Consider the following 115,343-nt stretch of genomic DNA (forward strand, 5'->3'; position numbering starts at 1 on the left):
TAAGACTTAAAGTTGCTCCTCCTGCACGAATTTTTTGTTTGTTATACCCCCCGATAATTTCGTCTTCATCTCTTTGTGAAAAAGTGCCATTTGCTTTTAATCCAAGTAGATTCTTAATTAATGGTCCTGACACATAAGTATTGGCTTGGTAAAGATTCCCAGATTTATTATTTTCTTGAATTGTTGTGTCTAACTTAACTGAACTGCTCCATACATCGGCGACTTTTTTAGTAATAATATTAATCACACCGCCCATGGCATCTGAACCGTATAGGCCAGACATTGGACCACGAATAACTTCAATGCGTTCGATACTTTCAATTCCTGGCAACCAACCTTGCTCAATACCTGAGTTATCACTGTTAGGTCGTACAGAACGTGTATTCACTTTCTTACCATCAACCATAATAAGAGTGTAAGCACTTCCCATTCCACGAATACTAATATCACTTGAACTTCCCCCTCCTGTAACGACTACACCAGGCACGTCTTTAAGGGCATCAGTCACATCACGATATGCTTTTTTATTAATTTCATCTTGAGTTAAAACTGAAATAGAAGCAGCTGCTTTTTTTACATCTTGTTCAAAACCACTTGCTGTAACAACTATTTTTTCTAATTGCGCGACCTCAATACCTTTTTTATTTTCGCTGGAAGAATCAACTAAAATATTTTCTTTTTCAGCGGCATAAGCCGCAGGAAACATTACTGTAAGTACTGAAATTGATAGTACAGACTGGAAAATACGGTTAGTCATATCCTGCTCCAACAGATTAAATTATGAATAAATATTAAGTTTTGCTTAAACAAATGTAACAAATTTAAATATAAAAATAAATAATAGTGATAATTATTTTCAATTACAAACAATAAAAAAACCTCATTGCGAGGCTTTTTTATTTTACTTTTCAAATAATTTAATTATTTGAAATAAGCACCTTCAGCTTGTGTATGGTCTGTTTGGTCGACCACACGTTGAAGCTCAGGAATCTGCTCTCTTAAAGTAGTTTCAACGCCCTGTTTCAAGGTAACGTCAATTGCCGAACAGCCTTGGCAACCACCACCAAATTTTAATACAGCAGTTAAACCGTGTTCTGGGTCATCTTGTACTTCTACCAAACTACAATTTCCGCCATGCCCTGCAAGACCTGGGTTAATTTCTGCTTGAAGAATGTAAGTAATACGTTCTTCAATCGAAGCATCTGGACCAACACGTGGAACCTTAGAATTTGGTGCACGGAAAGTGAGCTGACCACCAAAACGGTCCTTGTTGTAATCGATTACAGCATCTAAAAGATAAGGAATAGATGGCGCATCAATATACGCAGGAAAATCAGGATAGTCCTGTTTATAATCCGTTGGGATCACTTCTTCTGGTGCACTATATGCCATACAACATTCTGCACGTGGCGTACCCGGATGTTCAACAAAAACTCGAACGCCAATTCCCGGAGTATTTTGCTTCGTTAATAAATCGTGCAAATACTCTTGTGCAGATGGTGTAATCAAAAGGTTTGGAATTTCTTCTGCAACAGCAGTGTTGGTGTTCTCAGTCGACATAACAATATTCCTCAAGCTGATGCCTTTATATTAACCGAAGATGAGGTGGATTTAAAAAAAATCAACTAAATTTGTCGGATTTATACACAACAGGGTTTCAACTTAAGTTTTTAATGGCATTATTGAGCCAGTATTGATCATTTTTTAAATATTTCTTATGTTGCATTTGCCATTTAACCATACAGTTACTCTTATTATTATTACGGTCATTATCTCTTTAATTGCTTTTAGCAACCAAAACGTGATGAACCGGCTGATTTTTTGGCCACCTGCAATGCAACGTGGACAGATTGATCGCTTCATTACTCATGGCTTTATCCATGCCGATGGAACACATCTACTTTTCAACATGATTACCCTGTTTTTCTTTGGCAGTATTATTGAAAGTTTTTATCGCCAATATTTCTATGACATGGGTTTTGTGTTGTTCTATTTAGGTGGCTTAATCTTCGCGATTTTACCGAGCTATTTACAGCATAAAAATGATGCGAATTGGGCTAGCCTAGGAGCCTCAGGTGCTGTTTCGGCAGTGTTATTTGCTTATATCCTATTCCAGCCGTGGAAGCTCATTTTCGTATTTTTCATTCCTGTACCCGCTATTATTTTTGCAATTTTATATGTGGCATACAGTATTTGGGCTGGTAAGCGTGGTAATACTCATATTAACCATAGTGCTCATTTATGGGGTGCGGCTTACGGAATCATCGTAACAATTTTACTTGAACCAAAAGTTATTCCGCATTTCTTAGACCAACTTACACGCCTTCCTTTCTAAGGAATATAAATCAAAGGAAAGTCCTTAGTGGGCTTTTCTTTTTTTCTCATTAATTTATCACTATAAATTCTCAGTCTTTTTTCTGATTATCTTTGATCTTTTCTTTGTTTTGATTGCAAAAACCATCTGATTAAACTCGTCCCAATTCTTTTAATAATTCAGATGATACAATGAAGTACAAAGCAATTTTATCTAGCCTTTCCATTGCTTTATTTAGCTTATCTTTAGCTGGATGTAATGACAACGATAATCAAGAAAATGTAGCAACCACACCTAAGCAACCGAATATCTTATTTATTATGGCTGATGACTTAGGCTATTCAGATTTAGGGGCTTTCGGTGGTGAAATTCATACCCCTAATATTGATAGTTTGGCTCAAGAAGGCCGCCTTTTAACGGATTATCATACTGCCCCGACCTGTTCTCCAACACGCTCTCAACTCATTTCTGGTACTGATCACCATTTAGCTGGTATTGGGGCAATGGCTGAACTCACACCAGAACATTTGAAAGGACAACCAGGCTACGAGGGATATTTAAATGAACGCTCTTTATCTATCGCTCAAGTACTTAAAGATAATGGTTACCGCACGTACATCAGCGGTAAATGGCACTTAGGGCTAACTCCGGAAACAAATGCACATGCAAAAGGTTTTGATCATTCATTTACTTTATTACAAGGTCTAGATCACCACTTTAAGCAAGCGCCAAGTGCATTTAAACGAAATTCAACTTATACAGAAGATGGTCAAGTTATTCCTGTTTCCGCTTTGCCAGATGACTTTTTCTCGACAAATTATTTTACCGATAAATTACTAAGCTACTTAGACTCAGGCAAAAATAGTGGCAAACCGTTCTTTGCTTATGCTGCCTATACGGCGCCTCACTGGCCAATTCAAGCACCTGCTGAATACCGTGAAAAATATCGCGGAGTTTATGATGTCGGTTACGATGCTATACGTAACGCACGTATTGCTAAGCAAAAACAGCTTGGTATTATCCCTACAAACTTTGAGGCAGCAGAACCAATTGCAACTCAAAATGCCCCACAAAAATATGGAAAATGGGATGAGTTAACAGCCGAACAAAAGGCTCTAGAAGCCCGTAAAATGGAAATCTACGCAGGCATGGTAGAAAACCTCGATGCTAATGTAGGCCGTATTATTCAATATCTCAAACAAAATAATCTTTATGACAATACTTTAATTTTCTTTGTTTCTGACAATGGCGCAGAAGGTTTTGTACGTGGCGGATATGGTAGTGAATCTGGTTTTGATAACTCTGTAGCAAATGTGGGAACACCAACTTCATATCACTATATTGGACCACGTTGGGCCGAGGTCAGTGCGGCGCCTTTCCACTTATGGAAAGATACAGCTGGTGAAGGTGCAACGACTGCCCCTGCTATTGTGAAATTACCGAACCAGAAAAAAGCAGAAGAAACCAATCATAGCTTTGCATCTGTACTCGATGTTTTCCCAACCCTATTAGAATATGCTCATATTCCAGTACCTCAAGGCCAATACAATGGTCGAACCATTAATACGCCATCAGGGATTTCATGGAAGCCTTTACTTGAAAATAAAACCACTACCATTCGCCCTGCTAATTTCAGCTTTGCTGATGAATTACATGGCAGTAAATATGCAAAACAAGGCGAATGGAAAATTGCCCTTCAAGGACGCCCTGAGTTAGGTACAGAAACTTGGGAGCTATATAACATTGCCACTGATCGTGGAGAAAAGCACAATGTTGCGCAGCTTTACCCAGCAAAAGTTCAAGAACTCTTATCGGTCTATGAAAAGTATACTGAGAAAAATGGTGTGCAGGAATATAACACCAAATGAGATTAAAACCATTTTTAGCGATCACAATCAGCCTGTCTTTTATGACGGGCTGTAGCCAATCTTCAAAAACTTCTGAGTCTTCCTCTTCGACTCAAAAGCCAAATTCTTTAGCCGACTTGGGCTCTATTGAAAAGTGTCAACACTACACAGGACTACCTCAAGGTTGGCTTAAACAGCCAACAGCTGGGATGGTTTTAATTGCCGATGGGCATTTTAATTTTGGTTCTGAAAAAGCCTATCCAGATGAACTGAATTTTGGAAAAAAACAACGAGAAGTCAAAGGATTCTGGATTGATCAGACTGAAGTTACCGTTGCTCAATTTGCAAGTTTCGTAGAAGCAACGGACTATATTACCGATGCCGAAAAACAAAAGCAGGCTGCTGTTTTCTCACCAGATCCTCATCATCCACAGCAATGGTGGCAGCTAAAATCAGGGTATACTTGGAAAACCCCCAATGGCAGTAATGGTGCAGTAGCTACTCCGAATGAACCTGTGCGATATGTAAGTAAAAACGATGCTGAACATTATGCAGTCTGGCTCGGACATGATTTACCAACGGAACTAGAATGGGAATATGCAGCTAAAGCCGATTCAAAAACTGATACACCCTTACATCAAGCGCCTACCGATAAACACCAACATCCACAAGCAAATTACTGGCAAGGTGAATTCCCTTTTCAAAACCTAAATCAAGATCACTTTAAAGATGTGGCACCCGTTGGATGTTTTGCGCCAAACGATTTCAAACTATTTGATACGATTGGAAATGTATGGGAATGGACATCTTCACCGTATCAAGGTGCCCATGACCAACATATGGGAAATTATTCTGATTTAAGACAACAGCAAATTGCGAGTACACAATATGTAATTAAAGGCGGATCTTTTCTATGTGCTCAAAATTATTGTTCGCGTTATCGAAACAGCAGTCGCTACCCTCAGGATTTTGATTTAGCTGCAACGCATGTTGGATTTCGAACTATTTTACGGTCTCCTTAATTTCTTCTTAATTAGACTTATTAAAGATGTTTTTTAACCAAAATTAGATCGAAAAATAATCAAAATGTTTTTATAGTACAAGTGAGAATGATAAAAAAGTGAGAACAAGATGAAAACTTTACTTCTTTGTGCAGCAGCAATTTTCACAATGTCACTATCAGCCTGTGCAGTCCATACACCTGAAGGTAGTATTGTGATTGATCCAGATTCACCTTATCACAATCATCCGGGAGACTTTTGCCCACCAGGACAAGCTAAAAAAGGACGCTGTTAGAACCACTCCATTCTTAAAGTAATTTTGAAGTTACGTTAAAGAAATAGAGTTTGATTAAATGATAAACTGAGTACAAAAATAGTGGGTTCCAACCCAAAAATAGATGGGATGAAACTAGAAAATTATGGTGTAAAAAAATCACCATATCCCCAAGATTTTTAAAAGACAATCTTACGTTGTCTTCTATCTAGTTTCACCCCAATTCTTTCTTATTCCGTCTGACTTCTCTTATCCTTTAAGAAAAAAGTCTAGTTTTTAATCATTTCTGCATCTGTATTATTGATACATTTTGAACATTTTACCTTCAGGTTAAAACTGATGTATTTGCTTAATACAAAATAATCATTTATGTAACGTAAGTCTATAAAAATGTTCTAAAAATGTGAAAAAAATTAAGGCCAAAATGAGATGGATTTATCATAATAAATCACTCTTTCATGTTTCATCACATAAATAATCAATATTATTTTGTCAGTTATTGCCACTCGTTTCCTTTCATTGGCATAGATAATGTATACATCTGTATATTAACCCAGTCGTATAACGAGATATTTTATGTCCAGCACAAGTCAAGTCGAAGGTCTACAATTTCCAGTACACGCCTCAACCAAAAAACAAAGCACGTCTCTTACAGGCCAAGAGATTTTATCAGAGGCTTTATCTGTTGTAGATAATAAAACCGCGCAACAAGTGTTGAATGAAAAAAACTGGCGAAAAAACTACCCTATTTATTTTAAAGCGCTTGTTAAGCAAGGAATTTCAAATAGTAGCAACCCAATTACTATTGCTAAGCAAGGTTTGCATAAAGCTCACCATATTTTTGACTATTACCGTGATAGTAAACATTATCTTTTAAAAGATGCAGTTCATATTGCTTCATCCACACCCCTTCATACAGTAAAACTTAAAGGTGAAAGTGATGCAGCTCCAGAATGGTATGTTCCTTACAAAGGGCAAAAGCTCAGTGGACAAAGCTTACTAGACCAAATTCAAAGTTGGGAAGAGGCCGGTATTATTGAACCAAGTCATGCAAAAGCTTTGCGTGAAGCTACTGCACACCCAGAATGGTTTGATTTATCTGACCGTACCATGGTGTTGTTTGGTGCGGCTTCAGAAGCTGGTCCTCTACCTTGGTTAGCGAAGTGGAAAGCAAATATTATTGCTGTCGACTTACCAAACCCACGTGTCTGGGGCAAAATTTTACATACGATTCAAAAAGGAAACGCAACTCTGATTGCTCCAAGCGTTGAACAAGTTGATTCATCAGCAAAAGTTTCTGAATTAAGAGATAAATTGGGTGCAAATTTATTGACTCAATTACCAGAAATTGCACAGTGGCTAGTTCAGTTTCCACAAAAGTTAGATTTGGCCGCAATCGCCTATTTAGATGGTGAAAAGCATGTTCGTGTATCCATGGCAATGGATAGCATTATGCAATATGTGAGCGAGCATAAGTCTGATACGAGCCTTATGTTTATGTGTACGCCAACCGATGTTTATGCAGTTCCTAAAGAAGTAGCAAAAGCTGCACAACAAAAATTTAAATCACGCACAAAACTACAAAAAATGGCGGTGAAAGGTGTTTCTACACTTTCCTTAAATCGTTTTTTCCAAGCGCCATATCAAGACCTGATTGATTGTGAAAATGGAAAAACTTATGGTATTGCCGACTGTCTAGTGGTTGAACAAGGCCCAAACTATGCTTTGGCAAAACGCATTCAACAATGGCGTGCTATTTTGGCCCGTCATCAAGGGCAACACGTAAGTATTAATATTGCTCCATCTACAACGACTCACTCTGTGACTAAAAATCCATTATTGAAAGCAGCTTTTAATGGTGCAGAGCTTTTTGATGTAGAAGCATTTAGCCCTGAAACGACCAATGCCATTATGGCGGCACTCTGGATTCATGACTTAAGAAATGAGTCTTCTGTGGCAAATCCTGAAACTGAACTAGACCATCCGCTTGAACTCATGATGGAAGGTGCTAATCACGGCGGCTTATGGCGTGTTGCTTATTTAGCAAGAACTGCCCTGCCTTTTGCTGCGATCTATGGCTTTGCAACCGAAAAACTACCTTTTGGAAAATCATCTAGAAAATAATTTGATTAAAGCCCAATTCTAGAATTGGGCTTTTTTCTGAGTTTTTCTATTTATTTTGAAAGTGTGATAGATATTTTTGCATTTCATCAGGTGGCACCATACCGCCTCCTGTCGCCCATACCACATGATTTGCCTGTTTTAATTTATCAGCTGATAGTTGATGTAAAGCCAAATAATCAGGACTCGTCTGAACATAATATGGCCCCATCATTCCTGCCACTGCTGAAGGCTCAAGCTGAATATTTTCAGTTTGATTTAGAAGTGCTATGAGTTCATACAAACGTTCATCGTGAATGGTGTAATAGCCATCAATTAACTGTTGCATAGCACGCCCAACAAAACCTGAAGCACGCCCTACTGCAAGTCCATCTGCGGCGGTTACGTTATCGAGGCCAATGTCATTTACTGAAATCTGATCATGCAAGCCTGTGTGGACACCAAGTAACATGCAAGGCGAATGTGTGGGTTCAGCAAAAATACAATGTACGTGCTCACCAAAAGCCAGTTTTAACCCAAAACTCACCCCACCTGGGCCACCACCGACGCCACACGGCAAATAAACAAATAAGGGATGCTCAGCATCAACTTTAATCTGTTTTTGCTTAAATTGCTGTTTTAGGCGTATTCCTGCAACTGCATAGCCTAAAAATAATGTTTTTGAGTTTTCATCATCAATGAAAAAACAGTGTGGGTCTTGCTCTGCGGCTTTTCTTCCCTCTTCAACCGCTACGCCATAGTCACTGGCATATTCCACAACATTGACGCCTAGTGAACGTAGTTTGTCTTTCTTCCACTGTCTCGCATCAGCCGACATGTGGACTGTGACTCTAAAACCCAGTTTGGCGCTCATAATGCCAATAGAAAGCCCTAAGTTACCTGTAGAACCTACTGCAATTTGATACTTAGAAAAAAACGTTCGAAATGCGTCTTGGTCGAGTTTAGTGTAATCGTCTTCAAACTTGAGAAGCCCTGCCTCAATAGCCAATTTTTCAGCGTGAGCCAAGACTTCATAAATACCACCACGCGCTTTAATTGAACCAGAAATAGGTAAATGACTATCTTTTTTTAGCCAGAATGCTCCACTCAGTTGCACTTTTTGTGTTGAAGAAAGTGCTTGCTGCATTTTCGGAATTTCAACGATATCTGATTCAATTTTTCCATGTTGTGCTTGAGTTTCAGGAAACACTTTTGCTAAATAAGGCGCAAAACGCGCTAGCCTTGCTTCCGCGTCACTTACATCGTCTGCTGTGAGTCCAACTTTTTCTAAAGCTTCTATTAAAGGATAGCGATGAGGTGTAAACCAAAATATCTCTTGATAGGCTTGCAGTGTCTCAATAAGTGGAAATTGCTGTTTTAGCTGATCTATTTGAACCGCATCCATAATCTATCCTGATATCAAAGTTTTAAGCCCAGCTTTTAAAGCTGCTTGATGCTATATAACGACTTGTTAATTTATAATTGAATGTACATGAAAATAGACTGAACTTAAAAAAGAAACAAATAAAAAAGCCACTGTGTACAGTGGCTTTAATGTTTTAAATGCTTTTATACAAACTGTAAGAATAACCAGTACAAACCGCCTGATAAACAGATTGTTGCAGGAAGTGTAAATACCCATGCAGATAAAATTGTTTTAACTGTATTGAAGTTTAAGCCTGATCTATTCGCGACCATGGTACCTGCAACAGCACTATTTAAAACATGTGTTGTTGAAACAGGCATACCTAAACCATCAGCAGCAGCAATTGTACTCATTGCTACAAGCTCAGCAGACATCCCCTGACCATAAGTCATATGATGCTTACCAATACGCTCACCTACAGTCACAACAATACGTTTCCAACCTACCATGGTGCCTAAGCCAAGTGCCAAAGCAACTGCTACTTTCACCCAAGTTGGAATGTATTGTAAGAATGAATCTAAGCTACTACGGTATTCTTTCACAAGTTTTTCTTGTGACTGATCCATTTTTGGTAATGCATTCGCTTTATCCAAACGCTTAAACGAGGTTGTACTTAAATACATGTCATTACGAATTTCGCTAATTGCAGCTTCTGGAATGTCTTTTAAGTTGTTATAGCTAGAAACTCGCTCACCCAAGTGGTCAGTCATGCTTGCCAATGCAGGCACTACTTCTGGAGTTTGCTCTTTAGTTTGAATATATTTAGTCAGAATAACACGCGCTTTTTCATCGGTTAATTCTGGCTGATTTTGATTCAAAAATACGGCAGTTTGAGAAGAAAGCTGATGGAATGATTGAACTTGTTGTGTATCAAGGTTTTTATTTAATGAATAAGCCAACGGCACCAGACCAACCAAAATCAGCATGATGAGACCCATACCTTTTTGACCGTCATTAGAACCATGTGCAAAACTTACACCTGTACAGGTAAAGATTAAAATTGCACGAATGATTGCTGGTGGTGGTTTATTACCTTCTGGCGGTTGGAATAATTCTAATTGGCGTTTAAAAACAGTTTTAACCAACAAGAAAACAATCGCTGCAAAAGCAAAACCAATTAAAGGCGAAAATAATAATGCCTTACCGACTTTAATCACCTGATCCATATCAACACCACTGGTGGTTACGCCAGTCGATGCACTCAACAGATGGTTCATAATGCCCACACCCAAGATTGAACCAATCAAGGTATGAGAACTAGAAGCAGGAATACCCAAGAACCAAGTACCTAAGTTCCAGAGAATTGCAGCAATAAGGAGCGCAAAAACCATTGCGAAGCCTGCACCGCTACCCATGTTCATAATCAGTTCAACAGGCAACAATGCAATAATGCCGTAAGCGACTGCGCCGCTTGCAACCATTACCCCAAGAAAATTACAAAAACCTGCCCACATGACTGCAACTGGTGCAGGTAAAGCATTGGTGTAAATCACTGTTGCCACTGCATTTGCAGTATCGTGGAAGCCATTTACAAACTCAAAGCCTAAAGCAATCAAGAGTGCAGTAGATAAAAGGATAACCGAATAAAGACTCAAAGGTGGTACATGTGCTAAATCAGCACTCACCTGAAATCCAATATAAATAAGTGTTGCAACAATAATCGTCAGAAACACCGGCATAAAAAACTTAGGTGTCGGGACATGCACATTCGTCGATTTGACTTGCAGGTTTGCCGCAAGTTTTGAATCCGAAACAGGGGGTAGATTAGAATTCATGCAGACGGTAAGAGGATAAAAAAATCCTCTGTATTCTTAAATTAAATTATGACAATTATATGACAAAGCAGCGCCTGATGAAGTCAATTTTTCATATTTTGACCTCATTTGATGCACCTTTCCTCTATAAAATTTATTTTTTTATTAAAATACAATAATTTAAATCACTTTACATCTTCCTTATTTATGACTATTTTTAAAGCAAAAATATATAAAAAATCACTCGAATGCTTGTTTTTTAAACAGCACAATTGTCATAAAACGGAATATTGGAGATGAAATATTTCAATATCATGATCATTTTATGAATATTTGATGAAAAAACAGTCTTCATTTGTCATAAAAGCCGTTTTTCTAATGAATCTATTACAAGTGAATGATGGGTCGTTATAGCTCATCAAATGCGCAACTATTCTGTTACAATAGCGCCGCATTTTTAAATTTGTACAATATCGGGGTTTTCTATGTCCACGCTTGCCACCCTAAAAGCGCTTCTTGCCAAACGCATTCTGATTATTGATGGTGCGATGGGTACCATGATTCAACGCCATAAACTAGAAGAAGCCGACTACCGTGGTGAGCGTTTTGCCGATTGGGCACATGACTTAAAAGGTAACAATGACCTTCTTGTGCTAACTCAACCCGAAATCATTCAAGGTATTCATGAAGCTTATCTTGATGCAGGCGCAGACATTATTGAAACCAACAGCTTTAACGGCACGCGTGTTTCAATGTCTGACTACCACATGGAAGATCTTGTTTCAGAGATTAACCGTGAAGCAGCACGTTTAGCTAAAGCAGCTTGTGAAAAATATTCAACTCCAGATAAACCGCGTTTTGTGGCAGGTGTACTCGGTCCAACATCGCGTACCTGTTCAATTTCACCGAATGTAAATGACCCTGCTTTTCGTAACATTACTTTTGATGAACTAAAAGAAAACTATATTGAGGCAACTCATGCGCTGATTGAAGGCGGTGCAGATATCATTCTGATTGAAACCGTTTTTGATACATTAAACTGTAAAGCTGCAATTTTTGCGGTGAAAGAAGTCTTTAAGCAAATTGGTCATGAATTACCACTCATGATTTCAGGGACCATTACCGATGCCTCAGGTCGTACCTTAACAGGTCAAACTGCCGAAGCGTTCTGGAACTCTGTACGTCATGGTGACTTACTTTCAATTGGTTTCAACTGTGCCCTTGGTGCAGATGCGATGCGCCCTCACGTTAAAACCGTATCTGATGTTGCTGATACGTTCATTTCTGCTCATCCAAATGCTGGTTTACCAAACGCTTTTGGTGAATATGATGAAACACCAGAACAAACTGCTGCCTTCTTAAAAGAATTTGCAGAAAGTGGTTTAATCAATATTACCGGCGGTTGCTGTGGTACGACACCAGACCATATTCGTGCTATTGCAAATGCTGTAAAAGACATTGCACCACGTCAAATTCCTGAAACTAAGCCAGCTTGCCGCTTAAGTGGTTTAGAACCATTTAATATTTATGATGACTCATTGTTCGTTAACGTGGGTGAACGTACTAACGTTACTGGTTCAAAAAAATTCTTACGCTTAATTCGTGAAGAAAACTTTGCCGAAGCTTTAGAAGTTGCACAGCAACAAGTGGAAGCTGGTGCTCAGATTATCGACATTAATATGGATGAAGGGATGCTCGATTCGCAAAATGCGATGGTACATTTCCTAAACCTTGTGGCATCTGAGCCAGATATTTCACGTGTGCCAATCATGATTGACTCATCAAAATGGGAAATCATTGAAGCAGGCTTAAAATGTGTACAAGGTAAACCTGTTGTTAACTCGATTTCGTTAAAAGAAGGTTATGACGAGTTTGTCGAAAAAGCTCGCCTGTGTCGACAATATGGTGCTGCAATTATTGTGATGGCCTTTGATGAAACTGGTCAGGCCGACACTGCTGAGCGTAAACGCGAAATCTGTAAACGTTCTTATGACGTTTTGGTTAACGATGTAGGCTTCCCTGCTGAAGATATTATTTTTGACCCGAACGTGTTTGCGGTGGCAACTGGTATTGAAGAACACAATAACTATGGCGTCGATTTTATTGAAGCCACAGGTTGGATTAAACAGAACTTACCTCATGCCATGATTTCTGGCGGTGTATCGAACGTTTCGTTCTCGTTCCGTGGAAATGAGCCTGTTCGTGAAGCGATTCACTCTGTGTTCTTGTACCATGCCATTAAACAAGGCATGACTATGGGTATTGTAAATGCTGGTCAAATGGCCATTTATGACGATATTCCAAAAGAACTCAAAGATGCAGTTGAAGATGTTGTTTTAAACCAGAACCAAGGTGAATCTGGTCAACTTGCGACCGAAAAACTACTTGAAGTGGCTGAAAAGTTCCGTGGACATAGTGGTGCTCAACGCGAAGCAGAAAACCTTGAATGGCGTAACGAACCTGTAGAAAAACGTCTTGAATACGCATTAGTCAAAGGTATTACCACATACATCGATGAAGATACCGAAGAAGCCCGTCTAAAAGCCAAACGTCCTTTAGATGTAATCGAAGGCGCTTTAATGGATGGTATGAACGTTGTTGGTGACTTGTTCGGTTCAGGCAAAATGTTCTTACCACAGGTTGTGAAATCTGCACGTGTTATGAAGCAAGCTGTGGCTTGGCTCAACCCGTACATTGAAGCTGAAAAAACAGGTAGCCAATCTAAAGGTAAAGTCCTGATGGCAACGGTTAAGGGCGACGTGCACGATATTGGTAAAAATATTGTGGGTGTTGTACTGGGCTGTAATGGTTACGACATTGTTGACCTTGGCGTGATGGTGCCTTGCGAGAAAATCCTGCAAACTGCAATTGATGAGAAATGTGACATCATCGGTTTGTCAGGTCTGATCACACCGTCTTTAGATGAGATGGTATTCGTTGCGAAAGAAATGCAACGTAAAGGCTTTAACATTCCTTTATTAATTGGTGGCGCAACAACTTCAAAAGCACACACAGCAGTAAAAATTGATCCTCAGTATCAAAACGATGCGGTGATTTATGTTGCCGATGCTTCGCGTGCTGTAGGTGTTGCAACGACCCTCCTTTCGAAAGAAATGCGTGGAAACTTTATTGCAGAGCACCGTGCTGAATATGTCAAAATTCGTGAGCGCTTAGCCAACAAACAGCCGAAAGCTGCCAAATTGACTTATAGCGAGTCAGTTGAAAACGGTTTTAAAATTGACGAAAGCTATGTACCACCAAAACCAAATCTTTTGGGAACACAAGTTTTAACGAACTACCCACTTGCTACACTCGTAGAATATTTTGACTGGACACCATTCTTTATTTCTTGGAGCTTGGCGGGTAAATTCCCGAAAATTTTAGAAGATGAAGTGGTTGGTGAAGCTGCAACAGATTTGTACAACCAAGCTCAAGCAATGTTGAAAGATATTATCGACAACAACCTTTTTGATGCACGTGCTGTATTTGGTATGTTCCCCGCTCAGCGCACTGATGCGGACACCGTCAGCGTATTTGATGAAGCGGGTCAAAATGTTACGCATACTTTTGAACACTTACGTCAACAATCTGACAAAGTGACGGGTAAACCAAACTTGTCTTTGGCAGATTACATTCGCGCTGACCGTGAACAACAGGACTACTTAGGCGGATTCACTGTATCGATTTTTGGTGCAGAAGAATTGGCAAATGAATACAAAGCCAAAGGTGATGACTACTCTGCAATTTTAGTTCAATCACTAGCTGACCGTTTTGCCGAAGCTTTTGCAGAACATTTACATGAACGTATTCGTAAAGAGTTCTGGGGCTATAAAGCGGATGAACAGCTCAGCAATGAAGAACTGATTAAAGAGAAATATGTCGGTATTCGCCCTGCACCAGGTTACCCTGCTTGCCCAGAGCACTCTGAAAAAGCAGTGTTGTTCGACTGGTTAGACTCTACCAACAAAATTGGTACTAAACTGACTGAACACTTTGCAATGATGCCACCATCTTCTGTAAGTGGTTTCTATTATTCTCATCCACAAAGTGAATACTTTAACGTAGGTAAAATCTCTCAAGACCAACTTGAAGATTATGCAAAACGTAAAGGTTGGACACTGGATGAAGCGAAGCGTTGGTTAGGACCGAATTTAGATGATTCGATTGCTTAAGTTATTAAATAACCCTGTTTAAAAAAGAGGGCGTGAAGGAAATTCCATCACGCCCTTTTCAATTTGAAAATTTAATCTTTTTACTTCAAATGTACCTTAATCTTCTCTTTAACTGTCTCAGTTGAGATGCCATATCGATCATGCAAAGTGGGTAATGCCCCTGCATCTAAAAATGCATCTGGCAAACCAATCATATCGAAACGAGGATGTTGACCATTTCTTAGAAGTAATGAGCCGACAGCTTCACCTAAACCACCAATGACTGAGTGATTTTCGGCAGTTAAAACAGGTCGGCCACCTTTGGCGACTTCATCCAAAATGGTTTGTTCATCTAAAGGTTTAATGGTCGGTACATGCAACACTGAAACCTCAATGCCCTCTTTTTCAAGCTCTTCGGCTGCCTCAAGTGCACGCATGGTCAATAAGCCAGTCGAAATAATGAGTAAGTCCTTACCCTGTTTAATCACCTGTGCCTTACCCAATTTAAACTGGTAATTGTATTTATCGAGTACTAATGGAACCTGCCCACGCAATAGACGCATATATACAGGGCCATTATGAGCAGCAATTTGAGGAATCGCTTGTTCGATTTCCAAGGCATCACAAGGGTCAATGATCATGAGGTTCGGCATTGCACGAAAAATCGCAATATCATCCGTTGCCTGATGACTTGGGCCGTAGCCTGTGGTTAATCCCGGAAGAGCTGCTACAATTTTGACATTCAGGTTATCTTCCGCAATTGCCATACAAATAAAATCGTAGGCACGGCGTGATGCAAATACGGCATAAGTTGTTGCAAAAGGAACAAATCCTTCACGAGCAAGTCCTGCTGCTGCACTCATCAAAAGTTGTTCTGCCATACCCATTTGGAAAAATTTGTCTGGATTTTCTTTAGCAAAAATATGTAGGTCAGTGTATTTGGATAAATCTGCTGACAACCCCACAATATCGTCACGCTCGTTTGCCAAGGCATTCAGTGCATGTCCGAATGGTGCAGGTTTGGTCGGTTGTCCCTCGGCAGCAATAGAAGCAATCATTGCCGAAGTGGTTAGTTTTTTCTTAGGAGGATTGGCTAACTGGCTCATGGTGTATTCCTTACTGTCCGTAGTGGGTCAAAATATTTAAAGCGTCATCCCATTCATGTTCATCAACACGAATGAAGTGAGTTTTTTCGCGGCTTTCCAAGAACGACACGCCCTTACCCATCTTGGTGTCACAAATAATGACACGTGGGCATGTTCCCTCATGGTTTCGTGCTTGGTCGAATGCCTTAAGTAAAGCTTCCACGTCATTGCCATCTACGCGTTGGGTGTACCAACCAAATGACTGCCAACGGTCTACAATGGGCTCAAACGCTAAAATTTCGCTGGAGTGCCCATCTGCCTGCTGATTATTCACATCAATAATCGCAATCAAGTTATCTAGTTTCCAATGAGAAGCAGACATTACGGCTTCCCATGTTGAGCCTTCATTTAACTCACCATCGGACAATAAGTTATAGACAAAAGCATCCGACTTTTTCTGTTTCAGTCCTAGACATGCACCGACTGCTATTCCAAGGCCGTGCCCCAATGAGCCACCTGTAATTTCCATACCTGGTGTATATGAAGCCATGCCCGACATTGGTAGACGACTGTCATCAGCTCCATAAGTTTCAAGTTCTTCAAGCGGGATAATTTTTGCTTCAATTAAGGCTGCATAAAGTGCAATCGCATAGTGCCCAATAGAAAGATAAAAACGGTCACGGCCTTCCCACTCAGGGTTTTCTGGCTGATATTTCATTGCATGGAAATAAGATACGGCCAGTAGATCTGCGGCACCTAAAGCTTGTCCGACATAACCTTGACCTTGTACTTGCCCCATACGTAAAGCATGTTGGCGAATGTGGTAGGCACGTTGTTGCAACTCGGCAATTTGGCCTGCTTTATCAACATTTAACATTGTCATTTACTATTTCCTTATTAACGATTGACCAGTTTTGCTGGAACACGCAGAACCAGACTGGCACCGAAAATTAATACTGCTGTGATTAAGAACATGCCGATTGCATTTGAACCAGTGTTGGTGGTGATCCAACCAATTAAATAAGGCGAGCAGAAGCCTGCGAGGTTGGCGAAGCTATTAACTGCGGCAATACCTGCCGCTGCGGAAACACCACCTAAAAAGTTGGTCGGTAACATCCAGAATAAAGAAGATGCCGTCAGCACACCTGAAGCTGCGATGCAAAGGCAAATTAAAGAGAGCGTTAGATTTGAAGCGAATAAGGTCGCAAATGTGAGTGCTATAGCGCCTGCACACATCGGGATAATTAAGTGCCAGCGGCGTTCTTGAAAATGATCACCGCTACGCCCTGCCAAAATCATTACCACAATGGCACACATATAAGGCAGGCTGGTGAGCAAACCGATATGCCAGTTGTCACTAATGCCTGAGTTGCGAATAAGAGTTGGTAGCCAAAAGGTAATAGCGTATTGGCCCATCACTACACAAAAATAGATGCCCGCCAGTAACCATAAGCGTTTATCTGCGACAAACTCTTTAACGCTCGCATGACCTTCTTTGTGCTGGTTATCTTGAGCAAGCTCTTGCTTCACCAAGTTTTTTTCATCTTGGGTTAACCAGTTGGCGTCTTGAACTGAATCTTTTAAAACAGCGAGTACCAATAGGCCAACAAGTACAGTAGGAATGGCTTCAATAAGAAACATCCACTGCCAGCCAAACCAACCATGTACACCGCTCATTCGGTCCATGATTAAGCCTGAAAGTGGCCCACCAATCATTCCCGAAATTGGAATCGCGATAAACCAAAGAACTGTCATACGTGCACGGCGGTAAGACGGGAACCAATAAGTGAGGTAAAGCAACAAGCCCGGAGCCAAACCAGCTTCAGCAACACCGAGCAGAAAACGTAAGGTGTAAAATTGCCATTCGGTTTGAACAAAGGCAAAACAACCTGACAAAATGCCCCAAGTAATCATGATACGGGCAATCCAACGTCTTGCCCCTACCTTATGGAGTACGATGTTGCTTGGTACTTCACAAAGAAAATAACCAATAAAGAAAATCCCTGCGCCTAACCCATATACAGCTTCACTAAACTGTAAATCGCTCATCATCTGGAGCTTGGCAAAACCCACATTTACTCGATCTAAATAGGCACAAAAATAACAAAGCATTAAAAATGGCATGAGCCGAAATGCAATTTTTCGATAGGCAGATTTACGAACCACCGTATCTACTTCAGATGAAAATACTGTATCCATCATGCGAATCCCTTTACATTTGGCCACAGTATCCTCTTGTGACCATCATTCTATTTTTAGTTTTTAAATGACAAGCCTTAATGAATCAGCATGCCACCATTTACATCGAGTGTTACGCCAGTTAAGTAAGCTGACAGATCACTTGCCAAAAATAATGCTGCATTTGCAACGTCTTGCGCTTTGCCTAAACGCCCTAGTGGAATACCAGCAAGAATGTCGTGACGGCGGTCATCATTCATTAAACCGCCAGTAATATCAGTATGGATTAGACCCGGAGTAAGTGAATTTACACGAATTTGGTCGGGACCAAACTCACGAGCCATCGCTTTTGCCAGACCTAATACCCCTGCTTTGGCAGCGCTATAATGTGGCCCGCCAAAAATACCACCGCCGCGTTGCGCTGAAACTGAAGATAAGCACACAATGCTTCCACCACCATTTGCTTTCATGGATGGAATAACAGCTTGAGACATAATCAGTGTTCCGCGCAGGCTAACATCTAAAATACGGTCATAGTCATTGCGCTGAATATCGAGTGTTTTAACTGGCTGAGTAATCCCTGCATTGTTAATTAAAATATCAATCTTGCCGTAGTGCTGTAGTGCTTGTTCAACAGCTGCTTTGACCTGTTCTTCATTTGCAACATTTGCAGCAAGACCTAAATGTCCTTCACCAATTGCCTTTGCCGCGTTTTGGCTTTGAGTAAGATCTAAATCAACAATAATGACTTTAGCACCTTGTTGTGCAAAGATTTCTGCAGTTGCTCGCCCAATTCCACGTTCTGATGCTGCACCGGTAATTAATGCCACTTTTCCTTGTAGTAACATGTTCAATCCTCTTTTACGCTTTATATCCTGAGTTCTGACTTAGAATCTCTTTTTTTACCAAGACCAGCAATCAGCTCGAATTCAACAAGGCATGAAAAAAATTCATGCCTATGCTATTTTTAAATAACTTTTAGGGATAAAAACGGATCATTTCATGGATAGCAGTGAAAACAATTTCAATCAGATGCCTTCAATTAAAACATTACAGGCTTTTGAACAAACCGCCCGTTTCGGCAATGTTGCCAAGGCAGCCGAGAATTTAAATCTCACGCCATCAGCAGTGAGTCACCAAATTGCTAAGCTTGAAGAAATGATTGGGCAGAGTTTATTTATTCGTGGTGCCCGTGGTGTGACGCTGACTCCTTCTGGCGAACGCTATTTTCAAGATGTCACGACCATTTTGCATAACCTGATGTTAGCCACTGAAAAAGCTGCCGATAAAAGCCCGAAAGACAGTTTATACATTCATTCATCTCCAAGTTTTGGTTTGCTTTGGTTATTGCCACGCCTTGAATCATTTAAAGAAAAGTTCCCAATGATTCAGGTCAACTTGTCATGTTCATATGAAAATTTGCACTTTACCCGTGACAAGATTGACATTGATATCCGTCATGGTTTGCCCAACTGGACAGGCGTAGAAATCAGAACGATTCGTAATGAAAAGCTAGAAGTACTTGCATCCCCCAAACTACTTGAACGTAGTCCAGTAAATAAACCTCAAGATTTATTAAAAAAAGAACTGATTTTATCGCGCTCAACCTTGGTTACTTGGCCACAATGGTTTGCCCATCAGGGTCTAAGTATTCCTGAGTTTCCCTACACTTTGAGTTTTGACCGCTCTTATATGTCACTTGAGGCAGCCACACACGGACTAGGATTTGTTTTGGAAAGTAATTTACTCACTCAAAATTACTTAGAATCTGGAAAGTTGGTTAGAGTTTTCGCAGATGAGCTATCAATTCCTATTTCTGCTCATCATTTGGTGTATCCGCGAACACATCAATTTATTCCTAAAATTGAGCTATTTTTAAACTGGATTCATGATGAGTTGGCAGATTGAGAAAGTCATTTCTTAAACGATTTGAATTTCCTCAACTCTTAAGTGATGCATCATCTCTCGAACAAATACAAAGTAGGTAAAAACATAAAGCTGATCTGGAGCTACTTGGCTTGTGTAGTAGCTTAAACGCTCAATAAAATCATTGAATCCATGCTCAAGCTCGATACGGCTGATTTGCTTTCTAGTACTAAAAAATAAATCACTGAGTTGTGTCATAGCAGCATCAGACGTAACAGCTACACTACTTATATTTAAATTTCTAAGTGGCTGAGACTCGATGATTTCCTCAATAAGATAAATCATCTTTTCGATAGCAAGCTCATCAACAATGCCATGACGAATACTTTTTGAATTAACAAAACCTAAGCCCTGCTCAAGGTGAATGTGTTGGCTGTCTACATCAAACGAGAGACTATTTAGACCAAGTGAAAATTTTAAAACCGAGTCGGGATGATTCATAAAAATAACTTACCGTCGAATTTTGCTCATAAGATTAATTTCTTTATAAGCGTAAATTGAACCAGTTTTTTCAATATTTAGCATTAACAGCTCCATTGTTATTAACACTATCTATAATAAAAACTTCTTTAAAAAGATGAAAAATCAATCTTATATTCATCCAGTCCAACTATTACAAGATAGAGTATAAGCATGAAAAAATTAGCAATTTTAGGTGTTACGATTTATAGCTTTGCACAACTTGCAAATGCAGCAACATTAAATGTAAAGCCATATGGTACAACTCAAGACGGTCAAAAAGTTGATCTATACACCATGAGTAATAACAATGGTATCTCCGTATCATTTATCAGTTTCGGTGGTGTAATTACACAGATTTTGACTCCCGATGCACAAGGTAAAAAAAACAATATCGTTTTGGGCTTTGATGATCTAAAAGGCTATGAAGTCACTGATACCAAGGAAGGGATTCATTTTGGCGGATTAATTGGTCGTTATGCTAACCGTATTGGTAATGCTAAATTTAGCTTAGATGGAAAAACGTATAATCTTGAAAAGAATAATGGACCGAATTCATTGCATAGCGGTAATCCGGGTTTTGATAAACGTATTTGGCAAGTTAAGCCCCTCGTTTCTAAAGGTGAAACCGTTAAAGCTTCTCTGAAGTTAACTAGTCCAAATGGAGATCAAGGTTTTCCCGGAAAATTAGATGTAGAAGTGATCTACAGTCTTTCAGATCGAAATGAATTCCAAATTGAATATAAGGCCAAAACTGATCAGCCTACAGTCGTCAATCTAACCAACCACAGTTATTTCAATTTGTCAGGCGCTGGCAATAACCCTTATGGTGTACTAGATCATGTGGTACAACTCAATGCAGACCGTATATTGGTAACCGATCAAAACTCTTTACCAACAGGTGAAATAGCTTCGGTTGCAGGTACACCTTTTGATTTTCGGACGCCTAAGGCGATTGTGAAAGATATTCGAGCGAATAATCAGCAATTGGCCTATGGATATGGCTATGACCAAACTTGGGTAATTAATCAAAAGACTCAAGGGAAATTAAATCTTGCAGCTCATGTTTTTGACCCAAAATCTAAACGGACATTGCAAGTCTTAACCACTGAACCAAGTATTCAAATGTATACAGCGAATCATTTATTAGGAAATATTGTTGGCGCAAATGGGGTGCTTTATCGACAGGCAGACGCGCTGGCATTAGAAACGCAGCACTTTCCAGATAGCCCGAATCAACCAACTTTCCCTTCTACACGTTTGAACCCAAATCAAACTTATAACAGTGTCACCGTATTTAAGTTTGGTATTCAGAAATAGTCTTTTTAATTAGAACTAACGTTATTTAAAAAGACTCTCAGCCGAATATGACTGAGAGTCTTTTCATTTATTTAACTTTTGTGTTTGGTAAAAATGCGGTGGCAAACCCAAGTAATGGCAAGAATGAACATAAACCAAATACCCATTCAATGCCGTTAATATCGGCTAAATGTCCTAAGCCTGCTGCGGCAATACCACTTACCCCGAACATGAGTCCAAACATTAAACCGGCAATCATACCCACACGGCCTGGAACAGCTTCTTGTGCATACACTACCATCGCTGCAAAGGCCGATGACAACACCAAGCCTGCAATAATTGAGAAAACTGTGGTCCAGAATAAGTTTGCATACGGCATCATTAATGCGAACGGCGCCATACCAATAAATGAAACCCAAATAACTGCTTTACGGCCAATTTTGTCACCAATTGGGCCACCCGCAAATGTACCTAAAGCAACAGCAGCCAAGAATGCAAACAAATGCAATTGAGCGGTCTGGATGCTGATATGGAACTTTTGAATAAGATAAAAAGTAAAGTAGTTACTAATGCTGGCAATGTAGGTAAATTTAGCAAACATCAATAAACTAATTGTGCTCAAGGCAATAATCAGCTTACGGCCATGCAATTTACTTTGTGCTTGGTTTGCACGCGCAGCCACCTGATTTTTAGCATGACTCACTGTCCAGCGGCTTACGCCAAATAAAACCCAAATCGCTAAAAGTGCAAATATCACTAAGCCCGCAACTGCATGCTGCCCAAACGGTACAATCAGTAATGCCGCTAATAAAGGGCCAATGGCAGTACCTGTATTTCCGCCTACCTGAAAAGTCGACTGTGCTGTACCGAAGCGCCCACCCGATGCCATTCGTGCCACCCGTGAAGCTTCAGGGTGAAAAGTTGCAGAGCCTACTCCAATAAGTGCAGATGCACATAACAACACTGTAAAGCTTGGTGAAAATGCTAACAAGATAATCCCGCAGAACGTGACCATCATTCCAAGCGGTAGAAGATACGGTTTTGGATGTTTATCGGTATAAAGTCCAATCCAAGGCTGAAGCAGTGAACCTGTAATTTGATATACAAATGAAATCAGGCCAACTTGAGCAAAACTCAGCGAAAAGTTTGCTTTTAGCATTGGATAAATAGCAGGTAGCACTGCTTGAATCAAATCATTCAGTAAATGTGCGACCGCCACGGCGCCTACAATTTTAATAATCATTCCTTGAGGCTGATCATTTGCAACGGTATTGGCAATACCATCTTTCAATTGTATTGAAGACGTCATACCTGAAAAACTCCAATATTCTAAGTAAGATGCTTATTGTAAATTGTCGCTTATAAAGTTATCTTCCAATAATCATCGTATAAGTGACAATTTTTAGGATAGTTTATGTCTGATTCTCTTATTCAGTCTGATTTGTCTGAACTTGTGATTGGGCTATCTTCTGAGCATTCTTACCGAGAAATCACGCCTACACACACACATACACGTGCGCAGTTTCTGTATGCATCAACAGGGAACATTCAGGTGTTTACGCCCAATCATGTGTGGATTGTGCCGCCGATGTGTGCGTTATGGATTCCAGCAAATGTAGAGCACAGCGTGATTTCACTGAGTCACGTAAAGTTAAATACGGCATTGGTTGAAGTAAATGCAGCCGCTCTAATGGGTCAGCATTGCTTTATTATTCGAGTAAGCAACTTGTTGCATGAGCTTTTGATTCGTTTAAATGAAATTGAGCGAGAAGACACGCCAAATACAGCGACATCTCAAGAACTTTCCCGTTCTTTACAAATTTTGATTTTTGAAGAAATTCATCGTGCCAATTTATTGCCTATCCAGATTCCTTGGCCGAAAGACAAACGGTTATTAAAAATTTGCCAAGAGTTATTACATACTCCTGACCATTCAAAAGACTTAACAGATTGGGCTGACGAGATTGGTGCGAGTTCTAGAACCCTAATGCGCATGTTCCAAAAAGAAACAGGGCTATCGTATCGGGCATGGGTCCAGCAAATGCATATTGCACTTGCGTTAAGTAAAATTGCGAATGGTGAATCTATTGCTCAAGTTTCAGAGTCGCTGGGGTACACAAACCCCAGCGCGTTCAGTGCGATGTTTAAGCGACACCTAGGAAAAACACCTCAGCAATTTAGAAGTGCCGCGATGTCGCTATAAGTCTTTTTTTTAGTGCGAATCTCATGCTTTTCGAGCAAATCATCAAAATCGTGGTAGACATGCAACTCACGATCTTTCGCTGTTCTGGCATGATCTAATCGTTGTTCAGGGTCCACTAAAACAAGGGTATGGCCATCATCAATCAGACGATCTACACCTTCTAAGAACATACGTTTACCCACATCGTGGATCAGTGAAATCTGAGTTAAATCAATAACGATTGTGCTTTGATCAGTTGTCTCATCTTGTAAAATGCGCAACAACATTTCAGCTTCGGTAAATTTCAATACACCTCGAAGTACATACACACTTAATGATGCGTCTTTTCCTGTGCGGTAATGACTTTGTACAATAGTTTGTGCAGAAGGTGTACCTTCCATGAGATGTAATCCCATGTCACGAGATAATCGCTCTAAAATATCGATACCGCGTATGCTATGACCGTGCTCATCCAAACGAGGAGAGAAAGCAGCAATACTGACCTGACCCGGCAGCACACCCAAAATACCACCTGCTACACCACTCTTAGCAGGAATACCTACAGTCGACAGCCAGTCACCCGCGGCATCATACATGCCACAGCTCATCATGACACTGAGTACTTGTCTAACCACAGATCGGTTTAACAAACGCTTTCCAGTTTTAGGGTCGACCCCGCCATTGGCAAGTACACTGCCCATACGGACTAGATCTTTAACCGTAACCATGATCGCACATTGACGAATGTAACCATTCACGATATCTACAGGGTCAGTTTCTAAAATTCCGACAGTCCGCAACATATAACCGATCGAAAGATTACGGTAGGCTGTTTTGACTTCCGAATCATAAACAGACTCATCAAAACTTAATTCGCGGCCTGCAAGCTCGCTCATAAAACGGCGTAGAATTTCTGCACTATGTAAACCATGCTTGACCTGAATCAAGGAATGTACAGTAATTGCGCCAGAGTTAATCATCGGGTTTTTCGGACGACCATCTTTACCCAATGAAATTTCATTGAAGGCTTCCCCCGAAGGCTCTACCCCTACTTTCGCAAGTACTGCATCAATGCCAAGCTGTTGTAAAACATAGGCGTATACGAATGGTTTAGAAATCGACTGGATGGTGAATTCAACATTATCATCTCCAATCGAATAAATTTCACCATCTACTGTAGACATGGCTAAAGCTAATCGATCTGGATTTGCATTTGCTAACTCTGGAATATAGTCAGCTAGATGTCCGCTATTATCTACCTCACAGGCTTCTATCACATTTGCCAAATAATCTGGGAGAGGGGTTTTCATGGTCAGTAACCTTAAATGAGGAGATTTACACTTTCGATCATTTTTTCAGCACAACCTGCTGATAATATTAAAATTATAATTTTTTAGTGAAATAAAAATCACGATATAAGTATTGTAATTGCTATGTCTTATTCATTTCAAGCTCATTATAGGTTTTTCAAAACTTTAAACTGAAGATTAGCTTATTCTTTCTACAAACAAGATTCCATTTAAATGATCGACCTCATGTTGAACAATACGAGCAGGAAAACCATGAAAAATCGTTTCAACAACTTCACCCCGAAGTGTTGAATATTTAACCTTCACCATTTCTGCACGTTCAACTTGTCCGCGCTCATCAGGCACACTTAAACAACCTTCTTCCCCTAAACACACTTCGTTTGAGAACTCTAAGATTTCAGGATTTACCATCACCACAGCATCCATTTCAGGTGCATCGGGATAGCGTGGGTTCGGCCTAGAAGCCACAATAATGACGCGTTTAGAGATATAAACTTGCGGTGCGGCAATCCCTACTCCATTACGTTCGAGCATCGTTGCTTGCATGGCAGCAGCAAGCTGATAAAGCCAATCACTGTTTAACTCATTTGCCGAGACAGGAGCCGCAATCAGTTTTAAAATATCTTCACCACGCTTCGCGACAGGTAAAACTACGCTCATCCTTTGAATCTCTTATTAAACTCGATATGACAAGTTTTATTGTGTCGCTGAACAGCTCAAAAGAAAAGTCATTCCTACATCTGTTTTTGTTTCATCTAATGCGTTTTTTGTTTTAAAGCTTTTTTATTTAAGTGATGAAAATCTACACCTCTTCATAGAACAAATTTCCTCCATTTACTTTTACTTCACTTTTCCATTAATATCCAAACTTCAATTACAACAATTAAGTAAAAAAATGGATCAGGACTTAACTTTGCAGGATGCGAACTATCTTAATAAAGAAGATAAACGAACCCTTGCCCTTTCTTCATTGGGTGGAGCTTTAGAATTTTACGATTTTGTGATTTATGTATTTTACGCCAAAATCATTTCAGACCTGTTTTTCCCCAGCACGCTTAGTCCGTTTTGGGCCATGCTTAATACTTACGGTATTTTTGCAGCAGGATACTTTTTTAGGCCTTTGGGCGGGGTTGTCATGGCCCATTTTGGTGATCTGGTTGGCCGTAAAAAACTATTTTCACTTTCTATTTTACTGATGGCACTGCCTACTCTGTTTATCGGGATATTGCCGACCTTTGAAAATATCGGATATTTGGCACCGCTACTTCTATTACTCATGCGTGTGGTGCAAGGGATTGCGATTGGGGGTGAAATTCCAGCTGCTTGGACCTTTGTGTCTGAACATGTACCCGAAAGAAAAATTGGACTGGCAAATGGTTTATTGACTGCCGGACTGTCTTTAGGAATTTTATTGGGTGCGCTGATGTCTTTATGGATTTCACTGAATTTTAGTGAAGGACAAATCCATGATTGGGCATGGCGTATACCTTTCATTGCAGGTGGTATTTTTGGTCTGGTTGCACTTTATTTACGGACCTATTTAAAAGAAACACCGGTGTTTAAAGCTATGCAGGCTCGTAAAGAAATTTCAAAAGAAATGCCTGTAAAACAAGTATTAAAAACGCATAAAACAGCCGTTGCGATTGGCATGTTATTTACATGGTTTTTAACAGGCTGTGTGGTGGTGGTGATTTTAGCCATGCCCAACCTACTGATTGGTTCATTTGGTTTTGAACGCGCAGAGACTTTTGAAATGCAAAGCGCAGCTATTGTCATGCAAATGGTCGGCTGTATTTTGGCAGGTTATTTTGCTGACCGTTTCGGTTGTGGCAAAGTCATGATGGTCGGTGCACTTGCCGTCGCACTCACAGCAGCAGTTTTTTATAACAGTTTGGGGCACGCGGCACATTCAACCATTTTTGGTTTATATATGTTGTTGGGTCTATGCTCAGGTACTGTCGGCATGGTATCGAGCAGTATGGTAAAAATGTTCCCCGCGCCTGTACGTTTCTCTGGCATTTCATTTTCTTATAATTTGTCTTATGCAATTGTTGGCGGTATGACGCTGCCTTTAGTGCATTGGCTCAGTCAATATAGTGACATTGGTGCGATGTATTATATTTTCGCGCTGACCATTTTGGCCTTTGTGACTGCTTTTGTATTTTGGAATAAGTTTGAAAAAAACAGATATTAAACGCTTTAACTTATTAAATAAAAAACCACGCCGATTGCGTGGTTTTTTATTGCTGCTTACTTTAGAAAGTAAAGCCAATATTAAAGTTAATACGATATAACCATTTATCGCTGTTTGGCGAGCTTGCAGAGGTATAACCCGTTGAGTTTGTAGAACCACCAATAATGTTGGAGTTTTTACCCCACGTATAATCTGCCCAAACCATAAAGGGTGAAGCAATAAACATCATACCTGTAGTGTTCATTTGCGAGTCGGACCAATCATCACGTTTTTTATCGAGATAACTATAGTCATTATAAAATTTAATGGCTTTTAGCTTGCCCATATTGGTCACAGGCAGAGTATAGGCAAGATTTAAACTGGCAATGGTTCCTTCTGAAGCGATGAAATAGGCAGGTGTAAGACCATTCGCCCCCATCAAAGTCATATCACTATTTACACCATCCGGATTTTTAGCATCGTACTGGTAGTGGATGACCGAACTTTGTAAGTTAAAGCGTTTGTAGTTATTTTCAGTGTGCAAACCGACTGCATAATATTTGCCGTCTTTGTCAGTAATATCATTATGCAACTGAGCAATTGCCCCTGATACACCAAACTCTTGCTTCCCAAAATCAGTTTCTAACTTGCGAACAATGCGGGTATTCACCTGATTGCGCTTTTCATTCTGATAAGCTTTTTGAGATGGAAATGCATTTCCGGCTAAGTCATCATAAGTTGCACTTTCAGGTGAATAACGCAAATTCGTCTCTAGCATTTGCGGGTAATAACCGAGTTTTACATCCCAATCTTTGTCGTGATAATTCCAGTTGATCCCTGGCGCAATATTATTGCCATAACCTAAAAAGAATGGAATGTGATAGGTCCAGCCATTTTGAGGATAGGGATAAATCGTAAAAGGTTTATAAACCAGACCTGCTTCAATGCTGTTATTGGCATTTAAGTTATAGCCGACATATGCTTTTTCAATGGACGTTTTCTGTTGGTCTTGAACCATATAACTGGCATTGATGTAAGTATCATCAAACTTACCTTTTAAGTCCACCTTAAAAATATCAAAATGAAGCTTACCAAAACCACGGTTTGGCCCTTCCCAATCTTCATAGCGTTGATTTAACCGAACCACCCCACCTAACTTTAATGAGTCGGTGCCATCATCACTTTTCCATTCGAGCAATGAATCTTTTGCAAAAGCATTGACGCTTACCCCCAGCGTAAGCGGTGCAATGAATGCCATGATCAATGAAGTCTTTTTCATCTCTACATCCTTGATTGAGTTCCAGCGTCCTGCTGGAACTTTATTTGTTTTACCTGTAAAACTTAGTTTTTATTGTTTTTTAGACAAAAAATTTTATCTAAAAAAAGGATGGCTTAGCAGCTCCCATCGCATATGTACTAAACCATCCAAACTGGTTAATACAGTTTCTTTTGCGGTGGACCCGCAAAGTTTAATGGCCCAATCGAGTTCATATCGAGCTCAATCACAGTTGGTCCTTCAAAAGCGACAGCCTCTTGAATAACCGTTTTAAACTCATCTGCACTACCCACTTTCCAGCTCTTCACACCCATTGATTCGCCAAGAAGTTTGTAGTCTGGTGTATGTAATTCATTGAAATACTGGCGACCACCAAAGTAATTATTTTGAATGCCACGCATTACACCATAACCACCGTCATTCATAATCATAAGAACCATGTTGGTGTTTTCTTGCACCATGGTTGCAATCTCACCAATGCCAAGCATTAAGCCGCCATCGCCGACCAAACCAATTACTTTTTTGTCAGGGTTAGCAACTGAGGCACCGATTGCTGTTGCAAGACCTAAACCAATTGCACCCGCAAGTGAATGGATATTTTGGTTTGGTGCTTGTACAGGGAATAAACGGCTCCCCCATGTGCTTCCCGACATGGTGATGTCTCGTACAAAAATGCCGTCTTGAGGTAAAGCTGCACGTAAGTGATCACAAATCAAAGCGTATTGGTCGATTTGTTTACGCAGTGCATCAATTGCAGCTTGTTTAGCAGCCACTACAGCAGCATCGTAGTCAGCATCAACTTTTGAAGTTCCTTGAAGCTGTTCTAACACACGTGTTAAGACATCTTTAGCATCGCCACAAATGAAGTTGCGGATTTTGTAATTACGTTGCTGAGCCACAGGGTTAGCATCAACCTGAATAATATTTTCAGGAAACTCAACCGAATAGGTTTTAGTTTCATTACTACGTAAACGGGAACCCACCACAACCATTAAGTCAGCATCTTTTAATAGTTGCTCAACACCTGCCGAGTTATGGAATGCACCTAAACTACGTGGATGATCATCTGCCAACACACCGCGGCCGTGCGTAGATGAAACAACCGGAATACCTAAATCTGCAATTGCTTTAACTTCGGCAACACTATTTAAAGTTCCACCGCCAATCCAGAAAATTGGGTGTTTTGCTTTTTTAATTTCACTCACAAGAAGGTCAATTTCAGCTTGCTCCGCCTGAGGTAATTCAAGCGCTTTCACTGGCCCAAGATTAAGTGGCAAATCAATTTCTGCTGCTTGTACATCAATTGGTAACTCAACACTAACCGGACCCATTGGAACAGTCGTTGCCACACGGATGGCTTCACGAATCACACCAACAGCATTGTCTGGACTAGTAATGCGAAATGCCGCTTTGCTTGATGCACGTAAAAACGTAAGTTGGTCTTTAGTTTCATGAATGAAACTAGCATCACGGTCGAGATATTCACGCTCAACCTGACCAGTTAAATGCAATACAGGGCTACCCGCATTCATTGCTTCAATGAGTGAACCCACCGCATTACCAGCCCCAGCACCTGTACTGGTCAACGCCACACCTAGGCCTTTAAAGCGTGAGTGTGCATCTGCCATGGTGACCGCACCCGCTTCACCACGGGCTGCGACAAAGCGCATTTTTTCACGGCGTCCTACTGCATCGGCAATAGGTAAATTGTGGATGGAAATAACACCATAAATACTATCAACTTGGTGCGCTTCTAAAACTCTTGCGATTGCTTCGCCTACATTTACACGTTCAGTCATGTCTGTTCCTCAAAATTTGTTTTCAGTCCTTGAATTTATTAATCGCACCAAGGGTTAGGCTGTTCATTCAGCCCCATATAAATACTCTTTTGTTGCATGTACGATAAAATGCCCAAACGGCCTTTTTCGCGCCCGATACCACTGTCTTTAAAGCCACCAAACGGCGCACTAATCGAGAACTTTTTGTAGGTATTAATCCATACCGTCCCTACTTCTAATGCACGTGCGATGCGCCAAGCTTTACGATAGCTTTCAGTCCAGATACCTGCGGCAAGACCAAAACAACTGTCATTGGCTTGGGTAATTAAATCTTGCTCATTGTCATATTTCATAACGACTAAAACAGGGCCAAAAATTTCTTCCTGACAGGTTTGAGCACTGTTATTTAAGCCCGTGATAATGGTCGGTAAGTAATAACTTCCTTTGGCATAGTCACCAGTCGTAAGTGCCTCACCACCAATCAGAACTTGACCACCTTCGCTTTTGGCAAGCTGTACATAGCGGTCAACTGACTGCAAATGTTTGTCATTCACTAGTGGCCCTAAATGCACACCCGCTTGTTCCGGATGGCCCACACGTAAGCCTTTGGTAATTTCAACCAAACGCGTTAAAAACTGATCGTAAAGACTGCTATGAATAAACAAGCGAGAACCTGCGATACACGCTTGGCCTGCCGAGCTAAAAATACCGTACGCGACACCTTTAGCTGCCAGTTCAACGTCTGCATCTGGCAAAACGATTGTTGGTGACTTTCCACCTAGCTCAAGCGAAGTAGTAATCAGTTTATCTGCAGCAATATGTGCCAAATGACGACCCGTGGTTGTTCCACCCGTAAAAGAGATTTTACGAACCAATGGGTGCTGGGCAATTGCATCACCAATTACAGAACCACGACCCACTAGCACGCTGAGTAAGCCTTTTGGTAAACCTGCTTCTTCAAAAATTTTGGCAAGCTCTAAAGCAATCAGTGAAGTCGCTTCTGCTGGTTTTAACACCACGGCATTTCCTGCTGCTAAAGCTGGAGCAAGCTTTTGAACTTCACTTGCAATTGGAGAGTTCCAAGGTGTGATTGCTGCCACAACACCCACTGGTTCATGCACACTCATGGTCATGAAGTCTGGAGCACGTTGAGTGGTGAGCTCATCATTCATTGTTTCACATGCCGCTGCAACATAGCGTGCAGTCGCCGCAGCGCTCATGACCAAGCCACGAGTTTCGGTTAAAGGCTTACCATTATCGCGTGTTTGTAATTTTGCTAATTCATCGACACGCGCTTCAATAATGTCTGCAACTTTGTAGAGAATCCGTGCGCGCTCATGCGGCAAGCTGTTTCTCCAGCTCGGTTGACGCCAAGCCTGGTCCGCTTTTTCAATTGCTTCATTTACATCTTCAAGCGTTGCTGTTGAAAGCTCAGCGTTTACCGACTGATCTGCCGGAAACAGGCTTTGAATGACTGCACCACGGCCTACTCGCCATTCACCTGCAATATAAATTTCCTTTGCCATGATCAAATCCTTCTTAAATCTGTATTGCTTCTACACTGTTGCGACAAGCACGAATCACGCTAAGCGCAGCCAAAGTTGATGTTTTCGGGTTACTTGGCAACGGCACACCCACCAGTTCAATGGTCATTTGTCCAAAGCCACCTTCTGCCACAATGGTGTGTTTGTTTTTGTTGATGGTTGGGTCAACAGTTAACTCGACCATGGTTTCATCCATTCCAAGCCCTGCAAGTGCAATGGTTGCTGCAACGTTGGCATTGGCTGGAAATTTGGTCGCAGCTTCACGGGCAGTTCCTGTGAAAAAGACCATAGCTTCAGAAACATGATCTAAATCCACCAATTGCTCTGCATAACTACCCTTCCAGCTTTTTGGACTTTTACAGCCTTTGTAAGTGACTTTTTGCAAGCCACCTTCTTTAGCTGCAGAAATACCGTCAATACCTGCGATAGCGCCTGCCAGTAAATGCAGATGGGCATCATTTTTTTCGGCAGTTTGCTTAAGCTGAACCAAAAACTCGTTATCAGCTAAAGTACCCACCGAGATCAAACCAATGGTCCAGCCTTTCGCTAAAACTTTTTGAGCATGCTCTTTCACAGCTGCTTGACCTGCCACCTCAATGACATAGTCTGGCGTACCATCACATTGCTCAATATCGGAAATCACCTGAATCTCGGAAGAGACTTGTGACTGCACTTTTTCAATACTGCGAGATGGCACGACAATCCATTTGAGTTGCAGATCTTGAGGCAAGTGGGCATACACTTCTGCTGCCATTGCGCCAAAACCAATCATCATCAACTTTTTCATGACAGCACCTGATATTTATAAATGTTTATTAAAACCACCCGAGACATCTATTGCCGAACCTGTGGTGTAAGATGCCAATGGTGATGCCAAGAAAACCAAAGCACGTGCAGGTTCTTCTGGACGACCTAAACGTTGCATTGGGATACCGCGATTTTTTGCGATATTGCCTGTCCACTCTTCCCATGACAGATTTAAATCTGAACGAGTTTCATAGCGGCGTTTCCACTGCGCAGATTCGACCATACCCAGTAAAATCGAGTTCACACGAACACCATATTGAGTAAATTCATGCGCCAACGAATGGGTTAAATTCAATAAAGCAGCGCGTGCAGATGAAGTCGCAATCATGTGAGGTTCCGGTTGCAATGCCAGTAATGAGTTCACATTAGTAATTGAGGCATTTGCCGACTGTTTTAAGTCATCAAGAAAAGCCCGTACCGGATGTAAAACACTGAAATATTTCAGTTCAATTTCTTTCATCCAGTCTTCATCTTGCGTATTTTCAAAATTTGAAACACGACCTTGCCCAGCATTGTTAATGAGCATGTCCACATTGCCCAAATTGAGTTTGACCTCTTTGGCAAATTGCTGAACTTCTTCTTTTTTCAATACATTGCATGCTTTAGTAAAAATATTGGCATGTGGAAATTTTTCTAAAATATAGTGCTTAGAAGCATTTAAACGTTCTTCATCGCGACCACACCAAGCAACTTTTGCACCCTCTGCAACCAGTATTTCAACAGCAGCTAGCCCAATCCCAGATGAGCCACCGGTAACAACTGCAACTTTTCCTTCAACTTGGAAGCTCATAATCCTTAATCTCTCTTACGATTGTTCCTGAATCGTCAACATAATTTGGTTAAATGCTTGCGGTTGGTCGACATAACTTAAATGTCCTGCATCTTCTATGACGAAGCGCTGTTCCAACTGCAATTCCTGAGCAAGCTCTTGTATACCTAACGCAGGAGTGATTTGATCTTGCTGCCCTGCAATGACTGTGCATGGGACTTTTAAATGGGTTAAGTAATTACGTATTTCGTCATAGGCAAGTAAGTACGATGCATGGGTAAAACCCTGTAGAGTCAACTGTTGCATCACTTCTGAAACTAAAGCTAAGGCTTGTGGCTCTTGTTTATAAATCAAATGGGGTCCACGGCTTTCAGCCATGCCTTTAGCACCTAACTCTTTCAACATTTTTGGTCTTTTTTCAAAAACCTGAATTTGTGTCTGTTCATCGTGGCGTTGGTAGCCTTGAGCTAAGTTAGCGACAACCAAGTGTTCCACTCGCTCTGGGTAAAGTGCAGCAAATGCACTCGCCTGTAAGGCACCTAATGAGTGTCCAACCACAATGGCTTTTTCAATTTTTAAAACATCAAACAATGCAGCTAAACGCTTTGCGTAGTCGGTTGCATTAGGTTGATCAGTTAAAAGTTCATCTGATTTGCCATAGCCCGGTGCATCCCAGGCAATGACATGAAAATGATGAGACAACACTTCAAGTTGGTTCACCCATGAAGCAGAACCTGAACTAATGCCATGCAACAGCACAAGGTACTCGCCCTGACCAGCTTCCCGATAAGCTTGTTGCTGACCTTGAACAGTCATGGTTTTCACCGGAAATTCTGCTAACTTTTCAATGAGTGTCATCATTTTTAATTCTTTCCTTTCATTCACTTCATCAAACAATTAACGTTTGATTTGAGACAATGGATGCTCTGGTGGATAGTTCGGAATGGTTGGTTTACCTGTTCCCAACATCACACACATCAAGGCATCTTCTTGACCTGGGTTAAATAAACCACGGTAAATTCCCGGTGGAATTGAAATCAGGTCACGCTCTTTTAAGCGGGTCTCAAATTTTTCGCCGTTGTGCTCAATAAACAAATCAATTTCGCCGCGGAGCATAAAGAAAACTTCTTCAACATCGTGGTGAATGTGCAAAGGGCCTTCACACTGTGGTGGCAGAACCATGGTTGAAAATGTGAAGTTTTCTGCCGGAACGGTGTTACCGTCATTTGCAACACCTGTTGCACCCGTACCCATGTAACGCATTTGTGCACGGCGATATTTCGGGTCGTAATCTGCTTGGAACTTCAAAGCATCAAAGTCATATTTACGTGTCTCAAAGCGAGCAATACGCGTGTTTAACCACTCTTCTAATGAAGCATTTTCTGGTTGTGCCCACGATTCGAATTGTTGTGTAGTCATTTTTTAAACTCCTATACAGTGAATTAATAACGTTTTAAAAGAGGAACCAAGAACAACGACCCAATGACAGCGACAGCAGCCAAGAAGGTAATTCCTAAATTAAAACTGTGTGTTTGCATCACGATGTAACCGATAAGAACAGGCGCAATTGCACTTGCAAAATTACCTAACCCATTAAATATTCCACCCGCAGTCGCCCCTACATTTGAGGTCGTCACTCTTGCAAGCAGAGCAAATACAGCTGCGACTCCAAAACCCCACGCCATCGCGCTTAAAGACATGGCAGCAATAATCAATAATGGCTCAGTCATAATGACCATCACATACATGAAGATGCCCGCGAGTAATAAACCGCTAAATACTTGAATTGCTCGACGGCCTAACTTGTCAGATAAGAACGCACCGATGATTTCGCCAATTAACATGGCAATGAATGGAAAGCTTGAATACATCCCAAACTCTTTGAGATTGAATCCTTTGTCTTGCATAAGATAAGAAGGAACCCAACTGTTTAAGCCCCACAAATACGTCATCAATGCAATGTTAAAGAGACACACCAACCAGAATGCGCTGTTGCTTAAGAGCAATTTAGTATTGGCAATGTGACCTTTGAAATTGGTACGTTTACTCTCACCATCAATTTCGACAGTTTTCTTGAGCTGCAAGTTACGTAAACCAAAAACAATGCTGAAAATGGCAATGAGTGTTAAACCAGCCATAACAAAAAACGTGGTGTGCCAGTCATGGTGCGCTAAAACATTTGCAGTGATTGGAAACCCAAGAAATGCACCAATCGGTGTTCCAAGTAAGAACATGGTTGAAGCACGTGCTTGCTGATGATCTGTGTAAGTCTGCTTAACAATGGTGTATGCCAAGGCAAATAGCGGACCCTCTGCTAAACCGAGCAGTACACGTAAAATCAACATGCCTGAATAACTGGTGGTGAAGCCCATGCAAAACATGAGTAAACCCCAAGAGGTCACACTCCAGAACAGCATTTTCTTTGGGTTAAAGATGTCCCCCAAAAAGCTTAGAAAAACTGATGAAAAACCATAAGCAAGTAAGAAACTTGTCATGAGCCATCCAAGCTTGGCCTTATCTTCAGCAATTCCCATTGCACTTTGAAAATGTGGATCTGAAAATAAAACCGCAATACTAATCTTGTCGAAAAACGCCAGTACCACACACACCATAAGGACAAAAGCAGGTACCCAATGCTTTAATCCACTTTTTTCTTCATTACTCATGTGTCATTCCTTCGATTTGGTAATGAGAACCAGATTTAATGTTTACGGTTTTAACTTCATGACATTAAATTCAGAATCTGCTAACAGTTTTGGATCTAAAATGGTGTTGGCTTGCATCCAACGTTTTGCCAGTTTGATCAGTTTAGAATCATTAATGGCAATCATGTTGAGCAAACGATTTTCATGGTCCAGATATAAATAGCTCACCTGATCTTCACCGCCATGGCGAATCACCAATTCTTTAGTTTTTTCAGGTTGATACGTTCCTAAAATTTGAATATTGAAGTGATATTGATCAGACCAAAGCCATGGAATATCAGTGTATTCTGTTTCAATTCCAAGCATCGATTTCGCTGCGGCAATCGCCTGATTTTGTGCATTTGCCCAAGACTGAATGCAATAGCCCAAACCCGGATGAATCGCGACATCACCTGCGGCATAAATGTTTTGATCTGAGGTTTGTCCAAAACAATTCACCACAATGCCATCTTTCACATCGAGACCAGCGTGTACACCTAACTCTTTGGCAATGTCAGCGCCCGCACCTACCACGACACAGTCAAATAACTGACTATTTTGAGGATGGTTCACCACTTCAACTTTTTGGTTAGGCGCTTCAACCAAATGAAGGCTCTTGCTGTCTAAGTGAATTTTTGTGCCTTGGGTCTCATGCATATTTTTTAAAAATGTAGAAACTTCCGGACTCACACTTCTTGCGCATAAACGGTCGCCATATTCAAAAATATGAACATCTTTACCTTGCTTACGTGCAGTTGCAGCAATTTCTAAACCAATCCAGCCACCGCCGATCACAGCGACATTTTTTGCATTCTTTAAAATTTCTGCCAAACGTTCACAGTCACGCACATTGCGTAAGGTCACAACATTTGGAATAAACTGCCATGTATTGACCGGTAGACGTGCACGGCTTCCGGTTGCAATTAGTAATTTGTCATATGGCAAAATCTGGCCACTTTCTAAATGAACCTGTTTTTGCTCACGGTCGACTTTTGTTGCAATTTCCGGTTTATGCCATTGAACGTTGAACTCTTGAACCTGTTCAGGAGAGAACAGATTCAAACTTTCATAAGTTGCTTCTTTTGAAAGCACTTGTTTAGACAATGGCGGACGCTCATAAAACACTTGATCTTCATTTGAAACCACGTGAATTTCGCCCACATACCCATTTTGACGTAAGGTACTTACTGCCCAGCCCGCTGCCTGTCCAGCACCTACAATTACGATCTTTTCCATAGCCATCTTCCTTGTAAAGCAATCCCTGTTAAACAGGCTTCACCTGACGGCGGGTTGTATCATCAAGACCACCTTCAATCGCCCACTCGGTGAAAAGCTCTAGACGATGTTCTTCTACACGAGGTTGCCATTCTTCGGTCAAATAATCATCGTTGGTGTAATATTCAAATGCACCACCTAATGGTGAGTTGACGTACCAGAAATAAGCAGAAGAAATTGGATGACGTCCCGGCCCAATGAAAGTTGACCATTCCGAACGATTCATATTTAAACCGCCCCCAATCACCTCATGAATATCACGAACGACAAACGCAACGTGATTTAAACCAGCAGGTTTATTTGGAACACTGAGCAAGAATAAATCATGGTGATAACCTTCACCGCGGCAACGCAAGAATGCACCACGATTTTTATAGGCATCCGATAAATGAAAGCCTACTTTTTCAATATAGAAGTTTTCAGTTGTTGCCAAATCTGGTGTGAAGAACACTACATGCCCAATCGCAACAGGCTGACCTTTTTCATAGACAGGACTTGCTGCATTGACACGTTGAATGTTGCCGTATTGGTTAATACCTTCCGTTTTAAGTTCTGGTACTTCTTTTACAAAACTTTGTTCAAAACGAATGGTCATGCCATTTGGGTCAAGACACTGAACTGTATTTTCAGAACGTTTAAAACCTTCTACATCAGCCAAACGTACTGCTAAGTCTTCGAGGTCTTGTGTGCTTTCAACGCCCCACGTGACTTCACGTAAAGTTGAACCTTGTTCAATGGCAGCAGGCAAACGGTCATCATCACAATTAAATAAATAAATTTTGCTACCGTTTTGAGTCTGGTAAAGATCAGCGCCTTCAATATCCGAAGTACTTTGGCTTAAACCAAAATCTGCCAAAAACTTGTTTGAAGCGGCTCTATCTTCAACTCCAAACTTTAAAATCTCGATCCCTGTAATCATTTGACTACTCCTTAGTTAAAGACAAAACCGCCATTGACCGGAATATTTTGACCTGTCACAAAAGAGGACAAATCCGACAGTAGATACAATGCTGTTCCATTTAAATCTTGTGGAAGTTGCTGACGTTGAATCGCTCTTCCGTTCACATATAAATCGTGACGTTCCTGTGGCACGTACTCGGTTGCTTCAACCAAAGTTAACCCCGGCGACAATGTGTTGACACAGATATTGAACTGCCCCAACTCTCTTGCCATTGAACGTGTCATGGCAAGAATTGCACCTTTACTTGCCACATAAGCCATCAAGTTCGGTGCGCCCCAAAGTGCTGTATCGGAAGCAACATTAATAATCTTGCCCGCAGCCGATTGTTTTAGATGGGGAACGCATGCCTTACTGATTAGCCATGTGCCTTTCACATTAATATTCATGACCCGATCCCAAAGTTCAGGATCATAATCAATCATATTTTTTCCACCGACATTGGTTGCCAGCGCTGCACAGTTCACAAGGCCATCTAGTCCTTGTAAAATGTCCACACTTTTTGCAACCGCATTTTCAATAGAGTCTGCATTGGCAAGGTCAACTGTTACTGCATGAACATTTAGCCCTTGTTTCTGTAGAGCTTGTGCTTCTTGTTGTACCAAGTCAGACAAAATATCTGCCATCACAACTTCAGCACCTGCCTCAGCAATGGCTTGAGCGAAATCTCGGCCTAAACCACGCGCAGCACCAGTCACTAAAACTTTTTTGCCTTGCAACAACGCTACATTAGCCATGAGCTTCTTCCTGCATCTCGATACGGTTTGATGCATTTAGCGCAGCAATTTTCTTTAATTGCTTCTCAGCTTCTTTCTTCATTAAACGGCGTAAACGTGCAAGACCCACATCGTGTTGATAGAGGAACTCTTTTTCACGCGCATTTGGCGCAAGGTTTTCTAAAATAATGCGATCTTGTTCCAATACATCCCAATGCAACTGTTCTAAATGATTGCGATATAAGAAGCGCCATACATTACGTTGCCAGCCACTCACCTTACGGCAGCGCCAGAAAAATACACGGGTATTGTTGGCATCAATTGGGGTTGCATAACCCACAATCCAGAATTCACCACCCGGACCAAATTGTTTGCGGTATGGGATAGAAAGACGTAACCAGCTTGCACCAGTTGAACCATATTCAACCCAGTCGAAGTTCACACCTGTTTGGCCTTCTTTTTCAAAAACAAAGCCATTATCGGTTGTACGATGCTTCATCTCTGCAGTACGCTCACCATCTGCCATAGAGTGTGAAGTACAGTGCAAATAGGTCCCGTGCATTGGATCCATCACGTTATCAATCGCGTATTGATGGTTTACTTTCCAATCTGCTTGGCAAAGGAATGAACTCCACTCTTCACTTGCAAGTTGCTCTGGGAACTCAAGCGGTTTTGGCTGTTCATTTACATCAATACCAAACCAGATAAAGATCGCGCCATGTTGCTCAATGACCGGATAATTCTTTAAACATTTAGTACCAGTCATTGGACATTCATGAACCGCTGGTACATCAGCAACTACACCGTCAGCACGAACTTCAACACCGTGATACCAACAAGCCACTCGGTCACCCAAGTTCCAACCCAGTGAAAGACGAGCCCCGCGGTGTGGACAGCGATCTTCAAGCGCATGAACCTGACCTTCGGCATCACGCCAAACCACAATATTTTCGCCTAAACGAGTAATTCCGACTGGATTAGCAGCGACTTCCCAACTTGCTAAAACCGGATGCCATTGGTCACGTAAACCAAGTTCTAAATATTCTTCAGCGCTTTGTGAAGTTGATACGATTGCGTTCATTTTATTCTTCCCTGAATCAATAACCTAAACGTTGCATTTCTTCTGTAAAGCTTGCAGAAGTCCATTCATCACCAGATTCACAGCGGAAACCCTGCTGATTAAGTGCAGAAACAACGTCACCTAACTCTGTTGCGCCCGCAGAAAATGCCTGAATCAAGTTCTTTACAAAATCTTGTTCGTATAAGGTTGGTTCTTTATAACGTGTTTGCCAAACCAACAATTCAGATTGACCTGGAACTTGAATATTGTTGATGCCTGCTTCGGTTGCTGGCATTGCATGAATCCAGCTTGCCAACTTTTCATTAAATGTCTTCATTGTTCTGCTTCCTTGTACATGAGAGGACTAGAGTTGAATTTGAATATCCTGTCCTTCAACACGAACTGGGTAAGTACATAGGTTTCTACACCCGGGTCCACTTTTGAGCTCACCTGTCTGAATGTCAAAAATTGCTTCGTGCAATGGACATTCAACAGTTTGATCTTCGATAAATCCTTCGGTTAATAAGGCATATGCATGAGGGCAAACATTTTCGATAGCAAAGTAATTTTCATCGACGAAAAATACGCCTATTTTCTTTCCTTCAATTTCGATGGCTTTCGGCTCATCTTCGCTAATGTCACCCTGCTGACAAACTGAGATCCAACTCATACCTTGCGTCCTCATTTTGTTTTATATACAAAACATAATTTGATTTTCAAAACACAAGCTAAGCATAATCCCCTTGATCATTTTTTGTCAAAGTAAAAATAAATATAAAATTCATTTATTTAGTAAATTTTAAATATTTTGTTACGTTTCAACAAAGAAACAAAGTTTTAAATATAAAAATTGTTTTATGCATTTTTAACAATTACAATAGTTATAAAATAAAGCAGCATGCCCCAAATTGAATCATGTTTTATTTATAGGAAAAAGACACGAATGAGCATAGCAATTGATGAAGATTCGCAAGAATCGGAAACAACAAAAAATGATGATCGATATTTAGTACCCGGACTTGTACGGGGTTTAGCTATCTTGCAAGCATTTAACCAACAAGCACAAGAAATGACCATTACAGAAATTGCTGAAATTTTAGAAGTGAACCGTTCTAGTGCATTTCGTCTGATCTATACACTCGAATCTTGTGGCTATTTAAGAAAAGCATCTCAAAAAACTTATGCTCTCGATTCCAAAGTCATGGAGCTTGGGTTTAACAGTTTATCTAAACTTTCATTACTCGATTTATCGACACCATTAATGAAAGAACTACGTGACCAGACCAAACTTGCGGTACACCTTTCAATTTTAGAAGGCACTCATATTGTCTTTGTAAATAACATTCAGTCGATGGGAACCTTCACGAGCAACATTAGCTTAGGGACTCGCTGGCCAGCTCATGCCACTGTGATTGGTCAAATGTTACTGTCTGATTTACCTGAAACAGAAGTACGTCAGCGTTACCGTAACTTTAGCGATTGGGACAGTTTCTCTGACCTGACGCCAACCAATTTAAAAGCTTTATTGCAAAGGCTGTCGTACGTAAAAACTCAAAAAACCATGGTGAGTTGGGGTCATTATAATCATGATATGGCAGCCTGTGCGGCACCTATTTTTAAACAGTCAAACGGGAAAATGGTTGCTGTTATCTCTGTGAGTTGTCCAATTACTACTTACGATGAAAGAACATTTAAAGAAGATATCGCAAGCCTAGTCATTGAAACCGCAAATAAAATTTCCAAATTTATTTATTAAAAAAAGCGACGATAAGTCGCTTTTTTTTGTGATTTTATTTTTTAAATTAAAAATTACGCTTAAATACTTTCCCATTCATATCTTGAAAAATCAGTGTCGAATGGTTTTCTTTAATATCAAATTTTAAATACTGCTGTTTAAATTGAACAACCGCATAAAACTCTTCAGCACCATCATCTAAGCCAGTGGCAGAAATCTGGCTACCTTGTGGAAAATCTTTGAGCCACGCAGCATTATAAAAATCTGACACTGAACTAAATTCACAATAATATTTTGGCTCTGCCATTATTTTTGCAGCGATTCGATCAAACTGTTGTTGTTTATATATGATTAAATTCAGGATCATGGATATTCTTAAAGGTTAATCATTAGCAGTCATCAATAGAGTGCGTATAGTAGTGTAATTTTCCATTACGGAAATGGAAGTGTAAGCCATCATTACTACCTTCCCAAGGAAATATAGAGTAAGTATGATTTTCAGATATAACTATTTGCTTACCAAAAAACTTTTTAAACTCATTCTCGGTAGTTAAATGATTAAATAATCGAGAACCATACTTTAGACCATTTTGCTGGCTTACATATACTTTATCTAAAGAGCCCGTAGAGAGTACCACTCCATCTTCATATACCCATTGATCTGGAAAATAACCACCATTGCATTCATCAGCTTCACCTTTAATAACCTGCTTTGGCTTTTTTAGGTTATTTAAAGAAATATCAAAACTTTTCAATACTTTACCATGCCATAAAGGTTTAATATTTACTTGTGCATAAGAGGTCGTTGCTACTAAAAATCCAATACAAAATAAAAATATATGAGTTAAATTTTTCATAAAAATCCAGAAATTAATGATTTAAAAGTTTTGCGCCTTACTCTTATTTATGATCAAACCTTTTTGTTTGTCTTTCATAATGATTAAGGGAGATCCAACTTTTTTAGCTTTGGTATTATCCAAATATTTTTTCTTCTGTAAATAAATCTGGTTGTCTTTAATAACACTATCTATAAAGGCTTCATCATCCGTATAATAACTAATATCTTGTGTATAAATATTTGACCAATTCGCTATCCAAAAAATAATGAAATTTCCACCACGCTCTTGATAATTATCTATTGCAAAGGTTTCAGAATTAATTTTATGTATGTTCTGACCAGCTATTGCAGATATATCCTGAGTTTGTGATTTAAAATAATAGGTTTTATTTTTATCTAAATGAATAGCAAATACATTATAGCCTAGCGCATCAGCTATATCAGGCTTAAAGCAAGAATAGCTTTGTATTTTTATCTGTGCCGTCTGTATAACTAATTTATTATGTTCAGCAGCTTCATCTTTCTGACATGAATCTGGTAATTTACTAAGCTGCTTTAAAGGAACAGCATTAATCTGAGCATTTGCATAACCAGAATAAAGAAATAAACAAAATAAAATTTTTTTTAAAGTATGAGTCATCAAATAATTTCCAAACAGGATTATTGTTTTAATATTTTCTCATACATTAAATAGTTTTTTTCAACTCTATATGATCAACCTGCTTTCTTTTCACCTTTTCCCATTGATACCAACCATAAGCTGCCATCAACACAAATGCTGCATACAAAGCGGCTGTTAAAAATAAATCTTTATAAATAAACATTCCCACATAAATAATGTCGACAAATACCCAAAGTACCCAAGTCGCAATATGCTTTCGACTCGTCCAATAGGTTGCGAGCAAACTAAATGCTGCAAGCTGTGAATCGAGCATCGGCACCGCTGCATCGGTAAAGTTTTTAAGAATTAAACCAAACAGTAAACCACCTACCGCAGCAATAATCATTTGGATAATAGCGGTTTGAACTCTAATTGGTTCAATTCGAATGTCATGATCTTGCTGTTTTCCTTTGAACCAATAGTAAAAGCCATAAAAATTTACGACCATAAAAAAGAATTGCAAGATTGTTTCGCCATACAGCTTAAATTCGTAAAACAAATAGGCATATAAAACAAAGGCAAAGAAATTAAACAGCCAACACCACATATTACGGATGACGGTTAATCCAACTCCAATGAGACTAATTAAGACCGCAAAGATTTCTAGAGGTGACATAAAAACAGCTGCTTATTGAGATCAATTTGACGAGGTATTATGAGAAAAATATGAAGTTAAGCAAACTACTAATTTAATATAATCAAAAAATCTATGGTTTCTGTTTGAATATAATTTGTACTTTTCTATTTCTATGTTATAAAAATTACATCTGTATTTCTAATATACTTATCATGTTTTTATCTAAAGCCCAATACTGTCTAGCGCGTCAATTATACGCCCCAAAGATTAAGTTCTATGTGGTCAATTGGCGACATCCTAATTTTGGACAATTTGGCGCTTTAGATGCGAAAGTCGAGATATTTAATTTGTAATATATCCCCTGATTTTCATCACAAGCCGCCATAAAACGCGGCTTTTTTTATGCCCTTTTAAAACACCAAAGAACAAACTTTCTGGAGCTTTATATGAAGCCATTATTTGAACAACAGAGTATATCCACCCCGCAGATTCAGCCGGCTGTAGCATTATCTTCATCTCCGACTCGCCTTGCTACAGCCGGCCAATTTATTGCTGTCGTCATTATTTGGTCGCTTACTCCACTCGCGGCTGTCTGGACAGTACAAGAAATTCACTGGGCATGGGGATTATTTATTCGATTCAGTTTGGCCATTCCAATCGCCTTGCTGTGTCTAAGATTTTTTCGCTTAAAGCTCATCTTTAGTAAAAAAGCTGTTTTAAGTTATTGTGCTGGAGCCATTGGCTTATTTGGCTCTATGGCCTTTTGCTACATGGGTGCAGATAAAGTTCCCTCTGCCATTATTTCAATTATTTATGGCACCTCTCCGTTAGTATCTGGACTAATTAGCTCTTTTTTATTAGGACGCGAACGGTTTTCAGTATGGCAATGGCTTGGACTCGGTATTGCTCTTGTCGGAATGAGTTTTACTTTAGGGCTGTCTTCATCAGGTTTTCAGCTCAACCGCGTCGGTATTATATTAGAACTGATTGCGATGCTGTTTTATGTCTTGTCGACGTTTGCCGTGAAATCTGTCGGAGCACATATTCCGCCCATTACACAAATGACAGGTGCTACTCTTGTCTCATGGGTCGGTTATGTATGTTTGTTACCTTTCTTTTGGTCACATCTTCCCACTGAATTTCCAAGTCTGAAAATTTCGCTAGCAGTACTCTACAGCGCGGTTTTTTCATCAGTGCTTGCCATGATTTTTTATTATCAACTCATCAAGATACTACAACCGACTACTGTGCTCCTTATTACCATTATCACCCCAGTCTTAGCTACATTTTGGGGAACATGGTTCAACCATGAACAGCTCAGCTCACATCTCATTTTAGGTTTAACCATGTTATGCCTAGGACTAGTGATGTATTCACGGCGCTCTGCATAATTTTTTAAAACCTGACAATTTATTTGTCAGGTTTTACTTTTAAGTATTATTGGCAACATTCACCATAAAGTAAGAACTTATTTTTTATTTCTATCATCCCTTATTTTTTGCTTACTAAGTATTCAATAAATTGTATTTGATAGTTTTTAAACGATCGTTTAAAAACTTATTAAAGATAAATAAAGGACATCGGAAAAATGTCAAATCAAGCAGGAAAAGTCAGCCGTGAAACTCGCAGTCATATTTTTTTAATTGGTCTAGATCGAGCAGCAAAACGCAATGCTTTTGACAGTCACATGATCAAAGACCTATCTCAAGCCCTGACAGAATATGAAAATAATGATGCCCTACGCTGTGCAATTATCTTTGCTCATGGCGACCATTTTACGGCTGGTTTAGATTTAGTTGAGTTACAGCCTAAACTTGCTACGGGTGTTTTTGATTTTAAAAATGGTGAGATTAACCCATGGGGTACAGTTGGGCAAAAACTGAGTAAACCTTTGATTGTTGCAGTACAAGGCTATTGTTATACCGCTGGTATAGAACTATTTCTTAACGCAGACATTGCTTTAGCAAGTGAAAATACTCAGTTTGCGCAAATGGAAGTTCAACGTGGCATCTTACCTTTTGGTGGAGCAACTGCACGCTTTACTCAAACTGCGGGTTGGGCCAAAGCCATGCGCTATTTACTCACCGGTGACTCTTTTGATGCAAAAGCTGCCTTTGATATGAACCTGATTACAGAGATATGCCCAGAAGGTACTCAAATCAACCGTGCAATAGAACTGGCTGAACATATTGCTCAAGCTGCCCCACTTGCTGTAAAAGCCACTCTCGCCTCTGCCCGTGAAGCTATGAATGAAGGTTATCAAACTGCATTTAGCCAATTACAGGGCCATCTTCAGCCTTTACTGACCACAGAAGATGTACAAGAAGGAGTCTTTGCTATGTTGCAAAAAAGGCCTCCGGTTTTTAAAGGTAAATAATACCTTTTCAAACTTTGCGCTCTACAGTTTAAAACCTATAGTTACACCTAAATGAGCCTAGAAAAAAATAAAGCCCACTTAAAGTGGGCCTTATTTTATTGATAAAGCTTATTCAACTCTAACGATTTTACCTAATTCATCGTGGTGAACGACTGTAATTTTTTGGCTACGCCCCTGCTCAATTTCATGTTCAGGTAAATCAAAATAGCGCGCATAATCATCAGTCTGTTTTGCTTTAAGTGCACTGCCACCGACACGGCGCTCTGGTAGTAAATGGCTCCATAACAATAAGCAAATTGCACAAGCAATTAATGCGGTAAGGCCATGTTCAATTCCTACACCAAAGGCACTAAATAAACGGTGTACCAAATGAGTTTTTTGTAGTTCAACCAATAGCCATACAAACACGAACGGACGCCACAACAACAACCAAACCGCCCACATCATGGCTGTGCTTGTTGTAGAAGCATAGCGTTTATGCCATGGTAATTGACGGCGTAAATCAATAATCAACGAATTTGTCTTCATTTCTCTCTTTACCTAACGAAGTGCTGTGGTTTTTCCCCAGACATCAATACAGCACGATCTTTAAAATCTCATGACTCTTGCATTTCATTCTAGCGAATGCCCCGATCCGGGCTCACCCAACGTGCTCGTTTCTCATCTCCACGTCTTAAGACTTTTGGAAATGCCACAATGGTTGCTGAAATAGTGATTAGCCAAAAGACCAATGGATACCAGATCATCCAGAAATAGTTTTTTCCTAGATGCGGTTCATAACGACTATCCATCCATTTGCTTAAAGCAAACTGAATTAGACAGGTTGCCCCCAATAAAATACCGGTACCATACGGTAAAAATGGGGAGCTCACAACAGCTAATGCAGGGACTGGTAAAATAAAATGTACCAACCACAACAAAGCCATCGCTAGCATTAAATATGACCAGACTAAAGTTAAGCAAAGCTCAAACATTAACGGCCATAAAAAATTCAATTTTGGTTTAGTGAACACATCAATATTTTTAATTAATACTTGTGCGCCACCCATTGCCCAACGTAAACGTTGCTTCCACAACCCATTTAGGGTTTCAGGCATTAAAATCCAAACCAAAGCATTCGGTTCAAACTCAATATCCCAACCTGCACGTTGTAACTTCCAAGTAATATCGATATCTTCAGTCAACATATTTGGTGACCAATAATCGACTTGGTGAACGGCGCTTTTACGAAAAGCGGTAATTACACCCGATACGGTAAACAAACGACCAAAGGTACGCTGTGCACGTTTAATCATGCCCACAATCGAAGAAAACTCACCGACCTGAATACGCCCTAATAAAGTCGAGCGAGTACGGATCCGTGGGTTTCCAGTAACTGCTGCAACCGTTGGATTTTCCAGAAAATGACGAATCATCCACTTTGCTGCATGTGGATCAAGCAAAGCATCACCATCAATACCAATTAAAAACTCGGCATCGGTCATTAAGCTTCCGGCTTGCAACCCCATGGCTTTACCTTGGTTTTGCGCTAGATGAACAACACGTAATTTTTCATGTTGTTCTGCTAAACGATCAAGTACTTCACCTGTATTATCTGAGCTGCCATCATTAATCGCGATGACTTCAAAATGAGGATAGTCCAGTTTTAAAGCATGGCTAATTGTTTCCTCTGCATTATCCCCTTCATTAAAACAAGGAACTAATACAGCGACTTTTGGATAACTTTCCAATGGAGCGGGTTGATCATAAGGCGGAGCCTGACGTTCTCTCCAATAGAAAATGATCGCACCCATCATCCATAAATACGACATGAATAAGGGATAGTAAAAAACGAATTTTAAGGCATGCGACCATATTGCAGCAAAGATTGTCATGTTTCAGCCTCGACTACGGCACAAGACGAGATGATTTTTCAGCAAATGCTTTATGCATTACGTCAACATCCGGGTGATCTTTGATTGGGTCATCAGGGTAATATCCGACATGCATTACACCTTGCTGATAAAGTGAATGAATTGTTGCTGCCATTTCAGTTGAAGGTACCTTTTCATTTTTACGCCAGTCGGTTGCCTGTAATTCAAAAACGGTTTTCTTGAGGCCATTAGGATATTGTTTCACGCGATCAATCATGTCTTTATAGAACTGATCTGAATTATCGACCTGCTCCATATAAGGCATTGCCATAATAGCTGTAAAATCATAATGCTTTAATGACTCTTCAAGCGATTGTGAATACCAATTTTCTGCATATGGTTTTAAAGCCACTTGCGCATATAAGTTACGTGCAGTCACCAAGAACGGCTCATATTGTCTCACGTCATCAACGAGTTGCATTGCAAAATCATCTAAATATTTTGTCTTATATGCAGTCCATTTCTGCAAGTCTTGATCGTTCTCACGGATTTTTGCTAAATCTGTTGGCAAACCTTGTTTTGCGTAAGCTTTTAAAGCATCAGGGCTTGCATCTTCATAATCAGATAAGGTGACGTCGTCATGGAATAAAATTCCATTGAACGAAGCTGACTTAGCCAAATCTTGATAAATTTCCCGAACAGTTTGACGTGCAGCTGATGAGAATGGGCTTAAACGGATATAACCCATATTAAGATGTTCACCCGCTTTTTCCTGCTGAGTTACCACCAAATCCTTAGAAACAGGATCAGTCTTAGGTAATTCCCACGCCAACAACGGCATCCATGCATAAATACGGCTTACAGGAGTACGCGTTTGAATCTGCCATGCAACACGGTTAAACAAGTCAGCACGCATTGGAATATGACGGTTTGGGAAATAGACCATATCAGCAGAGCCATTCGCATCTGGATCTGAAAATGCCTGTAAATAAACTGTATTTACACCCATGCCATTAATTCGATCTAACAAGTGACCTAAATTGCGCTCTTGTTGTTTCGGGTCTGGATCATAAATATAGTCCAGATCGACATGCATGATTTTTTGCGGACGATTATTATCCGTTAAATTCAATTCACGGTTTTTAATTTCTTGAGCCAAATCATCAGTTGTCATTCCACCTTCTACCAAAATACGGCTCATATTTTGTAGAGATTGTTTTGCATGGTCTGCCCCATCATCAAGCGTAATGGTCACAGGCATGCCTAATTTTTTTGCAATTTGGACAGTTTGCATATTATAGCGACCATATGGCCACACCATAATACGCGGCGAACGTAAGCCATGCGCTTTTAATAAGTCATTGTTCTTTTTCAGGTCATCATAGATCCGTGCCTGATATTGTTTATCGTTTTCATAAGTTTGAGTTTTAACATCATAAAAACGAGTCGTTGCGGCAGGTTCAGAGTTGCCTTGCGGATTCCCTGTAATACCACGGTGTAAGTGATAGCTATGATTGGCGATTTCTACAAAGCCACTATCTTGCATCTCTTTAAGTTCATTCCAGCTTAAAATTTTATCACGTGGAATTTCTTCACCCGAAAAATCTACTTTTTGGCCAGCTTTTGGCTCTAACCATGAACCCACTACAGCCAAAACAACCGGAATCTTTTTAGCTTTAATAACTGGATAAGCATTTTGATAAAAAGACTGATAACCGTCATCTACAGTTAATAAAACCGGCTTTGTAGGCAGTTGAAATTTGCCCTGATGAGCACGGATCAACTGATCAACTGTAATAAAATGGAACCCGTTTTTTTGTAGCCACTCAACGTGCTGTGTAAATTGTTGAGTGGTCACTGCATATTGAGGAATTAACGCATTTTTAGTATCGGTAATTTCATGATAACCAATCACCGTGAGTGTTGAAGCGTCCAGTTTAGGTGGTTTGGCTAATGCCATGCCTGACAAACCTGCCAAGGCCAAGCCAAGTGATATGTTCAACAAAGGAGATGCAAAGCGGATAATCATGAAATAGCGTCTCAATAACAATATAGATTACTTATGTGAAATTTGATGTTAGGGCACAAACTTTTTGAAAGTTGCTCTTAATATCACACTGCTCACAAATGAACAGTTTTTCAGTCAGCATTTATAATCAAATAATCTGAAAATAATCTTAAATATTCAAAAAGCTAAAATATAAATTAATAATGTATTTATATTTAAAGCTCATATAAACAAGAAAGCCCCCTAAAGGGCTTTCAGTTTTTCACTAGTCACGAGTTTTGACATCGAATAATTCAATTTCAAAAATTAAATTAGAATTCGCTGGAATAATCTTACCCATTTTACGCTCGCCATAAGCTAAATGAGCAGGCACGATTAACTTACGCTTGCCACCAACTTTCATTCCCATAATGCCTTGGTCCCAGCCTTTAATTACACGGCCTGTACCAATCACGCATTCAAAATAGTTACCGCGGTCAATTGAAGAGTCGAATTTAGTACCGTCTTCTAACCAACCTGTATAGTGAGTTGTAATCAAAGCACCTTTAACCGCTTCTTTGCCTTCACCTACTTTTAAATCGATAATTTCTAATTCATTTGACATGGTTTAACCCTTAAACTGAATTTCTAAAATCGCAATTAGTACTTAGTGTACCAACTGAATCTGTAGAATTTGTTGCGCTTTTCTAAATTACTGTAACTGTGTCCAAACAACATTTGCCTGACCCTTTTCACCTAAAAGCGTCCACTCGTTGTCCATCACATTTAATTGTAGTTGCATCGTACGTTCACAGAGCTGTTCAAGCTCGGCTGTACTTTGAGGGGCAATTTGCCACACCTGAACGTTACTTAAGGTTTTAATTTTACTGTTTCGCTTCCACCAGTCTTCAACTTGTGTGCCATACACAACAACTGCAACCGTTTTACAACGCGCACTGGCTTTTTTAACTTTATCTTCAGACGGCAAACCGACTTCAATCCAAGTTTCTAGTTGACCCGTTAAATCTTTTTGCCATAACGCTGGCTCGTCAGTTTCAAAAAGGTCTTTAGTAAACTCAAGCTCATCACTTGCAAAACGGGCAAAAGCCATCAAACGAACCATTAAACGTTCTAAAGTTTCCGAAGGATGCAAGGCAAGCGTCAGTTGATAATCACCATAAATATGGTCATCCATATTGGCAATATTCAAGTCTGCCTTATAAATTGTTGCTTTAAGCGCCATGATTAATATGTTCCAAAATTTGGCGCTAAGGATACTCGATTTTAGGTAAAAATTATAAAAAAACTAAGCAATCCACCGCATAGTAATTGGAAATTTGCATATTCTTCCAAAACGCTCTGTTTGCTTTAGAGTTGGCCGGCTTTTTGCTTGAAAGAGAAATATTCTCCTCTTGCTAAAATTGATGACTTATGTGGCAGAAGCTTAAACGTAGTTTATTTTTACAGGTTCTTTGTGCTCTCTTTCTAGGAGTTGCAGTTGGGGCTGGTTTTCATGATTTCTCCCTATCTTTAAAGCCATTGGGCGATGGTTTTATTTCTTTGATTAAAATGCTGATTGCACCCATTGTGTTTTGTGTCGTTGTACTGGGAATCTATGGTGCAAATGACATCAAAAAAATGGGCAAAGTCGGTGCAAAAACCATTCTCTATTTTGAAGTGGTCACCAGTATTGCTTTAGTTTTAGGCATTATTGTGGCTTATGTATTTAAACCGGGCGTCGGTATGAATATCGATATTAGCCATTTAGATGCAAAAGATTTAAGCACCTATACCGAACGCGCTCATGAAATGCACACAGGTTCGGAATTTCTACTCAATATTATTCCGAAAACATTCACTGCTGCTTTTGCAAACGGCGATATTTTACAAGTTTTACTCATCGCTATTTTATTTGGCGTATCACTACTTTTAATTCCTAAACATTTGGCAGAGTTAGTACGTCAGGCGCTTGAAGCTTTTTCAGAAGTCTTCTTCAAAATTATGGGTCTGATTATTCGTTTAGCGCCTATTGGTGTATTCGGATCAGTGGCTTATACCACTGCCAAATTTGGTTTAGATTCACTTCTACAATTGGGTTATTTGGTTTTACTGTTTTATGCGACCTGCATTTTATTTGTTGTGGTTGTCTTAGGTTCAATTTTAAAACTTGCCGGTCTCAACATCTTCAAATTTGTGGCTTATTTTAAAGATGAGTTAGCGATTGTTTTAGGTACAGCATCTTCTGACTCTGTTTTACCTCAAATTATGAAAAAACTCAGAAATCTGGGAATTAAAGATTCAACGGTAGGTCTGGTCATTCCTACGGGTTACTCTTTTAACTTAGATGGGTTTTCAATTTACTTAACTTTAGGGGTGATCTTTATTGCACAAACCTGCAATATTGATTTATCCACTCACGACCTGTTGGCTATTTTGCTGGTTTCACTCATCACGTCTAAAGGTGCCCACGGTATTCCTGGCTCAGCTTTAGTTATTCTTGCAGCAACACTGTCAGTTATTCCAAGCCTTCCTGCAATTGGTCTAGTGCTTCTACTTTCAGTCGATTGGTTCATTGGCATTATTCGTGCCTGTACCAACTTAATCGGTAACTGTGTTGCTGCTGTAGTGATTGCACACTGGGAAAAAGATATTGACCACGCTCAAGCCAAAGCAGTGTTAGATACAAAACCTTAAATCCATTATGAGAACATTAAATCGTCTTTGGTTTAATGTTCTCTATTTTTCAAGCTGACAAGCAAGTAATGCCGTTTCAAAAGCCAACCAATCGTGATGATGTGCGCTAATGATTTCAATACGGTTATCAATCCCCTCTTCGCCAGACTTATAATTAAACTGATCAGGATTAAAGTTAAAAACTTTCCAACCTTGATCTGTATTAAAAATTCCCTTAATTCGAAGCCAGTCTTGCTGCGCGCATAATAAATCTAGCAAATTATAAAAATCGAATTTCCAGCGTTTAGGTAATTTCCAACCTGCCACAATATAACCTTGTGCCGACTCGACATAATGATAAGGTAATTGCTGAATTTCCTTCTTAACCTCGGTTTCAGTCATTTGTTTTTGAAGTTTAAGTAAAGGCTGTATAGATCGTTCAGTTAAACGAGCAGCTACATCAATTTTATTTAAAGCTAACTGACCATTTTCAGTTTTAATCCACTCTTGGTGATAAGGCTTGTATTCATCTTTTAATAACTCAAGCGCCTGATCATCTTCAAAAGTCATCACATCAGTATGTGACACCACCACAATCTGGGCAGCTTTTAACTGATCTTCATAAAGGTTTTGTTTAACCCAGTTTGTATCGTGCAAACGGCTACCATCGACTACCGTAATCAACGCTCGCATGGCTAAACTACTTTGCCAATGCGGTTCAGTTAGTTGGTCAAATAATTGTGAAGGATGCCCAAGTCCAGTCGGTTCAATAAAGAGTCGGTCTGGCTTTTGTTCACTCAATAGGCGAGCTAAAGCAATATGCATAGGCAATTGACTGCTACAACACAAGCAACCCCCTAATAATTCTTTGACCGCATATCCTTCATCTTGAGGCAACAGTTGTTGGTCTACTCCAATTTGCCCAAACTCATTCATTAATACCGCCCAAACCTCATCTTTAGGCTTCTGACTTAATAAATGCTGTAATAATGTGGTTTTGCCTGCCCCTAAAAAACCGGAAATAATATGGGTAGGAACAGTTTTTTGGGCAATAAATTTCACAATCGACTCAAATCAACAAGGTTTCAAAACTAAGAAAGGTATATCACTGTTTAAGTACCATGAAAATGATTTTTCACTTTGAAGATATACTTTTCAATTATCAGGCTAAAACACTTAATATGTGACATACATCTCACTCAAAATCTAAATTAACTTTTGACAATTAAAATTCAAACGGAATATTCTATTTATGCGCATTCACAATTCATGCCAGAGTGTTAGGTTTGCGTAACTGATTTGGTTTTTTTTCACTCGATAAGAAATATTTTTTCACATTTTAAGGTGTATTTAAGCCCCTTAATTTTACAGATTGCTCACATAAACGATCCGTATATTTCATATTGTTAAGATAGCCGTAATAGATTGTTAAGTTAATTGATGTAATTCGAAGCTCAGCTTAGCATGTGTCCTAGCTTAGTCATTCAGCCATACAGGTTTCATGTAGGTACGAACGATTAGGTTTAATTTATTTTTAAATGAAATTTAAGGATGCCATAAAATGAAATTAGCTAAAACTTTACTCGCTACTACACTTGCTTTAACTGCTGCTTCAACTTTCGCTGCTTCTAAGCACGACCAAGCACATAACACTGCTGGTGAAGAAAAAGTTGTTGTTTCAACTCAAGAACAAGCAAACACTGCAAATGCTGCATCTGATGCTGTAGGTTCTGCTTCTGAAGCTGCTCCTGCAACTCGTTAATTCTCTAAGCACTCTCCTCCAAGCTCAGAGATAATTTTACTGAAAGGAAATATGGACGCTGAATTTTAGTAAAGAAAAGAAAGGATCGAACCATGCTGCGGTTCGGTCCTTTTTTAATTCAATTTGTTTTTTTAAGAAGTTTTCTTATACATGCTACAAGATGGATTATGGTTTTCTTGCAAACGTAAAACTTTACGGTGCTCAGCTGCTTCAAAGCGGCAACGTTTCCACTCAGTATTGAGATTTAATTGAGGTACTTCACATGGCTTGCCCTGTTCATCAACAGCAACCATCGTGAAATAACAGCTATTGGTATGGCGCACTGTGCGCTTCTGAATATTTTGGGCTTCAACACGTATTCCGACTTCCATCGAAGTACGGCCTACATGGTTAACACTTGCCAAGAAGGTTACCAGCTCACCTACATAAATAGGTTCTTTAAAATTTACTTTATCTACAGATAAAGTCACCACGTAGCCACCCGAATAACGACTTGCGCAAGCGTAAGCGACTTGATCGAGTAGTTTTAGAATCGTACCACCATGAACATTACCTGAAAAATTTGCCATATCAGGCGTCATCAAAACTGACATCGTCAATTCAGACTGATCATCAGTTGCTGTGGTTATTTCATCTAATGTAGGCATAGCTAAACTCTGTGTCTTAAAACAAGCTCAGACAACATTATGGTTGATAATTCACAAAAAAAACATGCTTAAATCCACAACATGGCATTGTATTTTTTAATATCTTTGATTGTTTTTTAAAATTTAAATTTTTAAGACATTATTTTTAAAGTTCTTTTTTAAAGCTTTTTTTATTTATCTTAGTTTTTTTAGAAGATGCTATGCCATTTTATTCCATGTTCAATGACATAGCAGATTCTTATGAGTGGCTTGCTATACTTTATTAATGACGCCTGTCACACCATTAATAATCATATCAATGGCGATCGTACCGATTAATAAAGCGGATAAACGCCCGACAATATCAAAATAGCGGTCGATATGCTTGGCATGTTTATAGCGTAAATGATCATGTGAAAATTTCATCAAAATCAAAATACTACAGGTTAAAAATAAGGTAAAGGCAATCACTAGAGCTGCCTCACCAATTGACATTTCAATACCTGTAACCACAGCAGCACTAATGGTGCCCGGACCAATCATAAACGGCATGGCAATGGTGCCGGCCAGATGCTCTGGTGCACCGCGCATTTCACCAATCGTATCGGCACCCTGAAAAACATAGCGATAGCCAATCACCAAAAAGATAAGGCCTCCAAATATCTGAAAGGCTTCAAAACGTACATTCAGATATTTACTAAAAATTGTTTCGCCGCCCCATGCAAATAGCATGAACACGACAAAAGCAATCAAACTTCCCTGAATCAGTGCTTTATTAAACACCTTGGCTTCTGAATGACGGATCAGGCCAATCATGTAGATGCTCATTAGAAATGGATTGAGCAACGAGAAAAATAAAGCAAAAGAATGTAGATAAGGAGAAGCCATGCATTTTCCTCTTAAGCTTGTGGATCTGGGAACAATGGACGATTCCCTGGGCTAATACGATTAATATGTAAGAACGTCATATGTCTTTCATATTTATCTAAAATGTCATTAATAACCTGTTCTTTACTGTAACCGACCAGATCGTTATCTTGTGAGCCATCATAAAGATAGGTTTCAAGACGATAATAGAACTGTTTACCTCGTTTCACACGTTGACTAAAATTCGGTGCGCTATAGCGTACAGGCCAGATCTGGTAAACAAAGTTTTGTTCTTCTTCCAAATGAATAGTGAAATCCAAATGGAAAAGAATTTCTTCATCTTCAAGCGGCGTTTGCTGCACATCTACATTCATGCCCTGCTTAATAAGCTCACCCGCAACGGCCTGAACAGCCGGTAGACAAACTGCATCTAACATGCGTTGGGTTTCAGTGGTTCCCGGATGATGCATGACTCGAGTTAAACGCTGTTTCCAATTCAGAATATCGACATTACCTACCACTGGAGCTGCGTTCATACTTCGACTGGCTTGTCGGTAATCTTCAAGCCTCAGCGACTTATAAAGCCCCGCCATCACAAGGAACATTACGAAACTAAACGGTAGTCCCATAATGATGGTCGCGTTTTGCAAAGCAGTAATTCCGTTGGTCATGAGCATGGCAAGCGTTAATAAACCAATAGCCACTGCCCAAAATACGCTTAACCAACGCGGAGCATCATTATCGATATTCGTGAGTTTAGTCGTGAAGTTACCTAAAACCAGCGCTCCCGAATCGGCAGAAGTCACGTAGAACAAAAGCCCTGTTACGGTGGCAATTGAAGCGATAAAGGTAAAGCCTGGATATTGCGCTAACAGGTCATAAAAACCATGAGCCGGATTTGCTAATACAGTCGCTGCTAAGGTTTGGTTGCCTTCAAAAATAACGCTGTGCAGTGCACTATTACCAAAAATGGATAACCAGGTGAGTGTAAATAGAAGCGGAATAATTAAGGTACCGCATACAAACTCACGAATGGTACGCCCTCTTGAGATACGTGCAAGAAAGAGTCCTACAAATGGAGACCAAGCAATCCACCATGCCCAGAAGAAGAAAGTCCAACTGCTCATCCACTCTTTAGGCTGTTCAAAAGCAAAACTTTGTAATGCTAAAGCAGGGAAACGAGTTAAATAGTCACCAATATTTTGGACAAGGGCATTAAGTAAAAACTCAGTATTTCCCAAGAATAAAATAAATAGCAATAACCCGACCGAAACATAAATATTGATTTCAGATAAAATCCGCAGGCCTTTATTGACCCCAGATGTCACCGAAATAACACTAATACCGACCGCGACAGCAATCAGGATAAATTGCATCCAGATATTTTCTGGTAACCCCAATAACACATGTAGGCCATAATTCAGCTGTACTACTCCAATCCCGCAGGTCGTTGCAATACCAAAAATTGTCCCGATCACGGCAGCCGTATCAACACTATGCCCAATTGCCCCATTAATTCTGTTCCCAAAAATTGGGTAAAGTGCAGAACGAATGGTAAGCGGTAAGTTATAACGATAGCTAAAGTATCCCAATGACATACCGATCAAGGCATACATACACCAACCGGTTAAACCATAGTGGAATAAAGTCCAAACCATACTCTGGCGTGCTGCTCCATAGGTTTGACCTGCTCCGACTGGAGGTTGCATATAATGAGATAATGGTTCAGCAACCGAAAAGAACATCAGGTCAATACCGATACCAGCCGAAAACAGCATTGCAGACCAACTGAGTAAACTAAACTCAGGTTTTGAATGCTTAGGCCCTAATTTAATACTGCCGTATCTTGAACAGGCAATAAAAATCACGAAAACCATATATAACGTTGCGGCAAGTAGATAATACCAACCAAAGGTTGAAGTTACCCACTGGAGTACGGTGTTCATGACTCTATTTGCAAAATCATTGAACAAAAACGTGACGAGAGAAAAAATTAAAATAAGTACAGCTGAAAAATAAAAAACCACACGGTTGAGCGGGTCTTTTTTAGATTTAGATAATGTTAAATCATCAACTGCTCTTGGATTATCTGTTGCCATACAATCCTCAAGGAATAAAATAAAAACAAAATATTTAATTTCGTCTTTTCACTCTTATTTAAAACAATGAAAAGACGACTTTAAACGCAAAAAATAATATATAGATGTGATTGGTTGGGGTTATAAAACCTCAGTCACTTTATTCTGGTCACAATTCGACGAAACCGAAATGTCTTTTGAAACAGCTAACTGTTTTTTCACTAATTGAGGGTCAAAATCATCTTGCTTTAACGCTTTGGCTAAACCAAACATATAGAGCAAAATAATGACTGAAAATGGTAAACCACATAACACCACAGCACTTTGCATGGAGTTAAAACTACCGGCTAAAAGCAAGCCAATACTTACAATGGTAATTACCACAGACCAAAAAACGCGTAACCAGATCGGTGAATCACTATCATTGGTGCCCCCTTTTGAGGACAAATTAGCGATCATTAGTGTACCAGAGCCAACTGGTGTCAAAAATAAAACGAAACAAATTACAACAACAATGCCAGCAACATACGGATTAAACGGCAGATATTCGAGTAACTTAAATAAAGATAATGCCGGATCAGTTAAAACCATATCGCCCAAAACTTTCTGTTTCTGGTTCAAGATAAAGTAAATGGCCGTATTTCCAAAAACCGAGATCCAAGCCAGCGTAAAACCTAGAGGAATCAGGCATACACCTAATACAACCTCACGAATCGTACGTCCTTTTGAAATGCGCGCAATAAACATGCCGACAAAAGGCGCCCAAGCAATCCACCAAGCCCAATAAAATACGGTCCACGAACCTAGCCAGCCACTGGCTTTTTGATTGTATAAATACATATCAAAGCTTTTACCAATAAAATTGCTTAGATAATCTCCCATATTCTGTACAAGACCATTTAATAAATGATTTGTAGGACCTGTTAAAAATACAAATAAAAGTAAGGCATACAGCAGACGTAAATTAATACGTGATAACCACGCCAAACCTTTTTCAATCCCAACCACTGTCGTAATCGTGGCAACACTCATCATGATGAGAACAGCAGCAATTAAAGTCACTGAGTTATTAGGAATTTGCGGAAGTAAATAACAAATGCCTGATACCAGCACCAATGCTCCGATTCCCAAGTTGGTGACCAAGGAAATAACCGTCGCTAAAATTCCAAAACCATCGACGAAATCACCAACCAACCCATGGACTCGCTCGCCAAAAATTGGATAAAGCGCCGAACGCAAAGCTAGGGGTAAATTTTGTCTGAAAGCAAAATAACCTAAAGTAACTCCGAGCAATGCATAGAGTACCCAGCCATGGATGCCCCAATGCAAAAAGCTATAAGTCATCGCATTACGCGCTGCCTGAATGGTTCCTGACTCACCTTCTGGCGGTCTTAAGAAATGATCAACAGGTTCAGCAACACCATAATAAAGTAGTGCAATACCAATCCCTGCCGAGAACAACATTGAAGTCCAAGCCAAATAACTAAACTCAGGTTTGTCATCGTCTTTTCCTAATGGAATCTGCCCTACTTTTGAAAAAGCGAGCCAAGCGACAAAACCCAAACACAGCACAATAACCAACATGTAATACCACCCAAAAAAGTGATTTACCTGCTCTTGTACATAGGTCAGCCAAAACTGACTTTTTTCTGGAAACAGCACAAAAAGTAGGCCAAAAATGCCAATACTGATGGCTGAACTCCAAAATACAAAACGATTTAACCGAATATGGTCTGAAGAATATTTATCACTTTTCAACACCATCTTATTGCTCCTTGCAATCGGTGTATTTTCTCAAAATAACGTGATAAGTAATGTACTTATGCGCATCATCCTATCCTTAAGAACTTTTGATTTTAGCGCTTTATTCCTCGTGCTAATCTTCAAAAATTCATTGATTTTTACATATCATACTTGTTATTGATTGAACGTTCAATCAATAACAAGTATGATAAAAAAAGTGCTATGATGCTCTGCAAGTTAACATGCTGAATTTAAAGCACCACTAAAAGTGCTGATGTGGAAAAACATGACAAAACGCAGAGTAAAACCAGAGCACGTGCGACGTGAAGAAATTATGAATGCCGCACTCGACGTAATTTATGAAGTGGGGTTATCCAATACCACCATTGCTCAAATTGCAAAAAAAGCCGAGCTGTCGACCGGCATTGTCAGCCATTATTTTGGCGACAAACAAGGGTTGATAAATACCTGTATGCAAGAAATGTTAAATGTTCTGCGTCGTAAAACCGAACAGTACAGAGCAGAAGCAGATTCGCATCCAGAGAGCCAAATTAAGGCCATTATCGACTCGAACTTTGACATTAGTCAGGTCAATGAAAAAGCAATGCGGGTCTGGTTAGACTTTTGGTCAGCAAGTATGCATGTACCAGACTTAAGCCGCTTGCAAAAGATTAATGATCAACGCCTGTACTCTAACTTGAAGTTTTATTTCCTCAAGTTAATGAATGAACAACAGGCCAGTGTTGCCGCTAGAGGGTTGGCAGCATTGATTGATGGATTATGGTTACGAGGCAGTTTAAGCCGTCATAACGAATTTGACAGCAATCTTGCCCGTTCCATTGCTTACGATTATGTACAAACGCAAGTTCAATTTGCGAACAAGCCTTTGCAGGAGAGACAAAATGAGTGATGCACAAGTTCATCAACTGTATATCCATGGACGCTACGTTAACGCAACCAGTGGAAAAACATTTAATAGTATTAACCCTGCCAACGGCGAGACAATCGCGACTCTTCAACAAGCTTCCGAACAAGATATTGAAGCTGCTGTACAAAGTGCCCAACAAGGACAAAAAATCTGGGCTGCCATGACTGCCATGGAGCGTTCACGTATTTTACGCCGCGCTGTCGACATTCTTCGTGAACGTAATGATGAGCTTGCACGTCTTGAAACACTCGACACAGGTAAAGCTTTTAGCGAAACATCTACCGTCGACATCGTGACTGGCGCAGATGTACTCGAATACTACGCAGGACTTGCAACCGCCATTCAGGGTGAACAAGTTCCGCTTCGCGAATCAAGTTTCTTTTATACACGCCGTGAACCTTTAGGCGTGGTTGCCGGTATTGGCGCCTGGAACTATCCAATTCAAATTGCTCTATGGAAATCTGCCCCTGCCCTTGCTGCCGGCAATGCCATGATTTTCAAACCAAGTGAAACGACTCCACTTACTGCATTTAAACTTGCAGAAATCTATACAGAAGCTGGCTTACCAGACGGCGTATTTAACGTGGTGCAAGGTGCTGGCCGTGAAATTGGTCAGTGGCTCACTGAACATCCTGTGATTGAAAAGATCTCATTCACTGGCGGTGTGGAAACCGGCAAAAAAGTTATGGCAAGCGCTGCTGGCTCTACGCTGAAAGAAGTAACCATGGAACTCGGTGGTAAATCTCCACTGATTATTTGTGAAGATGCCGACCTTAACCGTGCCGCAGATATTGCAGTCATGGCGAACTTCTTTAGCTCAGGTCAGGTATGTACCAACGGTACACGCGTATTTGTTCCAAAATCACTTTTAGCAGATTTTGAAAAAGCAGTTGTAGAACGTGTACAACGTATTCGCATTGGCGACCCAATGGCTGAAGACACCAACTTCGGTCCACTCACTAGCTTCCCTCACATGGAAAAAGTATTGTCTTTCATTGAGTCAGGCAAACAACAAGGCGCTAAAGTGTTAATCGGTGGTGGGCGTGCGACTGAAGGCGAACTTGCTAAAGGCGCTTATGTACTACCGACTGTATTTAGCGACTGCACTGACCAGATGGCGATTGTTCAAGAAGAAATTTTTGGGCCTGTCATGAGCATTTTAAGCTATGAAACCGAAGAAGAAGTCATCCGTCGTGCCAACGACACGACCTTTGGTTTAGCTGCTGGCGTTGTTACGCAAGACATTAGCCGCGCTCATCGCATTATTCACCAAATTGAAGCTGGTATTTGCTGGATTAACACGTGGGGCGAATCGCCTGCCGAGATGCCAGTGGGTGGCTACAAACAATCTGGCGTGGGCCGAGAAAATGGCTTGACCACACTTGGGCACTATACCCGTATCAAATCTATTCAAGTTGAACTTGGCGATTATCAAAGCATTTTTTAATGCCTAAATCGCTCTAAACACTTCAACCTAAATCACATATGCCGAGCAGTCTTTATAGATTGCTCAGGCAAACTGTTAGTAAAAAAAGGATAGTTATGAATATTAAAGAATATGATTACATTATTATTGGCGCAGGATCTGCCGGAAATGTACTCGCTGCGCGTCTGACTGAAGACAAAGATACCACCGTTTTACTCTTAGAAGCGGGTGGCCCAGATTATCGATTGGATTTCCGTACACAAATGCCAGCAGCTTTGGCCTACCCTCTTCAAGGTCGTCGCTATAACTGGGCTTATTTAACTGACCCTGAACCGCACATGAATAATCGTCGTATGGAATGTGGTCGTGGTAAAGGTTTAGGTGGCTCATCTTTAATTAATGGCATGTGCTATATCCGTGGTAACGCAATGGATCTACAGCAATGGGCAACTCATAAAGGCCTTGAAAACTGGTCTTATGCCGACTGTTTGCCTTACTACAAAAAAGCCGAAACGCGTGACATTGGTGAAAATGACTATCATGGTGGCAATGGCCCTGTGTCGGTTGCTACGCCTAAAAATGGCAACAATGTCTTGTTCCATGCCATGGTCGAAGCTGGTGTACAGGCAGGTTACCCACGTACTGACGACTTAAATGGTTACCAGCAAGAAGGCTTTGGTCCAATGGACCGTACGGTTACCCCAAAAGGTCGCCGCTCAAGTACTGCACGTGGTTATTTGGATATGGCAAAAGGTCGTCCAAATCTCACCATTTTGACTCATGCCACGACCAATAAAATCTTGTTTAATCAAAAACAAGCGATTGGTGTTGAATACATTATTGGCGCTGATCAAAACAACTTACAACGTGCCTTGGCTAAACGTGAAGTGTTACTGTGTGCAGGCGCAATTGCTTCACCACAAATTTTACAGCGCTCGGGTGTTGGCGAAAGCAATTTCTTAAAATCAATGGACATTGATGTCGTTCATGATTTGCCGGGTGTAGGTGAAAACCTGCAAGATCACTTAGAAATGTACTTACAGTATAAATGTAAGCAACCCGTTTCTTTATACCCTGCCTTGAAATGGTATAACCAACCTGCGATTGGTGCCGAGTGGTTATTTAACGGTACAGGTATTGGTGCAAGTAACCAGTTTGAAGCGGGCGGATTTATTCGTAGTTCGGATGAATTCAAATGGCCAAACATTCAGTACCATTTCTTGCCAGTTGCCATTAACTACAACGGTAGTAATGCCGTGAAAGAACATGGTTTCCAAGCACACGTAGGTTCAATGCGTTCCCCTTCACGTGGTCGTATTAGACTGAAATCAAAAGATCCGTTTGAGCATCCAAGTATCTTATTTAACTACATGTCGACGGAGCAAGACTGGCGTGAGTTCCGTGATGCAATTCGTATCACGCGTGAAATCATGCAGCAACCTGCGCTTGATCCATATCGTGGTGAAGAAATTAGCCCGGGCAAACATTTGCAAACTGATGCAGAGCTTGATGATTTTGTTCGTAACCACGCAGAAACTGCTTACCATCCATCTTGTAGCTGTAAGATGGGCGAAGACGAAATGGCTGTCGTAGATGGTCAAGGCCGTGTACATGGTATGAATGGTTTACGCGTAGTTGATGCCTCAATCATGCCACTGATTATTACCGGTAACTTAAATGCAACCACCATTATGATTGCCGAGAAAATTGCAGATCAGATTCGTGGACGTGAAGCATTACCACGTTCAACTGCACCGTTCTATGTAGCATCATAAAATCTTAAAGGGCATATTTCTTATGCAGAGATATGCCCTTAATTTCATATTCATTGAGCCAATATTAATAAGAACTATGTATGACAGAAAATAAGCATATGTAAGGAGCTTATTTACATAAATATAGGATGAAATAAAAATTAATCTATTTTTATAGGCAAATATTCTTCAAATGATCCAACTTTAATCAAATCAAAATTATTATTTTAATTTCAAATATTTATAATAAAACAATTAACTTAAACTAACTTTAAAAAGCTCAATTTGATTAAATATAAATCATATTTATGATTTTGATGAACCCCATTTATTATAAAAATTGTCTTGTCAATGCAAAATTAGTCTAAAATATAGAGTGTTTGCGATAATCCCAAGTAATTTTTATTTTTTTCGAAGTTCTCTAATTTTGAGAATTCAGTTTCGCATTTATATCCATTTTGTCTGGATACGCTGTCTAGGTTTCCTCACTCCTTAAGTGACTCAAATAACTTATTTTAAGGTCCCCCTTACATGAAAAAGTTTTTGAAATACCTTCTGGTATTAATCATTCTTATTTTAATTGCAGGTATTGTTTTCTTGTTTAGACCAACTGCGTCAAAACAAGTTGAAACTGCAAAAGATGAGCCAGTTGTTGATGCTGTTCTTGTTGGCGGCGGCATCATGAGTGCCACTCTTGGTACTTATTTAACTGAGCTTGAACCAAACTGGCAAATTCGTATGTATGAACGTCTTGACCAAGTTGCTCAAGAAAGTTCAAACGGCTTTAACAATGCCGGAACAGGCCACTCTGGCTTTATGGAAATGAACTATACCGAAGAAAAAAACGGTAAGATGGAAATTGTCAAAGCTGAAAAAGTTGCTTCTCAATTTGAAGTAGCAAAACAGTTCTGGTCATATCAGGTAAAACAAGGCGTTTTAGCTGAACCTAAATCATTCATTAACCCAGTTCCGCACATTGCTTTCGTTTGGGGCGATAACGTTCAATTCTTAGAAAAACGTTATGCTGCCATGATTCAAAGCCCGCTGTTCAAAGGCATGAAATTTACTGAAGACCCAGCTGTAATTAAACAATGGGCTCCTTTAGTCATGAACGATCGTGACCCTAGTCAAAAAGTTGCAGCAACCCGTATGGATGTTGGCTCTGATGTAAACTATGGTTCTATCACTAAACAATTAGTGAATCGTTTAGATCAAAACCCGAATTTCAAATTACAGACTTCAACCGAAGTGACTGGCATCAGCCAAAATGATGACAAAACTTGGACTGTGTCTTTCAAAAATTTGAAAACTGGTAAAGTAGATCACGTTAAAACACGTTTTGTATTTATTGGTGCAGGTGGTGCAGCAGTTAAATTATTGCAACTTACTGGTTTACCAGAAGCGAAACAATATGCTGGCTTCCCTGTTGGTGGTGAGTTCTTAATTACTGATAACCCAGCAATTACTGCTCAGCACACAGCAAAAGTTTATGGCCGTGCTGAACTTGGTGCGCCTCCAATGTCTGTACCACATATTGATACGCGTTATATCGACGGTAAAAAATATGTATTGTTTGGACCATTTGCAACGTATTCAAACAAGTTCCTGAAAAATGGTTCTCAGCTTGATTTACTTGCATCAACTAACAAAAACAACGTCTTACCAATGACCACTGTTGGCTTGGAAAACCTTGATCTTGTTAAATACTTGGTAAGCCAAGTCATGATGTCAGATGAAGATCGTCTAAATGAACTTCGTAAATACTACCCAGATGCGAAAGCTGAAGACTGGCGTTTAAGCCAAGGTGGTCAACGTGTTCAGATCATCAAGAAAGAACCGGGTAAACCAGCAACGCTTCAATTCGGTACAGAAATCTTTGCGTCTAAAGATGGTGCTGTAACTGCATTGTTAGGTGCGTCTCCAGGTGCTTCGACTTCTCCATACATCATGCTTAACTTGCTTGAAAAAGCTTTCCCTCAGCAAACTGAAGGTAAGTGGAATCAGAAGCTTCATGAAATTGTAGTGTCTTATAAGCAAGACTTGAGCAAAGATCCTGTGTTACTCGACAAAGTTCGTCAATACACAAGTTCTACGCTTGGCTTGAACTATACATCTCCGTTCAAAGCTGCAAACGATGAAACTGCTGCTGCCCCAGTTGCAAAAGCAAACTAAGTTTGACGATGTATAACTAAAATATCAAAAGGATGAATTTCGATTCGTCCTTTTGTTTTTTAAGCCCTCACTTGAGATATTTAGATTCGCTATGACACCTTTAAACTCATCATCTCGCCTCTTGTCATTTTGTTTTAAGCTCGTGCTTGTTTTGCTACTGGCCTATCTTTTGGTAAGCGGATTTTATATGTGGATGATTGGCGGTACAGCCATTTATGTCAGCTCAGCCGTGTTACTTACTCTGACTGCTTATATATTTAAGCTCGGCAAATATCAAAAACTATGTTCTGTTTTAAATGTGCTGATGAGTGCAGCGGCGTTATATTTCAGTATTGCTCATTTATTTTTCTCTCCTGTTCAGTTCTTTATATTTTTACCTGCGCTGTTTTTTGCTGTGCTTGCTTTTATTTCTCAGAACAAGACTCGCAGCTTATGTAAGCTTTTATTATTAATCAGTTTATTGATTTGGTGTAGCATACATTTTACGCAACTTGAACAACTTCAAGCCTATTATCAAACTCAGCACACAGGTGAAAGCTGGCAACAATTTGGTGCGTTATAAGATCATTTTTTACTCTATATTTTCAAATGAATACATGTTCTTTTTCACATGAAGTTCATCAATAAAACTGAACATCGTCTACAGAAATCCTTTTAAGAAAAAATATTCATAACAATCTAATTTATTTAGAAATATATCGAGCATATTCGCGATTGAACACAGCTCATCTACACGCTAGATTAATCAAATATTTTTTCTCCCTTTATGTTGTAATTTATGAAGATTTTAGATGGTGGTTTAGGCCGTGAATTGGCCCGTCGTGGCGCTCCGTTTCGTCAACCAGAGTGGTCTGCACTTGCACTGATTGAAGCACCAGAAACAGTAAAAGAAGTACATCTCGATTTTATTAATGCGGGTTCAGAAGTTATTACGACTAATAACTATGCTGTTGTGCCTTTTCATATTGGGCAAGAACGCTTTGAAACTGACGGCGTGCGTTTAATTCAAGTTGCTATTGAACAAGCAAAAAATGCAGTTAAAGAAAGCGGCAAAAATGTCAAAATCGCAGGCTGCTTACCACCATTATTTGGCTCTTACCGTGCAGACTTGTTCCAACCTGAACAAGCTAAAAGCCTTGCTGAGCCAATCATTAACACCTTGGCACCCGAGGTTGATTTTTGGCTCGCTGAAACTCAATCGTGCTTAAAAGAAGTCGAAACAGTGCATGCGCTATTACCAAAAGATGGTAAAGACTATTGGGTGTCATTCACGCTGCAAGATGAAATCAAACAAGAACAAGCATTACTTCGCTCTGGCGAAAATATGCAACAAGTGGCTGATTTCATCAAACAATCAAATGCCAAAGCAGTGTTGTTTAACTGCTGTCAGCCTGAAGTGATCTTGCAAGCGATTAAAGAAATTAAAGGACTCATTCCAGAGTCAGTGCAGATTGGTGCTTATGCCAACGCCTTCCCACCGCAAGATGAAAGCGCTACTGCCAACGATGGTCTCGATGAAATTCGTAAAGACTTAGATGCTCCAGCTTATCTTGGTTTTGCTAAACAATGGCAAAAAGCAGGTGCAAGTCTAGTCGGCGGTTGTTGTGGTATTGGTCCAGAACACATTGCTGAACTTTCTCAATTTTTTAAAGAATAAATACCATGTCTGCTGCCAAAATTGGACTATTGTCTCTTACAGCGCTGGTCTTTAGTTCTATGGTGGGGTCAGGCGTATTTAGCCTACCCCAAAATATGGCTCAAGTCGCTAACGGCTCTGCCCTTCTTGTTGCATGGCTCATTACTGGGGTCGGCATTATTTTCTTGGCCCTCACGCTATTGCATTTAACGCGTCAACGACCAGATCTTGACGGTGGTATTTATAACTATGCGCGGGAAGGTTTTGGAGACCTGATTGGTTTTTGCTCGGCGTGGGGTTATTGGTTGTGTACCACCATTGGTATTGTCGGCTATGTGGTGATTGCCTTTTCAGGCGTCGGCATGTTTACCGATAGCAAAGACCATATTATTTTTGGTGAAGGTAATACGCTCTACTCTCTGATTGGCTCAAGCATTTTTGTATGGCTGGTGCACTGGTTAGTGAGTCGAGGCATTAAAGAAGCTGCGATTGTGAATTTACTGGCAACCATTGCCAAAATCATTCCAATGGTGGTTTTCATCTTCTTTACCTTTATTGCCTTTAAATTTGATTTGTTCAAACTCAACTTAAATGACTTCTCTTTAAAAGTTCCGCTTTGGCAGCAAGTAAAAGACCTGATGCTCATTACCCTTTGGGTATTTACCGGTATTGAAGGTGCTGTGGTTTTATCATCGCGTGCGAAAAAACGTCATGACATTGGTAAAGCGACCATTCTAGGTGTGTTACTGGCGTTAAGTTTTTACGTGATGGTGACCGTATTGGCCTATGGTGTGGTGAGTCGTGAAGCCCTTGCTGGCATGCACAACCCATCAATGGCAACCATTTTGCAGCAACTGATCGGTTTACCGGGCACAATCGTTATTACTATCGGGCTTATTATTTCAGTTTCTTCGTCTTATTTAAGCTGGACGTTATTCGCCACTGAAATTCCATATTTAGCTGCAAAAAATGGTGCATTCCCGAAATTATTTTTAAAGAATAATCAAAATAATGTACCCATTTCATCACTTTGGCTAACCACCATTGTCGTGCAAGGTGCATTGATTGCTGTGTATTTTTTCAATAAAAACTACACCCAGCTTTTATTAATTTCATCGGTAATGATTTTGCTGCCTTATTTTCTGGTGTCGGCTTTTTATCTTAAAGAATCCATTCGCCACAAACGCACGCCGCATATTGCCATTGCAAGTGTCGCTTCCATTTATGCACTTTGGTTGCTCTATGCAGCAGGATTAGATTTATTACTTCTGTCTGTAGTGTTGTATTTGGTCGGCTTGGTTATTTTTTCAATCAGCTATTTTGAGCATAAAAAATCGCTCAAACAAAATCAGCTTAATTAATCATTTCAACCACTGTTGAGTCATTTCAGCAGTGGTTTTCTAAAAACAAAAATTCTATTTTAAAGGCTGTGACTGCTTTAAATGCAATCTTAAAATACGCCGTAATTCTAAAATCGCTTCTGGGGTAGTTTGAATCGAATGCCCACCCTTAATCATCAGTTCCGACTGTTCACCATCTAAATGTGAACTTTGATACGGCACAATCCCATCGCTACTTTTTAACTTATCAGTCGTCCCATTTATGTTCCCCATAATCGAGTGATAGACCACATTGGACGAAGGCTGAATGGCTTGCGTAAGTTGCATAAAGCTAGAAGAACGACTTAAATTACTCGCCCCGTTTTCAATTAAACCTTTTCTGAGTTTTGTGTTTTTCTCATCTCTCATTTCGACCGCAATAAAGAAATCAGCGGGCAAACGAATAATACGGCGGGCAATTTGGGTAAACCATCGGTCAGCGTAGTCAGTGCCATGATGCGGAGCCGAAACAAAAACAACCCGCTTAAAATAAGGCAAAGCTTTAAATTGAAAACGCTCTAGCACCACAGGATTTTCTTTTAAACGGTTTAGCTGGGCTTCATTCATTTTTTGCATGGCTTGCTCCGAAACATCGGCATCGCTTACTAATAGGCGACTAATCACTCCGCCCATACTATGCCCGACCAGCACTGCATCGTGTGCAGCATAGCTGTCTTTAGCAACATTTTGAAAAGCTTGATCCAACAATGAATAAATCTGAAAACGGCTTTCAAAAATCGGCATGTTGGTTGAATAAAACACCTGCCAAACTTGATAATTATTCCTTAATTCGGCATCGCCCATAATGTCATTGGTTAGACTCACCCACGCCTCTGGGCTACTTGCCAAGCCATGAATAAATACAATGATTTTTTTATTCGGGTTAAAAGGTTCCAACATATATAAATGCGGCATGATCAAATTGGTTTCTTTATTAATTAAAGACCAATAACCTGCTGCACCTAAATTATATTTTGACAGCCATAGGCCATAAGGCGCCGAATAGTTTGCAGTAAGCGGATAGTCCACACCTTCAACCTTTACACGGTCTTGTCGATATGGATCGAACATCGCAATTTCTAAATCTGCTCCAGCAATGACCTGATCTGCTGTGGCTTTTTGTTTTGGGTAAACAATCGCAGTGACTGGAAAGAAGCGTGGTAAATGGATGTTCGGATTATTCTGGTGAGCATAAAAAGCATCGGGGTCTAAAATGAAGCCGTGATTTACATCATTTTCTTTACGCCCGACAATAAACTCTGCCCCTAAACCATCCTTACGGTTAACGGTATTAAAGCCAGAAAAGTTCATATTATAGCTAGAGCGAAAAGTATCGACTTCAATTTTTTGTACATCTACGGCATGGTCAAAATTGACGTGGTACTCATGCCCATCTGCTTTAAGCAACGGTGGAAAACGATGCGTGTTTAAATGATTAAAATACGTGGTCATGAGCTTCGACAAAGCCACGTTATAAAAAATACGCACCTGATTTTGCCGGTGATCAAACACTCGATCGAACGGCGACTCTTCAGAGTCAAATAAATAGACATAACTATAGCGCAAGCTTTTATCAAACAGCGCCAACTCTTGCTCAAGGCAACTATTACTTTTATTAATGACATTACATTGGCTATTACGTCCGACGTCTAAAGCTTTGGCTAAATAAATTTCACTGAGCGCAGCATAGCGTTCTTCTCGACTGCTATTTTCAGATAAGCTTTGAATCTTATTTAAACAATCATCAAAATTTTGCAGACAAGATTTTTCGTCTTTTTTAACTAAATACAGCAAGTTTTGAGTTTGATGACTTAAGGTGCCATCGGTCAGAATACTTTCATTCTTACTTTTTAAAGCATTACTTAAATTACTTTCTTTTAAATTAATGACCTGACAGCCACTGAGCAAAGCCATTATTGTTATGATTAAATAATGATAAGACTTTGTCATTGTGCGTTCCTTAATCGAATGTATTCCCCATCTGGTCATTATGCCTGTAAAGCAGTGAACGAACAATTTCGGCTCAGCTTCCATTTTCCTTAATTACGAAAAAAAGCCTGAACTCATTTTAATTCAGGCTAATTTGTTATTTTCTCTAATCAAGCTTGGTTGAACTTTTGCTGTGAAGCTAAATAAGAGAAATACAAAATGGGTAAGATAAACGGCGCCACACTCCAGAAGTCAAAATAGACGTAGAGAATCGCTCCCAAGAAAGCACCAATTACAAACCCAATCACAATACTGGCACTTTTTAGAAAACTTGCCCAATTGGCTGCATTATTGTTTTTAAGCAAGTTGGCAATATCAATACCAAGCTGGGTAGTGTTACCTGTCATCATAGTACTTGGGCTAATATTTTTAATGAGCGTTTTGCTAGAAGTATTACGAATAGCCAAAGCAATTAAACCCAGCCCGCCTGTTACTGCAACTGTTAATGCATCCGGATTTTTAAATGGCTCGAAATAAAGACCTGCAACCATAAAAGCACATAGAAAAATGGCTTCAAATAGAAATAAATAAGACAGCGTTTTGTGCTTGACCTGACTGCGGTCAATTAACAGTTTGGTAATCACCACTGTTAAAATAAATAGCGGGATTGCGGCGAGCTTGATCCATAAACCTGAGCCGCCTTTAACCCATGCCGCCCCTGCCAACACTAAGTTTCCCGTCACATGCGCGGTAAAAAAACCAAACAATGCAATAAAGCCAATGGTGTCAATTGCCCCGCCCACCATCGTCAGCAAAACTGGATCTCGACATATGGCCCAAGTACTTTGTTTCTCTTGTTGCATTGAGGTATCAGGCATAAGCTGCATCCTATTATTTTAAAGTCATTAATTCAGTACAAAGATGTTTTAAATATTTAAAAACAAATCAAAACTAAAGCATTTATAAAAACAAAAAAGCATGTAAAAACATAGAGGGTTTAATGTCGCAACACTGTCTTTAAAATGGCAACAATTAAAATTGAGTGTTTTTAAAACAATAAACGGTTCTCAACTTCAAATCAATTTGACCTCTAAAACTGTTATAACTATGATGAAGCCGCAAGTTGATATCAATTGGTTTTGAACCTGAAAAAGTTATGCCAAGATATGGATAATGAAAAACAACAACCAAGAGTAGATATATGTCACTTTATAATTTTTCAGTTTTTCTAGGTGGATTATTATTTGTATCGATTGCCTCTGCTGGCTATAAAAGTCATGCACACCGTGACTTTTACTCAAAATGCATAGCTGCCGGACATAGCCGTACAAGCTGCACATGTATTTATCACCGTTTAGAACGCCAATACTCTCCTAAACTTATGAATAAACTTGGAAGTTTAAGTTTACAAAGCCCCGAAGTACCGCGTGACTTTGTAAAAACCATGATGCGTACCATGCAACAGTGCCGATCATAAATTTTGCTTAAAATAGCCGGCTTTCACTTCTTATATATAAATCAATAAAAGCTATTTTTACCTTTTAACTCATTTAGTTTATTCAAGTTATAACCGTATATTACCTAACGTTGTATTAAAGCAAATCGGCCAAATTCCTAATTTCTTCCATCACCGCCTTACACGCAGGCGTTAAATAGCCATGTTTAGAAATAGACAAAGAAATATAACGCTTTAGCTCTGGGTTAATAATTTTTGCGGCTTGAATTGAGGTGTATTGGCTGGCCTTCTTTAACGCTTGCGGCCCCAGCATGGTGTACATGCGAGATTCGGAAACCAAATGCGTTTGTAAACTAATCGAGTCGGCTTCAAACACAATATTCAGCTCTACCCCATTTTCATAAGCCATGTGGTCTAAAAAATTGCGCCAGTTACTTGGCCTACAAAAGGTGACCAGCGGTAACTGACTTACCTCTTTAAATTCGACTTCCTTGGCCTGAGTGAGTGCATCTCCTTCGCAGCCTACCAAATAGGTATCGGCTTCGGTAAGGTAAACATCCCCCTGTTTAGGCGTCGGATTAAAACGATAGAGAATGGCTAAATCGACGCTGCCATCTTCTAACCATTTTTCTAAATGCACCCCTTGCCCCTCACGCACCGACAGTTTAATTAAGGGATATTTTTGTTGAAGCACTTTATACAAAGTCGATAACAACGGATGTGCAGTAGACGGCAAACTGGCAATGCGAACCGTACCAATCGGAGTATCGGTCGAGTGCAAAATTTCATTATTGAGCTGATCGGTTACGTTTAGCCATGAACGAATTTTAGGAAGTAAATGCTGGCCTAAATCGGTGAGTTCTACGCCTCGTCCAGTTCGGTTAAACAAACGACCACCACATTGCGCTTCAAGCTCGTTCATTTGCCGACTGATTTGTGGTTGGTTGGTGTTATGCAGCATTGCGACTTTGCTTAAGCTACCGAGTTCCACCGCATCTAAAAATATTTTCCATAATTCATAATTCATCGATTCTTCCTAAATCGTAAATAGGCAGCATTTTAAGCTATACATTTTCAGTATAACTGAAATTCAAGAATTGGTAATTCCTACATAGCTCACCTATTTCTATACTCCAATCATGTTCTCTACAACACGATTTAAGTCAGATTAAGAACCAGAGAATATTTAATTACACTGTATAGGAAGTACGATTATGAGTTTAGATTTACGTGGATTAACCCCAGCACCTGTGACTCCTTTTACCCGTGACGGACAAGTAGACCATAATGCAATTCAACGTTTAGGTTCATGGTTAGGCAGTATTGATGGTGTGAAAGGCTTGGTTGTTCTTGGGCATGCTGGTGAAGGAACATTCTTGTCGCAAAAAGAACAAATGCAGGTCATCGAAAGCTTTGTTAAATCGGTAGATGACAAAATTCCGGTAATCGCAGGGATTACACTCGAAGGTACTTCGGTTGCAGCAGAAGAAGCAAAACGTGCAGTCAGCGCTGGTGCTTCGGCAGGTTTGATTTACCCTTCACATGGCTGGTTGCGTTTTGGCTATCAAAAAGGCGCACCACAAGACCGCTATAAAGCGATTTATGAAGAAAGTGGTTTGCCATCTATTTTATTCCAATATCCAGATGCAACGAAGGCCACTTACGACCTAGAAACTCTACTCGACATTTCTGCACAGCCAGGCGTATTTGCCATGAAAAATGGTGTGCGTAACATGCGCCGCTGGGATGTTGAAATTCCGATTATTCGCCGTGAACGTCCAGACTTACAGGTATTGACTTGCCACGATGAATATTTGCTTCACACCATGTTTGATGTAGACGGCGCTTTGGTTGGCTACGGCAACATTGCCCCTGAACTGCTAATTGAAATGATTAAAGCAGGCAAAGCCAAAGATTACGCTAAAGCTCGTGCACTTCATGATCAGCTTTTACCCGTAACTCGCAATGTCTATCACCGTGGTTCACACATGGAAGGCACAGTCGCGCTTAAACATGCATTGGTTGCTCGCGGAATTTTGGACCATGCCACTGTGCGTTCGCCTCTACTTCCACTGGCAGATGGTGCTGAGCAAGAAATTCATGATGCAATGCGTCAAGCCGGAATTGGCAAGGTCGATTTAACCCAAGCCGTTGCTTAAATTCTATTCGGGCTAGCATGTACGCTAGCCTTTTTTTCCTGTACGCTGCCTGAGGCCAAACATCGGGCATGTCTCTTAAAAATAATAATAAAAAAGCATGCAAACTGTGGTGAACAGGTAGTGCGAAATAGAACAACAAAACTACGAGGAATGTAGTAATAAGGAGATAGAAGATGACAAATCTAGCGGATGTAGAACAAATTAGTCATCATCAAAAAAATGCGGAAATTATTGCAAGACTTGAACGGCTACCCGTCACTGGTCGAATGCAGTTTATGCGAATTACCATTGGTATAGCGACCTTTTTTGACGCCTATACTGTTCTTGCGATTGCCTTTGCTTTACCCCAACTCATTACCGAATGGCATCTGACGCCTGCCTATGTCGGTGCGATCATTGCCGCGGGCTATGTCGGACAACTGGTCGGCGCGATCTTCTTTGGTTCTCTTGCCGAAAAAGTCGGTCGCTTAAAAGTGCTGTCTTTTACCATTTTACTGTTTGTGGCAATGGATATTTCTTGTCTGTTTGCATGGAGCGGAATGTCACTGTTAATTTTCCGTTTCTTACAAGGTGTTGGAACTGGCGGTGAAGTGCCTGTGGCGAGTGCCTATATTAACGAGTTTATTGGTGCAGAAAAGCGCGGTAAGTTTTTCTTGCTCTATGAAGTTTTATTCCCACTCGGCCTGATGTTTGCAGGCATGGCAGCATTTTTCCTGATGCCAATTTACGGCTGGAAAGTTATGTTTATTGTGGGCTTAGTTCCATCTTTATTGGTCATTCCTTTACGGTTTTTCTTGCCTGAATCACCACGCTGGCTGGCTTCAAAAGGCCGTTTTAAAGAAGCAGATAAAGTCGTCAAAAGTTTTGAAGACAGTGCCATCAAAAGCGGTAAAACTTTGGCTGAACCTGTGGTTAAAGAAATTAACCCGCAAGGTATGGCAAAAACCGACTGGCGCGAACTGTTCCGTGGTATTTACCGTAAACGTACCTTTACCCTGTGGGGCATGTGGTTTTGCGTGTATATGGTGAACAATGCCATGGTGACTTGGCTGCCATCTCTCTACAAACAACACTTTGGCCTATCGCTTCAAACCAGTTTAGGTTATGGCTGGATTACGTCGGGCGTAGGTGTGATTGCTTCTATTATCTGTGCGTTAATGATTGATAAAGTCGGCCGCCGCCCTTGGTACAGTGCAGCGTTTTTCTTGGCAATTATTCCACTCATGAGCCTCTCGGTTTTAGGCGCAAAATCGGCGATGGAAGTGGTAATTTTCGCAACGATTAGCTATGCCATTTTGCAAACCATTTCATTCTCTTTATACCTTTACGCTGCCGAACTTTACCCTACTCGCCTACGTGCGATGGGCATTGGTTTTAGTACCGCTTGGTTACGTGCTGGCTCTGCAATTGGGCCTGTTATGGTCGGGCTAGTTGTTGGTGGCTACGGCATTCAATACGTGTTTAGTGTGCTGGCCGTTGTGGCGCTCATTGGTGGCTTAGTGACATTCTTGTTTGCCATTGAAACCAAAGGCCAAGTGCTCGAAAAACTCTCTCCTTAATTCATCCATTTCATAAAAAGCTTGCCTAACTCAGCGTTAGGCAAAGGGCTTATTCATGCTTAAAAAATGAATTTAAAATGAATAAATATTTGCTATGGGGCTGTATTGGTTTAGGTAGTGTGAGCAACGCGCACGCAGAACTCCCTCAAGAATTTGGCAAGTTAGAATTAAAACTCAACACCCGCTACTGGAACGATGAAGGCACTGCCCACCCCACGCTTGCCAACCCTTCGCCTTCGTCGAGTAAATATGAACAAAGTGCGTTAGGGCTTGAGTTAAATTATCAGTCTCCCTACCTTTGGGACTGGCTTGGGGTAGATGGCTCACTCTATGCAGTCACCAAGTTGTTTGACTCTGGCAAGCCGAGCGCTCAGCTTTTAGAGGCCGAAAATAACGGCAAGCTCGACCAAAACTTTGCAACTTTAGGGCAGCTATACATCAAAGCAAAACTCGGCGACAAAGGTGAAATTAAATTAGGTCGCCAGTTGCACGATTCGCTGTTGCTTAAAAGCACCAATAATCGCGCAGTGCCTGATACTTTTTCGGGTGCGAGTGGTCAGTTTCAATTGAATGATCAGCTACAGACTTACATCGCCTATTATGACCGCTGGAAACCGCGCAGCATGGACTCTTTTGAAAAACTGGTGACTGAAAATGACGAGCACATTGATTATGTCGGTTTGCTCGGTGCCAAGTATCAGTACAAAAACTGGAGCTTGAATGCCGAATATTTAAATAGCAAAGATTATTTAAAAAAGTATGGAGCGATTGCTCAATATAAATTGCCCTTGCATGGTTTGGTATGGACATTTAACACTGGTGCTTTTTTCTCGCGTGATGATGGCAAGCTGTTTAAATGCGGTGCCGAAACCGAGCTGGACTGTGTTAAAGGCCAAGATATTAACAACCGTGGGAATGGTTATTTTGTCGATATAAATGTGGCTAAAAATAACCTCGAAGGCGGCATTGCCGTTTCAAAGTTTGATGGTTTTTGGATTGAAGATAACTTTGCCGTGCACTCCGCCCGCAACTCGTTTTTGACGCAAGACCACGGTACCAACCCATTTCCGACCTCTGCGACCATTGGCCCTGACTTTACCAATAACGATGAAACCGCCGTTGCCCTTCGGTTGAAATATAACTGGAAAGACTACGTGAAAGGTTTAAAAACCGAAGCGAAATATATTTATGGCTTTGGCGCTCACCAAAGTAACATTAGCAGTGATATTGAAGGTAAAGAGCGTTACTTTGACTTTACGGTGAGTTATGCCTTGCCGTGGGTGAAAAACTTAGATGTGCGTTATTCATTTTTGCATTATGAGTCAAAGTTTGAAAATGCAAACTTAGGTGAAAAAATAAATGGTATGACTCGTAAAGATTGGGACCAGCACCGTGTATTTATTAATTACCGTTATACATTTTAAGAGCGAGTTAAACGTTTAGTTTAACTTTATTATATTTATTAATTCACCGATTTAAATCGATAAACTTTTGAGTTTAATTAAAATATAAATTTATATTTTAATTTTTTATAATATTTTATTTAAATTGAATTGACCTGTTAAAAACTTATGATTATTATGGTCTCGCTGGCCTACATTGCCAGTCGGTTTTGACAGACCGAGTATACAGCGTATCAGGTAAATACTCCCTGAGTATGAGACTTGTGCGCAACTTGCACCTCCCCCTTACCGTTGCGGTAGGACGGGAGGGGGACGCGCTTGCGCGTGCTGGTTTGTATACCCAGTCTGTCAACCCTCTTCCGTTCTGCCACCATAATCAATTGACGGTGATCTTTGGTGGTAGGACTCCATAAATTTTAAGGAGTTGACCATGACATTTTTTATATTCATCCCCTATCTTCTCTCGTGATTTTATTTATTTAAAATTTAGGCTTTCTCTCACCTAAAACATTTTAAATTTATAAATATTTTTAATTTAAAAACTTAATCATTTTATTTTCCTATTTTTATGGATTGGTTAACTATTACCTAAAAAATGATTTTAAGACTTTTAATATAAGCGGCTTATTTTTTATTAATAACTTAGTGAAAATTATCACGAGAATAATATGAAACTTTATAAACCTATTTTGGCTTTAAGCCTTTTAATAGGCGATTACGGTGTTTCTGGTTGCGACATTCACACTCAGCAGGATTTTGAAGAAATTTGCCTGTCTGGTGGGCACACCCAAGCCAGTTGCGACTGTATATACCAACGGCTTGAACAAGTGTATTCGCATAAGCTCATGCAACGTCTAGAACATGTCAGTTTGCAAAGTCCTGCTCTCCCACAGGACTTTGCCCCTACTTTTTTTAGCGTGATGCGGCGGTGCGATAAAGAAGACATGGGCTAAGCGTTTGGCTTAGCTCCCTTATCTCTGTGCCGCAATGGTGGATAACTTTAAATCAGCGCAAAAAATTAAAGTTCTGTTGTGGCACGGGGGCCTTGGAAAATAAGTCAGCTCTACTGAACAATAAAACTATACAGTATTGTCTACCCCCTCTTTGGTATGATTTTGGCACTTCATGAATATAAGAAGGAATAAGTTTGGCAACACCATATATAACAATAGGCTGCCCTACTAGTGGTGGTGGTCAAGTAATTTCAGGGAACAGTATGTTCCTAGTCGATGGTATTCCCGTTGCCTGTGTCGGTGACAAAGCCACCTGCCCAACTCATAAAGTTGTTGCAACGATTGTTTCTGGCGACCCATATATGCAAATCTTTGGTAAAGCTGCTGCGCGTGTTAACGACTCTCTTTCCTGTGGCTGTAAATTACTACCTCAACAAAACTTAGTTGTTCAAGATAATGGTGGTGGTTCTGCTCAAGGTTCACAAGCGAGTAAAGCTCAAACTCAAGATAGCTTTGTAGAAGACAAGTCGAAAGACATTCATAAAATTCAATTTAAGCTTGTTGATGATGAGACTAAAAAGCCACTCACTGAACTTATGTATGAAATTTATAGTAAAGATAAAGGGCAACTGCTTGTACAAGGCTACACTGATAAAAGCGGATTAACGGCGCTTTATGAAAGCAACTATACAGCCGAATCTGTAGAAGTAATTTTAGTGGACTTATCGAAGCCAATTGAACCTATTTAGAATTATTGGAAGTTTTTATGGCTGGCTCTCAAAGAGAAATAAACACAAATTTAGGTCGAATAATTTTTCATTCAAACTATGATACTAAACCCGCAAATGTTGAAATTGATCTTAAAAGCACAACCAACATGTGCGTCTCAAAAGATGAAGGTTATCTAACAGCGTGTGAAGGTTGGCAAAACTTAGTACCTGTAAAAAAAATAGTTCCTTACACGTTTGGAATGAAACAAGCCCATTGGGACCATGTTAAAGAAAGACAACCCTTTGAATATGACATGGCTTTGCATTTTGGTTTGCAGTTCGATTTACGTGAAATTGAAAAAGCTACACCTGGTTTAATTTATACAGAATATTTTCATACACTGATGTACCTACGCTTTGCATCTTACTTAACAGATGTCTCAACAAGTCGAGCAGGTAAAGCCCTATTTGAACTTGCTAAAGATGTGTTTGAAATCAGAGCTGCTGCTAACTATAAAGATATACCAGAAATTGTAAAACTTGCTCCTACTGGTATGGGCTTATTTGATAAAGCCAGATATGTAGGACTTGCTGAAGCAGTCAAACTCAATAGAGGTCCTTTCTACATAGATCAAGTAATGTATGAAGTAGTCTTCGGTAATCGAAAAAAATGGAATAGGCAGGCTTATAATCTTGCTGTTGCTGAATATGGTTATGTACGACCATTATCTGAAATGAGAAAAATGGGTGATTAATTGTGAAGTCTAAACTTTGTATTATTTTAATGTCTCTTTTGACAGTAGCGTGTAGCCAAGCAAACACGCCCAAGAAGGATGTAATTACTGAAGCTGATGTAACCCAAGCAAGCGAAGCATCTCTCTATGCTCAGTTTAATCAGCTTTATTACACCAAGTTTCTGTATAAGACAGCATACAATGAAGCTAACAAGGTAACTGAAACTAATGATCAATTGCTAAGTTATGCCACTTTTTTAATGCATGCAGTAAATACAACATACGATTCTTTAAATTTAAAGCTGAATGATGACCTAGATTTAATGGCTTCAGGCAAAAAAAGTAAGATGTCAATTGATGCTTTAGACTCATTATGTGTAAGTAATAAATACATCGAAAAATATATAAAACTGAAAGAAAAAAATGGGAGCAAAGTTTCTGCTGAGGCTAAAGAACTATCTAAAGAGGCTTTGGCCCTTCAACCAAAAATTGAAAAAATCATAATGAAAACTGATTCACCGTTAAATGATGTTGAATGTAAAAAATTAAAATAAACTAGAAAAAGCCCTGATTATTCAGGGCTTTTTCTAAAGTGATTTAACGTAAATTACCCCAACTGATTCAAATAATAAAAACAACTCAGAGAACCCTCGGAGATCTGCACCATGTTAGTAAACAGAACTTATATTAAATTTATCTGTGCCCTTCTGTTTATGCTTTTCATTAATGGCTGTTCTAATACACCAGTTAATAATGACCGTGAGGCATTAGTAAATGCAGGACGTGGCGCAGTCAGTGTAATAACTACAAATTACCGAGTGTATAGATATGCTCTTCAAGAAAAAAATAGTGATGTGACAAAATCATTAATTTATGCAACATTAACAAATGCAGATATATTAAAAGCTTTTGAGGAAGGAGCTGGGAATGGTTATGTTATTGAAGAAAGTTTGAATACTCATAAGTTAAATCAAATCTGTTGGATGGCGAAATTTACACGTGAAACTAAAGATTTAATCTCACCCGAAGAACAAGATCACTATAAAGATATATATGCTTGGTTAAATAAAAAAGAACAGGCTTGGTTGAAAAAAATAAATTCTACTTATACCAAAGATGAGTTAGGACCTGATGATTGCCGTAAATAATGAATCAATAAAAAAACCACTTATCATAAGTGGTTTTTTTTGAGAATTTTAAAGGGATGCAGTCCGCTCAAAATTAAAGTAAGAGTAGCTGTAATGTAGTTTTACTCTAAGTCGATGCAAACAATTAAAGTTCTGTTGTGGCACGAGGGCCTTGGGGGGAATAACTGATAAATACTTGTATATTATTTTTAATCTTTTTATCTTCAAGATCTTTAAGTACTTCTTCTTTACTCATAATCAATTTATCATTTTTAATTAATGATATAAGATTTTGGTTAGCAATAAATTTTAATGCCGCTGAAATAGCTATGCATAATCCTACCAATACTAAAGTAAGTTGAATAAGATTATAATTATTTGGACTAACATATATCAAATCCCATCCCATCATATTAAATAAAAGAATAAGTAAGTTGTTTAAAATAATAATAGGTATTGAAGAAAAATAAAGAATAAAGTACCAAATTGGTCTAAATTGCAACTTTCTTAAAGTTGAATTTGATACAAACACATTATTATTATTTACATTTTGTATGGAAACTTTATTTCTAACTTTCAACAAGTTAGAAATCATTAAAAATAATTTTTCTGGGAATTTTTCTTTAATAATATCTATATCTTTTGAACTTAATTTATCTGTTCCAGCAAGAGCTTGAGCAAATGCACTTTTTTCATGGTCAGTAATTCCTTCTCGACTGCATTCTTCCTCATATTTTTTTACTAATAGTGCTCTTTCTGAGTAAAATTTTGCATTATGTGAAAATCTTTTTCTGGTGTCTAACCATGATAATATTGGATAAATAAATATAATTAGAGGTAAGTACTTTAATAATAAATCCATACGTCTTTTCCTAATAAACACTGAATAAATCTATGAGAAGCGTTTAGAACTTCTCATAGTATTTTTATTATTCATTTTCAATACTATTAACGATTTCTAGGCCTTTTGACAGAATTAAATCATCTTGATCCACCACATCAGGGTCATATTGAATACGTACAATTAAAGGATTAGATTCAGCAGTACTTTTATCCTCAATTAACTCTTCTTCATTTTCAATTTTGTATTCAACGACACCATAATTTGTTGCTAACTTTACTAACTCTTTAGCTTTATCACTTAAAGCCAAAAAGTCATTTTTCCCAGCAACAAAGGTTTGCATATACACTTCAATATTTTGATCATTCATATCTACAAGAATTTGCTTCTCCAATTCTGTTAGATCTTCAGAAAATGGTTTTTCAAAACTTAAATGAATTCGCTTCAATTTTTTAGACTGAATAATTTTTTGCGCGGTAATAATTTCTGGTACAACACTTACTACAATTCGACCAAATTTTGATTGTAACTTCTCTGTAATTAGTAAGTTCTTCAAAAACTCTTCTAGAATACTTACTGTTACTTCATTGTCTGGATATTTGATTTCACAAACTAACTTCTGATGTAAAGGATAGAATACAAATTTGAAAAATCTTGGATTTGCTTTTAAATTCGCTGGAATATAGCTTTCTTCTACATTTTGATTACGATTTCTCTCATCTTTTTCCTCATCATACCAATCATTCGTGATTCCATTACTTTTGAATACTTCCCCCTTAAAACCATTAATTAAATTATTTTCATTAAGTGGTTTAATTGAGCGTAGCTTTAAATAATTGTTCCGTGTCAAAGGAATCTCACGATAATTTTTCTGTAGCTCTTTAAAAAGGGATACATATGTTTCAGGTGTTACACCTTCTCTTAATAGTTTGATGTCAACAACTGCATAATTAACTGTTCGCTTACGCGCCATTTTAAAAACCTCTAAATAAAAAATTAATTGATTTGATCAATAGTTCCTAGAAACCATTGATCATAAAAAAATACTTACTTTTCCTTACGAACACCTTTGAAGGGTGTTTTTTCAGATGTCTTAACATCCATAAAACGCCCAGTGTCTGTGTCACGCTTAACCCAATGACCACTCGGGGTTTGAGTTTGAGAACGGTCTCGAACCATTCCATTACGATGTCCATCACCTGAAGGAGGATTTGTAGCCATAACTTAATTTCCCTTTCTGCTTAATTTAATCTGTTTAACCAGAGTCTTTCAAAAAGGGCTTTCGCCCTTTTGAATACTATAACCAAAAAAATCTGGTTAAGTCAAACAGTTTAATCAGATTTTTTTATTCTTTTATTGCTCGATAAACAAACTCATGTCCACCAGATGACGCCGTTTCTTTTTCACCTAATATATAACCTTGATTAAAAAGCTTTTTTAACTTCATACTTGCATTCGGAATAGAAATATCAAAATGATTAGCAATCAAAGAAGTAGTCACTTTAGGTTGTTCATAGATATAATCTAATAACTCTTGAGAAGAGGTTGTAATTTTGGGACCAATCCAAATTCTCTTACCTTCATGATGAATCAATAAAGGCTGTTCTTTAGCCTCTGCACCGTATTGCCAATTATCAATTAAATCTTTATTTTTGAAATTCGTTAAATAAAAAGCTTTTTCCCCTCGGAAATTTTTTGCTAGTGATACGATACTTTCTCTTGGGAAAGAAGCGTCTGTAGCATCAATACCTCGTAAAGATACCTCGAAAATTGAGTAATCAGGATTTTCATCAATATACATTGATATAGCTTGATAAACTTCTCTCCCTTCTTGATTGCCGAAAGCAACAGATGAGTTAACAAGTTTTCTAAGCTCAATAAAATTTTTTTTAGTCATCTGTTAAATTTAACCTGTTTAAACAGCTTCAGTCAATTATAAAATCAAAACAGATATGTGTACCATGTATATAAGTTAAATTTCTGAGTATATCTTCACTGATCAACTCACCTTTTCGATAGATCAATTGAATACTAAAATTCATTAACCTAATGCTCAGATTGGCATCGAATTTACTTGCATTATCACTGGTGCTTTTAAAGCCTAATCCTCTACCACTACTTTTACCAAATCGAGTAATTTTTCCTTTTGAAAAAACCTCCAATGCCAAGCCTATATCTGATTCTTCTTGGTCCTCAGGATATTTTTTATATAGGTCTGGATAGTAATGTTTAAGAGTTGTCCTTAATGTTGACACCACACCTCTACCACTATCAGAAATTACCGCCTGTATATGTTTTTTTGAATTAGGTGGGCTATATAACTGTAATCCAGAAAATCCTTTTAATTTAGACTCACTATGATCACTTACATTCCCAATAAACTCAGCAAAAAATAGAGTTGCGACATTCGCATATTCTGGTGAGGTCTGTGTAATAAAGCTTGTTCTCAAGTCATCTTTCAATTGCTTATTTTCACTACTTGGACAAATCTCACCAAACTCAACTAAAGTCTGACACTTTCCCTTAAATTGTTGTGCAGTTGAAGAAATAGGTCTTTTAGGTAAAATAATAATCCCTTTATTTGCGAGTTCAAAGAAACCAGCTCTATTCAAATAACTAAGTGAATCAGAGCAATTATCAAGATCTATAACAACCTTAACTCCATAATCATTAAGCTGATTTATCAATGAAATAAATCTAGCAATAACTTCCAATAATAATTTTGTATTCTTTTTAAAGATGAAAGATACTCTTACTCTATCCTCAAAAAAAACACGTCCTGCTAAGACTTCATTTTCATAGGTATTTGCATCTATCCATCCCGATGGAAAATCAACTTTAATTTCCCTAACATTCAATGAATCTTTATTGTTCCACGTAAAATCTGCCTCATCTCTTACATAAGACTCTTTATTCTGTGCTAGAAATGAATTTATTTCTTTTTTATGCCAACCGAGAATGGCTGCTATTTCAGCACCTTTTAAATTAGGTTTTACCTCTAAAAGATGTTTTATAGAATTTTTCATTCTACCCTCTAAAATTCTTAATTTTTAATAATCATCAAGTATGAATAGAGATGCATTTTAAGTTCTTGTTAAAGTAATATAAATACTAAAATACTATTTATTTTAGTCATAACAAATAACCATTCCCTTTTGCTTGCTTATAGGCCCATTTTCCAACTTCATGTGAAGGTTATGGTCACACATAATACAATTGAAATTCTAATGGTAGCCCGTTTTGACATGGACGAGCCGAATCTAAAATATTAATCGTTAACTGCAATATTTAGAATTTTCGTAACCACTACAAGCGAATAGAAAGATTTATATTTTCAAATCAAAGCGACTTAATAACCCATTCGTCTTAGTATGTAAGTCTGCATAATATATTACTCGCTTTCTTCCTAATGGCGGTTTTTTTATCGGTAGTTCTTTAATTTCATGAATGAGTGGTAACCGTTCTGTAAATTCAAAATTATCTGCAACTTTATTGAACTCATCTTTTTTCAGCTGCTCTTCATTACAGAAAATGTCATAGGCACGATGTTTCTCCGCATCCCAAAATGCGGCAAAGGCTTCCTGTACAGTTTCCCCTGTTACCATTTTAGGAATTTGCTCATTGATAAATTTTTCAATCAAATCACGCTTATCATATAAAGAAATATTATTATTTAATAAATCCTTAAGCTGTTTGACTCTACTGTCTTTTTGTTCCTGATTTTTAGAATTAATAATAAGATTAAGTAATTTTAAAATGTAATCTACATTAACTCGATCACTAAACAATAAATCTAGCTGGAAATCGACTTCATCTAGTACTGAAGTTTTTTCAGCTACATTCGGCCTCATTTGGTAGCTAAAAGCTAGATCTTTATATTTTGATGAATAATTTTCAAAATCTTGTTTTGTAAAAGAAGTAGCATCTTGATCATACTCTGAATACATTTTTAAACGATTATTTAGCCTCATTACATCACGGAAGGCATACACAAACGATTCTTTTTCACTTTCGCCATATAAGTCATCAACAGACTGGCATGTTGGTGTAATGTTTAATAAATTATTTACCGCTGACTCATAGAGTTTTATTACTTGCTCATAAGGGCTAACAACGACAACATTCTTTGCTTCTTTATCAGAAAACATAATCAATGCATCATCAGTCGCTTGTTTAAGATTTCGGAAGCACACGATATTTCCAAAAGGCTTTGTCTGACCATAGACTCGATTGGTACGTGAAAAAGCTTGAATTAAACCATGATGTTTTAAATTTTTATCAACATAAAGAGTATTAAGTCGTTTTGAATCGAAACCTGTCAAAAACATGTTTACAACAAGTAAGATATCAATTTCTTTACCTTTATTTTTATCTGTACCGTAAGCCTTAACTCGACTACTAATATTTTGATAATAATCGTAAAACCCTGAACCAAGACTATAGTTAGTATTAAAGGTTTGATTATAATTTGCGATATATTGGGTTAATTTCTTCTCTGCAAACTCATCAACTTGTTTAGGCGCATCAACTTCTTCCTCTGCAATAAAATCATCATCAGCTTCACTAGCTTGCTGCGCTGAAGATTGTGCATAAGAAAATATAGTTGCGATATTGAGAGGTTGATAAAGCTCATTATTTTGTTGCGCTTTTTCTAGTAGCTCAGCCTGTACTTTTTCAAATTTATCGTAATATTGAATGAGTGCTGGAACTGAAGATACACAAAACATTGCATTAAATTCACGCTGATTCGTTTTGCTAGCATGTGTTTCAATTACTTCACGTACAATTTTTTCAATTCGGCGTTCATTTTCAAAAAGTTCTCTTTTATCAATTGATTCTATTTTTTCTTCTTGTGCTTCTGGATTTTTATGTACGAAACGTCCTAAATAATCGATGTTAAACGGTAAGACATTGCCATCGTTAATGGCATCTACAATCACATATTTATGTAATAGCTTTGGAAATAAATATTCAGTGGTAAATTTTTCCCCACTTACAGTGTGGCCATTTTTTTCAAAAATTGGGGTTCCTGTAAAACCAAACATTTGCGCATTTTTAAAGAACTTTTTAATTTTTTGATGCGTTTCACCAAATTGGCTACGATGACATTCATCAAAAATAAAAATAACTTTTTGATCTTTTAGAAAGGCCATTTCATTTTCATAACGGTCATTTGAAATTGCATTGTTCAATTTCTGAATGGTTGTCACGACTAAACGATTATCTAAAGAACGTAGTTGTTTAACTAAGTTTGCTGTATTAGTTGTACTGTCTACACTGTTTTCACGAAACTTATTAAACTCTTCTGCTGTTTGACCATCTAAATCTTTACGGTCCACTACAAAGATAACTCGCTGTATTTCTGGCTGTTTAATGAGTAACTGGCTGGCTTTAAAGGAAGTCAGTGTTTTGCCCGAACCTGTGGTATGCCAAATATAAGCATTGTCTGGTGAAGTTTTAACATGCTCAATAATCTTTTCTACGGCATAAATCTGATATGGACGTAAAATCATTAAACTTTGAGTTGACTGATGCATAACAATATATTGCATCAACATTTTGGTCAGATGTTGCGGGTCTAAAAAAGTATTGGTGAATTTACCTAAATCATTAACTTTTTTATTGTTTTCATCTGTCCATGGAAAAGCAAACTCAATACTTTGTGTACCATTTGCATAGTACAAGCAATTTACACCATTGCTAATCACAAAAAACTGAATAAAGCCAAATAAACCTTCGCCTGATTTATAGGCTGTTTTGGCATATTCTAATGTTTGCTCAAAGGCTTTTTTAAGTTCTACACCAGATTTTTTAATCTCAATTTGTACTAATGGAAAACCATTAATTAATAACGTAACGTCAAAACGGCTAGTGCGTCCGTTTAAATCTCGGTGATCTGCTACAACTTGGTTAGATACCTGAAAGCTATTTTCTTGAACATCTTCACTAATAAAATGTACATGTCTTACAGATCCATCGTCGAATTTGACAGGACAGCGATTGCGTAATAGCTCTGCTTTTTTAAATACTGTGGTCTCATTACTCAAGTAATGCCAGATTTGCTTCCACTCTGAATCTGAAAATGGGTTTTCAATTTTATTAAGCTGCTGAATTTTTCTTTTAAGATTTTCTAATAGAGTTGTTTCATTACGAAGCTGGACACGCTCATAACCTAAAGTTTCAAGTTGTTGTATGAGTAAAGCTTCTAATTCCAGCTCTTTTTGTGTAGACACTATTCAATCTCTTAACTTTGTTTATTAATTACTGATTTATACCGATTACCCTATAATAAAATAGCATTTATTAAACTGCTGTTCCATAAGACAAAAATATTAAATAGCTTTTAAGATAAAGTTTTCTACTTTAAGAGTTGCTTAATAAGGCTCAAAATATATTCTAGATTTTCAGTATCCGATACATCTACTTGATAGTCGCCTACGCCCCAATGACCTATATTAGACATGTCTCTAAATAATTTTTTTGAGTCATCTAATTGCCCGATTTTTGTATTCAAGGTCAATCTAAGTAATTTCTTATAGACTTCTATATAAACATAATTCTTCTTATGTCGTTTAAATGATATATAAAGCTTTTTGGCATTAATTTCTAAGTCTGGTGCTAAATTTAAAATTGCGTCTCGGAACTGTTCATAAAGTTCTTTAATATCATCTGATTTATCTGCTAGATGATAATCTTCATCGTACTGTTTGATTTCCTTTGAAATCGTTTTTATCTCTTTAGAGCTTTCTGTTTGAACTTGTTTAATTGATGGCGCAGATTTGGTTTTTTGCATCGGGTTAATTGAAATAATTCCCCCTTCATAGCGTTTGATTTCCCAAAGCTCGATACCTAAATCTTTAAAGTTGGTTGATTGCTTTTGAAAGTCAGTAAAGCTTGGTGAAACAAAAATAATTCGACTTTGTGACCAATCTACATCTTGTCGCTTTAAGTTTTTAGCCTGACTTTCGTTATATTCCACAATAAAATCAGCTTTGTATTCAAGCATTAGGTTTAAGTAAGATATACCTTGATCTATAACGCTATAGTTACGGTCACGTTTGTATTCAATAATTACAAATGCTTTACTCTCAGGGTCAAAAGCGAGCGTATCAATGCGATTACTTTTAATCGTGAACTCAGATTTAATAAACTCTAGACCTGTAAACTCGTAAAGGTTGCTCTCAAAAACTGATTGAATCTCTTTTTCTAAGCGAAAAGGAGTTTCTGTTAACTCAACAAGCTTTTGGTCTTGGGTACGATAAATCTGCATTTATTTAGTTCACTCATAAATCTATTAATTTTATATTTGAAAAGCTCTATACCTTAATACTTAATTATCTTTAAACGTACAGACTGAACTTTGTAGTGACATTCCCATTAAAGTATATTTACCTTGATCTATATCTTTTGCAAAAGTAAAAGCATCGACATTTTTGGCACATTCTTCGTATTTTTTAGGTTTTCCATTCACTAATTCATTAATTTCTAAAACCACCTCATAGCGTATTTTACCCTGAATATTTTGATACTCAGTTGTAGGCCACATTGTCAATAAAACTTGTGGATTACCTTTCACTAAGACTTGATTAGGCTTATTGGAAATTTGGTATTCACTATCTTTCATCTTATAGACATTTTTCATGATCTCATTGAGAGTAATTTGATTAATATCTATTTTTTCAAAGTTAAATGTATCGGCAAAACTTAAATTACTCATAAAAAGAAGTGTTGAAAGCAAAATTACTTTTCTCAATAATTTTTTCATGGTCTCTACCTTTTATATTTACACAAACAGCTGCTGCAACAAACCTTTTTTCCACTGTTTGGCTTGTTCAATTTGCTTCGCTACAACTTCAATTTTTTGGTCGATGGCAGCGAGAAAATTAGCTATTTTGGTTTGTTCTTCTAAGCAAGGGATTCTTAATTCAACTTTACCTAAGTTACTTTTAGAAATACCCAATACAGAGATACCTGTTGCTAATTTCTTAATTTGCTCTCGCACTTCAAAAGACTGCATCATGTAACCGCAAAAGCCCAAAGCAAATGGTTTAATTGGACGTGCAATATAAGTATGTAAACCAGCAACAACTTTCTGATTATTTAAATTAATAACTTCAATCGCTTTACCAATATCTTTGTAATCTTCTGAAGCATCAGCAATAACTAGATCTCCAACTTTTAAAAATTGTTCCTTAGTAATTTTGCTTGTATTAACTTCGTTATTTAGGAACGGTATACACTCTTTATTTACATCAAAAAGCATTGAAAATTTAGTATGAATATCTCCGTAATGAATATTCATAATTTCACCATATTTAGTTAATAAAGCTCGTGAATGTGAATTGGTATTATGAAATTTAAATTGAGCAGAAAAATTGTTTTCCTCCCACTCCCCAAACTCACTCCCATCATCTGCTTTAAAACGAATCTGCTGACTAAACAGCTTTTGCATCATGCCTTGTTTATATTGGCTGAGCAGCTCGTGTTTTTGAGTCATTTGACTAATCTTTTCGTCAACTGCGGAAAGGAAAGAGGCGATTTCGGTTTGTTCTTCAAAAGAACATAGAAATAAAGGAATAGAATTGCAATTATCTTTATTCAAATAAGGTAATGCCGTCTTAGTAGCAACTTTTTCAATAAAGTTTTGATTTTTAGAAAGAGCATTTAATACAAAAACAGAGCTATATTTAGAGTTATCTAGTAAAAATGCATGTAGTTGCTGATTAATTACAATAGGTTTTGTATTAATTGCAAATAACCCTAGATCTCCTACACAAGACATGATCACAGAATTTGTAGGAACAATTTTACTTCCGACGTTTTTGGCTTCCACTTCTGAAATATAATAATTACTCTGAGTATCTGAAACATATATTTTATCTTTGATATCAGGTGTTGTAACCCAGGGTATATCTCCATCAAAAAATTTAGGCTTATTTCGCCCAGGTACAATACTATCTGAAATATCACCTATTTTCCTAAAATCCCAATCCCCATCAAATTCTTTAAACCGTAACTTTGGAACAGACATTACTTCACCTCCGCAAATGGTGAATCGATCCCAAGTTCTTTACAAAACTCAGTTATGATGGCATCAGTCTTTTGGCTTTCTACTTCTAAAGCCTTCAACGCTTGAGCAATCGCATTTAGATCAATCTCATCCTCAGCTTCAAAGGTATCGACATAACGTGGAATATTCAGGTTAAAATCATTATCTTTAACTTCTTGTAAGGTTGCGACATGCGCGTATTTGTCAATATTTTGGCGGTTTTCATACGCTCCAATAATATTATCTAAATGCTCAGGCAATAACTTGTTTTGATTTTTCTGCTTTTCAAACTCATTACTCGCATCAATAAACAAAATATTGTCTTTATGCTCTCGGTTTTTCTTGAGTACCAAAATACAAGTTGGAATAGTCGTACCATAGAAAATATTGGCAGGTAAGCCAATAATGGTATCAATCACATTCATCTGTTCAATCATGAACTGACGAATATGCCCCTCACTTGAACCACGGAACAACACACCATGCGGAAGTACTACTGCCATTGTGCCGTGCTCATCTAGTTGATATAGCATGTGCTGCACAAAAGCCATATCAGCTTTAGAACTTGGCGCAAGTTTGCCGTAAGACTTAAAGCGCTCATCATTCATAAACAATGGATCTGCCGACCACTTTGCTGAAAATGGAGGGTTCGCCACAATTGCGTCGAACTTTTTATCTAAATGCTGAGGTTTTTTTAAAGTGTCTTCTTGGCGAATATCAAACTTAGAAAAATGAACATCATGCAAAATCATGTTCATACGCGCCAAGTTGTAAGTGGTGCGGTTCATCTCTTGACCATAGATCGCATCGACATGATTTCCAACTTCACGCTTTACACGTAACAATAAAGAACCTGAACCACATGTTGGGTCATAAACACTACGTAGACGCTCTTTGCCTTGTGTGACAATACGAGCAAGTAAGGTCGAAACCATTTGGGGAGTATAAAACTCCCCTGCTTTTTTACCTGCACCCGAAGCAAACTCACCAATTAAATATTCGTAAGCATCTCCCAATACATCTGACTCTGTATTAGAAATATCAAAATCAATAGCATCTAAATGTATGATTACTTTGGCAATCAACTCATTTCGGTCGTTGGCGTTATTGCCCAACTTAGTAGAAGTTAAATCGAGGTCTTCAAATAAATGAGCAAAGTCATCAGCCGATTCAGCATCTTGCGTGCTTTGTTCAATACTTTTTAATGTTTGAATCAAGTCATCTAAAATAAACTCTTCTTTCTTCGCACGCTCAGCGATGCTATGAAATAACTGATTTGGCTCAAGAAAGTAACCCATATTTTCTAAACTTTCTTGTTTAAGGGCTTCTAAGAATTCCTGATGCTCTTCCTTACTAACATCTAAATCTGGAAATTCAACTCCTTCATCAACAAGCTCGGCATTAGCACTGTTTAACACTTTTTCAGACAAATATTTATAGAAAATCAGTCCTAAAATATAGTCACGAAATTCATCTGCACCCATTTTGCCACGTAAGGTGTTGGCAATATTCCAAAGTTGTTTTTGCAGTTCTTGGAGCTGTACTTGAGTCATGTTAAAAAGTAACCAAAATCATCATTTTAGAATGGTGCTTACTTTGGCATATTTATTCTTTTTTTTTAAGTAGAATTTTATCAGAACACTCCAATAACGACATAAATTGACGTTCTAAACCTGTTTAAAGCTTGTTTTAAAAGATGACTCATTTATCTTAACAATCACAACTATAAACAATGGTGAAATATGCTTTTTGATAATTTAATGAATAAAGAACTGCAATCATTTTCTCGAAATATTGCTTCTCAAATCTTTATCGGTGGTACAGGTTTATTATTTTTATACCGAGCAGATACAAAACCAGGGTTAGTACATTATGAGTTTTTTGGTTTATATATTGTTGGTCTTCTCCTCTTAACTTGGTCTATGTATATGGCACTAAGCAATGCCACAATTTTACGTAATGATTATCGAGATTATTTATGGCGTCAGAGTGAAAAGTTTGACCGTATACGATTAATGAAACATTCTGAAAAAGAAGATAATAAAACAAGCGATATTTTGAAAACCTTTAAAGGTTTAAATCTTGTAGATGTAATTAAATTTCGTTTCGAAGGGGCATGTATCTTACTTATGTTGTTCCTATTCACAATCATGTACATGCTTGGAATTATCGCTATTCTTTTCCAACAGGCTAAGGCTTTTGGATTTTAATTTATATAAAAAACCCGCATATGCGGGTTTTAAAATTTTAATGTCTTAATAATTTTCAGAACTACCAGTATCTAACGTTGTATCTTCAGTAGCTAATTCCTCAACAGCTACTTCCTCTTTCTGATGTTTACTAGCTGATCTTGTTTCATTTTCTAAAGTTTCTCCCGCTGCCGCATCAGCAGCAACCACCGCTGATATTTGTTCCATTGGGGTCGCATCAATTGCTATCTCATCACTTGTTTCTACTGGAAACTTAACCAAATAATCTTTATGGCAATATAACTTTACCAAACTATCAAAATAGTAATTATCAGGTCCATCAAAGATTACTTGTTTATCTGATTTAACTATAAATCTGGAGAAACCTGCATAAGCACCCCATGAGTTTTTGGCATTTACCTCACCACAATTTTTAATAACATTTCTAAATTTTGCAGAATCGCCATCTTTAAGATAATAGCGAACAGCATCCTCAACTTTTTTAAGTTCAGCTTGTTCTTTTAATTTTCTCTCTTGTTCTTGTTTAATTTTAAGTGCCTGTTCTTGAGCCTGATTTTCTTTAGCAATATCTTCTGCCGATTTACCACAACCAACTAATATCAAGGAAAATAAAAATATTCCTATTATTTTTTTCACAGTTTAACCCCTCTATATTAGAAGCTAGACTATAACGAGATTACAAAACTTTACGCAAGTGAGACCTTATAAAAATATTAAAATTTTACTTCTGTTGTGTTTATTATCTATTAATTACTTCTTCTTTCTGACTCATTCAAGCTTAATAAAATGAAAATTTAAATACTTTTTTATCAATTAGATTCAAGTTGGTTATATAGCTGAAATGAGATTTAATTTCAGCCATATTAAAAATAAGCTTTTGAAAATATTATTTTTTATATTTAATACAATTTGGGGTTAGCTTGTTAATTTTGTTGTAGTAAAACTTCAGCATTATCGTGTCACTAGCAGCTTCCTCTAAAACTAGTTGATTATCATTGATACTTATAATTCTTAATGCTTGCTCGAACTCCCCCTGTTCATTATACAACTCAATTTGATTTTGCTTATTAATTTTAAAATTCGATTTTTCAATACTATCTACAGTATAAAGACCCGTTTCAAAATCACATTGTACAGGATGTAAAGTAGCTGTATTTCCTGAAAACTCAACTAAGTTGGCAATTCCATTATTAAGCGGATGCATTGCCCATATACCTTTTAAATCTTTGGGAGTGTAGCCAAAGCTATTAGCACTAAACATTGACATGCTGACTAAAAGAAATGAAGTAAGGGATTTTTTTAATAAAGTTAATTTCATATTGATATGACCTGATTTAATCATTTTTGCCAAGGAATTTGAGATATTACAAGATGTTTATATAATCTTTATTTCGTTAGCTTTTTAAAGTACTGCACTATTCTAACTTCTATAGATCTTTTCTAAAAATAATAGTTTTTGATTTTGCTCTATTTTTTACAAAAACCTTTTCCTAGTTTTAGGAGAAGTTAAAAATTATCTTCTTATATTGTTTATAACTTGAATAATTTAAATCTTAAAAAGAAAAAGCCCCGAAATTTACGTTTCAGGGCTTTCACGAGTTTTGGTGGAGATGGCACTACTTGAAATAAATCTTAAATAATTAATTTATTAAACCTTAGTTAAATAAAACTATCCGGAACTACTTTTAGTCAATTATATCCATTAACTCTCTAGCTATATCTGTTCTAGGTTTAAGCATATCATCAGCAAGTTCTCTTTTACTGGATAAAAGCCTGTCTAACTTAACTTCAAAAGTATCAAAATTATCCGCTACAACCGTTGGATAATAAACAAATACTTCCTTATCTTGTCCAATACGATATGCACGATCTGTTGCTTGATCTTCCTTAGCTGGGTTCCAACTTCGTGTATAGTGAATAACATGATTAGCACGTTGAATATTTACCCCAAATCCCACAGCAGTAGTGGATAAAATAATTATATTAAAACCAGATTTTTCTTGAAATTTATCAATCAAATTTTGCCGTGTTAAACCCTTTTTACTGCTTGTGTTAGAGTCCCCATTTACAGTTGTGATATTTAAACCAAATCGTTCCATAAGAAGACGTTTAAGAAAAACTTGGATATCTCTAAATTCAGTAAAAATGATAACTTTTTCATTTTTCTGTTTAATAGTTTCTAATGTACTTATTAACCAATTAATTTTTGGAGAATCATTTAAAGTTGTCCCTGGATAGAACTGTAATGGATGAGCACATATCATCCTCATACTATGTAAAGAAGTTAACATAGCCCCCTGATTGCCTTCTGCTGAAAGCTTTTTAAAACGATTTACCACATCAACATACAATTGCCTTTGCAATAAACTAATCTCTATATCTTTACAGCTTCCTACTTCAACTTTAGCGGGCAAATCCGCCACATCATGCTTCATTCTTCGTAAAACTTGTGGTGCTATCGTTTCACGGAGTTTTAAAAGAACAGCTTCATCACTTCCATCAGGATTTTCTATAGATTTTCGATAAGTTTTGCCAAATTGATTTAGCGGACCTAACAAATTTTCTTGTATAAAATCAAAGAGACACCAAAGGTCGTTTAAAGAGTTTTCAACTGGTGTGCCTGTACATGCTATTTTAAAATCCGCTTTTTGAGCTTTAGCAGCTTTTGTTACCATAGCGGTAGGAACTTTAATTTTCTGTGCTTCATCACATATCATGATACTCCAGTCTTCTCTTGCTAAAGAAAACTCAAGATCACGCATTGTTTCATATGTTGTTAAAACAATATCTGCATTACCACGCCAATCTTTTTCTAAGAGATTTGTAATACCATGGTCATCTCGAAGCTGTGATGAAATTAAATGTTTAGGAATTTTCCGTTCTTTTAATTTATCACCATACAAACTTAATATTTTGGGAAATCTATTACTAAAGAATCGATTTGCTTCGGCTTCCCAATTCTCTAATAATGAAACTGGAGCAACTACCAATACTGGTTTCTTAGTTTTCGCATTTTCTAAATATTCACCAATAAAACATAATAGTTGAAGTGTTTTACCCAACCCCATATCGTCAGCTAATAAGCATCCACTCACTTGCTCAGGTGCATAGCGGTGAAGATTCTGTAACCATGCTACTCCATACGCTTGATGCTGTTTTAAACTAAACTCCTGATTTCTAAAACTACTTGGCAATCTGGCTATAGGAGGGTTATTTTCATCAAAAATTAACCGATTTGCGCGCAGTTTAGTAAATTCGGCTTCATCAATATTATTCGCAATTAATAATGTATCTTTCTTTTTCTTTTGTTGAGGAATATCTCTATCTGCTAACTTTTCATCTTGATTCTTATTTTTCGTAATACGGAGTTGATCTAATAAAATCTGAGCTTGCTCTAATAATAATTTTTTATCCGTATTTGGAACTGTTACTTCATTTAAATTATTTTGTTCTGCTTGTTTAATACATTTCTCTAATGATTCTATATTTTCATCTAATGATTGCTGTTCAAAATCTATCAGATGCTGTGGTAACCATTCGGACTCACCACTATCTCTTTTTATAAATTCAGAGTTAAGTTTTTCAACTTCTCCAATACCAATTACACGGTCACTATAATTAGACAAATCTAAAACTTGCTTTGCTTGGAGTTCATCTTGATATTTATTTATCTCATTTAGATCATTTTTTAAATCTTGAATTTGCCTATCTAAATATTTATTCCGTTCAATTTCATATCCAGCCCACATAAAAAATGGAGAATCTTTCTCATAGGCTTGAATAAAGTAAAAAGTCTGTTGTAAATTATGCAACTCTAATAGAATAGGATTCTGTTCTCTTTCAGAGTTTTCAGTAAGTTCTAATTTCGCAGATATATAATGCTTTAACTCATCATAATTTTTTTCTATTTTTAATATATAGGTATAAATTTCTGCTTGTTGCTTTGATGATTCAAAACTCTCAGCAGAAATAACTTCAATCGCGTCATCCCCTAATTGAGCAAAGGGATTATGCAGAAATGCCTGAGCTCTTTCACCAGAGACACGTCTATTTGGCATCTTTTTAATTTCATTCAGCACCTGCTTCACTTGAGGGTGTATAACAACATGAGCAATACCGCCATCAGATAAGCTAATACTATATTGATCTTGAACATTATTATATTGATCAAATGTTCTTAACCAATTAGAGGGAGCCTCATCAAATACAGGTTGAATCTCAACAATAGATTCATTGCTTATTAAATTTTTCCGAAGATTAAATTGTAGTTTTTCAGGTGCCAAAACTACGGTCTTTCTTAAAAAATCGTCTAAATTTGCCCTTGCTTTATGGGCTAAATTTCGAATCTTAGCCCAATATTTCTGGTTTAACTCTTTATCTTTATTTTCTAATCGTGAAAACTCTTTTAACTGTTCCGCAAGTCTAAAACATTGTTCATTTAATAGATATTCTTTGCCATCTAATATTAAAACTCCTCCTATTCGTGAAATAATATTTTTAATCTTAATATTGTTTTCATTTAACCAACCATCTAAAGTAATTTTAAAATTAGAATCACTTAAACCACTTTCACTTTTAATCACCGGGCGAAAAGAAGTTTGTTTTGGTAGATTAAGCAAACTAATAACATTTTTATGCTCTTCATCCTGTAAAATATGAAAGAGTTCTTCCCATGGCAATACATAGCAATCATTTTCAAGATATGCTAACTCTTCCTCTTCAAGACTTTGCCAATAAAAATCAGCATCAGTCTTAGCATTTTGTGACTTTGAAAAAATAATACCTAATTCATTATAACTAAAAGACTTTACCTCTGATTCAGTATTTTCAATGAGGAATATTTCTTCTGCTTTCTTTCTTTTCCAAAATGCTAGTTTCATTTAAGTATACCTTTCAAAAGTTAATCTGGATAAATTCCTAGTTCTTTTAATCGTCTGTCGAAAGTGTTCTCCCAAGCCCCATTATGGGATATATAAAAATCTGCTTTTGCAGTAGATTTTAGATCAGTAATATTTACAACTTGAAGGTCCGATTTAGAAGTTTTGTAAGGAAGTCTTCTATAAAAATAAGTAGCATTATTTAATTCTGAAAACTCAACTATATAATAACCACCAATCTTAATCATAAATGCATTAGCTGCTGAACTTTTACCAACAATTTTCTTGAATCTTCCTTGATTTTTTCTCTTGAATTCTTCTTGCTGTCTTGTCGCATGAAAAATTGCGTCTTCATTTAGAAATATTTCGGAAAGAGAAACTTGTTTAATAAAACGCATCCAATAATTGAATCTACGTGTTTCTGCACCGTAGCTAAAGACTTTAAAAAATGCTTCTAAATCTGCTCTTACAAACCATTGGATAACCATAAATTTAGTATCAGCATTAACATTATTCCATCCAGCAGATGAATCGTATTGTGGATTTCCCCACTGATTCAAAGCTAAATGCTTTAAAAAATCATTTACAATTTCCCGCTTTGAAGTCCTAGCGTATCTTTCTAATAAAGCAATAAGAATGTCAGTAGTATATAAAACATTCTGTTCAGCTACTTTTAAGAAGCGAGGAATAATATTAAAATAATCAACTTCATTCATTATTTTGATAGCTTGAATAGAACTCTTAATTAAATCATCCCAAAACCAACTATTAGAGGATATTTTTAAACTTTCTAGATCATTTTGAATACCGCTAGAATCTTGGTCATATATAAATCTATGAACAAATATTTTAGTAGGTGAGTCTGATAAAATTTCAGAATAATCTATAAGTGTATTCATCCATTTTTTTGGTCGCTTTAAATCTTTATAAACATTCGATTTATGTAGATTAAGTATTTCTCTTAATTGAACCCAAATTGTAGGCCTATCTTTTATATCATTATCATCCAAAGCGAAATAGCTATATAACAAAGGAAAATAAACCAATCCTATAAGATCAATCTCTGCTTGTTGAAAATGATGAATAATCCTTTTGCCAATTTCACTAAAAATTAGTCTTTTTTGTGTACCAGGAATAATTTTACTTAAAGCCCAAGCTAAATTTTTCCACTCTCTTCGTGTCAATAACTGAAAACCTGAGTACTCTAATTTAGAAATCGTCCTAAAAATTTTTTCATCTAAAGGAATCGAATTTTCTAAATCATCAAATCTTTGTTCAAGAACGTAAAGTGTTTTAATCAGTTTCTGGGGTTTTACAAATTTTGAATTTGTATAAGCTTCAGTAGAAGAATCACTGAGCTTTTGTTCTAAGCGTATTCTTAAATTTTCTATACTCATACTTATCACCTCGCCAATTGGCAAGTTTCAACAGGAGCTGAAACAAAATGAGGTTGAGGTTCTGAGGTCTCTTTCTCTTTTAAGCCATAAAATTGCATTCTAAGCTCCACACGACGTGAAGCTTCTTTACTATCTTTAGCTGAATTAAAAGACACTCCCCCAGCAAGAAACAATTGTTTCACTTGATTTTTTTGTTGTTCAGTCAAGGATAGACCCAAACTAAATTTTGGATCAAGTAAACTGCACATCACCCATTCCGAACGACGTAAGCTCAAATTTAAATTATATAAATAAGAACCATCTGTATCTGTAAAGCCTTCAATCACAATTTGCTTAAACCACTTTTCACCTTGTGGATTATTCGCCTCTTCAAGAATAATCGGCACGATTGTATTAAGTCGATTTCGTCCTACTTCATTTAACCGATAATCATTATGCGAAAAACGTCCAGCTTCACCAAAATTTATTCGATTATTTTTACAATCTACTTCAATACCTGCGTCTTTCAACTTCGCACTATGCTTGATACTTTGGCAAATATTTAAAATTTCTGCACTTCGTTGATCTTCAGCTTGAGTAGCTTCATTAATTTTTTTCGTCACAATCATAAGCGATACAGCCATAACCACGAGGAAAAGAGTCATTAGGGCTGTCATTAAATCTGCAAATGAAATCCAGAATGGTTTTTCACCTTCATCTTTAGGCCGTGCCTTTTTAGAGTACCGATTACCTATCATGATTCATGTACTCCAAATTTAGCTTCTCTTTTGTCTAACGAGATCCTCTAGATCCTCGACAAAACTACCCAATCCTTCAACCCCACTCGAAAGGCGCTTAACAGCTTGGTCAAGCGTATTATCATAAATCCCAAGGGAATGGTTAAGACTCGTTTCCACAGAAGCCCCAAAACTCTCAAAACTTTTAACTAGTACATCACTAACTTGTTCAAGATAATCCTGAATCTCTTTTTTCACTTGATTTAATGCGGTTGTCATTTGATTCATATCATCTAGCATTTTCGTGCTCATGCCCGCTTCAGATTGAGCCTGTTGAATTAGACCTTCAAGAGCCCCAATCGCCTTATTAACAGCATCCTGTGAGTTCTTATAATCACCCAATAAAGAAAGAAGATTGTTGCTTGCACTAGTTAAATGAGTAGAAGTAGCAATTACTTCTGAGATAAGTTGTGATGTCTTATCTGTAACGCTAATCAATGAAGTACCTGCACTATTAAATTGTTCTGAAGCTAGACGTATTTTTTCTGCGCCATTGTTCATCCCTGCAATACTCTCAGTGGTCACGTGTGTAAGTTTCTGAATATTATCTTTATAGGCATCAACAGCATTTTGGCTATGTACAATTAATTCTTTAATTTCTGTACCCAAATTATTAATTAAAGTCGAAGAATGCTCATGTAGTTTCTGCTGATTATCTGCAATGACTTGATCTTGTTCTATACGTTGTTTAGCAATATCAGCCATTACTCTGGACATAGTTCCACCCATATGCCCAATAAGTTCAGAAACCTTACCATTTAATTGATCTATTGCATGTTGACCTTGTTCACCAATTTTTTCTGCCCCTTTCGATAAATGATCTACCATTGAATTCATTTGCTCAGCCATTGCATTTTGCTTTGACTGAATATCTTCAATCATTTTAGTCATCTGAGTTTCTAAATTTTTTGCACTACTTTCACTATTTACTTTCATATCTGTAAGTAACTGAGTAAAACCAAGTTGCATTTCTTTCATGGCAGATACTGATTGAGTCATCATCTCACTCATACCAGTCATTTGAGAACCAAATGTAGATTCTAACTTTGTCATGAAAGCTGTAAGCACATCTGTCATTAATTCCTGCACAGCAGAGCTTTGATCTCCACTCACCTGCTGTACACTGGAGGCAATTTTTTCTAATGGGGCTTGTAAGTTATCCGAAATGGACTGACCTATCTGATCTGCCATGTCTTTACTAGTCTTGCTATAACTTTCAGTTAATTGTGCAGTAAACGCTAGCTGATTCTTTTTATTTTCATCAATTAGGTTAGTCATCATAGTTTTTAAATCATTAACTAGACTATCTTTTAATTGACGAGCATTAGTTTCATTTGCTTGTGATGATTTTAACAATTGAGATAAATATTCTTCACTTGTTTCATCAGGTTCAAACTTCAAATCTATGGCTGTCGTAAGCTGTTCTAATTTCTCATAGCACTCTCTTAACCAAAACTTCTCTTTCCATGTAATTAGCATAGCGATTAAAATTGCTAACCCAGAAGCCATGAATGCTTCACCTACCCCACCTAACAGTAGAGCAAGACTACTTTGTACCTTCGCAGGATCGCCAGCAGGATCAAATGCGAGCAAGCCAAATAAAAGACCTAAAAATGTTGCAATAATACCTACACCAGTAATAATTCCTGGAATATGTTTATAAAAATCAACTTTTAGTGGTGTATCTATAATTGCTATTTGAGAGAAAAACATGTCACTTGAGACCGTCGACCTTGATGAAATTATCTGAAATTCACCGTCAACTTCTTCTCTAATATCGTGTAAAGAGTTTTTATAATTTTCCCACGCATGTTTAAGAGTAGAATTCCCAGACAAAAGACTGTTTAGTGAATTTTTACTTTCTTGAAATTTCGTCCCTTCATTGACATTTTTAATAATGTCATCAAGCTCTTTAGCTAAGCGTTTGGCAGGGATCCAGTATTCTTTTACGAAGAAAAACATCACTACTGAAACGAAGATTGTCATTGCTATTGGAATGACATAGAAACCTTGTAAAAACTCTGCAATAGCTAAAAAACTCACTACATTCCCCATAATATTTTTTATAAATTAAAACTAGAAAATTATACCAAACAAATCACCATATATATCTCTTCCTCACTATATTTAAAGTGAAGAAGAAATATGCTGTAAAATCTAACTAAAGTGTAAAGATAACTTTTCTAAGATTTCTAGTTTAGCTTGATCAAGTAAATCTGGATTAGTTTTAATACTTAAGGATTCTCGTGCTTTATTTCCTAAAAAATACGCAATTCTTTCAGCATTTGCGCCAGATGGATGTGGTAATCCAAACAATACCTGCTGGTCTTGTAATAATTCCTGCTGAATTAAATACTCAAAAACTTGGCTAACTTTAGGGCCAAGAGGAATATAAATTGCTTTCGGTAATTGGAGAATTTCTTCCATTAAATAAGCATCAATCATTTCACGTAACAATGGGTGTTTCAGCATATTAGGTGTTGACCCACTATAGTCTTTACCATTAATAAATACGGGATACTTTAATACTGATGTTGTATGAACTAAATGAGCATCTCTATCAAAAACTTGCAGTAGTTATAGTTCCAACGGACTTAAGCCACCATTTTCTCAAAGGTCTGTAAGTATAATTACAATAATAGCATGAGGCGTCTAAGTATCTACTGGATGGGCTTTTATATATTTAAGAAATTCAAGCATCTCACTTTCTAATAATGAAGCCAATTTTTTAACATTCTTATTATCAAATCACTTTTCAGCAACTTCTTTTTAAAAGATCGGATCATATGCGTTTAGATGATGTCGGATATACAGCTAATAAAAAAGCCCTGAAACTTACGTTTCAGGGCTCTTCACGAATCTTGGTGGAGATGGCGGGAGTTGAACCCGCGTCCGCCAGCATTACGCTCGAGAATACTACATGCTTAGATATCGTCTATTGTTTTAACACCTTGTGACCCGACGAACAGGGTACAAGTTGCGATCCTCTAAGTTTGGTATAAAGCCCCGAGGCTTGACTCTATACGGACTTGTGTGCGTGCGCTACGGTCGGGTTCCTAAACCACAAGTATTCTAGGAAGCGGACAAACTGCCCTTAGGCAGCTAGAGCGTAAGTTTCGTCGTTTGCGACTAAAATATGCAAATTTGATTTACGAGAGAAAATGCGCTCTCGGCATGCATCTATGAGTTTCATCACCAGCGTCGAAGCCAATAACATCCCCATGAATGTCTGAACATCATAGCATAACTAAAATAAAATACTGTGCATTTTATCAACAGTCCGCTACTGATGAACATATTTACATAATTGAGTGCCTTTTGTTTTTTTCAAGGCCTACAAAAAAAAAGCTGCCATAAATGACAGCTTTTTTTTAAAGTTCGGTCTATAAAGCACCATTGCCTAACACAATACCTTCACGGCGGGGGTCTACCCCACCTGCGTATTTACTTTGATTATTAATATTTACTTTCATAATCGTAGAAATACCGCTGGTTTGCGCAGTGTTGGCAACGCCATGCCCTTTTGCTTTTAAGCCTTCAATCAAATCAAGCAAAGAAAGCTGTACATTCGAGCTATCCACATTGGTATTTGGACTATTGGTTGCACCGAAGTTAACAAGCGAAGTGGCCTGCTGTGCATTTAAGTTCCAGTCCAGTGCACCCACCAAAGTTTTAACTACATATTGAATGATGGTACCGCCACCTGGTGAACCTGTTGCCATATAAAACTCATCTGGCGTGGTGCCTTTAAACACTAAAGTTGGCGCCATGGTACTCCGTGGGCGTTTGCCACCTTCCACACGGTTGGCAACCAGTGCTCCCGTGCTGTCTAGCGGGTTGGCGCTAAAGTCAGTCAACTGGTTAGACAGCAAGAAACCATCCACCATGTGGAATGACCCCATGCTCGATTCAACAGTCGATGTCATTGAAACCACATTGCCATAGGCATCTACAATCGTGAACTGAGTTGTACCATGTTCAACAGTTGTATCGACACCCGAAGCTGGGTTGAAATTGCCTGCTGGCGCAACGCCCATACTTTGGTTCGGGTTAATTAGTGCTGCACGTTGTTTTAAGTAGTTTTTATCAATAAAGCTTGCAATACCCTGCGCTGGTAAAGCGACAAAGTCAGTATCTGCCACATATTTATCGCGGTCGGCGTAGGCCAAACGTTCTGCCTCAGACACTAAATGCACGCCCATCACATCGGGTACACCACCCTCATTTTCAGGGTTCTTAGGTGTGTAAAGAGACATATCAAAGTTTTCTAAAATACCCAGCGTTTGCGCAACTGCAATCCCGCCCGAAGATGGAGGCGGCATGGTACAAACATAGTAACGATCACGATACGTCGTACAAATCGGGTCACGTTTTTTTACCTGATAGTTCGATAAATCCTGCAAGGTCATTAAGCTTGGAGTAATTGGAGTTTTTGCTGGGTCATCCCCAAATGGTTGTGCAGCTTTTTCTACAATCGCTTGAGCAATTGGGCCCGTGTGCAGTGCATTTGCCCCTTGTGAAGCAAGTGCTTCTAGGGTTTTTGCATAGGCTTTATTGGTCATGATTTCACCGACTTTACGTGGTGAACCATCTGTGTAGAAATAGGTCGCCATTGCATTTGCATCGAGCGCTAAGCTGTTTGCATTACTTGCAATTGCATCTGCCAAACGGCCCGGAATGCGGAAACCGTTGTCAGCTAAACCAATGGCCTCACCAAAAAGCTGTTTCCATTCAAGTTTGCCATGTTCTTGTTGTGCTTGTTCAAGCAAACGCATCACGCCCGGCACACCAATCGAGCGACCACTACGGCGGGCACTTGGGACAGGTGCTGGTGAATTTGGGTCATATATATCTTGGCGAATTAAATAATATTCGTTGGCTGCGGCTGGTGCTGTTTCACGGCCATCATAAGCAGTAACTTTTTTGGTTTGGGCATCGTAGTACATCATAAAGCCACTACCCGCAATGGTGCTCGATTGTGGCTCGACTAAACCTAGCACTGCTTGTACCGCAACCGCCGCATCGACGGCACTACCGCCTGCTCTTAAAACATCACAACCCGCTTTTACCGCAAGTGGTGTATTTGCCACCACCATATATTTATCTGCGTATTTAACCGTATTACCGAGTCGATAACCCGACGCACCCTCAGGCGCTGCTGGGTCACCATTTTGGTTTGAACCGACCACCACGTTTGAACCGTCTTGTGCCAATTTGCTACAACTGGTGGGGTCATTATCAACAATTAAATTGGGCGGAGTCGTATTTGAATCATCCTTGGGTTGATCTGAAGAATCGTCTCCACATCCTTGTAATAAACCGACTGCTAATAAACTACTAAACAAAAATGAATATTTTATATTCACGTGATAACTCCAATATATACGCTTGCCTATCCATGCAATTGCCATGCAAGCTTGTTTGTTTTCAGGTATTAAGTTTTTTTAATCTTTGATAAAAATAAGGTTTTATAATATTGAATGTTTGAGGGCGTTTTTCCTGTGCCCTGTCTTAAGCCTCCTTGCTTGATATCACACGCTTTTATATCTGATCTGCCCGATTCTGGCATGCTTTATTTAGTCAAATACAGGCAAAATCTACCATTTATAGACTCGCTTTATTTTTTAATAGATCTAAAAAAAGCACCTCCGAAGAGATGCTTTTTGTGTTTAGTGTGATGGCATTCCGCTGACATCTCCTTTGGGTTTTGGACACAGCCAAATGACCAGCCCCGCAAAAACAAACACCATCGCAAATAGCAAAAATACATGGTTTGCCGACATGGTAATCGCTTCTTTATCGACAAGGTTTGAAATAATCCCTAAGGTTGAGTCAGCCGAAAAACCATTTTGTGCAAGGTTATTTTGAACTTCGGCAGTATTTAGGTTTGATACCATTTCACTGCGTGCAACTTTGGCGTGGTCGTCCCACACAGTCACTGCAATTGAAGCACCAATCGCCCCTGCCATGGTTCTTAAAAAGTTCATGAGGCCCGCAGCAGATGCAATCTCTTGCTGGAGTACCGAACCAAGTGCAATATTCGACAGTGGAATAAAGAAGAACGGTACAGCAAAACCTTGTAGGATTTGTGGCCAAGCCAGTGCCATAAAGTCGGCATCTGTGGTCCAGAATGCCCGCATTAAGGTCACACCACCCAGCAAAATCAAACCGAAACTCGCTAGTGCTCGTGGGTCATGTTTGGTCGAAAGCTTTGCCACAATTGGTGACATGGTCAAACTACCAAAGCCCATGGTTGCGGTTAAATAGCCGGCCCATGTAGCAGTGTAGGAAAGGTTCATTTGCAGCCACTGCGGAATCAGTACAATGCTACCAAAGAACGCACCAAAGCCGAGTGATAAGGCCAGTACCGAAATTGCAAAGCCCCTATGCCTAAAGACTTTGACATCTACGACGGGATGCTTGTCGGTCAGCTCCCATATGAGGAACACCACAAAACCAATGGCGGCAGTTAAGCCTAACACCACAATGCTGGTGCTATTAAACCAGTCTCGTTCGTGCCCTAAATCGAGCATGAGCTGTAGCGCACCAATCCACAAAATTAACAAACCTAAACCGACGGTATCGATTCTTAAAGAAATCGTTTCTGTTTCGGCTGGTTTAAGCAAACGGATTGCCGCTAAAACACAAACAATGCCGACCGGTATGTTAATAAAGAAAATCCAGTGCCAAGACAGGTTGTCACTAATCAGACCACCCAAAATTGGTCCTAAAATTGGCCCAACGACGGTCGTCATTGCCCATAGGCCCATGGCCTGTGCATGCTTTTCTTTAGGGAAAATACGCATCAGCAATGTTTGGCTGAGTGGCATGAGTGGGCCACCGCATAGACCTTGTCCAATACGGAAAAACACCAACATGCCTAACGAGTTTGCTAGCCCGCACAAAAACGAAAAAATGGTAAAACCAATCAGGCCGAAAATAAAAACCCGAACGGTACCAAAGCGGCCCGCCAGCCAACCTGTTAAAGGTACACAAATCGCTTCTGCAACTGCATAGGACGTAACAACCCATGTGCCTTGTGTACTTGAAACAGCAAGGTTACCAGTAATGTGCGGTACAGATACGTTGGCAATGGTCGTATCGAGCACGACCATAAAGTTCGACAAGGCAATAACAAACGCTGCCAGTATTAAACGGCCACCGCTTAGTTCGGCAAAAGGTGTTTGCGTTTTCATAAGCGTTTACTTCGCAGATAAGTCGACTTTTGCTTCCATCGACAAGCCAACACGCAGTGGGTGTTCAGCAAGTTCTTTCGGGTCAAGTGCAATACGCACTGGTAAGCGTTGAACCACTTTAATCCAGTTACCTGTTGCATTTTGAGCCGGAATTAAGGCAAAGGCAGAGCCTGTACCACCAGAAAAGCCCATCACTTTGCCGTGATATTCAACGTCGTCGCCATATAAATCTGAAGTAAGTGTGACGATTTGACCCGGACGGACTTTTTTCAACTGACTTTCTTTAAAGTTCGCATCTACATATAAATCGTTGAGCGGCACAATCATCATCATGCTGGTGCCCGGTGCAACACGTTGTCCGACTTGAATATTACGACGTGTGACCACACCATCAACTGGCGCACGAATCACAGTACGTTCTAAATCAAGCTGAGCTTGTTCAACATGTGCTTGGGCAACTTGTACATCAGGTGTTGAAACTTCATTTACACCCTGAATTAAAGCCTCGTTCGCAGCTAAAGTACTTTCAGCAGCTTTACGGCTTGAAGATGCTTGCGCTAAACCTGCTTTAGCAAGCTCTAGCCCTGCTTTGGCCGTTTCTACAGCACTTTGTGCCTTAGTGAGTTCTTCTTTAGACACTGCACCAGAAGCGGCAAGTTGCGCACGGCGATTCAGCTCTAAAGCAGCTCTGTCGTAGTCGGCTTGCGCTTGAGCAACCTGTGCTTTAGCGCTGTTAATTTCGTCGGCACGAACCACAACTTGAGAGTTTAAAGAGCTACTGTTTGCCGCAGTTTGTTTGTATTGGCGTTTTGCTTTGGCGAGTTCTGCCTCAGCTTGAGCCAGTGCAATTTTGGCATCACGATCATCAATACGAACCAGCACGTCACCACGATGTACTGTTTGGGTATCTTTTACCACAACCTGAGCGACCTGCCCGCTTACCATTGAAGTGATTTGAGCCGTTTCTGCACCGACATAGGCATTATCCGTACTCACGGAATGATTTAAAAATAATGCCCAGATTGCATATAAAATAGCGGCGATCAATAAAATCAGCGCAAAAAAACCAAGAAATTTTTTGCGCTTGTTTTGATTGTTGTCATCCGAGGCAGATGTTGTTGGCACTGTTTCTTGTACATTGCTTTGTGCATCAGTCATGGTATGTTCCTAAAGATGGGTTGGCTTTGCCATCAATCTCGCACTACACCTTGTTATAGAGTTTTTATTTTTCTATAAACAAGACATACCGCATTGTCAAAGGAGCTAATTTTAACGCTAAAACCTCATGATATGAGAATAAAAAATGATAACTAATGCGTTCGTTCTAATTAAATTAATGTTTATCTCAAAGTTTTTGTGAAAATTCCTGCTTTTCAAACACTAAAAAAAGCGCACTTGGCGCTTTTTAACTACTTAAATGAGCAATTTAATAGGCGTATGAAGCAATACCCGCAGCAATTGCTTTGCCTTCATCATTGACCATGGTCATGCGCATGGTACAGCCCTTGCGACCTAAACGCAGAACTTCGGCACGTGCAATAAAGTATTTACCACGCCCCGGCGCCAAATAATCTACACGCATGTCGACAGTTGCCAAACGCGATACTTGCTTAATGGTCTCGGTTAAAGTTTCCGGCGTTGAACGGCGATATAAGTGTTCCATTGCCACAATACCACCAATGCTATCGAGCAAGGTTGCAGCAACGCCACCATGCAAAATCTGAAATGCCAGATTACCAATCAGGTCGGGTTGCATCTCGATATAGCCTTCAATCTGCCCGTCCACCACACGCATAATCATTCCACTATGCTTAAAAAAAGGAGAGCTATTAAACGCCTTACATAATTGCTTAAGAACTACATTCAGGTCAGTTTTTGCACCTAAATGAATGCTCCCAGTCCAATTTTTCTTTTCATCACTCATACGTTGCCTAAATTTAAAAGCATGATAAACACCCATAATTTTGTACAAATCCAGCATTATGGGGCTACAATACAGCAGTCGGTTGACAGTAATGGAATATCCGCCAACCTATCCTAGTGTAATACCGAACATCGAGATTGTTATGACTTATACGTTCAATCGTCCTGCATTTCCAGCCACTCGCATGCGCCGTATTCGTAAAAATGACCAGTTGCGTGCGATGGTCAGCGAAACACAGCTCACTACCAATCACTTGATTTATCCAGTATTTGTATTACCGGGACAAAATCAGACCCAAGATATTCCAAGTATGCCAAACATTCAGCGTTTGTCGGCAGATTTGTTACTGAAAAAAGCTGAAAGACTTCTGGAATTGGGTGTATCAAAACTGGCTCTTTTTCCAGTTACTCCTCAAGAAGATAAAAGCCTCACCGCAGAAGCTGCATGGCGTGAAGATGGTTTAGTACAAACCACTTGCCGTTTGCTTAAAAAAGAATTACCAGAAATGGTGTTAATTACTGATGGTGCCCTCGACCCATACACGACTCATGGTCAAGATGGCATTATTGATGAAACTGGCTATGTGCTGAATGACGAGACTGTAGAATGCTTGATTAAACAAGCCTTAAGTCACGCAGAAGCAGGTGCCGAAGTAATTGCACCAAGTGACATGATGGATGGCCGTATTGGCGCGATTCGTCAGGCTTTAGAAGCCAATGGTCACATCTATACCAACATCATGGCTTACTCTGCAAAATATGCATCTAGCTTCTATGGCCCGTTCCGTGATGCTGTTGGCTCTGCATCCAACCTAAAAGGTGGTAATAAATGTAACTACCAGATGGACTTTGCCAACCGTGCCGAAGCGTTACATGAAATCGCGCTTGATATTCAAGAAGGCGCCGACATGGTGATTGTAAAACCAGGCATGCCATATCTGGATGTGGTACGTGAAGTGAAAGATACCTTTGGTGTTCCAACATTCATTTATCAAGTGAGTGGTGAATATGCGATGTTAGCTGGCGCAATTCAAAATGGCTGGTTATCAGACTCAGTCATTTTAGAATCACTCATGTGCTGCCGCCGCGCAGGTGCAGACGGGATCTGGACTTACTTTGCAGAAACCGCTGCCGAAAAACTCAAGGAAATGAACTAAGTTCGCAGAGAAAGGATAACACTGCATGCATATTGCAATCATTGGCGCGGGCATAAGTGGATTAATGTCTGCGCTGGAGTTGGTTGAACAAGGCTGCACAGTCAGCATTTTTGATCAACAACAAGCGGGTCAAGCAGCCTCTTGGGCTGGCGGAGGTATTCTCTCTCCGATGTATCCGTGGCGCTATGTGCATGCAGTGAACCAACTTACTCAATTTGGTAAAGCCTCTTATCAAGCATGGAACCAAAAACTCTCCCCTGTTACAGGCATTGATTTTGAAATTCATGACACAGGCATGCTCATTTTTGATGAAGAAGATTTTGACGTTGGAATGTCCTACGCCGAGCAACATCAAGAACCGATGCAGCGCTGTGAATATTTACAGCGAGATGCGCTAGAACAAGTAAACCCGCATATCTCCGATCAGTTTCAAGAAGCGATTTATTTCCCTGAACTGTCTAATATCCGCAACCCGCGTGTATTACAGTCCCTGATTAGCTATTTAAAACAACATCCAAATGTTGAGTTTTTCGAACACGCTGCTGTTAAAAAACTGATTCAACAAGGTGATGTGATACAAGCCCTACAAACCGAAGATGGTCGCAAACATACAGCAGACCATTTTGTAATAACTTCGGGCGCTTGGAGCCATTACTGGAACTCACAATTACAACTCGAAATTCCAGTCGAACCTGTTCAAGGCCAAATGTTGTTATTTAAAACCCCTGCTCACTGGCTACCGACCATGTGCATGAATCGAGTGATGTATTTGATTCCACGTATGGACGGTCATATCGTGTGTGGTTCTAGCATGGCGCATCGTGGTTTTGATACTTCTACCGACGAAACTACGCAGCACAATATTTTAGAAGCATGTTTAGAAATGGTGCCTGAACTGGCCGATTTCCCGATTGTACATCGCTGGGCAGGGCTCAGACCAAGCTCACCAAATGGTGTTCCATACATTGGCAAAATGCCTGAAATGGATAACCTCTGGGCAAACTTTGGTCATTTTAGAAATGGGTTATGTATGGGTGCAGGCTCTGCACAATTGCTCCGTCAGCTTATGCTGGGTCAACCGACATTAGTTGATGCCAAAGCATATTCTCCAGAGCGTTTGCAAAATAAAATCTTAGCCTGACGCCACTATATTCTCTAAAGCCATTTTTAACTGAGGATAAGCAAACTCAAATCCTTCAGCTTGTAAGGCTGCGGGTTTAACGTATTGGCCATTTAAGATCAATTGCGACTGTTCCCCTAACAAACAGCGAAAAACAGTGCTAGGCGCTGACAATATTGGTTTCTTATTGAGTACCGCAGCAGCTTGCTCAACAAAAGTTTGTTGAGTCACATTTTCTGGTGCGACCACATTATGGATTTGAGCAGATTGAGGGTACTTAAATATAAACTCGATGGCGCTTAATACATCTTCAATGTGTACCCAAACCACAGGCTGACGCCCGTGACCAATTTGACCGACCAAATTGAGTCGAATCGGAAGTAACATTTTAGGCAAGATGCCACCACCTTGCCCAAACACCACACCTAAACGAATAATTTTAGTATTTTGCTGAGGATCTGCTAAAGCTGCATGCTCCCACTCTTGGCAAAGCTGAGACATAAAAATAGGCTGTGGCGAGCTTTGTTCGGTGCACACCTCTGCCCACTTTTCTTGATCATCAATCCCGTAATAACCAATCGCAGAACCAGAGACAATCACTTCTGGAAAAATTTCAGACTGCTTGAGCCATGCATACAGTTTTCGGGTCGTGTTTACTCGGCTTTCAATGAGTTGTTTTTTACGTGACTCGGTCCAGCGTTTTTCGCCAATATTTGCACCTGCCAAATTCACCACATAGTCAATTTGACGGGTCGTAATATCTTCAAACTTTTGCACCCACTGTAAGGCAGGATGGTCAGATTTCTTCCCAGCCTGCCGTGTCACAGCAATCACGTTATAATTTTTTTGCAGCAGGAACTTAATTAAATGTGTTCCGATAAAACCACTGGCACCCGTGATTAATACATTCTTATTCATATTTCCTCCAAAACCGAGGACACAAGTTTTATTTAATTATATAAGACTCATTTATATTTAATCGTATGAGTTTTCGTAGTGATCTATTGCACGTTAAACATTTTGTCAGCCATTCGCTGTGCCTGTTTGCCGTAAAACCAGTAGGTAATTAAATAAAGCGGGATAGCTAACATTAAAAGCATAATCACCATAATGCTCAAGAACTGAGGCTGTTTGAGGTAAAGCATAAAGTTCTGCAAAATCTCAGGGTCTTTTCTAGCAAATAAAAACAGGCCAAATAAAACACCACATAAGTTATAGCCCCAAAAAATCAGGGTAAAACCTAAAGTAAATTTCTTTTTTTCTTGTACAGTCGGTGCACGGCGTTCTTTCTTTAAAAATTTAAATAAGACAAAAATCATTGCGCCTAAATATGGAACGGCTGTTAAAATACCGCCTACACTCGCTGGTAATAGTGCTGCAACCACACCTACAATTAAGGTAAGCACGATGCATAAACCAAAAAACCAGAGAAAGTAAGAACGTAATTTGGTCATATTTTTGCCTAATTTATGGGTTCAAAAAATAATTATAAATTTTTTTCGATTTTTTTTCATTTTTCTGTCAACCAATTCGAATCTCTTGTCGTTATATAGGGTAATAAGGTCGCAGCAACCGAATACTTCCTTTGCACGGCATCCGCAAAATTGTTTCGGTGACCTTTCATTACGACGCTTTTCTTCCTTCAGATTAGGTTTTGTTAGCAGCCGAAACCCTTGATGAAGTTTTTGACCGACGATTCTCTCATCACTCGAATCGTCGGTTTTTATTTTCTAGCACTTTCATTTATTTTACGCTCAGCATACACAATAGTCCTTTCGTGGCTATAAAGGCTATGCGTATACTTTTTGCACCATAAAAATATGTTTTAAATAATATGAACAACATTGCCTATTTTGAAATCCAGTCTTCAAACCCTGCCCGCGATGCGCAGTTTTATCAAGCTGTGTTTGGCTGGCAATTTAAACTTGATGAAAATTTACCGATTGAATATTACCGTATCGAAACGCCGTCACTCATGGGTGGACTTTTAAAACGTCCGGCTCAAACCCCACCCATGGAATATGGTACCAATGCATTTACCTGTTCGGTTCAAGTAGAAAACTTTGATGAAGTTGCTGCCAAAATTTTAGCGCAAGGTGGTATTGTCGCAATGGATAAATTTGCAATTCCAGGCCGCGCTTGGCATGGTTATTTTGTCGATTTAGACCATAACGTTTTTGGTATTTTTCAAGTCGATGAAAATGCAGCTTAAATAGCTTATTTAACAATTTTATTAATTTATAGCCACCCCCTTTTAAATGGTGGCTATTTCATATTGGTTATTCGGTAAAGCTAAAGCTGGCTTCACATGTAATTGGGAAATTTACTGAATTGGCAATCATACATTCATGATGAGCCTCTTCATGTAATTTTGCCGCAAGCTCTTGGTCGGCACCTTTTTCTAAAATAACTTCTGGTCTTAAAATAATTTGGGTAAAGTGACCACGTTTAACTGGATCTGTATCTTCCATAAAGCCAAGTGCTTTATCGACATAACTCAGCACATGAATATGGTTGACAGCACACAGGTGTAAATACCAAAGCTTATGACAAGCTGAAGCAGATGCGACCAATAAATCTTCTGGGTTCCATCTGGTCACATCACCTAAATAGGCAGGGTCTGATGAACCTTGAATTGTGGCTTTTTGAGGATGCTGAATACTAAAGTCTCGTTTATATGAACGATAAGATGAAGTGCCTGTACCTGTATTGCCTTCCCACTGTATTTTTACTTCGTATTTATGAATAGTCATTTTGTTCTCAGAGTTTATGATTTGACCTGATAGTAACAAAGCAGTATTTAAAGTGAAAAAAATAATTTAAGTTCTAGTGCAGGCTTAAATAACGAGCACTTTAAAATGTCTTGATAAAATCTCCCACCAATTTATGCTAACGTATCTGTGTTTATTTTGGCTTGATGTCTGTTTCTATGTCCGTACATTTTCTACATACTTCTGACTGGCATTTGGGGCAGTTTTTTTATAATCATTCACGACACTATGAACACCAACAATTTTTAAGCTGGTTGCTCACTCAAATCCAAGAAAAACAACCGCATGCACTGCTCATTGCCGGCGATATTTTTGATGTCATTAACCCAGGTTCTCAGGCACAAAAACAACTCTACCAATTTTTAGCAGATGCGCATCGCATTGCACCGCACATGCAAACCCTGATGATTGCGGGTAACCATGACTCAGGTTACCGTATTGAACAGGTCGAACCTCTTTTAGAAAAATACAATGCAAAAACAGTGGGCGTGGTTCGCTGGAATGAAGATAAAACTTTAGATCTCGATCGACTACTTTTACCTATTTATAATCAAAATCAGGATATTGTGGCGTGGTGC

The 115,343-nt window shown here is 38.8% G+C and carries 102 protein-coding genes, 1 other RNA gene and 2 pseudogenes (2 of these 105 running past the window's edge); 36 read left to right on the forward strand and 69 right to left on the reverse strand.

The features are described from left to right. Both ACS604_RS14410 and nfuA read right to left on the reverse strand, forming a co-directional pair. Positions 1–757: the 5' portion of a ligand-gated channel protein gene (locus ACS604_RS14410; protein ID WP_474772046.1), read on the reverse strand. The gene continues 1,283 nt to the left of window position 1, outside the view; only the first 757 of its 2,040 coding nucleotides appear in the window; the start codon lies at positions 755–757; its stop codon lies beyond the left edge, outside the window. Positions 758–921: 164 nt separating this feature from the next. Continuing rightward, entirely contained in the window at positions 922–1,560 is a 639-nt protein-coding gene (gene nfuA, locus ACS604_RS14415) for a Fe-S biogenesis protein NfuA (protein WP_004793993.1), read from the reverse strand. A 157-nt stretch (positions 1,561–1,717) separates the two neighbouring features. On the opposite strand from nfuA, the gene ACS604_RS14420 reads away from it, so the two are divergent. The 5 genes from ACS604_RS14420 (at position 1,718) to ACS604_RS14440 (ending at position 7,560) form a co-directional block, all read left to right on the forward strand. Continuing rightward, positions 1,718–2,335, forward strand: coding sequence for a rhomboid family intramembrane serine protease (locus tag ACS604_RS14420; RefSeq protein WP_004793994.1), 618 nt, complete (start codon positions 1,718–1,720; stop codon positions 2,333–2,335). Positions 2,336–2,505: 170 nt separating this feature from the next. Then, positions 2,506–4,182, forward strand: a complete 1,677-nt coding sequence (locus ACS604_RS14425; RefSeq protein WP_474772047.1) for an arylsulfatase — start codon at positions 2,506–2,508, stop codon at positions 4,180–4,182. Further along, positions 4,179–5,183 carry an SUMF1/EgtB/PvdO family nonheme iron enzyme gene (locus ACS604_RS14430; RefSeq protein WP_474772048.1) on the forward strand — a complete coding sequence of 335 codons (1,005 nt, stop codon included), beginning with the start codon at positions 4,179–4,181 and terminating at the stop codon, positions 5,181–5,183. The genes ACS604_RS14425 and ACS604_RS14430 overlap by 4 nt, the downstream gene beginning before the upstream one ends. Before the next feature lie 109 nt (positions 5,184–5,292). After that, positions 5,293–5,457, forward strand: a complete 165-nt coding sequence (locus tag ACS604_RS14435) for a hypothetical protein (RefSeq protein WP_004793999.1) — start codon at positions 5,293–5,295, stop codon at positions 5,455–5,457. Positions 5,458–6,012: 555 nt separating this feature from the next. Then, on the forward strand, positions 6,013–7,560 hold the full coding sequence (locus ACS604_RS14440; protein WP_174741456.1) for a hypothetical protein: 1,548 nt from the start codon (positions 6,013–6,015) through the stop codon (positions 7,558–7,560). A 46-nt stretch (positions 7,561–7,606) separates the two neighbouring features. On the opposite strand, the gene ACS604_RS14445 is transcribed toward ACS604_RS14440, so the two are convergent. Together ACS604_RS14445 and ACS604_RS14450 are read right to left on the reverse strand one after the other, a co-directional pair. Then, entirely contained in the window at positions 7,607–8,941 is a 1,335-nt protein-coding gene (locus ACS604_RS14445) for a D-serine ammonia-lyase (protein WP_474772049.1), read from the reverse strand. Positions 8,942–9,105: 164 nt separating this feature from the next. Beyond that, on the reverse strand, positions 9,106–10,737 hold the full coding sequence (locus ACS604_RS14450; RefSeq protein WP_004794004.1) for an inorganic phosphate transporter: 1,632 nt from the start codon (positions 10,735–10,737) through the stop codon (positions 9,106–9,108). A 464-nt stretch (positions 10,738–11,201) separates the two neighbouring features. Here ACS604_RS14450 and metH point away from each other — a divergent pair, with 464 nt between their 5' ends. After that, positions 11,202–14,888 (forward strand): methionine synthase, encoded by a 3,687-nt coding sequence (metH, locus tag ACS604_RS14455; RefSeq protein WP_174739648.1) that lies wholly within the window; start codon positions 11,202–11,204, stop codon positions 14,886–14,888. A gap of 80 nt (positions 14,889–14,968) precedes the next feature. Here metH and ACS604_RS14460 read toward each other — a convergent pair whose 3' ends face one another. The 4 genes from ACS604_RS14460 to ACS604_RS14475 all read right to left on the reverse strand — a co-directional run bounded on the left by ACS604_RS14460 (position 14,969) and on the right by ACS604_RS14475 (position 18,978). Further along, positions 14,969–15,973, reverse strand: a complete 1,005-nt coding sequence (locus tag ACS604_RS14460; protein ID WP_151963401.1) for a transketolase family protein — start codon at positions 15,971–15,973, stop codon at positions 14,969–14,971. Between the two features lie 10 nt (positions 15,974–15,983). Further along, the gene (locus tag ACS604_RS14465) at positions 15,984–16,829 is read right to left on the reverse strand and encodes a transketolase (protein WP_079748303.1); all 846 of its coding nucleotides are present in this window, start codon (positions 16,827–16,829) and stop codon (positions 15,984–15,986) included. Positions 16,830–16,849: 20 nt separating this feature from the next. After that, complete coding sequence (locus ACS604_RS14470) at positions 16,850–18,151, reverse strand: MFS transporter (protein ID WP_034596344.1); 1,302 nt, start codon at positions 18,149–18,151, stop codon at positions 16,850–16,852. 77 nt (positions 18,152–18,228) lie between these two features. Next, positions 18,229–18,978: an SDR family NAD(P)-dependent oxidoreductase gene (locus tag ACS604_RS14475; protein WP_004794009.1), complete on the reverse strand. Its 750-nt coding sequence runs from the start codon at positions 18,976–18,978 to the stop codon at positions 18,229–18,231. 184 nt (positions 18,979–19,162) lie between these two features. Between ACS604_RS14475 and ACS604_RS14480 the strand changes: the two genes are divergently transcribed. Beyond that, entirely contained in the window at positions 19,163–20,038 is an 876-nt protein-coding gene (locus tag ACS604_RS14480) for a LysR substrate-binding domain-containing protein (protein WP_081399678.1), read from the forward strand. 12 nt (positions 20,039–20,050) lie between these two features. Here ACS604_RS14480 and ACS604_RS14485 read toward each other — a convergent pair whose 3' ends face one another. After that, positions 20,051–20,497, reverse strand: a complete 447-nt coding sequence (locus ACS604_RS14485) for a hypothetical protein (RefSeq protein ID WP_174739652.1) — start codon at positions 20,495–20,497, stop codon at positions 20,051–20,053. A 192-nt stretch (positions 20,498–20,689) separates the two neighbouring features. Between ACS604_RS14485 and ACS604_RS14490 the strand changes: the two genes are divergently transcribed. After that, positions 20,690–21,835, forward strand: a complete 1,146-nt coding sequence (locus tag ACS604_RS14490) for an aldose epimerase family protein (protein WP_474772050.1) — start codon at positions 20,690–20,692, stop codon at positions 21,833–21,835. Positions 21,836–21,902: 67 nt separating this feature from the next. Here the strand turns inward: ACS604_RS14490 and ACS604_RS14495 are convergent, their stop codons facing one another. Further along, positions 21,903–23,123: an MFS transporter gene (locus ACS604_RS14495; RefSeq protein WP_474772052.1), complete on the reverse strand. Its 1,221-nt coding sequence runs from the start codon at positions 23,121–23,123 to the stop codon at positions 21,903–21,905. A 105-nt stretch (positions 23,124–23,228) separates the two neighbouring features. Between ACS604_RS14495 and ACS604_RS14500 the strand changes: the two genes are divergently transcribed. Further along, positions 23,229–24,017 (forward strand): AraC family transcriptional regulator, encoded by a 789-nt coding sequence (locus tag ACS604_RS14500; RefSeq protein ID WP_353156592.1) that lies wholly within the window; start codon positions 23,229–23,231, stop codon positions 24,015–24,017. On the opposite strand, the gene ACS604_RS14505 is transcribed toward ACS604_RS14500, so the two are convergent. Beyond that, on the reverse strand, positions 23,984–25,306 hold the full coding sequence (locus ACS604_RS14505) for a glutaminase (RefSeq protein ID WP_174759344.1): 1,323 nt from the start codon (positions 25,304–25,306) through the stop codon (positions 23,984–23,986). The genes ACS604_RS14500 and ACS604_RS14505 overlap by 34 nt on opposite strands. Positions 25,307–25,483: 177 nt before the next feature. Beyond that, entirely contained in the window at positions 25,484–25,966 is a 483-nt protein-coding gene (def, locus tag ACS604_RS14510) for a peptide deformylase (RefSeq protein WP_474772053.1), read from the reverse strand. A 235-nt stretch (positions 25,967–26,201) separates the two neighbouring features. On the opposite strand from def, the gene ACS604_RS14515 reads away from it, so the two are divergent. Next, the gene (locus ACS604_RS14515) at positions 26,202–27,500 is read left to right on the forward strand and encodes an MFS transporter (protein WP_474772054.1); all 1,299 of its coding nucleotides are present in this window, start codon (positions 26,202–26,204) and stop codon (positions 27,498–27,500) included. 61 nt (positions 27,501–27,561) lie between these two features. Here the strand turns inward: ACS604_RS14515 and ACS604_RS14520 are convergent, their stop codons facing one another. The 14 genes from ACS604_RS14520 to ACS604_RS14585 all read right to left on the reverse strand — a co-directional run bounded on the left by ACS604_RS14520 (position 27,562) and on the right by ACS604_RS14585 (position 41,016). Then, complete coding sequence (locus ACS604_RS14520) at positions 27,562–28,758, reverse strand: hypothetical protein (protein ID WP_474772055.1); 1,197 nt, start codon at positions 28,756–28,758, stop codon at positions 27,562–27,564. Between the two features lie 155 nt (positions 28,759–28,913). Next, a complete protein-coding gene (locus tag ACS604_RS14525; protein ID WP_151963394.1) occupies positions 28,914–30,554 on the reverse strand; it encodes a thiamine pyrophosphate-binding protein in 1,641 nt (546 codons plus the stop codon). A gap of 38 nt (positions 30,555–30,592) precedes the next feature. Beyond that, on the reverse strand, positions 30,593–32,059 hold the full coding sequence (locus ACS604_RS14530) for an aldehyde dehydrogenase (protein ID WP_474772056.1): 1,467 nt from the start codon (positions 32,057–32,059) through the stop codon (positions 30,593–30,595). Positions 32,060–32,072: 13 nt separating this feature from the next. After that, positions 32,073–32,864 (reverse strand): aspartate dehydrogenase, encoded by a 792-nt coding sequence (locus ACS604_RS14535; protein WP_474772057.1) that lies wholly within the window; start codon positions 32,862–32,864, stop codon positions 32,073–32,075. Positions 32,865–32,879: 15 nt separating this feature from the next. Then, positions 32,880–33,674 (reverse strand): SDR family oxidoreductase, encoded by a 795-nt coding sequence (locus ACS604_RS14540; protein ID WP_000009973.1) that lies wholly within the window; start codon positions 33,672–33,674, stop codon positions 32,880–32,882. A gap of 15 nt (positions 33,675–33,689) precedes the next feature. Continuing rightward, on the reverse strand, positions 33,690–34,514 hold the full coding sequence (locus ACS604_RS14545) for an alpha/beta fold hydrolase (protein WP_004794025.1): 825 nt from the start codon (positions 34,512–34,514) through the stop codon (positions 33,690–33,692). Between the two features lie 36 nt (positions 34,515–34,550). Further along, positions 34,551–35,072 (reverse strand): cupin domain-containing protein, encoded by a 522-nt coding sequence (locus tag ACS604_RS14550; protein WP_004794027.1) that lies wholly within the window; start codon positions 35,070–35,072, stop codon positions 34,551–34,553. Between the two features lie 23 nt (positions 35,073–35,095). Next, positions 35,096–36,319: an MFS transporter gene (locus ACS604_RS14555; RefSeq protein WP_144733237.1), complete on the reverse strand. Its 1,224-nt coding sequence runs from the start codon at positions 36,317–36,319 to the stop codon at positions 35,096–35,098. A 42-nt stretch (positions 36,320–36,361) separates the two neighbouring features. Next, entirely contained in the window at positions 36,362–37,573 is a 1,212-nt protein-coding gene (locus ACS604_RS14560; protein ID WP_474772061.1) for an NAD(P)/FAD-dependent oxidoreductase, read from the reverse strand. A 28-nt stretch (positions 37,574–37,601) separates the two neighbouring features. Next, on the reverse strand, positions 37,602–38,531 hold the full coding sequence (locus tag ACS604_RS14565) for a VOC family protein (RefSeq protein ID WP_443271575.1): 930 nt from the start codon (positions 38,529–38,531) through the stop codon (positions 37,602–37,604). Positions 38,532–38,542: 11 nt separating this feature from the next. Beyond that, on the reverse strand, positions 38,543–39,307 hold the full coding sequence (locus ACS604_RS14570; RefSeq protein ID WP_004794034.1) for an SDR family oxidoreductase: 765 nt from the start codon (positions 39,305–39,307) through the stop codon (positions 38,543–38,545). Further along, a complete protein-coding gene (locus ACS604_RS14575; RefSeq protein WP_312821502.1) occupies positions 39,300–40,367 on the reverse strand; it encodes a Rieske 2Fe-2S domain-containing protein in 1,068 nt (355 codons plus the stop codon). Before ACS604_RS14575 ends, ACS604_RS14570 begins: the two co-directional genes overlap by 8 nt. 16 nt (positions 40,368–40,383) lie before the next feature. Beyond that, entirely contained in the window at positions 40,384–40,683 is a 300-nt protein-coding gene (locus ACS604_RS14580) for a recombinase-like helix-turn-helix domain-containing protein (RefSeq protein ID WP_296519281.1), read from the reverse strand. 27 nt (positions 40,684–40,710) lie between these two features. After that, complete coding sequence (locus ACS604_RS14585) at positions 40,711–41,016, reverse strand: non-heme iron oxygenase ferredoxin subunit (RefSeq protein WP_004794037.1); 306 nt, start codon at positions 41,014–41,016, stop codon at positions 40,711–40,713. A gap of 273 nt (positions 41,017–41,289) precedes the next feature. Here ACS604_RS14585 and ACS604_RS14590 point away from each other — a divergent pair, with 273 nt between their 5' ends. Continuing rightward, the gene (locus ACS604_RS14590) at positions 41,290–42,102 is read left to right on the forward strand and encodes an IclR family transcriptional regulator (RefSeq protein WP_174732659.1); all 813 of its coding nucleotides are present in this window, start codon (positions 41,290–41,292) and stop codon (positions 42,100–42,102) included. Positions 42,103–42,148: 46 nt separating this feature from the next. Here the strand turns inward: ACS604_RS14590 and ACS604_RS14595 are convergent, their stop codons facing one another. Genes ACS604_RS14595 through pnuC form a run of 4 tightly spaced genes read right to left on the reverse strand, consistent with a single transcriptional unit; the run spans position 42,149 to position 44,196 of the window. Then, positions 42,149–42,448: a hypothetical protein gene (locus ACS604_RS14595; RefSeq protein WP_174732657.1), complete on the reverse strand. Its 300-nt coding sequence runs from the start codon at positions 42,446–42,448 to the stop codon at positions 42,149–42,151. Positions 42,449–42,470: 22 nt separating this feature from the next. Further along, a complete protein-coding gene (locus ACS604_RS14600) occupies positions 42,471–42,938 on the reverse strand; it encodes a hypothetical protein (protein ID WP_474772062.1) in 468 nt (155 codons plus the stop codon). Positions 42,939–42,959: 21 nt separating this feature from the next. Further along, a complete protein-coding gene (locus ACS604_RS14605; RefSeq protein ID WP_174759954.1) occupies positions 42,960–43,559 on the reverse strand; it encodes a hypothetical protein in 600 nt (199 codons plus the stop codon). A gap of 46 nt (positions 43,560–43,605) precedes the next feature. After that, positions 43,606–44,196: a nicotinamide riboside transporter PnuC gene (pnuC, locus tag ACS604_RS14610; protein ID WP_238611943.1), complete on the reverse strand. Its 591-nt coding sequence runs from the start codon at positions 44,194–44,196 to the stop codon at positions 43,606–43,608. Between the two features lie 407 nt (positions 44,197–44,603). On the opposite strand from pnuC, the gene ACS604_RS14615 reads away from it, so the two are divergent. Both ACS604_RS14615 and ACS604_RS14620 read left to right on the forward strand, forming a co-directional pair. Further along, positions 44,604–45,548: a DMT family transporter gene (locus ACS604_RS14615; RefSeq protein WP_474772064.1), complete on the forward strand. Its 945-nt coding sequence runs from the start codon at positions 44,604–44,606 to the stop codon at positions 45,546–45,548. A 197-nt stretch (positions 45,549–45,745) separates the two neighbouring features. Further along, a complete protein-coding gene (locus tag ACS604_RS14620) occupies positions 45,746–46,534 on the forward strand; it encodes a crotonase/enoyl-CoA hydratase family protein (RefSeq protein ID WP_474772065.1) in 789 nt (262 codons plus the stop codon). Between the two features lie 108 nt (positions 46,535–46,642). Here ACS604_RS14620 and pgaD read toward each other — a convergent pair whose 3' ends face one another. From pgaD to ACS604_RS14645, 5 genes are all read right to left on the reverse strand, one after another. Beyond that, complete coding sequence (gene pgaD, locus ACS604_RS14625; protein WP_004794046.1) at positions 46,643–47,062, reverse strand: poly-beta-1,6-N-acetyl-D-glucosamine biosynthesis protein PgaD; 420 nt, start codon at positions 47,060–47,062, stop codon at positions 46,643–46,645. Between the two features lie 89 nt (positions 47,063–47,151). Next, positions 47,152–48,408, reverse strand: coding sequence for a poly-beta-1,6-N-acetyl-D-glucosamine synthase (pgaC, locus tag ACS604_RS14630; RefSeq protein ID WP_004794047.1), 1,257 nt, complete (start codon positions 48,406–48,408; stop codon positions 47,152–47,154). 13 nt (positions 48,409–48,421) lie between these two features. After that, entirely contained in the window at positions 48,422–50,416 is a 1,995-nt protein-coding gene (gene pgaB, locus ACS604_RS14635) for a poly-beta-1,6-N-acetyl-D-glucosamine N-deacetylase PgaB (RefSeq protein WP_474772066.1), read from the reverse strand. A gap of 244 nt (positions 50,417–50,660) precedes the next feature. Further along, positions 50,661–50,999: an FKBP-type peptidyl-prolyl cis-trans isomerase gene (locus ACS604_RS14640; RefSeq protein ID WP_002117532.1), complete on the reverse strand. Its 339-nt coding sequence runs from the start codon at positions 50,997–50,999 to the stop codon at positions 50,661–50,663. Between the two features lie 87 nt (positions 51,000–51,086). After that, positions 51,087–51,617, reverse strand: a complete 531-nt coding sequence (locus tag ACS604_RS14645; protein WP_005303252.1) for a YaeQ family protein — start codon at positions 51,615–51,617, stop codon at positions 51,087–51,089. Between the two features lie 188 nt (positions 51,618–51,805). Here ACS604_RS14645 and dctA point away from each other — a divergent pair, with 188 nt between their 5' ends. Next, positions 51,806–53,068 carry a C4-dicarboxylate transporter DctA gene (gene dctA, locus ACS604_RS14650; protein WP_474772068.1) on the forward strand — a complete coding sequence of 421 codons (1,263 nt, stop codon included), beginning with the start codon at positions 51,806–51,808 and terminating at the stop codon, positions 53,066–53,068. A 42-nt stretch (positions 53,069–53,110) separates the two neighbouring features. On the opposite strand, the gene ACS604_RS14655 is transcribed toward dctA, so the two are convergent. Further along, entirely contained in the window at positions 53,111–54,109 is a 999-nt protein-coding gene (locus ACS604_RS14655; protein ID WP_353156632.1) for a CobW family GTP-binding protein, read from the reverse strand. Between the two features lie 499 nt (positions 54,110–54,608). Between ACS604_RS14655 and ACS604_RS14660 the strand changes: the two genes are divergently transcribed. Next, complete coding sequence (locus ACS604_RS14660) at positions 54,609–54,809, forward strand: hypothetical protein (RefSeq protein ID WP_000761577.1); 201 nt, start codon at positions 54,609–54,611, stop codon at positions 54,807–54,809. Positions 54,810–54,940: 131 nt separating this feature from the next. Here ACS604_RS14660 and ACS604_RS14665 read toward each other — a convergent pair whose 3' ends face one another. The 4 genes from ACS604_RS14665 to ACS604_RS14680 all read right to left on the reverse strand — a co-directional run bounded on the left by ACS604_RS14665 (position 54,941) and on the right by ACS604_RS14680 (position 60,144). Then, complete coding sequence (locus ACS604_RS14665; protein ID WP_151963378.1) at positions 54,941–55,456, reverse strand: acyl-CoA thioesterase; 516 nt, start codon at positions 55,454–55,456, stop codon at positions 54,941–54,943. A 252-nt stretch (positions 55,457–55,708) separates the two neighbouring features. Beyond that, complete coding sequence (locus ACS604_RS14670; RefSeq protein ID WP_002117499.1) at positions 55,709–56,323, reverse strand: MarC family protein; 615 nt, start codon at positions 56,321–56,323, stop codon at positions 55,709–55,711. Positions 56,324–56,334: 11 nt separating this feature from the next. Next, a complete protein-coding gene (locus ACS604_RS14675) occupies positions 56,335–58,401 on the reverse strand; it encodes a choline transporter (RefSeq protein WP_474772070.1) in 2,067 nt (688 codons plus the stop codon). 120 nt (positions 58,402–58,521) lie between these two features. Further along, positions 58,522–60,144, reverse strand: a complete 1,623-nt coding sequence (locus ACS604_RS14680; protein ID WP_199945228.1) for a BCCT family transporter — start codon at positions 60,142–60,144, stop codon at positions 58,522–58,524. A 265-nt stretch (positions 60,145–60,409) separates the two neighbouring features. On the opposite strand from ACS604_RS14680, the gene betI reads away from it, so the two are divergent. The 7 genes from betI to ACS604_RS14715 all read left to right on the forward strand — a co-directional run bounded on the left by betI (position 60,410) and on the right by ACS604_RS14715 (position 69,400). Then, the gene (gene betI / locus ACS604_RS14685; RefSeq protein ID WP_005303239.1) at positions 60,410–61,033 is read left to right on the forward strand and encodes a transcriptional regulator BetI; all 624 of its coding nucleotides are present in this window, start codon (positions 60,410–60,412) and stop codon (positions 61,031–61,033) included. Then, complete coding sequence (betB, locus tag ACS604_RS14690; RefSeq protein WP_474772071.1) at positions 61,026–62,498, forward strand: betaine-aldehyde dehydrogenase; 1,473 nt, start codon at positions 61,026–61,028, stop codon at positions 62,496–62,498. The genes betI and betB overlap by 8 nt, the downstream gene beginning before the upstream one ends. Before the next feature lie 95 nt (positions 62,499–62,593). After that, entirely contained in the window at positions 62,594–64,252 is a 1,659-nt protein-coding gene (betA, locus tag ACS604_RS14695; protein ID WP_474772072.1) for a choline dehydrogenase, read from the forward strand. Between the two features lie 510 nt (positions 64,253–64,762). Continuing rightward, positions 64,763–66,403: a malate dehydrogenase (quinone) gene (gene mqo, locus ACS604_RS14700; RefSeq protein ID WP_191899647.1), complete on the forward strand. Its 1,641-nt coding sequence runs from the start codon at positions 64,763–64,765 to the stop codon at positions 66,401–66,403. A gap of 91 nt (positions 66,404–66,494) precedes the next feature. After that, positions 66,495–66,965, forward strand: coding sequence for a hypothetical protein (locus ACS604_RS14705; RefSeq protein ID WP_474772074.1), 471 nt, complete (start codon positions 66,495–66,497; stop codon positions 66,963–66,965). Positions 66,966–67,181: 216 nt separating this feature from the next. After that, the gene (locus tag ACS604_RS14710; RefSeq protein ID WP_440206844.1) at positions 67,182–68,060 is read left to right on the forward strand and encodes a homocysteine S-methyltransferase family protein; all 879 of its coding nucleotides are present in this window, start codon (positions 67,182–67,184) and stop codon (positions 68,058–68,060) included. Between the two features lie 5 nt (positions 68,061–68,065). Next, positions 68,066–69,400 (forward strand): basic amino acid/polyamine antiporter, encoded by a 1,335-nt coding sequence (locus tag ACS604_RS14715; RefSeq protein ID WP_111856045.1) that lies wholly within the window; start codon positions 68,066–68,068, stop codon positions 69,398–69,400. Between the two features lie 54 nt (positions 69,401–69,454). Here ACS604_RS14715 and ACS604_RS14720 read toward each other — a convergent pair whose 3' ends face one another. Both ACS604_RS14720 and ACS604_RS14725 read right to left on the reverse strand, forming a co-directional pair. Beyond that, positions 69,455–71,368, reverse strand: coding sequence for an alpha/beta hydrolase (locus ACS604_RS14720; RefSeq protein WP_474772076.1), 1,914 nt, complete (start codon positions 71,366–71,368; stop codon positions 69,455–69,457). A gap of 149 nt (positions 71,369–71,517) precedes the next feature. Next, entirely contained in the window at positions 71,518–72,225 is a 708-nt protein-coding gene (locus tag ACS604_RS14725) for a YoaK family protein (RefSeq protein ID WP_474772077.1), read from the reverse strand. A gap of 323 nt (positions 72,226–72,548) precedes the next feature. Here ACS604_RS14725 and ACS604_RS14730 point away from each other — a divergent pair, with 323 nt between their 5' ends. Further along, entirely contained in the window at positions 72,549–72,824 is a 276-nt protein-coding gene (locus ACS604_RS14730; RefSeq protein WP_174759179.1) for a hypothetical protein, read from the forward strand. 115 nt (positions 72,825–72,939) lie between these two features. On the opposite strand, the gene ACS604_RS14735 is transcribed toward ACS604_RS14730, so the two are convergent. Continuing rightward, positions 72,940–73,830 carry a LysR family transcriptional regulator gene (locus tag ACS604_RS14735; protein WP_174759180.1) on the reverse strand — a complete coding sequence of 297 codons (891 nt, stop codon included), beginning with the start codon at positions 73,828–73,830 and terminating at the stop codon, positions 72,940–72,942. Between the two features lie 187 nt (positions 73,831–74,017). On the opposite strand from ACS604_RS14735, the gene ACS604_RS14740 reads away from it, so the two are divergent. From ACS604_RS14740 to ACS604_RS14775, 8 genes are all read left to right on the forward strand, one after another. Next, a complete protein-coding gene (locus tag ACS604_RS14740) occupies positions 74,018–74,962 on the forward strand; it encodes a dihydrodipicolinate synthase family protein (RefSeq protein ID WP_077170070.1) in 945 nt (314 codons plus the stop codon). Between the two features lie 173 nt (positions 74,963–75,135). After that, entirely contained in the window at positions 75,136–76,521 is a 1,386-nt protein-coding gene (locus ACS604_RS14745) for an MFS transporter (protein WP_312821542.1), read from the forward strand. Positions 76,522–76,598: 77 nt separating this feature from the next. Then, the gene (locus ACS604_RS14750) at positions 76,599–77,945 is read left to right on the forward strand and encodes an OprD family outer membrane porin (protein ID WP_312821543.1); all 1,347 of its coding nucleotides are present in this window, start codon (positions 76,599–76,601) and stop codon (positions 77,943–77,945) included. A gap of 647 nt (positions 77,946–78,592) precedes the next feature. Further along, a complete protein-coding gene (locus ACS604_RS14755; protein WP_004794079.1) occupies positions 78,593–78,877 on the forward strand; it encodes a hypothetical protein in 285 nt (94 codons plus the stop codon). A 194-nt stretch (positions 78,878–79,071) separates the two neighbouring features. After that, positions 79,072–79,626 carry a PAAR domain-containing protein gene (locus ACS604_RS14760; protein ID WP_474772078.1) on the forward strand — a complete coding sequence of 185 codons (555 nt, stop codon included), beginning with the start codon at positions 79,072–79,074 and terminating at the stop codon, positions 79,624–79,626. 17 nt (positions 79,627–79,643) lie between these two features. After that, complete coding sequence (locus ACS604_RS14765; protein ID WP_174765295.1) at positions 79,644–80,342, forward strand: hypothetical protein; 699 nt, start codon at positions 79,644–79,646, stop codon at positions 80,340–80,342. A gap of 2 nt (positions 80,343–80,344) precedes the next feature. Continuing rightward, positions 80,345–80,875: a hypothetical protein gene (locus tag ACS604_RS14770; protein WP_474772079.1), complete on the forward strand. Its 531-nt coding sequence runs from the start codon at positions 80,345–80,347 to the stop codon at positions 80,873–80,875. A 111-nt stretch (positions 80,876–80,986) separates the two neighbouring features. Beyond that, positions 80,987–81,469 (forward strand): hypothetical protein, encoded by a 483-nt coding sequence (locus ACS604_RS14775; RefSeq protein WP_474772081.1) that lies wholly within the window; start codon positions 80,987–80,989, stop codon positions 81,467–81,469. A gap of 124 nt (positions 81,470–81,593) precedes the next feature. On the opposite strand, the gene ACS604_RS14780 is transcribed toward ACS604_RS14775, so the two are convergent. The 11 genes and pseudogenes from ACS604_RS14780 to ACS604_RS14830 all read right to left on the reverse strand — a co-directional run bounded on the left by ACS604_RS14780 (position 81,594) and on the right by ACS604_RS14830 (position 92,891). After that, entirely contained in the window at positions 81,594–82,310 is a 717-nt protein-coding gene (locus ACS604_RS14780; RefSeq protein WP_474772083.1) for a hypothetical protein, read from the reverse strand. A gap of 67 nt (positions 82,311–82,377) precedes the next feature. Continuing rightward, a complete protein-coding gene (locus ACS604_RS14785) occupies positions 82,378–83,262 on the reverse strand; it encodes a DUF4747 family protein (RefSeq protein WP_336039294.1) in 885 nt (294 codons plus the stop codon). Between the two features lie 74 nt (positions 83,263–83,336). Beyond that, a complete protein-coding gene (locus ACS604_RS14790) occupies positions 83,337–83,510 on the reverse strand; it encodes a hypothetical protein (RefSeq protein WP_171254387.1) in 174 nt (57 codons plus the stop codon). Positions 83,511–83,634: 124 nt separating this feature from the next. Next, positions 83,635–84,186: a DNA-binding protein gene (locus ACS604_RS14795; protein WP_336039297.1), complete on the reverse strand. Its 552-nt coding sequence runs from the start codon at positions 84,184–84,186 to the stop codon at positions 83,635–83,637. 28 nt (positions 84,187–84,214) lie between these two features. Beyond that, positions 84,215–85,315 (reverse strand): hypothetical protein, encoded by a 1,101-nt coding sequence (locus ACS604_RS14800; RefSeq protein WP_474772084.1) that lies wholly within the window; start codon positions 85,313–85,315, stop codon positions 84,215–84,217. A 300-nt stretch (positions 85,316–85,615) separates the two neighbouring features. Then, positions 85,616–88,522 carry a type I restriction endonuclease subunit R gene (locus tag ACS604_RS14805; RefSeq protein ID WP_474772085.1) on the reverse strand — a complete coding sequence of 969 codons (2,907 nt, stop codon included), beginning with the start codon at positions 88,520–88,522 and terminating at the stop codon, positions 85,616–85,618. Positions 88,523–88,647: 125 nt separating this feature from the next. Continuing rightward, on the reverse strand, positions 88,648–89,559 hold the full coding sequence (locus ACS604_RS14810; protein ID WP_134262913.1) for a DUF5655 domain-containing protein: 912 nt from the start codon (positions 89,557–89,559) through the stop codon (positions 88,648–88,650). 60 nt (positions 89,560–89,619) lie between these two features. Continuing rightward, positions 89,620–90,054 (reverse strand): hypothetical protein, encoded by a 435-nt coding sequence (locus tag ACS604_RS14815; RefSeq protein ID WP_474772087.1) that lies wholly within the window; start codon positions 90,052–90,054, stop codon positions 89,620–89,622. A gap of 18 nt (positions 90,055–90,072) precedes the next feature. Beyond that, a pseudogene (locus ACS604_RS14820) lies at positions 90,073–90,849 on the reverse strand (restriction endonuclease subunit S); the annotation flags it as partial. After that, positions 90,829–91,320 (reverse strand): annotated as a pseudogene (locus ACS604_RS14825) (restriction endonuclease subunit S); the annotation flags it as partial. The pseudogenes ACS604_RS14825 and ACS604_RS14820, both read right to left, overlap by 21 nt. Continuing rightward, positions 91,320–92,891, reverse strand: a complete 1,572-nt coding sequence (locus ACS604_RS14830) for a type I restriction-modification system subunit M (protein ID WP_474772089.1) — start codon at positions 92,889–92,891, stop codon at positions 91,320–91,322. The pseudogene ACS604_RS14825 and the gene ACS604_RS14830, both read right to left, overlap by 1 nt. A gap of 207 nt (positions 92,892–93,098) precedes the next feature. Here ACS604_RS14830 and ACS604_RS14835 point away from each other — a divergent pair, with 207 nt between their 5' ends. After that, positions 93,099–93,548 carry a hypothetical protein gene (locus ACS604_RS14835; protein ID WP_323739672.1) on the forward strand — a complete coding sequence of 150 codons (450 nt, stop codon included), beginning with the start codon at positions 93,099–93,101 and terminating at the stop codon, positions 93,546–93,548. A gap of 45 nt (positions 93,549–93,593) precedes the next feature. Here the strand turns inward: ACS604_RS14835 and ACS604_RS14840 are convergent, their stop codons facing one another. The 12 genes from ACS604_RS14840 to ACS604_RS14895 all read right to left on the reverse strand — a co-directional run bounded on the left by ACS604_RS14840 (position 93,594) and on the right by ACS604_RS14895 (position 109,718). Then, on the reverse strand, positions 93,594–94,184 hold the full coding sequence (locus ACS604_RS14840; protein WP_474772090.1) for a hypothetical protein: 591 nt from the start codon (positions 94,182–94,184) through the stop codon (positions 93,594–93,596). 250 nt (positions 94,185–94,434) lie between these two features. Next, positions 94,435–94,866 (reverse strand): hypothetical protein, encoded by a 432-nt coding sequence (locus tag ACS604_RS14845; RefSeq protein ID WP_474772091.1) that lies wholly within the window; start codon positions 94,864–94,866, stop codon positions 94,435–94,437. Positions 94,867–95,233: 367 nt separating this feature from the next. Continuing rightward, positions 95,234–98,428: a DEAD/DEAH box helicase gene (locus tag ACS604_RS14850; RefSeq protein ID WP_474772092.1), complete on the reverse strand. Its 3,195-nt coding sequence runs from the start codon at positions 98,426–98,428 to the stop codon at positions 95,234–95,236. Positions 98,429–98,448: 20 nt separating this feature from the next. After that, positions 98,449–99,822, reverse strand: coding sequence for an EH signature domain-containing protein (locus ACS604_RS14855; protein WP_474772093.1), 1,374 nt, complete (start codon positions 99,820–99,822; stop codon positions 98,449–98,451). Positions 99,823–99,827: 5 nt separating this feature from the next. After that, on the reverse strand, positions 99,828–100,559 hold the full coding sequence (gene zorB1, locus ACS604_RS14860) for a type I Zorya anti-phage system protein ZorB1 (protein WP_474772094.1): 732 nt from the start codon (positions 100,557–100,559) through the stop codon (positions 99,828–99,830). A gap of 18 nt (positions 100,560–100,577) precedes the next feature. Then, positions 100,578–102,653, reverse strand: coding sequence for an anti-phage ZorAB system protein ZorA (zorA, locus tag ACS604_RS14865; RefSeq protein ID WP_474772096.1), 2,076 nt, complete (start codon positions 102,651–102,653; stop codon positions 100,578–100,580). A gap of 102 nt (positions 102,654–102,755) precedes the next feature. Then, the gene (locus ACS604_RS14870; RefSeq protein ID WP_474772098.1) at positions 102,756–103,070 is read right to left on the reverse strand and encodes a hypothetical protein; all 315 of its coding nucleotides are present in this window, start codon (positions 103,068–103,070) and stop codon (positions 102,756–102,758) included. A gap of 390 nt (positions 103,071–103,460) precedes the next feature. After that, positions 103,461–103,819: a transfer-messenger RNA gene (gene ssrA / locus ACS604_RS14875) on the reverse strand. A gap of 162 nt (positions 103,820–103,981) precedes the next feature. Next, positions 103,982–105,964, reverse strand: coding sequence for a gamma-glutamyltransferase (ggt, locus tag ACS604_RS14880; RefSeq protein WP_474772099.1), 1,983 nt, complete (start codon positions 105,962–105,964; stop codon positions 103,982–103,984). 303 nt (positions 105,965–106,267) lie between these two features. Further along, on the reverse strand, positions 106,268–107,794 hold the full coding sequence (locus ACS604_RS14885; RefSeq protein WP_474772100.1) for a DHA2 family efflux MFS transporter permease subunit: 1,527 nt from the start codon (positions 107,792–107,794) through the stop codon (positions 106,268–106,270). A gap of 6 nt (positions 107,795–107,800) precedes the next feature. After that, positions 107,801–108,952, reverse strand: a complete 1,152-nt coding sequence (locus ACS604_RS14890; protein WP_474772101.1) for an EmrA/EmrK family multidrug efflux transporter periplasmic adaptor subunit — start codon at positions 108,950–108,952, stop codon at positions 107,801–107,803. A gap of 268 nt (positions 108,953–109,220) precedes the next feature. Continuing rightward, positions 109,221–109,718, reverse strand: a complete 498-nt coding sequence (locus tag ACS604_RS14895) for a thioesterase family protein (RefSeq protein WP_004641674.1) — start codon at positions 109,716–109,718, stop codon at positions 109,221–109,223. 142 nt (positions 109,719–109,860) lie between these two features. Between ACS604_RS14895 and hemB the strand changes: the two genes are divergently transcribed. After that, a complete protein-coding gene (hemB, locus tag ACS604_RS14900) occupies positions 109,861–110,874 on the forward strand; it encodes a porphobilinogen synthase (RefSeq protein WP_474772122.1) in 1,014 nt (337 codons plus the stop codon). A gap of 25 nt (positions 110,875–110,899) precedes the next feature. Beyond that, on the forward strand, positions 110,900–112,015 hold the full coding sequence (locus ACS604_RS14905; RefSeq protein ID WP_474772102.1) for an NAD(P)/FAD-dependent oxidoreductase: 1,116 nt from the start codon (positions 110,900–110,902) through the stop codon (positions 112,013–112,015). Here ACS604_RS14905 and ACS604_RS14910 read toward each other — a convergent pair. Continuing rightward, entirely contained in the window at positions 112,007–112,912 is a 906-nt protein-coding gene (locus tag ACS604_RS14910; protein WP_474772103.1) for a TIGR01777 family oxidoreductase, read from the reverse strand. The two genes, ACS604_RS14905 and ACS604_RS14910, sit on opposite strands and share 9 nt — an antisense overlap. 83 nt (positions 112,913–112,995) lie before the next feature. Beyond that, positions 112,996–113,448, reverse strand: a complete 453-nt coding sequence (locus ACS604_RS14915; RefSeq protein WP_039756915.1) for an ABZJ_00895 family protein — start codon at positions 113,446–113,448, stop codon at positions 112,996–112,998. A 380-nt stretch (positions 113,449–113,828) separates the two neighbouring features. On the opposite strand from ACS604_RS14915, the gene ACS604_RS14920 reads away from it, so the two are divergent. Further along, positions 113,829–114,206 (forward strand): VOC family protein, encoded by a 378-nt coding sequence (locus tag ACS604_RS14920; protein WP_312821569.1) that lies wholly within the window; start codon positions 113,829–113,831, stop codon positions 114,204–114,206. A gap of 67 nt (positions 114,207–114,273) precedes the next feature. On the opposite strand, the gene ACS604_RS14925 is transcribed toward ACS604_RS14920, so the two are convergent. Further along, the gene (locus tag ACS604_RS14925) at positions 114,274–114,747 is read right to left on the reverse strand and encodes an OsmC family protein (RefSeq protein WP_474772104.1); all 474 of its coding nucleotides are present in this window, start codon (positions 114,745–114,747) and stop codon (positions 114,274–114,276) included. Between the two features lie 164 nt (positions 114,748–114,911). Between ACS604_RS14925 and ACS604_RS14930 the strand changes: the two genes are divergently transcribed. Continuing rightward, positions 114,912–115,343, forward strand: partial view of an exonuclease SbcCD subunit D gene (locus ACS604_RS14930; protein WP_474772105.1) — the 5' end (the start) only. Its footprint extends 837 nt past the window's final position; the window shows 432 of its 1,269 coding nt (coding positions 1–432); it begins with the start codon at positions 114,912–114,914; the stop codon falls past the right edge of the window.

This window comes from Acinetobacter sp. Li1LvA2 (genome assembly GCF_056156705.1).

Bases quoted from the DNA above. Each gene is read 5' to 3' on its own strand.
- ACS604_RS14575 (WP_312821502.1), bottom strand. From the start codon at position 40,367: ATGAACGCAATCGTATCAACTTCACAAAGCGCTGAAGAATATTTAGAA.
- ACS604_RS14640 (WP_002117532.1), bottom strand. From the start codon at position 50,999: ATGTCAAATGAATTAGAAATTATCGATTTAAAAGTAGGTGAAGGCAAA.
- ACS604_RS14810 (WP_134262913.1), bottom strand. From the start codon at position 89,559: ATGCAGATTTATCGTACCCAAGACCAAAAGCTTGTTGAGTTAACAGAA.
- ACS604_RS14710 (WP_440206844.1), top strand. From the start codon at position 67,182: ATGAAGATTTTAGATGGTGGTTTAGGCCGTGAATTGGCCCGTCGTGGC.
- hemB (WP_474772122.1), top strand. From the start codon at position 109,861: ATGACTTATACGTTCAATCGTCCTGCATTTCCAGCCACTCGCATGCGC.
- ACS604_RS14615 (WP_474772064.1), top strand. From the start codon at position 44,604: ATGAAGCCATTATTTGAACAACAGAGTATATCCACCCCGCAGATTCAG.
- ACS604_RS14740 (WP_077170070.1), top strand. From the start codon at position 74,018: ATGAGTTTAGATTTACGTGGATTAACCCCAGCACCTGTGACTCCTTTT.
- ACS604_RS14720 (WP_474772076.1), bottom strand. From the start codon at position 71,368: ATGACAAAGTCTTATCATTATTTAATCATAACAATAATGGCTTTGCTC.
- ACS604_RS14425 (WP_474772047.1), top strand. From the start codon at position 2,506: ATGAAGTACAAAGCAATTTTATCTAGCCTTTCCATTGCTTTATTTAGC.
- nfuA (WP_004793993.1), bottom strand. From the start codon at position 1,560: ATGTCGACTGAGAACACCAACACTGCTGTTGCAGAAGAAATTCCAAAC.
- ACS604_RS14925 (WP_474772104.1), bottom strand. From the start codon at position 114,747: ATGACTATTCATAAATACGAAGTAAAAATACAGTGGGAAGGCAATACA.
- ACS604_RS14885 (WP_474772100.1), bottom strand. From the start codon at position 107,794: ATGAAAACGCAAACACCTTTTGCCGAACTAAGCGGTGGCCGTTTAATA.
- ACS604_RS14420 (WP_004793994.1), top strand. From the start codon at position 1,718: ATGTTGCATTTGCCATTTAACCATACAGTTACTCTTATTATTATTACG.
- ACS604_RS14835 (WP_323739672.1), top strand. From the start codon at position 93,099: ATGAATAAAGAACTGCAATCATTTTCTCGAAATATTGCTTCTCAAATC.
- metH (WP_174739648.1), top strand. From the start codon at position 11,202: ATGTCCACGCTTGCCACCCTAAAAGCGCTTCTTGCCAAACGCATTCTG.
- ACS604_RS14920 (WP_312821569.1), top strand. From the start codon at position 113,829: ATGAACAACATTGCCTATTTTGAAATCCAGTCTTCAAACCCTGCCCGC.
- ACS604_RS14850 (WP_474772092.1), bottom strand. From the start codon at position 98,428: ATGAAACTAGCATTTTGGAAAAGAAAGAAAGCAGAAGAAATATTCCTC.
- ACS604_RS14775 (WP_474772081.1), top strand. From the start codon at position 80,987: ATGTTAGTAAACAGAACTTATATTAAATTTATCTGTGCCCTTCTGTTT.
- ACS604_RS14580 (WP_296519281.1), bottom strand. From the start codon at position 40,683: ATGAAGACATTTAATGAAAAGTTGGCAAGCTGGATTCATGCAATGCCA.
- betB (WP_474772071.1), top strand. From the start codon at position 61,026: ATGAGTGATGCACAAGTTCATCAACTGTATATCCATGGACGCTACGTT.
- ACS604_RS14550 (WP_004794027.1), bottom strand. From the start codon at position 35,072: ATGACTACACAACAATTCGAATCGTGGGCACAACCAGAAAATGCTTCA.
- ACS604_RS14755 (WP_004794079.1), top strand. From the start codon at position 78,593: ATGAAACTTTATAAACCTATTTTGGCTTTAAGCCTTTTAATAGGCGAT.
- zorB1 (WP_474772094.1), bottom strand. From the start codon at position 100,559: ATGATAGGTAATCGGTACTCTAAAAAGGCACGGCCTAAAGATGAAGGT.
- ACS604_RS14480 (WP_081399678.1), top strand. From the start codon at position 19,163: ATGCCTTCAATTAAAACATTACAGGCTTTTGAACAAACCGCCCGTTTC.
- ACS604_RS14450 (WP_004794004.1), bottom strand. From the start codon at position 10,737: ATGAATTCTAATCTACCCCCTGTTTCGGATTCAAAACTTGCGGCAAAC.
- ACS604_RS14545 (WP_004794025.1), bottom strand. From the start codon at position 34,514: ATGATGACACTCATTGAAAAGTTAGCAGAATTTCCGGTGAAAACCATG.
- pgaC (WP_004794047.1), bottom strand. From the start codon at position 48,408: ATGACAATCTTTGCTGCAATATGGTCGCATGCCTTAAAATTCGTTTTT.
- ACS604_RS14605 (WP_174759954.1), bottom strand. From the start codon at position 43,559: ATGACTCATACTTTAAAAAAAATTTTATTTTGTTTATTTCTTTATTCT.
- ACS604_RS14435 (WP_004793999.1), top strand. From the start codon at position 5,293: ATGAAAACTTTACTTCTTTGTGCAGCAGCAATTTTCACAATGTCACTA.
- ACS604_RS14465 (WP_079748303.1), bottom strand. From the start codon at position 16,829: ATGTTAAATGTTGATAAAGCAGGCCAAATTGCCGAGTTGCAACAACGT.
- ACS604_RS14780 (WP_474772083.1), bottom strand. From the start codon at position 82,310: ATGGATTTATTATTAAAGTACTTACCTCTAATTATATTTATTTATCCA.
- ACS604_RS14560 (WP_474772061.1), bottom strand. From the start codon at position 37,573: ATGGAAAAGATCGTAATTGTAGGTGCTGGACAGGCAGCGGGCTGGGCA.
- ACS604_RS14790 (WP_171254387.1), bottom strand. From the start codon at position 83,510: ATGGCTACAAATCCTCCTTCAGGTGATGGACATCGTAATGGAATGGTT.
- ACS604_RS14585 (WP_004794037.1), bottom strand. From the start codon at position 41,016: ATGAGTTGGATCTCAGTTTGTCAGCAGGGTGACATTAGCGAAGATGAG.
- ACS604_RS14665 (WP_151963378.1), bottom strand. From the start codon at position 55,456: ATGCCTACATTAGATGAAATAACCACAGCAACTGATGATCAGTCTGAA.
- ACS604_RS14715 (WP_111856045.1), top strand. From the start codon at position 68,066: ATGTCTGCTGCCAAAATTGGACTATTGTCTCTTACAGCGCTGGTCTTT.
- ACS604_RS14815 (WP_474772087.1), bottom strand. From the start codon at position 90,054: ATGAAAAAATTATTGAGAAAAGTAATTTTGCTTTCAACACTTCTTTTT.
- ACS604_RS14895 (WP_004641674.1), bottom strand. From the start codon at position 109,718: ATGAGTGATGAAAAGAAAAATTGGACTGGGAGCATTCATTTAGGTGCA.
- ACS604_RS14490 (WP_474772050.1), top strand. From the start codon at position 20,690: ATGAAAAAATTAGCAATTTTAGGTGTTACGATTTATAGCTTTGCACAA.
- ACS604_RS14765 (WP_174765295.1), top strand. From the start codon at position 79,644: ATGGCTGGCTCTCAAAGAGAAATAAACACAAATTTAGGTCGAATAATT.
- ACS604_RS14530 (WP_474772056.1), bottom strand. From the start codon at position 32,059: ATGGCAAAGGAAATTTATATTGCAGGTGAATGGCGAGTAGGCCGTGGT.
- ACS604_RS14555 (WP_144733237.1), bottom strand. From the start codon at position 36,319: ATGAGTAATGAAGAAAAAAGTGGATTAAAGCATTGGGTACCTGCTTTT.
- ACS604_RS14565 (WP_443271575.1), bottom strand. From the start codon at position 38,531: ATGATTACAGGGATCGAGATTTTAAAGTTTGGAGTTGAAGATAGAGCC.
- ACS604_RS14525 (WP_151963394.1), bottom strand. From the start codon at position 30,554: ATGACTGAACGTGTAAATGTAGGCGAAGCAATCGCAAGAGTTTTAGAA.
- ACS604_RS14795 (WP_336039297.1), bottom strand. From the start codon at position 84,186: ATGACTAAAAAAAATTTTATTGAGCTTAGAAAACTTGTTAACTCATCT.
- ACS604_RS14890 (WP_474772101.1), bottom strand. From the start codon at position 108,952: ATGACTGATGCACAAAGCAATGTACAAGAAACAGTGCCAACAACATCT.
- ACS604_RS14485 (WP_174739652.1), bottom strand. From the start codon at position 20,497: ATGAATCATCCCGACTCGGTTTTAAAATTTTCACTTGGTCTAAATAGT.
- ACS604_RS14445 (WP_474772049.1), bottom strand. From the start codon at position 8,941: ATGGATGCGGTTCAAATAGATCAGCTAAAACAGCAATTTCCACTTATT.
- ACS604_RS14675 (WP_474772070.1), bottom strand. From the start codon at position 58,401: ATGGCAACAGATAATCCAAGAGCAGTTGATGATTTAACATTATCTAAA.
- ACS604_RS14475 (WP_004794009.1), bottom strand. From the start codon at position 18,978: ATGTTACTACAAGGAAAAGTGGCATTAATTACCGGTGCAGCATCAGAA.
- ACS604_RS14620 (WP_474772065.1), top strand. From the start codon at position 45,746: ATGTCAAATCAAGCAGGAAAAGTCAGCCGTGAAACTCGCAGTCATATT.
- ACS604_RS14440 (WP_174741456.1), top strand. From the start codon at position 6,013: ATGTCCAGCACAAGTCAAGTCGAAGGTCTACAATTTCCAGTACACGCC.
- zorA (WP_474772096.1), bottom strand. From the start codon at position 102,653: ATGGGGAATGTAGTGAGTTTTTTAGCTATTGCAGAGTTTTTACAAGGT.
- pgaB (WP_474772066.1), bottom strand. From the start codon at position 50,416: ATGATTATCCGCTTTGCATCTCCTTTGTTGAACATATCACTTGGCTTG.
- def (WP_474772053.1), bottom strand. From the start codon at position 25,966: ATGAGCGTAGTTTTACCTGTCGCGAAGCGTGGTGAAGATATTTTAAAA.
- ACS604_RS14460 (WP_151963401.1), bottom strand. From the start codon at position 15,973: ATGAGCCAGTTAGCCAATCCTCCTAAGAAAAAACTAACCACTTCGGCA.
- ACS604_RS14905 (WP_474772102.1), top strand. From the start codon at position 110,900: ATGCATATTGCAATCATTGGCGCGGGCATAAGTGGATTAATGTCTGCG.
- ACS604_RS14590 (WP_174732659.1), top strand. From the start codon at position 41,290: ATGAGCATAGCAATTGATGAAGATTCGCAAGAATCGGAAACAACAAAA.
- ACS604_RS14645 (WP_005303252.1), bottom strand. From the start codon at position 51,617: ATGGCGCTTAAAGCAACAATTTATAAGGCAGACTTGAATATTGCCAAT.
- ACS604_RS14735 (WP_174759180.1), bottom strand. From the start codon at position 73,830: ATGAATTATGAATTATGGAAAATATTTTTAGATGCGGTGGAACTCGGT.
- ACS604_RS14520 (WP_474772055.1), bottom strand. From the start codon at position 28,758: ATGAAAAAGACTTCATTGATCATGGCATTCATTGCACCGCTTACGCTG.
- pnuC (WP_238611943.1), bottom strand. From the start codon at position 44,196: ATGTCACCTCTAGAAATCTTTGCGGTCTTAATTAGTCTCATTGGAGTT.
- ACS604_RS14845 (WP_474772091.1), bottom strand. From the start codon at position 94,866: ATGAAATTAACTTTATTAAAAAAATCCCTTACTTCATTTCTTTTAGTC.
- ACS604_RS14910 (WP_474772103.1), bottom strand. From the start codon at position 112,912: ATGAATAAGAATGTATTAATCACGGGTGCCAGTGGTTTTATCGGAACA.
- ACS604_RS14915 (WP_039756915.1), bottom strand. From the start codon at position 113,448: ATGACCAAATTACGTTCTTACTTTCTCTGGTTTTTTGGTTTATGCATC.
- mqo (WP_191899647.1), top strand. From the start codon at position 64,763: ATGAAAAAGTTTTTGAAATACCTTCTGGTATTAATCATTCTTATTTTA.
- ACS604_RS14470 (WP_034596344.1), bottom strand. From the start codon at position 18,151: ATGGATACAGTATTTTCATCTGAAGTAGATACGGTGGTTCGTAAATCT.
- ACS604_RS14800 (WP_474772084.1), bottom strand. From the start codon at position 85,315: ATGAAAAATTCTATAAAACATCTTTTAGAGGTAAAACCTAATTTAAAA.
- ACS604_RS14600 (WP_474772062.1), bottom strand. From the start codon at position 42,938: ATGAAAAATTTAACTCATATATTTTTATTTTGTATTGGATTTTTAGTA.
- ACS604_RS14505 (WP_174759344.1), bottom strand. From the start codon at position 25,306: ATGAAAACCCCTCTCCCAGATTATTTGGCAAATGTGATAGAAGCCTGT.
- ACS604_RS14705 (WP_474772074.1), top strand. From the start codon at position 66,495: ATGACACCTTTAAACTCATCATCTCGCCTCTTGTCATTTTGTTTTAAG.
- betI (WP_005303239.1), top strand. From the start codon at position 60,410: ATGACAAAACGCAGAGTAAAACCAGAGCACGTGCGACGTGAAGAAATT.
- ACS604_RS14540 (WP_000009973.1), bottom strand. From the start codon at position 33,674: ATGAGCTTCCAAGTTGAAGGAAAAGTTGCAGTTGTTACCGGTGGCTCA.
- ACS604_RS14670 (WP_002117499.1), bottom strand. From the start codon at position 56,323: ATGGCTTCTCCTTATCTACATTCTTTTGCTTTATTTTTCTCGTTGCTC.
- ACS604_RS14745 (WP_312821542.1), top strand. From the start codon at position 75,136: ATGACAAATCTAGCGGATGTAGAACAAATTAGTCATCATCAAAAAAAT.
- ACS604_RS14570 (WP_004794034.1), bottom strand. From the start codon at position 39,307: ATGGCTAATGTAGCGTTGTTGCAAGGCAAAAAAGTTTTAGTGACTGGT.
- ACS604_RS14535 (WP_474772057.1), bottom strand. From the start codon at position 32,864: ATGAAAAAGTTGATGATGATTGGTTTTGGCGCAATGGCAGCAGAAGTG.
- ACS604_RS14725 (WP_474772077.1), bottom strand. From the start codon at position 72,225: ATGCCTGATACCTCAATGCAACAAGAGAAACAAAGTACTTGGGCCATA.
- ACS604_RS14730 (WP_174759179.1), top strand. From the start codon at position 72,549: ATGTCACTTTATAATTTTTCAGTTTTTCTAGGTGGATTATTATTTGTA.
- pgaD (WP_004794046.1), bottom strand. From the start codon at position 47,062: ATGAAGACAAATTCGTTGATTATTGATTTACGCCGTCAATTACCATGG.
- ACS604_RS14855 (WP_474772093.1), bottom strand. From the start codon at position 99,822: ATGAGTATAGAAAATTTAAGAATACGCTTAGAACAAAAGCTCAGTGAT.
- ACS604_RS14830 (WP_474772089.1), bottom strand. From the start codon at position 92,891: ATGACTCAAGTACAGCTCCAAGAACTGCAAAAACAACTTTGGAATATT.
- ACS604_RS14660 (WP_000761577.1), top strand. From the start codon at position 54,609: ATGAAATTAGCTAAAACTTTACTCGCTACTACACTTGCTTTAACTGCT.
- ACS604_RS14595 (WP_174732657.1), bottom strand. From the start codon at position 42,448: ATGATCCTGAATTTAATCATATATAAACAACAACAGTTTGATCGAATC.
- ACS604_RS14750 (WP_312821543.1), top strand. From the start codon at position 76,599: ATGAATAAATATTTGCTATGGGGCTGTATTGGTTTAGGTAGTGTGAGC.
- ACS604_RS14500 (WP_353156592.1), top strand. From the start codon at position 23,229: ATGTCTGATTCTCTTATTCAGTCTGATTTGTCTGAACTTGTGATTGGG.
- ACS604_RS14785 (WP_336039294.1), bottom strand. From the start codon at position 83,262: ATGGCGCGTAAGCGAACAGTTAATTATGCAGTTGTTGACATCAAACTA.
- ACS604_RS14515 (WP_474772054.1), top strand. From the start codon at position 26,202: ATGGATCAGGACTTAACTTTGCAGGATGCGAACTATCTTAATAAAGAA.
- ACS604_RS14870 (WP_474772098.1), bottom strand. From the start codon at position 103,070: ATGCTGAAACACCCATTGTTACGTGAAATGATTGATGCTTATTTAATG.
- ACS604_RS14680 (WP_199945228.1), bottom strand. From the start codon at position 60,144: ATGGTGTTGAAAAGTGATAAATATTCTTCAGACCATATTCGGTTAAAT.
- ACS604_RS14495 (WP_474772052.1), bottom strand. From the start codon at position 23,123: ATGACGTCTTCAATACAATTGAAAGATGGTATTGCCAATACCGTTGCA.
- dctA (WP_474772068.1), top strand. From the start codon at position 51,806: ATGTGGCAGAAGCTTAAACGTAGTTTATTTTTACAGGTTCTTTGTGCT.
- betA (WP_474772072.1), top strand. From the start codon at position 62,594: ATGAATATTAAAGAATATGATTACATTATTATTGGCGCAGGATCTGCC.
- ACS604_RS14430 (WP_474772048.1), top strand. From the start codon at position 4,179: ATGAGATTAAAACCATTTTTAGCGATCACAATCAGCCTGTCTTTTATG.